This window comes from Pseudomonas fluorescens (assembly GCF_902497745.1).
GTDB lineage: Bacteria > Pseudomonadota > Gammaproteobacteria > Pseudomonadales > Pseudomonadaceae > Aquipseudomonas > Aquipseudomonas fluorescens_BM.
On the sequence record NZ_CABVHJ010000004.1, the window covers coordinates 88,528 to 202,321 of the forward strand.

At 59.2% G+C, this 113,794-nt stretch carries 102 protein-coding genes and 2 pseudogenes (1 of these 104 cut by a window edge); 51 read left to right on the forward strand and 53 right to left on the reverse strand.

The annotated features are described in order from the left end of the window. From F8N44_RS31650 to F8N44_RS07545, 3 genes are all read left to right on the forward strand, one after another. A partial coding sequence (locus F8N44_RS31650) for an ABC transporter permease subunit (protein WP_224794748.1) occupies window positions 1-348 on the forward strand: 348 nt, incomplete at its 5' end. A gap of 13 nt (window positions 349-361) precedes the next feature. Continuing rightward, on the forward strand, window positions 362-1,234 hold the full coding sequence (gene cysW / locus F8N44_RS07540; RefSeq protein ID WP_007917679.1) for a sulfate ABC transporter permease subunit CysW: 873 nt from the start codon (window positions 362-364) through the stop codon (window positions 1,232-1,234). 3 nt (window positions 1,235-1,237) lie between these two features. Next, window positions 1,238-2,227: a sulfate/molybdate ABC transporter ATP-binding protein gene (locus F8N44_RS07545; protein ID WP_016987602.1), complete on the forward strand. Its 990-nt coding sequence runs from the start codon at window positions 1,238-1,240 to the stop codon at window positions 2,225-2,227. A gap of 87 nt (window positions 2,228-2,314) precedes the next feature. On the opposite strand, the gene F8N44_RS07550 is transcribed toward F8N44_RS07545, so the two are convergent. Then, window positions 2,315-2,842: a DUF962 domain-containing protein gene (locus F8N44_RS07550; protein ID WP_150649884.1), complete on the reverse strand. Its 528-nt coding sequence runs from the start codon at window positions 2,840-2,842 to the stop codon at window positions 2,315-2,317. Window positions 2,843-2,926: 84 nt separating this feature from the next. On the opposite strand from F8N44_RS07550, the gene F8N44_RS07555 reads away from it, so the two are divergent. Then, the gene (locus tag F8N44_RS07555; protein WP_150649885.1) at window positions 2,927-3,604 is read left to right on the forward strand and encodes a Crp/Fnr family transcriptional regulator; all 678 of its coding nucleotides are present in this window, start codon (window positions 2,927-2,929) and stop codon (window positions 3,602-3,604) included. 126 nt (window positions 3,605-3,730) lie between these two features. Here F8N44_RS07555 and uraH read toward each other — a convergent pair whose 3' ends face one another. Both uraH and F8N44_RS07565 read right to left on the reverse strand, forming a co-directional pair. Next, entirely contained in the window at window positions 3,731-4,141 is a 411-nt protein-coding gene (gene uraH, locus F8N44_RS07560) for a hydroxyisourate hydrolase (protein WP_150649886.1), read from the reverse strand. An 11-nt stretch (window positions 4,142-4,152) separates the two neighbouring features. After that, complete coding sequence (locus F8N44_RS07565; protein WP_150649887.1) at window positions 4,153-4,638, reverse strand: GlcG/HbpS family heme-binding protein; 486 nt, start codon at window positions 4,636-4,638, stop codon at window positions 4,153-4,155. A 136-nt stretch (window positions 4,639-4,774) separates the two neighbouring features. Between F8N44_RS07565 and F8N44_RS07570 the strand changes: the two genes are divergently transcribed. Then, window positions 4,775-5,455 (forward strand): heavy metal response regulator transcription factor, encoded by a 681-nt coding sequence (locus tag F8N44_RS07570; protein ID WP_038367211.1) that lies wholly within the window; start codon window positions 4,775-4,777, stop codon window positions 5,453-5,455. Further along, window positions 5,445-6,830, forward strand: coding sequence for a heavy metal sensor histidine kinase (locus tag F8N44_RS07575; protein WP_150649888.1), 1,386 nt, complete (start codon window positions 5,445-5,447; stop codon window positions 6,828-6,830). The genes F8N44_RS07570 and F8N44_RS07575 overlap by 11 nt, the downstream gene beginning before the upstream one ends. A gap of 108 nt (window positions 6,831-6,938) precedes the next feature. Here F8N44_RS07575 and F8N44_RS07580 read toward each other — a convergent pair whose 3' ends face one another. Next, complete coding sequence (locus F8N44_RS07580; protein ID WP_150649889.1) at window positions 6,939-7,943, reverse strand: AraC family transcriptional regulator; 1,005 nt, start codon at window positions 7,941-7,943, stop codon at window positions 6,939-6,941. A 100-nt stretch (window positions 7,944-8,043) separates the two neighbouring features. Here F8N44_RS07580 and F8N44_RS07585 point away from each other — a divergent pair, with 100 nt between their 5' ends. After that, window positions 8,044-9,114 carry a fatty acid desaturase gene (locus F8N44_RS07585; protein ID WP_150649890.1) on the forward strand — a complete coding sequence of 357 codons (1,071 nt, stop codon included), beginning with the start codon at window positions 8,044-8,046 and terminating at the stop codon, window positions 9,112-9,114. A gap of 200 nt (window positions 9,115-9,314) precedes the next feature. On the opposite strand, the gene F8N44_RS07590 is transcribed toward F8N44_RS07585, so the two are convergent. Genes F8N44_RS07590 through F8N44_RS07600 form a run of 3 tightly spaced genes read right to left on the reverse strand, consistent with a single transcriptional unit; the run spans window position 9,315 to window position 13,350 of the window. After that, window positions 9,315-10,925, reverse strand: coding sequence for an arylsulfatase (locus F8N44_RS07590; protein ID WP_150649891.1), 1,611 nt, complete (start codon window positions 10,923-10,925; stop codon window positions 9,315-9,317). Window positions 10,926-10,939: 14 nt separating this feature from the next. Next, entirely contained in the window at window positions 10,940-11,755 is an 816-nt protein-coding gene (locus F8N44_RS07595) for an ABC transporter ATP-binding protein (protein ID WP_150649892.1), read from the reverse strand. Next, window positions 11,752-13,350, reverse strand: coding sequence for an ABC transporter permease (locus F8N44_RS07600; protein WP_150649893.1), 1,599 nt, complete (start codon window positions 13,348-13,350; stop codon window positions 11,752-11,754). The genes F8N44_RS07595 and F8N44_RS07600 overlap by 4 nt, the downstream gene beginning before the upstream one ends. Window positions 13,351-13,746: 396 nt before the next feature. Between F8N44_RS07600 and F8N44_RS07605 the strand changes: the two genes are divergently transcribed. Continuing rightward, window positions 13,747-14,760 carry an ABC transporter substrate-binding protein gene (locus F8N44_RS07605; RefSeq protein ID WP_150649894.1) on the forward strand — a complete coding sequence of 338 codons (1,014 nt, stop codon included), beginning with the start codon at window positions 13,747-13,749 and terminating at the stop codon, window positions 14,758-14,760. Between the two features lie 122 nt (window positions 14,761-14,882). On the opposite strand, the gene F8N44_RS07610 is transcribed toward F8N44_RS07605, so the two are convergent. After that, a complete protein-coding gene (locus F8N44_RS07610; RefSeq protein WP_150649895.1) occupies window positions 14,883-15,803 on the reverse strand; it encodes a LysR family transcriptional regulator in 921 nt (306 codons plus the stop codon). Window positions 15,804-15,984: 181 nt separating this feature from the next. On the opposite strand from F8N44_RS07610, the gene F8N44_RS07615 reads away from it, so the two are divergent. Continuing rightward, window positions 15,985-16,893 (forward strand): TauD/TfdA dioxygenase family protein, encoded by a 909-nt coding sequence (locus F8N44_RS07615; protein ID WP_150649896.1) that lies wholly within the window; start codon window positions 15,985-15,987, stop codon window positions 16,891-16,893. Window positions 16,894-17,070: 177 nt separating this feature from the next. Here F8N44_RS07615 and F8N44_RS07620 read toward each other — a convergent pair whose 3' ends face one another. Then, window positions 17,071-18,687 (reverse strand): alkaline phosphatase family protein, encoded by a 1,617-nt coding sequence (locus tag F8N44_RS07620; RefSeq protein WP_150649897.1) that lies wholly within the window; start codon window positions 18,685-18,687, stop codon window positions 17,071-17,073. A gap of 215 nt (window positions 18,688-18,902) precedes the next feature. Next, window positions 18,903-19,847, reverse strand: a complete 945-nt coding sequence (locus tag F8N44_RS07625) for a LysR family transcriptional regulator (RefSeq protein ID WP_150649898.1) — start codon at window positions 19,845-19,847, stop codon at window positions 18,903-18,905. A 165-nt stretch (window positions 19,848-20,012) separates the two neighbouring features. Here F8N44_RS07625 and F8N44_RS07630 point away from each other — a divergent pair, with 165 nt between their 5' ends. Then, entirely contained in the window at window positions 20,013-22,373 is a 2,361-nt protein-coding gene (locus F8N44_RS07630) for a TonB-dependent receptor (RefSeq protein WP_150649899.1), read from the forward strand. Window positions 22,374-22,389: 16 nt separating this feature from the next. Here F8N44_RS07630 and F8N44_RS07635 read toward each other — a convergent pair whose 3' ends face one another. Continuing rightward, a complete protein-coding gene (locus tag F8N44_RS07635) occupies window positions 22,390-22,752 on the reverse strand; it encodes a hypothetical protein (protein WP_150649900.1) in 363 nt (120 codons plus the stop codon). Between the two features lie 130 nt (window positions 22,753-22,882). On the opposite strand from F8N44_RS07635, the pseudogene F8N44_RS07640 reads away from it, so the two are divergent. From F8N44_RS07640 to F8N44_RS07700, 12 genes and pseudogenes are all read left to right on the forward strand, one after another. After that, a pseudogene (locus tag F8N44_RS07640) lies at window positions 22,883-23,509 on the forward strand (aryl-sulfate sulfotransferase); the annotation flags it as partial. Window positions 23,510-23,609: 100 nt separating this feature from the next. Next, entirely contained in the window at window positions 23,610-24,026 is a 417-nt protein-coding gene (locus tag F8N44_RS07645; RefSeq protein WP_224794749.1) for a hypothetical protein, read from the forward strand. Between the two features lie 380 nt (window positions 24,027-24,406). Continuing rightward, window positions 24,407-25,219, forward strand: coding sequence for an energy transducer TonB (locus F8N44_RS07650; RefSeq protein ID WP_150649901.1), 813 nt, complete (start codon window positions 24,407-24,409; stop codon window positions 25,217-25,219). Between the two features lie 45 nt (window positions 25,220-25,264). Then, window positions 25,265-25,990, forward strand: coding sequence for a MotA/TolQ/ExbB proton channel family protein (locus F8N44_RS07655; protein WP_150649902.1), 726 nt, complete (start codon window positions 25,265-25,267; stop codon window positions 25,988-25,990). Between the two features lies 1 nt (window position 25,991). Continuing rightward, entirely contained in the window at window positions 25,992-26,393 is a 402-nt protein-coding gene (locus tag F8N44_RS07660; protein WP_150649903.1) for an ExbD/TolR family protein, read from the forward strand. 381 nt (window positions 26,394-26,774) lie between these two features. Next, a complete protein-coding gene (locus tag F8N44_RS07670) occupies window positions 26,775-27,356 on the forward strand; it encodes an alpha/beta hydrolase (RefSeq protein ID WP_077570156.1) in 582 nt (193 codons plus the stop codon). A gap of 54 nt (window positions 27,357-27,410) precedes the next feature. Then, window positions 27,411-28,343, forward strand: coding sequence for a sigma 54-interacting transcriptional regulator (locus F8N44_RS07675; protein ID WP_150649905.1), 933 nt, complete (start codon window positions 27,411-27,413; stop codon window positions 28,341-28,343). Between the two features lie 166 nt (window positions 28,344-28,509). Further along, window positions 28,510-29,307 (forward strand): MetQ/NlpA family ABC transporter substrate-binding protein, encoded by a 798-nt coding sequence (locus tag F8N44_RS07680; RefSeq protein WP_150649906.1) that lies wholly within the window; start codon window positions 28,510-28,512, stop codon window positions 29,305-29,307. A gap of 645 nt (window positions 29,308-29,952) precedes the next feature. Then, complete coding sequence (locus tag F8N44_RS07685) at window positions 29,953-30,618, forward strand: amino acid ABC transporter permease (RefSeq protein WP_008083580.1); 666 nt, start codon at window positions 29,953-29,955, stop codon at window positions 30,616-30,618. Further along, window positions 30,599-31,257: pseudogene (locus F8N44_RS07690) on the forward strand (amino acid ABC transporter permease). Before F8N44_RS07685 ends, F8N44_RS07690 begins: the two are co-directional and overlap by 20 nt. Further along, window positions 31,254-32,036, forward strand: coding sequence for an amino acid ABC transporter ATP-binding protein (locus F8N44_RS07695; protein ID WP_150649907.1), 783 nt, complete (start codon window positions 31,254-31,256; stop codon window positions 32,034-32,036). Before F8N44_RS07690 ends, F8N44_RS07695 begins: the two are co-directional and overlap by 4 nt. Beyond that, a complete protein-coding gene (locus F8N44_RS07700; RefSeq protein WP_150649908.1) occupies window positions 32,033-32,905 on the forward strand; it encodes a transporter substrate-binding domain-containing protein in 873 nt (290 codons plus the stop codon). The genes F8N44_RS07695 and F8N44_RS07700 overlap by 4 nt, the downstream gene beginning before the upstream one ends. Window positions 32,906-33,382: 477 nt before the next feature. On the opposite strand, the gene F8N44_RS07705 is transcribed toward F8N44_RS07700, so the two are convergent. Beyond that, on the reverse strand, window positions 33,383-34,579 hold the full coding sequence (locus F8N44_RS07705; RefSeq protein WP_150649909.1) for an AAA family ATPase: 1,197 nt from the start codon (window positions 34,577-34,579) through the stop codon (window positions 33,383-33,385). A 213-nt stretch (window positions 34,580-34,792) separates the two neighbouring features. On the opposite strand from F8N44_RS07705, the gene F8N44_RS07710 reads away from it, so the two are divergent. The 3 genes from F8N44_RS07710 to F8N44_RS07720 are packed head-to-tail and all read left to right on the forward strand — an operon-like array spanning window position 34,793 to window position 40,007. Next, window positions 34,793-35,896: an efflux RND transporter periplasmic adaptor subunit gene (locus F8N44_RS07710; protein WP_150649910.1), complete on the forward strand. Its 1,104-nt coding sequence runs from the start codon at window positions 34,793-34,795 to the stop codon at window positions 35,894-35,896. Beyond that, window positions 35,893-36,957: an efflux RND transporter periplasmic adaptor subunit gene (locus F8N44_RS07715; RefSeq protein ID WP_095113919.1), complete on the forward strand. Its 1,065-nt coding sequence runs from the start codon at window positions 35,893-35,895 to the stop codon at window positions 36,955-36,957. Before F8N44_RS07710 ends, F8N44_RS07715 begins: the two co-directional genes overlap by 4 nt. Then, entirely contained in the window at window positions 36,954-40,007 is a 3,054-nt protein-coding gene (locus F8N44_RS07720) for an efflux RND transporter permease subunit (protein ID WP_150649911.1), read from the forward strand. The genes F8N44_RS07715 and F8N44_RS07720 overlap by 4 nt, the downstream gene beginning before the upstream one ends. Before the next feature lie 117 nt (window positions 40,008-40,124). On the opposite strand, the gene F8N44_RS07725 is transcribed toward F8N44_RS07720, so the two are convergent. The 12 genes from F8N44_RS07725 to F8N44_RS07780 all read right to left on the reverse strand — a co-directional run bounded on the left by F8N44_RS07725 (window position 40,125) and on the right by F8N44_RS07780 (window position 52,516). After that, window positions 40,125-40,754: a class I SAM-dependent methyltransferase gene (locus F8N44_RS07725; protein WP_150649912.1), complete on the reverse strand. Its 630-nt coding sequence runs from the start codon at window positions 40,752-40,754 to the stop codon at window positions 40,125-40,127. A 169-nt stretch (window positions 40,755-40,923) separates the two neighbouring features. Continuing rightward, window positions 40,924-41,568: a methionine ABC transporter permease gene (locus F8N44_RS07730; RefSeq protein WP_034151854.1), complete on the reverse strand. Its 645-nt coding sequence runs from the start codon at window positions 41,566-41,568 to the stop codon at window positions 40,924-40,926. Then, complete coding sequence (locus F8N44_RS07735; protein ID WP_150649913.1) at window positions 41,558-42,679, reverse strand: methionine ABC transporter ATP-binding protein; 1,122 nt, start codon at window positions 42,677-42,679, stop codon at window positions 41,558-41,560. Before F8N44_RS07735 ends, F8N44_RS07730 begins: the two co-directional genes overlap by 11 nt. A gap of 2 nt (window positions 42,680-42,681) precedes the next feature. Next, window positions 42,682-43,491: a MetQ/NlpA family ABC transporter substrate-binding protein gene (locus tag F8N44_RS07740; protein WP_150649914.1), complete on the reverse strand. Its 810-nt coding sequence runs from the start codon at window positions 43,489-43,491 to the stop codon at window positions 42,682-42,684. A gap of 119 nt (window positions 43,492-43,610) precedes the next feature. Further along, window positions 43,611-44,969 (reverse strand): LLM class flavin-dependent oxidoreductase, encoded by a 1,359-nt coding sequence (locus tag F8N44_RS07745; protein ID WP_150649915.1) that lies wholly within the window; start codon window positions 44,967-44,969, stop codon window positions 43,611-43,613. After that, a complete protein-coding gene (locus F8N44_RS07750) occupies window positions 44,969-46,162 on the reverse strand; it encodes an SfnB family sulfur acquisition oxidoreductase (RefSeq protein ID WP_150649916.1) in 1,194 nt (397 codons plus the stop codon). The genes F8N44_RS07745 and F8N44_RS07750 overlap by 1 nt, the downstream gene beginning before the upstream one ends. A gap of 25 nt (window positions 46,163-46,187) precedes the next feature. Continuing rightward, entirely contained in the window at window positions 46,188-47,429 is a 1,242-nt protein-coding gene (locus tag F8N44_RS07755; protein ID WP_150649917.1) for an SfnB family sulfur acquisition oxidoreductase, read from the reverse strand. A gap of 268 nt (window positions 47,430-47,697) precedes the next feature. After that, on the reverse strand, window positions 47,698-48,462 hold the full coding sequence (locus F8N44_RS07760) for a hypothetical protein (RefSeq protein WP_150649918.1): 765 nt from the start codon (window positions 48,460-48,462) through the stop codon (window positions 47,698-47,700). Between the two features lie 465 nt (window positions 48,463-48,927). Further along, a complete protein-coding gene (tcyN, locus tag F8N44_RS07765) occupies window positions 48,928-49,677 on the reverse strand; it encodes an L-cystine ABC transporter ATP-binding protein TcyN (RefSeq protein ID WP_150649919.1) in 750 nt (249 codons plus the stop codon). A 2-nt stretch (window positions 49,678-49,679) separates the two neighbouring features. Beyond that, on the reverse strand, window positions 49,680-50,402 hold the full coding sequence (tcyL, locus tag F8N44_RS07770) for a cystine ABC transporter permease (protein ID WP_412071504.1): 723 nt from the start codon (window positions 50,400-50,402) through the stop codon (window positions 49,680-49,682). Then, on the reverse strand, window positions 50,402-51,202 hold the full coding sequence (gene tcyJ, locus F8N44_RS07775; protein WP_150649920.1) for a cystine ABC transporter substrate-binding protein: 801 nt from the start codon (window positions 51,200-51,202) through the stop codon (window positions 50,402-50,404). Before tcyJ ends, tcyL begins: the two co-directional genes overlap by 1 nt. Window positions 51,203-51,511: 309 nt before the next feature. Further along, window positions 51,512-52,516 (reverse strand): D-cysteine desulfhydrase, encoded by a 1,005-nt coding sequence (locus F8N44_RS07780; protein WP_150649921.1) that lies wholly within the window; start codon window positions 52,514-52,516, stop codon window positions 51,512-51,514. A gap of 190 nt (window positions 52,517-52,706) precedes the next feature. On the opposite strand from F8N44_RS07780, the gene epsC reads away from it, so the two are divergent. Together epsC and betT are read left to right on the forward strand one after the other, a co-directional pair. Then, entirely contained in the window at window positions 52,707-53,633 is a 927-nt protein-coding gene (gene epsC, locus F8N44_RS07785) for a serine O-acetyltransferase EpsC (RefSeq protein ID WP_016983653.1), read from the forward strand. 400 nt (window positions 53,634-54,033) lie between these two features. Beyond that, the gene (gene betT / locus F8N44_RS07790) at window positions 54,034-55,995 is read left to right on the forward strand and encodes a choline transporter BetT (protein ID WP_191630877.1); all 1,962 of its coding nucleotides are present in this window, start codon (window positions 54,034-54,036) and stop codon (window positions 55,993-55,995) included. 25 nt (window positions 55,996-56,020) lie between these two features. On the opposite strand, the gene F8N44_RS07795 is transcribed toward betT, so the two are convergent. Further along, on the reverse strand, window positions 56,021-56,281 hold the full coding sequence (locus tag F8N44_RS07795) for a hypothetical protein (RefSeq protein ID WP_150649923.1): 261 nt from the start codon (window positions 56,279-56,281) through the stop codon (window positions 56,021-56,023). Window positions 56,282-56,669: 388 nt separating this feature from the next. On the opposite strand from F8N44_RS07795, the gene F8N44_RS07800 reads away from it, so the two are divergent. Both F8N44_RS07800 and F8N44_RS07805 read left to right on the forward strand, forming a co-directional pair. Next, a complete protein-coding gene (locus tag F8N44_RS07800) occupies window positions 56,670-56,852 on the forward strand; it encodes a type II toxin-antitoxin system HicA family toxin (RefSeq protein ID WP_026000492.1) in 183 nt (60 codons plus the stop codon). Beyond that, the gene (locus F8N44_RS07805; protein ID WP_401042953.1) at window positions 56,849-57,313 is read left to right on the forward strand and encodes a type II toxin-antitoxin system HicB family antitoxin; all 465 of its coding nucleotides are present in this window, start codon (window positions 56,849-56,851) and stop codon (window positions 57,311-57,313) included. Before F8N44_RS07800 ends, F8N44_RS07805 begins: the two co-directional genes overlap by 4 nt. Before the next feature lie 5 nt (window positions 57,314-57,318). Here F8N44_RS07805 and F8N44_RS07810 read toward each other — a convergent pair whose 3' ends face one another. Beyond that, the gene (locus tag F8N44_RS07810; RefSeq protein WP_150649924.1) at window positions 57,319-58,356 is read right to left on the reverse strand and encodes a LacI family DNA-binding transcriptional regulator; all 1,038 of its coding nucleotides are present in this window, start codon (window positions 58,354-58,356) and stop codon (window positions 57,319-57,321) included. Window positions 58,357-58,561: 205 nt separating this feature from the next. Here F8N44_RS07810 and F8N44_RS07815 point away from each other — a divergent pair, with 205 nt between their 5' ends. The 3 genes from F8N44_RS07815 to mgrA all read left to right on the forward strand — a co-directional run bounded on the left by F8N44_RS07815 (window position 58,562) and on the right by mgrA (window position 63,256). Next, window positions 58,562-60,787, forward strand: a complete 2,226-nt coding sequence (locus tag F8N44_RS07815) for a TonB-dependent receptor (RefSeq protein WP_150649925.1) — start codon at window positions 58,562-58,564, stop codon at window positions 60,785-60,787. A 1-nt stretch (window position 60,788) separates the two neighbouring features. Continuing rightward, entirely contained in the window at window positions 60,789-62,108 is a 1,320-nt protein-coding gene (locus F8N44_RS07820; protein WP_150649926.1) for an LLM class flavin-dependent oxidoreductase, read from the forward strand. A gap of 110 nt (window positions 62,109-62,218) precedes the next feature. After that, window positions 62,219-63,256, forward strand: a complete 1,038-nt coding sequence (gene mgrA, locus F8N44_RS07825; protein ID WP_150649927.1) for an L-glyceraldehyde 3-phosphate reductase — start codon at window positions 62,219-62,221, stop codon at window positions 63,254-63,256. A 211-nt stretch (window positions 63,257-63,467) separates the two neighbouring features. Here mgrA and tauD read toward each other — a convergent pair whose 3' ends face one another. The 7 genes from tauD to F8N44_RS07865 all read right to left on the reverse strand — a co-directional run bounded on the left by tauD (window position 63,468) and on the right by F8N44_RS07865 (window position 71,972). Continuing rightward, complete coding sequence (gene tauD / locus F8N44_RS07830; protein ID WP_150649928.1) at window positions 63,468-64,310, reverse strand: taurine dioxygenase; 843 nt, start codon at window positions 64,308-64,310, stop codon at window positions 63,468-63,470. Window positions 64,311-64,367: 57 nt separating this feature from the next. Then, a complete protein-coding gene (tauC, locus tag F8N44_RS07835) occupies window positions 64,368-65,207 on the reverse strand; it encodes a taurine ABC transporter permease TauC (protein WP_150649929.1) in 840 nt (279 codons plus the stop codon). Then, entirely contained in the window at window positions 65,204-65,998 is a 795-nt protein-coding gene (gene tauB / locus F8N44_RS07840; protein ID WP_038359812.1) for a taurine ABC transporter ATP-binding subunit, read from the reverse strand. The genes tauC and tauB overlap by 4 nt, the downstream gene beginning before the upstream one ends. Window positions 65,999-66,014: 16 nt before the next feature. Then, the gene (gene tauA / locus F8N44_RS07845; protein WP_150649930.1) at window positions 66,015-66,992 is read right to left on the reverse strand and encodes a taurine ABC transporter substrate-binding protein; all 978 of its coding nucleotides are present in this window, start codon (window positions 66,990-66,992) and stop codon (window positions 66,015-66,017) included. Between the two features lie 441 nt (window positions 66,993-67,433). Then, window positions 67,434-69,017: a glutamate--cysteine ligase gene (gene gshA, locus F8N44_RS07850; protein WP_150649931.1), complete on the reverse strand. Its 1,584-nt coding sequence runs from the start codon at window positions 69,015-69,017 to the stop codon at window positions 67,434-67,436. A 247-nt stretch (window positions 69,018-69,264) separates the two neighbouring features. Then, the gene (locus F8N44_RS07860; protein WP_053116527.1) at window positions 69,265-69,648 is read right to left on the reverse strand and encodes a PaaI family thioesterase; all 384 of its coding nucleotides are present in this window, start codon (window positions 69,646-69,648) and stop codon (window positions 69,265-69,267) included. Continuing rightward, window positions 69,648-71,972: a Tex family protein gene (locus F8N44_RS07865; RefSeq protein ID WP_150649932.1), complete on the reverse strand. Its 2,325-nt coding sequence runs from the start codon at window positions 71,970-71,972 to the stop codon at window positions 69,648-69,650. Before F8N44_RS07865 ends, F8N44_RS07860 begins: the two co-directional genes overlap by 1 nt. A gap of 358 nt (window positions 71,973-72,330) precedes the next feature. Between F8N44_RS07865 and ompR the strand changes: the two genes are divergently transcribed. Together ompR and F8N44_RS07875 are read left to right on the forward strand one after the other, a co-directional pair. Continuing rightward, complete coding sequence (gene ompR / locus F8N44_RS07870; RefSeq protein WP_064388985.1) at window positions 72,331-73,071, forward strand: two-component system response regulator OmpR; 741 nt, start codon at window positions 72,331-72,333, stop codon at window positions 73,069-73,071. Window positions 73,072-73,183: 112 nt separating this feature from the next. Next, window positions 73,184-74,497, forward strand: coding sequence for an ATP-binding protein (locus F8N44_RS07875; RefSeq protein ID WP_007917930.1), 1,314 nt, complete (start codon window positions 73,184-73,186; stop codon window positions 74,495-74,497). A gap of 330 nt (window positions 74,498-74,827) precedes the next feature. Here F8N44_RS07875 and rimK read toward each other — a convergent pair whose 3' ends face one another. From rimK to F8N44_RS07890, 3 genes are read right to left on the reverse strand one after another with little or no spacing between them, the layout of a single operon-like run. Next, window positions 74,828-75,733 carry a 30S ribosomal protein S6--L-glutamate ligase gene (rimK, locus tag F8N44_RS07880; protein ID WP_007949201.1) on the reverse strand — a complete coding sequence of 302 codons (906 nt, stop codon included), beginning with the start codon at window positions 75,731-75,733 and terminating at the stop codon, window positions 74,828-74,830. Further along, window positions 75,730-76,191, reverse strand: a complete 462-nt coding sequence (locus F8N44_RS07885; RefSeq protein ID WP_171057267.1) for an ATP-dependent zinc protease — start codon at window positions 76,189-76,191, stop codon at window positions 75,730-75,732. Before F8N44_RS07885 ends, rimK begins: the two co-directional genes overlap by 4 nt. A 34-nt stretch (window positions 76,192-76,225) precedes the next feature. Next, window positions 76,226-77,005 (reverse strand): EAL domain-containing protein, encoded by a 780-nt coding sequence (locus F8N44_RS07890; RefSeq protein WP_150650063.1) that lies wholly within the window; start codon window positions 77,003-77,005, stop codon window positions 76,226-76,228. A gap of 116 nt (window positions 77,006-77,121) precedes the next feature. Between F8N44_RS07890 and F8N44_RS07895 the strand changes: the two genes are divergently transcribed. Beyond that, complete coding sequence (locus F8N44_RS07895) at window positions 77,122-77,529, forward strand: RNA-binding S4 domain-containing protein (RefSeq protein ID WP_150649933.1); 408 nt, start codon at window positions 77,122-77,124, stop codon at window positions 77,527-77,529. A gap of 121 nt (window positions 77,530-77,650) precedes the next feature. Here the strand turns inward: F8N44_RS07895 and F8N44_RS07900 are convergent, their stop codons facing one another. After that, window positions 77,651-78,451: a phosphatase PAP2 family protein gene (locus F8N44_RS07900; RefSeq protein WP_150649934.1), complete on the reverse strand. Its 801-nt coding sequence runs from the start codon at window positions 78,449-78,451 to the stop codon at window positions 77,651-77,653. Between the two features lie 105 nt (window positions 78,452-78,556). Here F8N44_RS07900 and hslO point away from each other — a divergent pair, with 105 nt between their 5' ends. The 3 genes from hslO to F8N44_RS07915 all read left to right on the forward strand — a co-directional run bounded on the left by hslO (window position 78,557) and on the right by F8N44_RS07915 (window position 81,566). Then, the gene (hslO, locus tag F8N44_RS07905; RefSeq protein ID WP_122605797.1) at window positions 78,557-79,459 is read left to right on the forward strand and encodes an Hsp33 family molecular chaperone HslO; all 903 of its coding nucleotides are present in this window, start codon (window positions 78,557-78,559) and stop codon (window positions 79,457-79,459) included. 181 nt (window positions 79,460-79,640) lie between these two features. Further along, entirely contained in the window at window positions 79,641-81,182 is a 1,542-nt protein-coding gene (locus F8N44_RS07910) for a phosphoenolpyruvate carboxykinase (RefSeq protein WP_150649935.1), read from the forward strand. Window positions 81,183-81,374: 192 nt separating this feature from the next. Continuing rightward, a complete protein-coding gene (locus F8N44_RS07915) occupies window positions 81,375-81,566 on the forward strand; it encodes a hypothetical protein (protein WP_150649936.1) in 192 nt (63 codons plus the stop codon). Between the two features lie 116 nt (window positions 81,567-81,682). On the opposite strand, the gene F8N44_RS07920 is transcribed toward F8N44_RS07915, so the two are convergent. The 6 genes from F8N44_RS07920 to F8N44_RS07945 all read right to left on the reverse strand — a co-directional run bounded on the left by F8N44_RS07920 (window position 81,683) and on the right by F8N44_RS07945 (window position 86,123). Beyond that, window positions 81,683-82,945, reverse strand: a complete 1,263-nt coding sequence (locus F8N44_RS07920) for a type II toxin-antitoxin system HipA family toxin (RefSeq protein ID WP_150649937.1) — start codon at window positions 82,943-82,945, stop codon at window positions 81,683-81,685. Further along, window positions 82,942-83,436: a helix-turn-helix domain-containing protein gene (locus tag F8N44_RS07925; protein ID WP_150649938.1), complete on the reverse strand. Its 495-nt coding sequence runs from the start codon at window positions 83,434-83,436 to the stop codon at window positions 82,942-82,944. The genes F8N44_RS07920 and F8N44_RS07925 overlap by 4 nt, the downstream gene beginning before the upstream one ends. Before the next feature lie 167 nt (window positions 83,437-83,603). Then, window positions 83,604-83,768, reverse strand: coding sequence for a YhfG family protein (locus F8N44_RS07930; RefSeq protein WP_224794757.1), 165 nt, complete (start codon window positions 83,766-83,768; stop codon window positions 83,604-83,606). A gap of 177 nt (window positions 83,769-83,945) precedes the next feature. After that, entirely contained in the window at window positions 83,946-84,245 is a 300-nt protein-coding gene (locus F8N44_RS07935) for a hypothetical protein (RefSeq protein ID WP_108224270.1), read from the reverse strand. A 365-nt stretch (window positions 84,246-84,610) separates the two neighbouring features. Beyond that, entirely contained in the window at window positions 84,611-85,753 is a 1,143-nt protein-coding gene (locus F8N44_RS07940) for a hypothetical protein (RefSeq protein ID WP_150649939.1), read from the reverse strand. 94 nt (window positions 85,754-85,847) lie between these two features. After that, window positions 85,848-86,123, reverse strand: coding sequence for a hypothetical protein (locus tag F8N44_RS07945; protein WP_150649940.1), 276 nt, complete (start codon window positions 86,121-86,123; stop codon window positions 85,848-85,850). 303 nt (window positions 86,124-86,426) lie between these two features. Between F8N44_RS07945 and F8N44_RS07950 the strand changes: the two genes are divergently transcribed. From F8N44_RS07950 to F8N44_RS07965, 4 genes are all read left to right on the forward strand, one after another. Beyond that, the gene (locus F8N44_RS07950) at window positions 86,427-86,930 is read left to right on the forward strand and encodes a polysaccharide deacetylase (protein ID WP_150649941.1); all 504 of its coding nucleotides are present in this window, start codon (window positions 86,427-86,429) and stop codon (window positions 86,928-86,930) included. Between the two features lie 180 nt (window positions 86,931-87,110). Next, complete coding sequence (locus tag F8N44_RS07955; protein WP_150649942.1) at window positions 87,111-89,045, forward strand: ATP-dependent DNA helicase RecQ; 1,935 nt, start codon at window positions 87,111-87,113, stop codon at window positions 89,043-89,045. A gap of 132 nt (window positions 89,046-89,177) precedes the next feature. Continuing rightward, entirely contained in the window at window positions 89,178-90,404 is a 1,227-nt protein-coding gene (locus tag F8N44_RS07960) for a 3-hydroxyacyl-CoA dehydrogenase (RefSeq protein WP_150649943.1), read from the forward strand. A gap of 234 nt (window positions 90,405-90,638) precedes the next feature. After that, the gene (locus F8N44_RS07965; RefSeq protein ID WP_150649944.1) at window positions 90,639-91,064 is read left to right on the forward strand and encodes an acyl-CoA thioesterase; all 426 of its coding nucleotides are present in this window, start codon (window positions 90,639-90,641) and stop codon (window positions 91,062-91,064) included. Window positions 91,065-91,117: 53 nt separating this feature from the next. Here F8N44_RS07965 and F8N44_RS07970 read toward each other — a convergent pair whose 3' ends face one another. From F8N44_RS07970 to F8N44_RS07985, 4 genes are all read right to left on the reverse strand, one after another. Further along, window positions 91,118-91,600 (reverse strand): glycine zipper domain-containing protein, encoded by a 483-nt coding sequence (locus F8N44_RS07970; protein ID WP_007909074.1) that lies wholly within the window; start codon window positions 91,598-91,600, stop codon window positions 91,118-91,120. A gap of 328 nt (window positions 91,601-91,928) precedes the next feature. Beyond that, complete coding sequence (locus tag F8N44_RS07975; RefSeq protein ID WP_150649945.1) at window positions 91,929-94,277, reverse strand: FdhF/YdeP family oxidoreductase; 2,349 nt, start codon at window positions 94,275-94,277, stop codon at window positions 91,929-91,931. After that, entirely contained in the window at window positions 94,274-95,113 is an 840-nt protein-coding gene (gene fdhD, locus F8N44_RS07980) for a formate dehydrogenase accessory sulfurtransferase FdhD (protein WP_150649946.1), read from the reverse strand. The genes F8N44_RS07975 and fdhD overlap by 4 nt, the downstream gene beginning before the upstream one ends. Before the next feature lie 92 nt (window positions 95,114-95,205). After that, entirely contained in the window at window positions 95,206-96,093 is an 888-nt protein-coding gene (locus F8N44_RS07985) for a LysR family transcriptional regulator (RefSeq protein ID WP_150649947.1), read from the reverse strand. A 138-nt stretch (window positions 96,094-96,231) separates the two neighbouring features. On the opposite strand from F8N44_RS07985, the gene lysM reads away from it, so the two are divergent. After that, window positions 96,232-96,672 carry a peptidoglycan-binding protein LysM gene (gene lysM / locus F8N44_RS07990; RefSeq protein ID WP_150649948.1) on the forward strand — a complete coding sequence of 147 codons (441 nt, stop codon included), beginning with the start codon at window positions 96,232-96,234 and terminating at the stop codon, window positions 96,670-96,672. A gap of 100 nt (window positions 96,673-96,772) precedes the next feature. Here lysM and yrfG read toward each other — a convergent pair whose 3' ends face one another. Further along, window positions 96,773-97,435: a GMP/IMP nucleotidase gene (yrfG, locus tag F8N44_RS08000; RefSeq protein WP_150649949.1), complete on the reverse strand. Its 663-nt coding sequence runs from the start codon at window positions 97,433-97,435 to the stop codon at window positions 96,773-96,775. Window positions 97,436-97,524: 89 nt separating this feature from the next. On the opposite strand from yrfG, the gene nudE reads away from it, so the two are divergent. Continuing rightward, entirely contained in the window at window positions 97,525-98,091 is a 567-nt protein-coding gene (nudE, locus tag F8N44_RS08005) for an ADP compounds hydrolase NudE (protein ID WP_077570256.1), read from the forward strand. Window positions 98,092-98,096: 5 nt separating this feature from the next. Further along, window positions 98,097-98,930 carry a 3'(2'),5'-bisphosphate nucleotidase CysQ gene (cysQ, locus tag F8N44_RS08010; RefSeq protein WP_150650065.1) on the forward strand — a complete coding sequence of 278 codons (834 nt, stop codon included), beginning with the start codon at window positions 98,097-98,099 and terminating at the stop codon, window positions 98,928-98,930. Between the two features lie 205 nt (window positions 98,931-99,135). On the opposite strand, the gene F8N44_RS08015 is transcribed toward cysQ, so the two are convergent. Genes F8N44_RS08015 through rfbC form a run of 4 tightly spaced genes read right to left on the reverse strand, consistent with a single transcriptional unit; the run spans window position 99,136 to window position 103,366 of the window. Further along, window positions 99,136-99,591: a YiiD C-terminal domain-containing protein gene (locus tag F8N44_RS08015; RefSeq protein ID WP_150649950.1), complete on the reverse strand. Its 456-nt coding sequence runs from the start codon at window positions 99,589-99,591 to the stop codon at window positions 99,136-99,138. Continuing rightward, entirely contained in the window at window positions 99,588-100,973 is a 1,386-nt protein-coding gene (locus F8N44_RS08020) for a sigma-54-dependent transcriptional regulator (protein ID WP_150649951.1), read from the reverse strand. Before F8N44_RS08020 ends, F8N44_RS08015 begins: the two co-directional genes overlap by 4 nt. Continuing rightward, window positions 100,970-102,778, reverse strand: a complete 1,809-nt coding sequence (locus F8N44_RS08025) for a sensor histidine kinase (protein ID WP_150649952.1) — start codon at window positions 102,776-102,778, stop codon at window positions 100,970-100,972. The genes F8N44_RS08020 and F8N44_RS08025 overlap by 4 nt, the downstream gene beginning before the upstream one ends. Window positions 102,779-102,820: 42 nt before the next feature. Beyond that, a complete protein-coding gene (gene rfbC / locus F8N44_RS08030; RefSeq protein WP_034151902.1) occupies window positions 102,821-103,366 on the reverse strand; it encodes a dTDP-4-dehydrorhamnose 3,5-epimerase in 546 nt (181 codons plus the stop codon). Between the two features lie 166 nt (window positions 103,367-103,532). Between rfbC and F8N44_RS08035 the strand changes: the two genes are divergently transcribed. The 4 genes from F8N44_RS08035 (at window position 103,533) to F8N44_RS08050 (ending at window position 109,198) form a co-directional block, all read left to right on the forward strand. Next, the gene (locus F8N44_RS08035; RefSeq protein WP_150649953.1) at window positions 103,533-106,445 is read left to right on the forward strand and encodes an aminotransferase; all 2,913 of its coding nucleotides are present in this window, start codon (window positions 103,533-103,535) and stop codon (window positions 106,443-106,445) included. Between the two features lie 304 nt (window positions 106,446-106,749). After that, window positions 106,750-107,628: an N-carbamoylputrescine amidase gene (aguB, locus tag F8N44_RS08040; protein WP_150649954.1), complete on the forward strand. Its 879-nt coding sequence runs from the start codon at window positions 106,750-106,752 to the stop codon at window positions 107,626-107,628. A 5-nt stretch (window positions 107,629-107,633) separates the two neighbouring features. Continuing rightward, window positions 107,634-108,740, forward strand: coding sequence for an agmatine deiminase (gene aguA, locus F8N44_RS08045; protein WP_150649955.1), 1,107 nt, complete (start codon window positions 107,634-107,636; stop codon window positions 108,738-108,740). 245 nt (window positions 108,741-108,985) lie between these two features. Then, the gene (locus F8N44_RS08050) at window positions 108,986-109,198 is read left to right on the forward strand and encodes a hypothetical protein (protein WP_150649956.1); all 213 of its coding nucleotides are present in this window, start codon (window positions 108,986-108,988) and stop codon (window positions 109,196-109,198) included. Between the two features lie 187 nt (window positions 109,199-109,385). Here the strand turns inward: F8N44_RS08050 and F8N44_RS08055 are convergent, their stop codons facing one another. Beyond that, window positions 109,386-111,479: a TonB-dependent receptor gene (locus F8N44_RS08055; protein ID WP_150649957.1), complete on the reverse strand. Its 2,094-nt coding sequence runs from the start codon at window positions 111,477-111,479 to the stop codon at window positions 109,386-109,388. A 256-nt stretch (window positions 111,480-111,735) separates the two neighbouring features. On the opposite strand from F8N44_RS08055, the gene F8N44_RS08060 reads away from it, so the two are divergent. Both F8N44_RS08060 and F8N44_RS08065 read left to right on the forward strand, forming a co-directional pair. Beyond that, window positions 111,736-112,404, forward strand: coding sequence for a DsbA family protein (locus tag F8N44_RS08060; protein ID WP_150649958.1), 669 nt, complete (start codon window positions 111,736-111,738; stop codon window positions 112,402-112,404). A 297-nt stretch (window positions 112,405-112,701) separates the two neighbouring features. Next, window positions 112,702-113,794 carry the 5' portion of an OprD family porin gene (locus tag F8N44_RS08065; RefSeq protein ID WP_150649959.1) on the forward strand. The gene runs 212 nt beyond the window's last position, so only the first 1,093 of its 1,305 coding nucleotides appear in the window; its start codon is at window positions 112,702-112,704; its stop codon lies beyond the right edge, outside the window.

The following is a 113,794-nucleotide window of genomic DNA, read 5'->3' on the forward strand; positions in this document are numbered from 1 at the left end:
GTGCAACCGGTGCTGGCCGACATTCCCCGTGAAGTCGAAGAAGCGGCCGCGTGCCTCGGTGCGAAACCGTTGCAGGTGTTCCGCCACATCCTGGTCCCCGCATTGCTGCCCGCCTGGCTGACCGGTTTTGCCCTGGCGTTCGCCCGTGGCGTCGGCGAGTACGGTTCGGTGATTTTCATCGCCGGCAACATGCCAATGAAAACCGAGATCCTGCCGCTGCTGATCATGGTCAAACTCGACCAATACGATTACACCGGCGCCACCGCTATCGGCGTGCTGATGCTGGTGGTTTCCTTTGTCCTGTTGCTGCTGATCAACTTGCTGCAGCGGCGCATTGAAACCCCATAAGGAGGCGCGAACAATGTCCCAATCGTCTATTGCGGCCGCCTCTTCGGCCAATGCTGCGCGCCGTGGCAGCGCCACTTCGCGCAGAATCCTGATCGGTCTTGGCTGGCTGATCTTTTTCCTGTTTCTGTTGCTGCCGCTGTTCATCGTCGTATCGCAGGGTTTGAAGAATGGCCTCGGTGCATTCTTCACCGCGATCTTTGAGCCGGACGCGCTTTCGGCACTGAAACTCACCGTGTTCGCCGTGCTGATTTCGGTGCCGCTGAACCTGGTGTTCGGCGTCAGCGCCGCCTGGTGCGTGAGCAAGTACTCGTTCCGCGGCAAGAGCATGCTGGTGACCCTGATCGACCTGCCGTTCTCGGTGTCGCCGGTGATCGCCGGTCTGGTCTACGTGCTGATGTTTGGCGCGCAAGGCCTGTTCGGGCCGTGGTTGCAGGATCACGACATCCAGATCGTCTTCGCCCTGCCGGGCATTGTGCTGGCGACGATTTTCGTCACCGTGCCGTTCGTGGCCCGCGAGCTGATTCCGCTGATGCAGGAACAAGGCACACAGGAAGAGGAAGCCGCGCGCCTGCTCGGCGCCAATGGCTGGCAGATGTTCTGGCACGTGACCGTCCCCAACATCAAATGGGGCCTGATCTATGGCGTGGTGCTGTGTACCGCGCGGGCCATGGGGGAGTTCGGTGCGGTGTCGGTGGTTTCCGGGCACATTCGCGGGGTGACCAACACCTTGCCGCTGCACGTCGAGATCCTCTACAACGAATACAACCACGTGGCCGCGTTCGCTGTGGCGAGCCTGTTGCTGATCCTGGCGCTCTTCATCCTGCTGCTCAAGCAGTGGAGCGAAAACCGTATCAACCGCCTGCGCGCCAGCGCCGCGGAGGAATAATTCATGTCGATCGAAGTGCGTAACGTCAGCAAGAATTTCAATGCCTTCAAGGCGCTGGACAACATCAGTCTGGATATCCACAGCGGTGAGCTGGTGGCGTTGCTCGGCCCGTCGGGCTGCGGCAAGACTACCCTGCTGCGGATTATCGCCGGTCTGGAAACCCCGGATAACGGCAATATCGTTTTCCACGGTGAAGACGTTTCCGGCCACGACGTGCGTGATCGCAACGTCGGTTTCGTGTTCCAGCACTACGCCTTGTTCCGCCACATGACCGTGTTCGACAACGTCGCGTTCGGCCTGCGCATGAAACCGAAAAACCAGCGCCCGAGCGAAAGCCAGATCGCGGTCAAGGTTCACGAACTGCTGAACATGGTGCAGCTGGATTGGCTGTCGGATCGTTATCCGGAGCAGTTGTCCGGTGGTCAGCGTCAGCGTATTGCGCTGGCGCGTGCCTTGGCGGTGGAGCCGAAAGTGTTGCTGCTGGATGAGCCGTTCGGCGCCCTCGATGCCAAGGTGCGTAAAGAGCTGCGCCGCTGGCTGGCGCGGTTGCACGAAGACATCAACCTGACGTCGGTCTTCGTGACCCACGACCAGGAAGAGGCGATGGAAGTTGCTGACCGCATTGTGGTGATGAACAAGGGCGTGATCGAACAGATCGGCTCACCGGGCGACGTTTATGAAAACCCGGCCAGCGACTTTGTTTATCACTTCCTCGGCGATTCGAACCGTTTGCTGTTGAGCGATGACAATCACGTGCTGTTCCGCCCGCATGAGGTGTCGTTGTCCAAGCATGAGCTGGAGGATCACCATGCGGCTGAGGTGCGTGATATCCGGCCGTTGGGCGCGACCACGCGGGTGACGTTGAAGGTTGAGGGGCAGACGGATTTGATTGAGGCCGAAGTGGTGAAAGACCACGACAGCCTGATCGGGTTGGCCAAGGGTGAGACCTTGTTCTTCAAACCCAAGGTCTGGCAGAAAGTCGCCAGCCTCTAAAATCAAAAGATCGCAGCCTGCGGCAGCTCCTACAGGGAAACGCATTCCAAAGTAGGAGCTGCCGCAGGCTGCGATCTTTTAAGCGGCCTAAGCCGCCGCTTTGCGATTTGGATTGACCCGCACTACCCCCGCCCGCGCCTCGATCTGCTCTTTCAATTCATGCCGCATCCCCAGCATGAACGCCAACTCGGCCACCACAAACAACGGCCCGACGATCAGCCCCGATACATCATCGACAAACGCCGGTTTGCGCCCTTCATAGTGATGTCCGACAAACTGGATCACCCAGCCGATCACAAACATCGCCAGGCCGCTGCTCAGCCAGACCATGGTGCTCTGCTGCGCCAGCACATGTCCGGCCCAGACTGACATCCCCATCAGCACCGTCATCAATACCCCGAGCTTCACTTCCAGGCGCAAGTAAAACCACGCCGAAGCCAGCGCCACGATAACGGCTGGAGATATCCACAACCCGCCCAGCGACCATTCCGGACGCGACAACAACACCGCCACGGCCACCACAATCAGCGGAATGCCGATAAAGTGGCTGGCGATATTGCGCGGATCGCGGTGGTAGGCGGCGTATTGACTGAGGTGGTCGACGAGGCTTTTCATTGTTGTTCCTCCGGTAGGGTTGATCGCATCATCCCTCGGGATCAGGGTTCGCTCTGTCAGGCAGGCGACAATCCAGGAGTGTTTATGCAAATTCGTTCACGGCTGATGAGTGGCCAATGGTTCAGTCATCTTCCGGTGTCCTTTCAGGATAGTCTGCTCGCGGCGGCCCGGGAGCGACGGCTGACGGCAGGGCAGCGCTTGTTTCAGCGTGGTGATGCGCCGTGCGGCTTATACGCAGTACTCGACGGCGCGGTGCGCATCGGTGCGGTGAGTGAGCAGGGCAAAGAGGCGTTGTTGAGTCTGGTCGAGGCGCCGCACTGGTTCGGCGAAATCTGCCTGTTCGATGGTCAGCCGCGCACCCATGACGCCTACGCAGTCGGGCCGTGCACGCTGCTGAATATTCCGCAGGCGACGTTGCTGAAACTGCTCGACGAACACCCAGTGTACTGGCGACATCTGGCGCTGCTGATGAGCCACAAACTACGCCTGACCTTCATCAACCTCGAACAACTGAGCCTGCTGCCAGCGCCGGCGCGTCTGGCTCATCGCTTGCTGATGATTGCCGAAGGCTACGGCGAACTCGACGCGCCGCGTCGTGTACTGCAACTGCCGCAGGAGCAGTTGGCGTCGATGCTGTCGCTGTCGCGGCAGACCACCAACCAGATCCTCAAGGACTTGCAGGGGCAGGGGATTATCGGGCTTGGGTACGGCGAGATCGAAATCATTGATGCCATGCGATTGCGCGCCCTGGCGACGATCTAACGGGCACCTGAGATCCCCTGTGGAAGCGAGCCTGCTCGCGAAAGCGGTGGGTCATTCAGCCGAGATTTCGACTGAACCGACGCCTTCGCGAGCAGGCTCGCTCCCACATTTTTGATCTGTGTTGATTCAGGAACCGCGATAGGTCGAGAAGCCGTACGGGCTGAGCAGCAGTGGGATGTGGTAGTGCTGATCGGTCTGTTTTACCTCGAAGATCACCGGAATCTCCGGGAAGAACGTGTCGTGCTTGACCTTCTTGAAGTACTCGCCGGTCTTGAACACCACGCGGTATTCACCCGCTTCAAAAGGCTGTTTGGCCGGGAACAGTTCGGCAATCCGCCCTTGTTCATTGGTTGTGCCTTGAGCCAGGGGCTGCCAGTTTTCGCCGACGTGTTTTTCCAGGGTCACGTTAATGCCCGGCGACGGCAGGCCGTTTTCCAGGTTAAGCACGTGCACGCTCAACGGATTACCGGCAGCCAGTGCCAGGCTTGAAAAAGCGCTCAGGCCGAGCGCGGCGAGGGTCATGCGCATAGTCGTCATGGATGCATCTCCTATTGGGAACGGGTAGTGGCCAGACCGGTTTTCCCGGCAGCCTTGATCGCACAGTTTTCGTCTTGCTCGCCGCCACCGGAACCTGCCACGCCCATCGCTCCCACCAGTTCAGTGCCGAGGAACAGCGGGATCCCGCCGCCAAGCAACAGCAACTCATCAAGGGTGTTGAGGTTGGCGGTTTCCGGGTTGCTGCGAGCACGTTCGGCGAACAACCGGGTGGCGGTTTTGGTCGACAGCGCGGTATACGCCTTGCGTTGGCTGGCGACGGTGTTGTGCGGACCGACACCGTCGCCGCGCAGGGTCACCAACAGATTGCCGCCCCGATCGAGCACCGACACCGTGCCGGTGCAGTTGGCCATTGCCGTGTCGGCGAGCAGCCGTGCAGTTTTCAGGTCGAGATCAGCGTGACGTGGCAGCTCAGGACTGGCGACAGCAACGCCACTGAGGCCGATCATCAGGCTTGCAACGAAGTATTTAACGGTCATGGACAGCCTCCAAAAGCGAAGGTCGTCACCTTAATCGCCGGCCTTCGTCAGAACCTCGTCAGTCTGATTACAAGTTTGTAATGGGCAACGCCGCCGAAGGCGCCTAGCCTGTGTGTCTGAATAATCGAGGTGTGCCATGCGTTTGCTGGTCGTAGAAGATGAAGCCAAAACCGCGAATTTCCTCGCCAAAGGCCTGGGCGAGTCGGGTTTTGCCGTGGACGTGGCGCTCAATGGCCTCGATGGGCGCTACTTTATCGAGCAGCAGGAATATGACCTGATCATCCTCGACGTGATGCTCCCCGGCCTCAACGGTTGGCAATTGCTGCAGCTGATCCGTCAGCGCGGCGCCACGCCGGTGCTGTTCCTGACCGCCAAGGACGCCATTGAAGACCGTGTGCGCGGTCTCGAACTGGGCGCCGACGATTACTTGCTCAAACCCTTCGCCTTCGCCGAACTGCTCGCGCGGGTACGCACGTTGCTACGGCGCGGGCCGATGCGCGAAGCCGAGTCGTACACCATTGCCGATCTGGAAATCGATGTGCTGCGCCGCCGCGTCAGTCGCGGTGGCCAGCGCATTGCCCTAACCAACAAGGAGTTCGCCCTGCTGCAACTGCTCGCCAGTCGCCAGGGCGAAGTGCTGTCGCGCACACTGATCGCCTCGCAGGTGTGGAACCTGAATTTCGACAGCGACACCAACATGGTCGAGGTTGCAGTGCGTCGTTTGCGCTCCAAAGTCGATGATCCCTACATGCCGAAACTGATCCACACCGTGCGCGGCGTCGGTTATCAGCTGGAAGCGCCTGACGATGCGCTCTAGGTCGATCGCCTGGCGTCTGGCGCTAGCGTTCGCAATGGTTTGCGCTTTGGTGTTGAGCGCGATTGGCGTGTTTCTCTACCGTTCACTTGCGTCGGAAATCGCCTACCGCGACGACCTCGCGTTGCTTGGACGACTGGAGCAGGTGCGCGCCTTGCTCGCCGACAGCGACAGCCTCGATGCCTTGCAAGCACGGCCGCGGCTGTATCAGAACATGCTCGGTAATCTCGACAGTTTGCTGCTGGTGCGCCGCGCCGATGGATCCAGTGTGATCGCCATCAACCCGCGTCAGCGCGATCTACCGAGGCTGAACGCGATCCCCCGCGAGCAGGCGCCGCAGCGCCGCGATGTGCTGACCTGGCAGGCTGCGGATGGTGCCGAACTGGCCCTGTTATCCGGCGACGCACAAGGACCGGACGGCGAACCGCTGACGGTCATCGCCGGCAAGGTGCTGAGTGAACGCGAGCAGATGCTCGGTAGTTATCGCCTACGCCTCTACCTGTCCGTTGGACTGGGTGCGTTGCTCGCCTTTGCCCTGGGCTTGCTGTTGCTGCGCCGGGGCCTGCAACCGTTACGACAATTGAGCGAAGCAGTGCGCGGCATCGATCTGCGCAGCCTCGATCAGCGCCTACCCTCCGCCGGCACGCCCACCGAACTGCTCGAACCGGTGCAGGCACTCAACGGCATGCTGGCGCGGCTGGACGACAGCGTGCAGCGCCTCTCGCAGTTCTCCGCCGACCTCGCCCACGAGATCCGCACGCCGCTGCACACCTTGTTGGCGAGCAACGGTCAGGCGCTGAATCATCCACGCAGCACCGAGGAGTATCAGGAAGTCCTCGCCTCGAACATGGAAGAGTTTGAACGGCTCAAGCGCATGGCGGAAAACCTGATGTTCCTCGCCCGCGCCGAGCAGGCCGAGCGCGCGCTGAATCTGCAAACCCTGGACTTGCACGGCGTTGGCAGTGAACTGTGTGATTACTTTGAAGCCTTGGCCGATGACCGCAATCTGCGGCTGGACAACCAACTGCATGGCGAACTGCGTGCCGATCAGCAATTGCTGCAACGTGCCCTCGGCAATCTGCTGGCCAATGCTGTGCGTCATGCCGATCAAGGATCGGTGATCAGTCTGCGTCGCCGCGACGAGTCGGGTGAGTGCTGGTTGCAGGTGCACAACCAAGGCCCGGCAATTGCGCAGGAGCATCTGGGCAAACTGTTCGACCGTTTCTATCGCGTCGATCCTTCACGGGCAGAGCCTGGGGACTCCGGTGGGTTGGGATTGGCGATCGTGCAATCGATCATGCAGTTGCATGGAGGGCAGGTGCGGGTGAGCAGTGGTGCTGACGGCACCGTTTTTGAGCTGGGTTTTGCGTTGAATTAAAGGGCCCCTTCGCGAGCAGGCTCGCTCCCACATTTGGAATGCGTTTCCCCCGTGGGAGCGAGCCTGCTCGCGAAGGCGCCGGATCTGACGACCCAGTGTTGGGATCAATCAGCGCAACCCATCGCGAAACTGCCCCGGCGTCAGCCCCGTCCAGCGCTTGAACGCGCGGCTGAAGCTGCTGGTGTCGGCAAACCCGAGCAAATAACTCACCTCACTCAACGAGCACTGCGGATCGCGCAGATGCAGCAACGCCAGATTCTCGCGGCTCTCGTTAAGCAACGTATCAAAGCGACAACCCTCATCCGCCAGATGCCTTTGCAGGCTGCGCAAACTCAGGTGCAACGCCTGAGCTATCCGTTCGGCGCTTGGCTCGCCTTCCGGCAATTGTTCTTCAATGGCATCGCGCACCTTGCGCTCCCAGGTCAGCGGTTTGAGCTGGGCCATGGTGCGTTTGAGCACGGCTTCGTTGTGTTCGGCGAGTTCCGGGTTGGCGTCGTCGAGGTGACTGTCAAAGTCGGCAAGGGCGAACTCCAGGCGATCCTCGGCACAACCAAAATGCACCGGTGCGCGGAAGACTTTGTGCCATTGAAGCGCATCGCTCGGTTCCGGGCGGCGCAGATAAACCGCCAGCGGCGCGTAATCGCGACCAAGACGATTGCGGCAGGTGCGCACGTAGATCGCGGTGAAGGCATCGATGGCTTCGAAGGCTGGCGCCGGATTACCTGACGGAATTTTCAGACGAAATTGGTAGCGATCATCGCCTCGGCTCAGTTCCAGTTCCAGCGCATCGCTGACCACCGGGTGATAGCGCACGATGCGTTCGAACACCTCGCGCAAACTGCCGCTGGCGACCAGCGCATAACCCAAGGCATGGAACGTGGTCGGGCTGACAAAGCGTGACACACGCAAGCCAATCGCCGGGTCGCCGCTGACCTGCACGGCGATTTCCCACAGTCGCGTGGTGCCGGACAGCGGATAGCGCGCGTTGGGGTCGTCCATCAAATTCGGGTCGAGCCCGGCCTGCAAGCACAGGGCAATGCTGTCCAGCCCCAGCGCATCGAGTTGCTTGCGCAAGGCACGGGTCCAGCTGGCGAGGGAGGTCGGTTCCTTCATGCTGATTGGCGCTTCCGGTCAACAGGTTGGCGTTCTCGGCTACCGCAATTGAAGCCTTGGCGAGGCACGATGCGAACATCATAAACCCGAGGATGGAAGCATGGACGGTACTTCTGCAAGTCCCCAGCGACACAATGCGGCCCAGCGATCAGCGCATATTCGCGAAGTGGTGCTGGCCAAAGGCGTCGAATTGCGTGAGCGCTACCCGATTCTCAAATATCAGGATGCGCTTGGGGCGGGGATTCTGGCCTTTGCCCTGATCGGGATGATTGGCTCGGCGGCGCTGTACATCAGTGGCCATATGGCGTGGTGGGTGTGCCTGTTGCTCAACGCGTTTTTCGCTTCGCTGACCCATGAGCTGGAGCATGACCTGATCCACAGCATGTATTTCCGCAAACAGCGTGTGCCGCACAATCTGATGATGGGCTTGGTGTGGCTGGCGCGGCCGAGCACGATCAATCCATGGATTCGTCGGCATCTGCACCTCAATCATCACAAGGTTTCTGGCACAGAAACCGACATGGAAGAACGCGCGATCACCAACGGCGAGCCGTGGGGCTTTGCGCGGTTGTTGATGGTCGGCGACAACATGATGTCGGCCTTCATCCGCTTGCTGCGGGCGCCGACCTGGGCGCACAAGTGGAGCATTCTGAAACGGGTTTTCAAAGTCTATGCACCGCTGGCGCTGGTGCATTGGGGCGCGTGGTACGTGTTTCTCGGTTTTCACGCAGCCAACGGCATCGCATACCTGCTGGGCTCACCGATCGAGTGGTCAGCGACGACGTTGTCGGTGATGCAGGTGATCGATATCGCCGCCGTGGTGATCATCGGCCCGAACGTGTTGCGCACGTTCTGCCTGCACTTCATCAGTTCGAACATGCATTACTACGGCGATGTCGAGCCGGGCAATGTGCTGCAGCAGTGTCAGGTGTTGAACCCTTGGTGGCTGTGGCCGTTGCAGGCGTTCTGCTTCAATTTTGGCAGCAGTCACGGGATCCATCATTTCGTGGTGAAGGAGCCGTTTTATATCCGCCAGATGACCGTGCCGGTGGCGCATAAGGTGATGCGTGAGATGGGGGTGCGGTTTAACGATTTCGGAACGTTTGGGCGGGCGAACCGGTTTGTTCGTCGGAATGAAGTTGCGGTGTCTGGGGAGGCGGTAGAGGCCTGACAAGCTGCCCTCACCCTAGCCCTCTCCCGGAGGGAGAGGGGACCGATCGGGGGATATTGGGGAACTACACCGACGTGAAAAAGTTGTGTCGAATCCATAGTCGACCAAGCTTTTTCAGGTCGATGTATAGCGAAAGACACCTCGGTCAGCTCCCTCTCCCTCAGGGAGAGGGCTGGGGTGAGGGGCTTTTGATCTTCGCCTCAATCCGGCTGAAACGGCGACTCACTGAGAATCACCCCCGTCTCCTCGACATACTGCTGCCAATGCCCGATCAACGCGCTGAGCTTCTGCGGCCGACTCAACGCCAGATCATGAATCTCCCCCGGATCACTGCTCAAATCATACAGCTGCCAGGTCGCCGGCCCCACGGGCCCGGGAATCCACACCGCTTTCCACGACCCCTGTCGAATCGCCCGGCGCCCGAACAATTCCCAACCTGTCACCGTGTGTTCGTCATGCACCTGCGCAGTCTCACCCGACAAGAACCCCAGCCACGATTTACCACGCAACGGCGCCACCGGTTTGCCGTGCCAGAGCTTACCCGGATGACGCACACCGGCCAGATCGAGAATGGTCGGCGTGACGTCCATCACCGTGCCGAAACCATGGCTGATCTGTCCTTTGAGCGGCAACTGCGGATAGTGCAACAGCGCCGGCACGCGAATTCCGCCCTCGGTGGTGAACGCCTTGAACAGGCGCGACGGTGCGGTAGCCACCTGCGCCCAGTTCGGCCCGTACCAGACATAAGAATTAGCCCGACCAATGTTGTCGAGGCTGTTGTCGTAATGCTGGCTGAGATACGTCACCAGTTCCGGACCGAATTTGGGGAACGCTTCAAGCAGCGCGCCTTCGGCACCGTTGTCAGACATGAACAGGATGAACGTATTGTCGAGCTGCCCTTGCTGGCGTAGGTAATCGACAACCCGACCGATGTTCCAGTCCATGCGCTCGACCATTGCCGCGTAGACCTCCATCGCCCGCGCGGAAATCTGCTTTTGCTCGTCGCTCAACGCGTCCCACTGCTGGGTTAACTGAATCAGCGGATGCGGCTCGACGTCCGGTTCGATCAGGCCGAGGGACTTGAGTTTTTCCAGACGCTCCAGGCGCAACACTTCGGGGCCTGCGTCATAGCGGCCACGGTATTTTTCGACAATGTCGGCCGGCGCCTGCAACGGCCAGTGCGGCGCGGAGAACGGCAGGTAGGCGAAGAACGGCCGGCTCTGGTCACGCTCCTTGAGGTACTGCAGCAACTTGTCGCCGAAGGCGTCGGAGGAATAGAAATCTTTGGGCAATTCATCGACAAACGTATCGTCCTCGATGTACAGCGCCGGAGTGGATTTCAGCAGGCCGGGCGTTTGTTCATCGTAGGTCGGTTCGAAACCGTAATGGTTGGCCGCGCCGGGCAGCAGCGAAAACGAGCGCTCGAAACCGCGCGCATGAGGCGCCAGTTCAGCCTTCAACCCCAAGTGCCATTTGCCGCTCATCAATGTTTGATAACCGGCCTCGCGCAGCAACTCCGGCAACGCCACCACGCGGTCGTTGAGGTACCCCTCATAACCCGGTTTGCCGATGAGTTCCGGGGTCAGCGTTTCCGCCATGGTGCCGATGCCGGCGATGTGGTGGTCGGTGCCGGTGAGCAACATCGAGCGGGTCGGCGAGCAGGTTGGCGCGGTATGAAAATCGGTCAGGCGCAGGCCATTGTTGGCCAGGGCATCAAGGTGCGGCGTGGCGATTTCGCCGCCGAACGCACCGATGTCGGAAAAGCCTAAGTCGTCGGCCAGAATCACCAGAAAATTGGGACGTTGCGGCATCGCAAAACTCCTGTTCAGCAGGCAATGAACGTCAGCGGCAGATCGCGGATCTGCACCGGCACGCTCGGTTGGTAGTGGTCGTCACTGGTCAGCTCGTGCAGCAGCTCTTCACGCAACTGATGGAAGTCGAAACTGCTGCGCTGGCGCGGGTGCGGCAAGGCGATGTCGACCACTTGCTTGATCCGCCCCGGACGCGGCTCCATCACCACCACGCGGTCGGCGAGGAAGATCGCTTCTTCGACGTCATGGGTGACGAGGATCGTGGTTATTTTCGCGCGGTCACGGATCGCCAACAGCTCGTCCTGCATCTGCTGACGGGTGAGTGCATCGAGCGCGCCGAAGGGTTCGTCGAGCAGCAGAATGCGCGGGCTGGCGACGAGGCCGCGAGCAATCGCCACACGCTGGGCCATGCCGCCGGAGAGCTGGTGCGGATAGGCGCGAGTGAAGTCGCGCAGGCCTACCAGATCGATGAAGTCGTTGATCCGTTGTTGCTTCTGCGCAGCGCTCAGCGGCTCGTTGACCAGACCCAGACCGATGTTGTCGGCGACGGTCAGCCACGGGAATAAACGGTGTTCCTGAAAGACGATGCCGCGCTCGCCGCCAATGCCGCTGACGGCTTTGCCGTCCACGGTAATCTGTCCGCGAAACTGCGTGTCGAGGCCGACCAGCAAACGCAGCAACGTCGACTTACCGCAGCCGCTGGAACCGACAATGGCGACGAATTCTCCTTCGGCAATGTCCAGATTGAATTCGCGAATCGCCTCCAGTTCGAAACCGTCGACGTCGAAGGATTTGCCTACGTGTTTAAAGCTGACAATCGGTGCGTTCATGCGTGTCTCCAGCGGGTCGCGCGAATTTCCAGGCGTTGGCCAATGAGGTTGAGCAGGGCGCCAGTGAGACCGACGAAAAGCATGCCGGCCATGATCAGATCCATGCGCAGCAACTGTTGTGCGCCGATCATCTGGCTGCCGATACCGCCATTGGACGGCATGAAATATTCCGCACCAATGGTGCCGAGCCAGGCGTAGATCAGGCTCAATCTGAGCCCGGCGAAAATCCCCGGCGCAGCGCCCGGCAGTACCAGTCGACGCAGGCGTTGGCCGAGGCTCAGACGCAGCACTTGTGCGGCTTCATTGAGTTGTGGCGAGAGGTTGGCGACGCTGCGTTGCGTGGCGATAAACAGTGGAAAGAACGCGGCGAGGGCGACGAACACCCACTTCGCCAGTTCGCCGAGACCGAACCACGCGGTGAGCAGCGGCACCCAGGCGAAAATGGCGATCTGGCGGAGGGCGGCGAGGGTCGGACCGAGCAGGCGTTCGCTGATGTTCGACAGACCCAGCAGCAGGCCCAAGGCAAATCCAAGACCGCCGCCGAGCAACAGGCCACCGAGTGTGCGGCCAAGACTGAGGGCCATACCACTGATCAAAGTGCCGTCGAACAGACCGTCCCATGCCGTGCTCAAAACGGCCAGCGGGCTGACCAGAATGTTGGCATCGACCCACTGCAGTTCGTTCGCCAATTGCCATAGCGCCAACAAGCCCAGCGGCAGCAGCCACGGTTGCAGACGCTGCCAGCCTTCATAGTGCGGGCCGCGACGAATTTCGGCGGTGGCCGGATGCGGCCAGTGCACCAGTTTTTTGTCCAGCAGGCCGATGCCGCGATCCATTGCCACGCCAATCAACCCGATCACCACGATGCAGACGAAAACGATGTCGAGCATGAACAGCTGGCGCGCCCAGACCATCAGGTAACCGATGCCTTCACTGGAGGCCAGCAGTTCGACTGCCAGCAATGAGGTCCACCCGGCGGCCAGTGCCAGACGCACGCCAGCCATAAACGCGGGAAGGGCAGCGGGCAATACCAGGCGACGGATCAACAGACGTGGAGGCAGACGCAGAACAGCGGCGGCTTCGCGCAGTTTTGGCTGTGCATCGCGTACGCCGACCAGAGTGTGCAGGGTCACCGGCACCACGATGGCTTTGATCAGCACCACCAGTTTCAGCACTTCGCCGATGCCGAAAAACACCATGAACAAGGGAATCCACGCCAGCGTCGGTATTTGCGAAAGCCCGGCGAAGGTCGGGAAGATCAGGCGTTCAAGACGACGACTGAATCCCAGCGCTGCACCGAGAACCGCACCCGCCGAAATCCCGGCGAGCAAACCCCAGAACAAACGTTGCAGGCTGATCCACAAATGGCTCCACAACTCGCCTTGGGACAACTCGACAGTGCTGTTCCACACCAGCGACGGCGCAGGCAGGATCTGTTCGCTCATCCACTCATTACGCGCGGCCAGCCACCACAGCGCGAACAGACTGAGCGGCAGCAGCCATGGCAACAGGCGTTGGTTCAGGCTGGGCCAGGTACGGCGACTTTTCAGCGGCGGCGCGGGTAGGGGGAGACTGAGCAAGGATTGGCGGGCCATGGGTGACCTCCGTTGTCGGGTTGGCTCAAGATCAAGATCAAAAGATCGCAGCCTTCGGCAGCTCCTACGGGGGAATGCGTCCTTGAATTGACCCCTGTAGGAGCTGCCGAAGGCTGCGATCTCTAGTGGCATTAACTAAGAGCTAATGGTTATAAATAATCTTTAATAAGTTATTTTTAGAGATAAGCAGCGCCATTTAAGGCTTCCAACCCACACGCATCCAATGCATTCGAAGAATATTTTCGATGCTGATAATGCATACGCCGCTGCAAGCCCCGTTATTGCTTGCTTAGCGTTAAAAGCTATAAAAATGTGCATTTATAGTATTTAAGCGAAGGTGTGCATTCGGCCTACTTTCGGCTCCTCAACGCCCGTCGTGATCAAGGAGCTGCACCCATGAACCTTCCCTTCAAACGCGTTTTCAGTCTGTTTGCCGTGCCTGCTCTGGCGGGCCTGCTGGCGTTCACCGCGCATGCTGACGAACTCAAGGAAATCAGGATCGCCGTGCCTGACCTGAGCGCCGGCACTCAACACAGTGGTGGGGGCGTGGTTGATGTGTTGCGCGATCAGCAGATCTTCGAAAAGGCCTTTGCCGATCAGGGCATCAAGATTCAGTGGAGTTTCTTTAAAGGTGCGGGACCGGTGATCAATGAGGCGTTTGCCAACGGTCAGGTTGATCTGGCGTATCTCGGCGACCTTGCGGCAATCATCGGCAAGTCCAACGGTCTGGATACGCGTCTGCTCAGCGCCAGCGCACGCGGCGTGAAACAGTATCTGGGCGTGGTACCGGGATCGGGGATCAAGACGTTGCAGGATCTCAAAGGCAAGCGCGTGGCGATTTTTCGTGGCACCGCGACGCAGCTATCGTTTGATGCGGCACTGGCCAGTCAGGGCCTGAGCGAGAAGGATCTGAAAGTCATCAATCTGGATTTCAACGCAGCGGTTGCAGCGTTGGCGGCCAAGCAGATCGATGCGTCCTGGGGCAGTTCCGGGTTGACGGCATTGCAGGCCAAGGGGCTGGCAGAACTGCCGCTCAACACCAAGGATCTCGGCGGCGCGGGCAGCGTGCAATCGGTGTTGGTCGGCACGGGCAAGTTTGTCGAAGCGCACCCGGAAGCGGTGGCGAAATTGCTCAAGGCGCAGCAGCAGGCTGTTGAGTGGCTGACCGAGGACAGCAACAAGGCGGCTTACGTGCAACTGGTCTCAGGTTTGGCCAGTTATCCGCCAGTGATCCTGACGCAGGATCTGCAGGATCAGAAATTGAGCGAAGTGTTCCCGTCGACACTGGATCCGGTGTTCCTTGGCAGCCTGCAGGACAAAGTGGATCTGGCGGCGCAGCAAAAGCTGATTCGCAAACCGTTCAAGGTCAACGACTGGGTGGCGCCTGAGCTGGCAGCGGCCAAGCTCTGAATCTTTAGCGCCTGCTCTGGCCTCTTCGCGAGCAGGCTCGCTCCCACAGGGTTCTTAGGTGAACACAGATTCTGCATTCACCACCGAACCACTGTGGGAGCGAGCCTGCTCGCGAAAGGGCCCTAAACGGCGACGCTGACCTCCTGCCGATCCACCGCCACCAACGTCTCGATCATCGCCCGCGCCGCCGGCGACAAGCGAAACCCGGTACGACTGACAATCCCGCAGCGCGCATTCATGCTCTCCAGGTTCTGCGGCAAATTGCGCCAGTGCAGCAACGCCAGCGAACCCTTGGCAATGTCCTCGACAAACGCCTCTTCCGTACCTACACCAATTGCATTCGATTGCAGCACCACTTTCACCAGCGCCGGAAAATGCTCGGTCTCGATGGTCGGCGAAAAGTCGATCCTGCCGCTGAGGTTTGCCAGCAATTTGCGAATGCCCGGCGGGATGCGTGTGGTTGCCAACGGGTAGTCGAACATGTCGTTGGTTGACAGGCTTTCCTTGGCCAGCAACGGATGCCCCGGCCGGCAGAAAAATACTCCGCGCTTGGGTGTCAGCGCCTGGGTCTGGAAGTTCGGATCGGATTCGAAATGACGGATGTCGGCGATGAAGAATTCGATCTCTTCACGGCTCAGGGCGCGACTGAGTTTTTCCCAGTTATCCACCTGAAAACAGGTGCGCACTTTCGGGTGCGCGTTGATGAATTGCGCCACGGCGTCCGGTACCAGTTTCACTGCTGGCGCCGGGCCGCAACCGAAGTGCACCTCGCCGGCGTCGAGCTTGGTCATCTGCGTCACTTCGGCGCTGAGCAACGCCGCGCCTTGCACCAGGCTCAAGGCGTGTTGCAGCACCACCTGGCCCTCAGGCGTGGGACGCAGATCCTTGTTGCCGCGATCCACCAGCACGCAGCCGAATTCCTGTTCCAGCCCTTGAATACTGCGGCTGAACGCCGGTTGGGTGATGCCCATCGCATCCGCCGCGCGGACAAAACTGCGGTGTTCGTTGAGGGCGATGAAGTAACGCAACTGGCGAAGATCCATATGCTTTTCCGGCATCCTAAAAATAGCTCGAAGGCATTTGCGACGAGGGTTGCTAGAGGTTTTAAATGCAAGCTCTTATTCCGTCAACGAAGCATGTGAATATCTATTAGATGTAAATGGAATATAGATAGAGCGTTGTTTCGCTGCCGCCAAACCGTAAGCAGTCGATGAGGGTCTACCCATGAGCAATGCCGCACTCGCAGTCAAACCCGCTGTCCACGCGCTGGAAATCCACCCGGTAGCTGGTCGTATCGGCGCCGAGATCCGTGGCGTGCATTTGTCCGGTGAGCTGGACGCCGCCACGATCGAAGCCATTCAACAGGCACTGGTTCAGTACAAAGTCGTGTTCTTCCGCGAACAGACCCAACTCGACGATCAGCGTCAGGAAGCGTTCGCCCATTTGCTCGGCGAACCCGTGGCGCACCCGACCGTGCCGTCGCGTGAAGGCACGCGTTATCTGCTCGAACTGGACGGCTCTGAAGGTCAGCGCGCCAACTCCTGGCACACCGACGTGACCTTCGTCGACGCCTACCCGAAAGCCTCGATCCTGCGCTCGGTGGTGGCCCCGGTATTCGGTGGCGACACCCTGTGGGCCAACACCGCGACGGCGTACAACGGCTTGCCGACCGAGCTGCGTGAGCTGGCCGACAAACTGGTCGCCGTGCACAGCAACGAATACGACTACGCCAGCGCCAAGCCGGACGTCTCGGCAGAGAAGCTTGAGCGCTATCGCAAGGTCTTCACGTCGACCGTTTACGAGACTGAGCACCCGGTGGTGCGCGTGCACCCGATCAGTGGGGAGAAGAGCTTGCTGCTCGGGCATTTCGTTAAGCGCATCAAGGGGTATTCACAGGCGGATTCGGCGCATCTGTTCGGGTTACTGCAGAGCCATGTGATCCGTCAGGAAAACACCGTGCGCTGGCGCTGGAAGGCCGGTGATGTGGCGATCTGGGATAACCGTTCGACGCAGCATTATGCGATTGATGATTACGGCACGCAGGATCGGGTGGTGCGTCGGGTGACGCTCAAGGGTGAAGTGCCGGTGGGCGCGAATGGGCAGCGCAGTCAAACCATCAAAGGTCGTGACTGAAGATCAACAGCCCCTCATCGGAACGCCGCCCGCCCAGCCCTCTCCCAGAAGGGAGCCGATTGGGGGCTTTTCGAGCCTGAGTTCAACCTTGATATTTCAGGTCGGCGTATAGCTAAAAAACAACTCGGTCAGTCCCCTCTCCCTCTGGGAGAGGGTTAGGGTGAGGGGCTCTTAAAGCTACCAAACCCCAATCTGAACAACCTTCTCGGCTTCCGGCTCTCCATAACGAAACCGCTGCCCGCGCAAGTCGATCTCCTGATGACTGATGGTCGTCCGCCGTTTCAACCCGCGCACCCACTCAAACAAATACCCCGCATGCTCTTCGCGCACCGCCGCATACGCCGGGTCATCCCCCAGATCACGCAGCTCCTGCGGATCATTCAGCAGATCAAACAATTGCGGTCGAAAACCGTCGTACGCCAGGTATTTCCAGCGCTCGCTGCGCACCATGGTCATCCGGCAACGATCAATCGGCTGGCCCAGACGCTCACGCGCCGGCGCCTGAAAAGCGTAGTCGTATTCGCTGATTGCATAGCGCCGCCAATCTGGGTGTTCACCGTGCAGAAGCGGAATCAACGAACGCCCTTCAAGCCGATGCTCCGCCCCCGGCAATCCCAAGGCTTGAAGAAAGGTCGGCAACGCATCGATGGTTTCCGCCAGTCGATCATCGACTGTTCCGCGCGTGACATCTGCTGCCTTCCGAGGATCACGCACGATCAATGGCACGCCCACCGCCTGCTCCAGCAAAAACTCCTTCTCGCCGAGCCAGTGATCACCGAGAAAGTCGCCGTGATCGCTGGTGAACACGATCAACGTGTCGTCCCAACGGCCATTGCTCTGCAGAAAATCGAACAGTCGCCCGAGCTGATCATCCACCTGCTTGATCAGGCCCATATACGTAGGAATTACAGTCAATCGTACTGAATCGCGGGAGAAGTTGAGGCTTTCCTCGTGCTGGCGAAAGGCAGTGTATACGGGGTGTTTGCTGGCTTCAAAGGGCGTCGCACGGACCGCTTCGAGAATCGATTTCGTACTGTACAAGGCGTGGTACGGAGCCGGTACGATGTAGGGCCAGTGCGGTTTGATATAGGAAAGGTGTAAACACCACGATTTCTCCCCTTGCTCGGTGATGAAGTCGATGGCTCGATTTGTAGTGTAGACAGTCTCTGAGTGTTGCTCGGGAATTCGTGCTGGCAAATTCGCATGACGCATTTGCCAGCCGCTGAGGATTTCACCGTTCTCGCCTTCGGCGGCGTTGGCCCAGTCGTGCCAGGGATTTTTGCCGTCGAAGCCGTGTTCGCGCAGGTAATGGGTGTAGGGCGCGGATTCGCGCTTGTCGTCGAACAGCGGATCGTCGGGATAGATGCCGTCATGGCGCATATAGGGTTCGAAACCGACTTCGTTGAGGGTTTCGGCCTGTTCGCTCTCGGGGTTGATCGCCAGGCGTTGCAAGGCATCGACATTCGCCGTCGCGTGGGTCTTGCCGACCAAGGCAGTACGGATGCCGTGCGGGCGCAGGTAATCGCCGATGGTCAGTTCTTCCAGTGGCAACGGCACGGCGTTCCACGCCACTTGATGGCTGCTGACATAACGTCCGGTGTAGGCCGACATCCGCGACGGACCGCAGATCGTGCCTTGGGTGTAGGCGCGGCTGAAACGTACGCCGGCCGCAGCGAGTCGATCGATGTTTGGCGTGTGCAGATGCGGATGGCCGTAGCAGGACAGGTAATCGCGGCGCAATTGATCGCACATGATGTACAACACGTTGCGCACGGGGTTTGGCGGGGTGGGCATGGGGTTCACCGGTCAATGGGACAGGCGAGGTTTTTCGCTTTCGGTGGGGGTGTTCGGCAAGTGCATTTGGGGAATGGGTTTTATGCAGGCAGTGCATCGGAGACTGTACTGGCCCCTTCGCGAGCAAGCTCGCTCCCACAGGGTTAGTGTCGATCACACATTCTGCATTCACCACAATCCATTGTGGGAGCGAGCCTGCTCGCGAAAGCGTCATCTCAGACAGCAAAATTCTCCAGTGAACAGACTTCTTCATCCACCGCATCAATCGCCTTGATCTGCTCAATCATCGCCTCGGCCAACGGCGACAATCGATACCCCGCGCGGCTGACAATCCCATAGCGGGTGTACAACTCCTCAAGATCATCGGCCAACCCTTCAATGCGCAAACACACCAACTCACCCTTGGCCTGATGCAGTGCATCCGAGTACGCCCCGACAATCCCGATCGCATCCGAACGCAGCACAACGCTCAGTAGGCTAGAGCTGTTTTCACACTCGACATTCGGCGTGAAATCCGGCCGCCCACTGAGGTCGACAATGACCTTGCGCAGGTTCGGCGGACGAATACTCACCGCCAGCGGATAGCTCATTAATTGCTCGGCGCTGACCCGATCAAACCCGGCCAATGGATGCCCCGCGCGGCAACAGAAATGCCACTTGCGCGGTCGCAGCCGGTAGGTCAGGTAATCCGGATCTGCCTCGAAGTGCCGAGTGTCAGCGACAAAGAATTCAAACTCTTCGCTGAGTAATCGCTTGCTCAGGCTCTGCCAGTCATCGACCTGAAATTGCACCCGCGCTTTCGGATAGCGCCCGATAAAGCTGCCAATCGCCCGAGGAATCAAACCCGCCGCCGGCGCCGGCCCACAACCGAAGCGTAATTCTCCTGCTTCCAGACCATTGAACTGGCTGATCTCGTTGGCCATCTGCTGCGCGCCGCTGACCAGTCGCCGCGCGTGTTCGAGCAGCACCTGGCCCTGTTTGGTCGGCGGTAATTCCTTGCGCCCGCGATCAACCAACTGGCAGCCAACGCTGTGCTCGAGCGCCTGAATGCTGCGGCTGAACGCTGACTGCGACAGGTTCACGGCCTGTGCGCCGGCGACGAAGCTGCGTTGTTCAGCCAGGGCGATGAAGTGACGAAGTTGGCGCAAGTCGATATGCATTTTTCACATAAAAAATATCCGGGAAATGCATTGGATATGCATTAGGTCGACTCCTTATAAAGGCAATCTCTTATGCAGTAAATATTTGTAAATCCATAAATAAATAACTTAAAAGAATATGCAGCGCTGAAGATGTCTGTGTGTTTTTTGACCAGGAGCCGCGCCATGAGTCCGTTGAACCTTGCGTCACCCTTAACGCCACGACGGCTCAAACGTCTGCCTCTGGCCCTGTTGCTGGCAGGGAGCGCGAGCTGGACTCACGGCTACGCCGCCGATGCTGAAACCCCGGCGCCAGTGCCGGCCGGCAAGCCTGCCGCCAACAGTTCGCAACTGGAAACCGTGACCGTTACCACCCGCCGCCGAGAGGAAAGTTCGCAGGATGTACCGACGCCAATGAGCGTGGTCAGCGGGCAGAATCTGGAGACGCAGCGGGTCTACCGGATTCAGGATTTGCAGCAATTGGTACCCAGCGTCAACGTCGCCTACATGCACGCACGCCAGTCCAGCGTATCGATTCGCGGCTTGGGTAATAACCCGGCCAGCGATGGCCTGGAAGGCAGTGTTGGCTTGTACATCGATAACGTGTATCTCGGGCGTCCGGGGATGGCGGTGTTTGACTTGATGGACATCGAACAGCTCGAAGTCTTGCGTGGGCCGCAGGGCACGCTGTTCGGCAAAAACACCACCGCCGGGGTGATCAACATCAGCACCCGTGCCCCAACCTTCACCCCTGAGCGCAGTATCGAAACCTCGGTCGGCGAGGACGGTTATTTCCAGACCAAGGGCACCATTTCCGGCCCGCTCAACGATCAACTGGCCGGACGCTTTTCGGCTTATCGAACCCGTAGCGACGGTGACATCAAAAACGAATACGACGGCCATGATCTCAACGGCGGCTCGCGCGAGGGCTTCCGCGCGCAACTGCTGTTCAAGCCCAATGAAGATTTCAATCTGCGCTGGATCGGTGACTACAACGAGGAGGATTCCAGCGCCGGTACCCGCGTGCTCTACAACACCGGGCCGACAATCAATGGCGTCAATCTCTACCAGTCGCGCGCCAACGCGGCCGGCGCAACCTTGGTCAACGGCTCACACCGCAAGGTCAATCTGGACAATGACCAGCACGTCACCGTGCATCAGGGTGGCACCTCGGTGGAGGCCAACTGGACGCTGCCGAGCGACTTCACACTGACCTCGATCAGCTCCTATCGCTTCTGGAATTTCACTCCGCGCAACGACGATGGTCTCAACGTGCCGGCGAGTTACAACGCCGGGGTGTCGGTGGAGGACAAACAGTATTCGCAGGAATTTCGCCTGGCCTCGCCGAAGGGCGAGTTCTTCGATTACGTCGTAGGTGCGTACTACTTCGGCAACAACCTGGACAACAAATCCTTCGCCTATTACGGCCCGCAGGCTGATATCTGGAACGGCACGCCGGCCGGTGCGCTGGCCAACGTCACCAGTGTTGGCAACGGCCATATCAAGACCGACAGCTTTGCGCTGTTCGCCCAAGGCACCTGGCACCTCACCGAGCGGCTGGATTTCACCGCCGGGGTGCGTGGCACTTATGAAGAAAAATCCGCTTGGGTCACGCGTAATGCGCCGGTCGGTGGCGCCGTCGTGACTGGCGCTGCGGCCACGGCGCGACGCGGTCGGGCCGGCGCTTATGATTCCGGTGATTTGAACCAGTACAGCTCGAGTCCTTCCGGGCTGCTCAACCTCAGCTATCGCGTCACCGATGACGTGCTTGGTTACGCCACGCTGTCCCACGGCGAGAAATCCGGCGGGGTTAACCTGGCTGTCGGGTCAGCTCCGGTGGCCGGCGCGGATTCACTGCTGATCGGCACCGAACGCGCGAACAACGCCGAACTCGGCTTCAAGAGCACGCTGTGGGATCACCGTCTGCAGCTCAACGCCAACGTCTTCTGGACTCAGGTCAACGCTTACCAGACCAACGCCTACGATGCGGAAAATCGCGTCCAGTACCTGACCAACGCCGGTTCCGTGCGCTCGCGCGGTGTCGAGTTCGAAAGCACGGTGATCCCGTTGCGCGGCCTGACCCTGAACATCAACGGCTCCTACAACGACGTCAGCTATCTCTCGTACAAAGATGCCCCGTGCCCGCCGGAAGTCAGCCAGGCGCCGGGCGCTCCAGCCTCCTGCGATCTCAGCGGGCATCAAGTGGTCGGCGCCTCGAAATGGATCGGCAACGCCAACGGCGAATACAAATGGAATCTGGATAACGGCTTCGAACCCTACGTCACCGCCAGCTATGCATTCCGCTCCAAAGCCGTCGGCACAGTCGAGGATTCCGACTACGGACAGATCCCGAGTTACGCCGTGGTCAACTTCTCCACCGGCCTGCGCGGCGATTTCAATCAGGGCCAGTGGGACGTGTCGCTGTGGCTGAAAAACGCCTTCGACAAAACCTACTACACGACCCTGTGGACGGGCGGCAACGGCGGCTATGAAGGCCTGCTCGGCACGCCGCGTACCCTCGGCGTCACCGGTCGCTACGACTTCTGACATCGCGTGGAGGAAGTCACTGCACTATCAGGCAAAGGTCGGTCGCACATCGAGTGCTGCGCCCTTCGGAAATGACGTACTTGATGGTCGATTCCGTATTTGCAGTGGTTACGGAAATCACGCCTTTCGAATAGTCAGAATTCCAGACATCTCCCTTTTGCAGGACGATTTTTGTGCGCTGCTGGAAGACGTTGACCGGGCCATCGTGATTGTTTCGAACTGATACCGAGAGCTCCGGCGGTGTTCCGGAGTTGGCCGTTGGCGCTTGGGCTGGTGCGACGTCAACTTGGCCGTCGGGCGGTACGGTATCGGCCTGTGCGACCAGCAAACAGCCAGTCAGCATCAGAGGGAAAAAACAAATAAGGCGTTTGGCTTCCATGGCGAATTTCCTTGATCAGTCAGGTGACTTCGGATGTAGAGGGACGACGCCTTTATTTAGGAAGCAAAAACTCTAGCGTGTCACCTGTCAAACCTGACAGGTATGGAGTTTATGTGTGTTTCCCGTCGGTATGATTTATTCACGCAACGCCAACTTCATCGCGATCATCGATAAGAGCAGCGGCAAAGTGGTCTGGCGTCTCGGACCGAATTTGCCGCTGATCAACCCGAAGACTGCACAGAAACTGCCGCGTCCCGTGGATCAGTTTGTCGGTCAGCATGATGCGCACATCATTCCGGCCGGATTGCCTGGAGCCGGTAACTTGCTGGTATTCGATAACCAGGGTTCGGCGGGTTATCCGAACGTCACCCTCGGGCTGATTTCCGGTTCGCGAGTATTGGAAATCGATCCGCTGAAAAACGAGATTGTCTGGCAGTACAGCGCGGCGAATTCGAAGCAACCGGGCTGGGCGTTCTACAGTTCGTTCATCAGCAGTGCGCGGCGCTTGCCCAATGGCAACACGTTGATCGACGAAGGCATGAACGGGCGATTTTTCCAGGTGACAACCAGCGGTGAAAACGTCTGGGAATACGTCAGCCCGTATCTGGGCAAGGCGCCGGGCAGCGATGCGATCAGCAACTGGGTGTATCGGGCGCTACCTGTGAGTTATGACTGGGTACCAACGGGCACGCCACGCTCCGAGACAGTGGTTAATGCTCCAGTTGTCGGTGTGCAGCAAACCAATGCCAGTCGTTAGTTGAATTGGAATTAATGCGCGAACGAACGGCGATAAGTTATGAGCGGGGTGAATAGTGCTTATTGCAATTTCGTTAGCCAGTGGCGTGGACAATAGTTGAATGTCCAACCATCCTGACTGTCGTGAGTTTCCAGGAGGAAACTTGCTCTCATCGGAAGATACTTATCCCAACGATAAAGGAAATCGAATCATGTCGAGCATTAATGGCACTTATGTGAACGCTAACGCTGGCGCCAAACTGACGATTACCGATGGCAACGACTCCAACGGTACATTCAGCGGCACGTTCAGCCAGGGCGGCGTTAACTATGACGTCAGCTACGGGCATTACCATTTCCAGAACAGCACCGGACAACCTACCACCATCACATTTGTCGGTCTGAATGGTAATAGCGGATTTCAGGCGTGGTCGTTGTTTTCTCCTGATCACAATTACGCAAAAGTTCGCGCGGCCGGTTCTCGTACTAATTTTGACGGTGAAGTAGTGACCCTGGCAGGGGAATTCGTCAAACAATAATCCGCGCGCAATTGTTAAAGGCCGACGCACGAAAGTGCGTCGGCCTTTTTTATTGTTCCGGCAAAATAACAATCACTATTTACTTGGTATTAGTTGTCCCACAAAACCGGGTCAGGCGAATTTGATGCGTTGCATGAATACTTTCGATGCCTGAAAAGCATGCGCTTTTTCACGCATCGCTGCAGCCCGCGTGGCGCGTGGCTTTGGCAGAATTGATCAATTTTTATATTCCATAAAGACCTATGCATAACGTTAAAGATTACTTTCGGAGATAAGCGCCAAGCCCAATGATTCACCCGTCGATCCGCCGTGGGGGATTCAACAAATGGTTGATCGACAGTTTTTGTAGAGAACGCAAAAAGACCGCAGGGAGTGAATCAATGGGCAATGTCCAGACCGCCGCCAGCGCAGAGGAATTGCTGTGGCGTCAGACGCCAGGTGGCGAATTGGTCGATCTCGGCCGGGCGCATCGTGTGCCGCTGGGGCAGTTGCGTTTGCAGCGTGCGCCCAAGGGCATTCTGACTCGGCGCGAAACTATTCTGCTTGGCGTGCTCGCGTTGGTGGTGCATGGCGCGGTGATCTACTGGATCAGCCAGAAGCCGACGCCGGTGCTGCCGATTGTGCCGCCGGAAATTCCGCCGATGACCATCGAATTCTCGCGCCCGGCGCCGCCAGCGCCACCGGTTGTCGAGCCGCCACCACCTGCGCCTGTGGTTGAGCCACCGCCGCCGGTAGAAGACGAACTGGCGGTAAAGCCACCGCCGCCGCCAAAACCCGTTCCGAAACCCAAACCGGTGGTTAAACAGGCACCCAAACCAGCACCGAAAGCGGTCGAGCAACCACCGGCGCCGCCACAACCGGCAGCCCCGGTTGCAGCGCCCGCGCCACCTGCTCCCCCCGCGCCGGCACCCGTTACCCCGGCCTCAGCAAATGCCGCGTACCTGAAAAACCCGGCACCGGAATACCCGTCGCTGGCTCAGCGTCGCGGTTGGGAAGGCACGGTGTTGCTGCGTGTGCATGTGTTGGCCAGCGGCAAACCGGGTGAGATCCAGATAGCCAAAAGCAGTGGTCGGCAACAGCTCGACGACGCGGCGCTGAATGCCGTGAAACGTTGGAGTTTCGTCCCGGCCAAGCAGGGTGATGTCGCCCAGGACGGCTGGGTCAGCGTGCCCATTGATTTCAAGATTCATTAAACCGAAACCAAATTCGCGCGAAACGTTTACACGAGGGAATACATCATGACGTTACTGGCATCTCCACTGGAATCCATCGAAAGCGCGGTGATCTGGCTGCTGGTGGTTTTTTCCGTCGCCACCTGGGGTCTGGCACTGCTCAAGGCTTGGCAGTTCGGGCGTCTGAAGGCGCAGGATCGGCGTTTTCATAAGCGTTTCTGGGCGGCGTCGAGTCTCGATTCCGCCGCTGAATTGAGCGAAACCCAGCCCGGCGCCGCAGCGCGGGTTGCGCAAGCCGGTTACGCGGCGATTCAGGTGGGCGAGGCGCCGCAGGCGAATGATTTGAGCCAGGCGATCAACCATCAGGATCGACTGGAGCGCGCACTGCGCCAGCAAATTGTCCGCGAACGGCGTTCGCTGGAAACAGGCCTGGCAGTGGTCGCCAGTATTGGTAGCACCTCGCCGTTCATTGGTTTGTTCGGCACGGTGTGGGGAATCATGGAAGCGTTGAAGGGAATCAGCGCGGCCGGTTCGGCGAGCCTGGAAACGGTGGCCGGCCCGATCGGTGCGGCACTGGTTGCGACCGGTGTGGGGATCGCCGTCGCGGTGCCAGCGGTGCTGGTTTACAACTACTTTTTGCGTCGGTTGAAACTGACAGCGGCGGACCTGGATGACTTCGCCCACGACTTCTACAGCCTGGCGCAGAAGAGCTCCTTCCGCGTGTTGATTCACCCGACGGCGCACAAGGTTGCAGCCCCGGGCAACGCGGCAAAAGTGAAGGAGGCGTCCTGATATGGCCTTCTCCACGCAGGACAGTGACGAGGTACTCAGCGAGATCAACGTGACCCCGCTGGTGGATGTGATGCTGGTGCTGTTGGTGGTGTTTATCGTCACCGCGCCACTGCTGACCAACGCGATCCCGATCAACCTGCCGAAGACCGAAGCGGTGGCGCCGGTCGAGCAGAAGGATCCGCTGGTGGTGAGCATCGATGGCGCCGGCAAGCTGTTTATCAACAAGGACGAGATTCAGCCGGACTTGCTGGAACTCAACCTCAAGTCGGCCAAGGCCAAGGACCCGGAAGTACGCGTGCAGTTGCAGGCCGATGACGGGGTGAACTACGGCGAAGTGGCGCGGGCAATGGCTTCGATTGAACGGGCGGGGATTACCAAGTTGTCGGTTATTACTGCGCGGTGACAGATTCAACGTTTTTCCGGGGCCGTCTCCTTGGCAGGGTGCGGCCCTTTTTTTATTTCTGGCATATGGAAAAGCCCCTCACCCTAGCCCTCCCGAAACGTCGGACCGCCCAGAGGGAGAGGGGACTGACCGTGGTGATTGTTCAAGGTACGCCGACCTGAGATTTCGAGTCGAACTCAGGATTTGAACGGCATGAAGATCGGCTCCCTTTCCCTCTCGCCCCCTTGGGGGAGAGGGCTGGGGTGAGGGGGAAAAGACTTCAAGCCATGCACAAACCTTATATTCAATTCAGATCTTAATAAATAGCTTCTTATTCCTTAACGAATATAAATCCCCTCCCTATACTCGTTCAGGAACAGACACGACGCAGGAGAGCTCCCCATGCGCAACGAATCAATCCGCTACCTGATTGTGCCGGGCTGGCAAGGATCGCCAGAAGATCATTGGCAAAGCCACTGGCAGAACAGCCTGCCGAACAGCGCGCGGGTCGAGCAGGCCGACTGGCTGACGCCGCGTCGTGAAGACTGGGTCGCGGCGTTGGCCGAGGCAATTGCCGCCGACAGCACGCCGGTGATCCTCATTGCGCACAGCCTCGGCTGCGTCACGGTTGCCCACTGGGCAGCCACTGCGCCGCTGCAATACCTGCGTCAGGTACGCGGCGCCTTGCTGGTCGCGCCGGCCGATGTCGAGCGCCCGGCCTGCGCGCCGGCGCTGCGTAACTTCGCACCGATTCCGACTGATCTGCTGCCATTTCCAAGCCAGGTGGTCAGCTCCGATAACGATGCTGCCGTCAGTGCTCCGCGAGCGCTTGAGCTGGCGCGTAACTGGGGCGCCGAGGCGGGGATTCTCGCCGGTGCCGGGCACATCAACGTCAAGTCCGGGCATCAGCGTTGGGAGCAGGGTTTTGCTTATCTCTATCGCCTGCAAAACCGCATGGAACACCACGCTCGCCGCCGCGCCTGATTTTTATTTCTTTCAACGCCCCCGTCTGCCGGCGGTTTTGGGCGGGAGTCTGCCATGAGTTTCGAAACCTTCGGTCAGCCGTTGCTGACCTTTCCCGACGCTGAAAAAAGTCCCCTGAGCATTCGCGCCAAAGCGCTGGTGTTTGTCGACCCGCGCTCGCGTCAGTTGCGCGAAGAACTGGAGCAATTGGCGCCGCGCTCGACCTCGGTATTGATCCGTGGCGAGACCGGCACGGGTAAAGAATTGCTTGCCCGGCACATCCATCGCGCCAGCGACCGCAGCGGTCTGTTCGTTTCGGTCAATTGCGGGGCGATCAGCCCGACCTACGCTGATGCCGAACTGTTCGGCTATGCCGCCGGCAGTTACAGCGGCTCGGCCAGCAGCCGTGCAGGCTGGTTCGGTTCGGCCAACGGCGGCACCTTGTATCTGGATGAAATCGGCGACTTGCCGCTGCCGATTCAAATCAAATTGCTTGCCGCATTGGAGAATCACGAAGTTACCCGTGTCGGTGCGCATCAGCCGAGCCCGGTGGATGTGCGACTGGTCGCAGCGACGAGTATCGATCTGGCGCAAGCGGTGGACGCGGGGAAATTCCACGAGCGGCTCTATCACTACTTGAGCGAAGGGCAACTGGAGCTGCCCGCCTTGCGCGCGCGCATCGGCGACATTCTTTCGTTGGCCGAGTATTTCCTCGGCATTTATAGCCAGCGCCTCGACTTGCCCGTGCCGCTGATCAGCGAGGCGGCGCAGCATGTTCTCGAACAACACAGCTGGCCGGGCAACACCCGTGAGCTGGAAAACGTCATTCACTTTGCCTTGTTGGTGAGTACTGGTGACGAGATTCTGCCGGAACACCTGAACTTGCCCGAGGTGTCTGGCCCGCAGCTTCAGATCGAGCGACTGGTTGCACAAATCAACATCGGCGGCAGCGTCGATGAACGTAAGGCGTTGAAAAATTTGCTGATTCGTTTGAGTGAGGGTTTGTAACCGATTCGTTCAACATGAACAAAATGGAATATGAAGCTGAATAAACGTTATTGTCCGGGAATAAAAAATCCCGGTATTGTCCGACCCACGCCAGCGATATCACTTCACTGGCACACGTATTAATGCCGTCGTCGATGACGACCGTGATTTTCGATAAGGACACTGCATGAAAAAGGTTCTGTTGTTTACCGCATTGGCGGCTGCTTTGACTGCTTCCCTGGCCAATGCCGGTGAGAAACTGGTGGTTGCCGCGACCCCGGTGCCGCACGCTGAAATCCTCGAGCTGATCAAGCCAACCCTGGCCAAAGAAGGCGTGGATCTGGAAATCAAAGTCTTCACCGACTACGTTCAACCGAACGTACAGGTTGGCGAGAAGCGTCTGGACGCCAACTACTTCCAGACCCAGCCGTACCTGAACAGCTTCAACCAGGGCAAATACAAGGACGACAAGTCCAAGTACCTGGTGACCGTGCAGGGCGTGCACGTTGAACCGTTCGGTGGCTACTCGAGCAAATACAAGACCCTGGCTGAACTGCCGGACGGCGCGACCATCGCCATCCCGAACGAAGGCAGCAACAGCGGTCGCGCTCTGATCCTGCTGCAGAAGGCTGGCCTGATCGAGCTGAAAGATCCGAAAAATGCTGTGGCAACGCCGAAAGACATCGCCAAGAACCCGCACAACTTCAAGTTCAAGGAACTGGAATCGGCCCTGCTGCCACGTGTTCTGAAGGAAGTTGATCTGGACATGATCAACACCAACTACGCGCTGGAAGCCAAGCTGAACCCGCAGAAAGATGCGCTGGTGATCGAAGGTGCTGACTCGCCGTACGTGAACTTCCTGGTGGCCCGTGAGGACAACAAGAACAGCGACGCGATCCAGAAACTGGCCAAAGCCCTGACCAGCCCGGAAGTCAAAGCGTTCATCGAGAAGAAGTACAACGGCGCGGTACTGCCGGCGTTCTGATCTGACGCTTGAGTGAACCCCTTCAAGGTGTGAAAACGCCGATGGCCAGTGATGGTCATCGGCGTTTTTGTGTGTGCGTTGGAAAAGCCCCTCACCCTAACCCTCTCCCAGAGGGAGAGGGAACTGATTGGGGGATGCTGTAGAAGTACACCGACCTGACACGGCTTTACCGAATCCATAATCGATAAGGTCTTTCAGGTCGATGTAATACGCCAGACACATCAGTCGGCCCCCTCTCCCTCCGGGAGAGGGCTGGGGTGAGGGGCTTTTGATTTACGCTGTGGCCTTTAACGCCCGGCGCAACGCCACCAACAATTTCACAATCTCCTGCGGATCCAGTCGCTGCGGCACTTTTACGTCCATGTTCTCTTCCTTGTTATGGGTTTGGCCGGGGGAGTCTGGCCAAAAGCTGTTCATCCTTGGAGGGCTTTCGTGAAAAAAAGATCCGTCCTACAGCGCAAAGGAAAATAGCCTTCTTATTCCTTCCCGGCAAACCCACAAGATAGTTTTTTGGGTGATATCAATATGCTTTAACGGTATTTAAATTCTTGTTTTTATACCTATAAAGTCGGTGTCTGCCGGACAGCCATCCGCTGCCCATGGACTGCACCACCGTCGCTTACCGAGCGGCGTCCAGGACGTTTCATGACTTTCGATTACGCATTTATCCTCAGCACCCTGCCGGCGTTTCTCAAAGCCGTGGGCGTGACGCTGCAGGTCGGTTTTATCGCCATCGGTACTTCGTTGCTGGTGGCGCTGCTCAACGCGACGATTCTGGTGTTCCGCACGCCGTACCTGCAAAAACTGGTGGGCTTGTATGTGGAACTGGCGCGCAACACGCCGCTGTTGATCCAGTTGTTCTTCGTCTATTTCGCCTTGCCAGCTGTGGGGATTCAGGTGTCGGGTTTCACCGCCGCGATCATCACCATGACCTTCCTCGGCGGCGCCTACCTCACCGAAGTGCTGCGCGCCGGCGTTGATGCGGTGCCGCAGGCGCAACTGGAATCGGGGCGTTCCATCGGCCTGTCCCACGGCCAATTGCTGCGCTACGTGATCCTGCCGCAAGCGGGGATCCTCAGCCTGCCGTCGCTGTTCGCCAATTTCATTTTCCTGCTCAAGGAAACCACCGTGGTTTCGGCGGTGGCGGTGCCGGAAATTCTCTACACCACCAAAAGCTACATCGCGCTTTATTACAAAACCTACGAAATGCTCGCCGTGCTGACACTGATCTGCGTGCTGTTGTTCTTGCCGCTGTCGCTGCTTCTCAGCCGTCTGGAAAGGAGGCTCCAGCATGGCCAGTTCGGGTCTTGAGTTGCTTTGGGTCTCGTTGCCGCAATTGGCCAAGGGCGCCGGGCAAACCCTGTCGATCTCGTTTCTGAGCATCGCCATCAGCACCGTCGGCGGCGTGTTCTACGGTGTGTTGCGCACGCTCAACAGCACGTGGCTGAACGCGATCCTGCGGGTGTATCTGGAGCTGTTCCGGGCGATCCCGGTGCTGGTCTGGCTGTATCTGTTGTTCTTCGGTCTGCCGATTTTCTTTGGTCTGAGCATTCCGAGTTTCTGGTGCGCGGTGCTGGTGCTGTCGCTGTGGGGCGCCAGCGAGGTTGGCGAAGTGGCGCGCGGCGCGTTGCATTCGTTGCCGCGCGGGCAGCGTGAAGCGGGGCTGTCGATCGGTCTGAACGCGGCGCAACTCTACGGCTACGTGCTGCTGCCGCAAGCGCTGAAACGCATGACGCCACCGACCATCAACGTCTACACGCGGATCATCAAGACCAGCTCGTTGGCGGTGTTGATTGGAGTAGTAGATGTGATCAAGGTTGGTCAGCAGATCATCGAGCGCACCTACGAATCGGTGCTGATCTACGGCGCGTTGTTTCTGTTTTTCTTTTTCATCTGCTACCCGCTGTCAGCCGCTTCGCGCGTGCTGGAGGGCGCTGGACGCAAGCATGAGCGCATTGATCGAGTTTCACGGTTTCAACAAATTCTATGGCGAGCAGCAGGTGCTCAACGGCATCGACCTGCAGGTGCAGAGCGGCGAAGTGATCGTCATCCTCGGCCCCAGCGGTTGCGGCAAAAGCACTCTGCTGCGTTGCCTCAATGGCCTCGAAGTCGCCCACAGCGGCAGCCTGAAATTTCTCGACCGTGAGCTGCTGGACAAGGCCACTGACTGGCGCGAGATCCGTCAGCAGATCGGCATGGTGTTCCAGAGTTATCACCTGTTTCCGCACATGAGCGTGCTCGACAACCTGCTGCTTGGCCCGCTCAAGGTGCAGAAGCGTCAGCGCCGTGAAGCGCAACAACAAGCCGAAGCCTTGCTCGAACGCGTGGGACTTCTGGACAAGCGCGACGCCTTCCCGCGTCAGCTGTCCGGCGGTCAGCAGCAACGCATCGCCATCGTCCGTTCGCTGTGCATGAATCCACGGGTGATGCTCTTCGACGAAGTCACTGCCGCCCTCGACCCGGAGATGGTCAAGGAGGTTTTGCAGGTCATTCAGGGCCTGGCCCGCGAAGGCATGACCCTGCTGATCGTCACCCACGAAATGGCCTTCGCCCGCGCGGTGGCCGATCGCATCGTGTTCATGGATGCCGGGCGCATCCTTGAACAGACCCCGCCCGAGATTTTCTTTACGAACCCGCAAACCGCACGCGCGCAGCAGTTTCTGGAGAAGTTCTCCTTCGTGGCAACACTGCCAAAAACGAATCCGACAAAGGAACTGGAACTGTTATGAAAACTGCCGCTTTTTTACTGCCCTTGCTGAGCCTCGCCTTGCTTGCCGGTTGCAGCAAAACCGAAGAACCGCCGAAGCCAAAAGTCGCCAGCGAGAGTGCCGCGCCGGCCGGTTACCTGGACAAGATCAAGGCTCGCGACAAACTGATCGTTGGTGTTTTTACCGATAAGCCGCCATTCGGTTTTGTCGATGAAGCAGGGCGCTACGTTGGTTTCGATACCGACATCGGTCGGCGTTTCGCCAAGGATCTGCTCGGCGATGAAAACAAGGTCGAGTTCGTTGCCGTCGAGCCGGCGAGTCGCATCCCTTTCCTGCAAAGCGACAAGGTCGACCTGATCCTCGCCAACATGACCGTGACGCCTGAGCGCAAGGAAGCGGTGGAATTTACCAACCCGAACCTCAAGGTCGCGGTGCAGGCGCTGGTGCCGCAAAGCAGCTCGGTGAAAAAACTTGATGATCTGGCGACCCGCACCACTATCGTCACCACCGGTACGACGGCGGATATCTGGCTGACCAAGAATCATCCGGACTGGAAACTGCTGAAGTTCGAGAAAAACTCCGAATCGCTGCAAGCTTTGGCCAATGGTCGTGGCGATGCTTATGCACAGGACAATCTGGTGTTGTTCAGCTGGGCCAAGCAGAACCCGGGCTATCGTGTGCTCGATGAAAAGCTGGGGGCTGAAGCGCCGATTGCGCCGGCGGTGAAGAAGGGCAATATCGAGCTGCGCGACTGGGTGAATACCGAGCTGACCAAGCTGGGTGAGGAGAAGTATCTGCTCAAGCTGTACGACCAATATGTGCGTAAGGAACTTAGCGATGACACCAAGCCTGAGAGCGTGATTGTCGAGGGTGGCAAGTGGCAGGGGTGATTGTCTGTTGAGTCGGTGGTGAGGCTTGCCCCTCACCCCAGCCCTCTCCCGAGGGAGAGGGAGCCGACCGAGGTGTCTTGCATCAGACATCGACCTGACAAACCGAGTCGATTATGGATTCACAGAGGCATTTTCAGGTCGGTGTAATTCAACAGCATCCCCCATTCAATCCCTCTCCCTCTCCCGAGGAAGAGGAAGAGGGAGCCGATCGAGTTGTCTTGCATCGGACATCGACCTGCGGAACCGAGTCGATTATGGATTCACAGAGTCATTTTCACGTCGGCGTCACTCTTGAGCATCCCCCAATCAGTCCCTCACCCCAGCCCAATCCCGGTGGGAGAGGGAGCCGATCTCTGGGCTTTTCAAAACCTGAGTTCGACTCGAGACTTTCATGTCGGCGTAGTTCGAAAGAACAACTCGGTCAGTCCCCTCTCCCTCTGGGAGAGGGTTAGGGTGAGGGGCTTTTGGCTTGAACGCTCAATCCGGCCAGTTCCACGCCGGCTCATCCAGCACCCGCTGGCCGACAATTCCGGTCTGCCCCAGGGTTTTCTCCAGCACAATGCAGTTGCACTCCGGATCCTCCTGCAACGCCGAAATCAACCGCCGCGCATGTGACACCACCCACACCTGACACTGCTCCGAAGCACGGATAATCAATCGTGCCAGCGCCGGCAGCAGATCCGGGTGCAGGCTGGTTTCCGGTTCGTTCAGCACCATCAGCGACGGCGGTCTCGGCGTCAGCAGCGCTGCGACCAGCAGCAGATAGCGCAACGTCCCGTCCGACAGCTCCGCCGCCGATAACGGCCGCAACAAGCCTTCCTGATAAAACTCGACTGCAAACCGTCCGCCGGCCTGTGCTTCGATATGCACCCGAGCGCCAGGAAACGCATCGGTAATCGCTGCGCGCATCGCATCCCCATCACCAATCTCGATGATGGTCTGCAAAGCTGCCGCCAGATCGCGGCCATCGTGATGCAGCACCGGCGTGCGCGTGCCCAGTTGCGGCTGACGCACAGGCGCGTCGGCATCGCTGCGAAAGTGATCGTAAAAGCGCCAGCGACGAATGAACTCGCGCATCTGAAACACTTCCGGCGAGCTGCGCAGGCTACCGACCTGATCAAACAAACTGTCGAAATTCGGTGTGTGCTGCGCCAGCACATCCCATTGGCGCTCGTTGCGTGCGCGAATCATTGGGCCGTCACGATCCACCAGCAGGCTGGCGGGACGATAAAGCGCGCCGGCCCAGATGCATTCGCGCTTGATCTGCGGGTCGAGGCTGAACCGCGAGGGGATCGGCCGTGAATGTTCGGGCAACATGAAGTGTCCGTTGGAATCGGGCAGCCCGAGGCTGATCGAATAACTGAAATCCTCCCCGGCAAATCCCAGACGCAGGCGCTTTACACCTTGGCGCACCGTCGACTGGATCGGCACTTCGCCGTTGCGCATGCGCCGGCTGATGGTTTCCGGCCCGGCCCAGAAGGTCGACTCCAGTCCGCCTTCACGGGCCAGCGCATTGACTACACCGCCCTGAGCGGTTTCCGCCAGCAGGCGCAAGGCCCGATAGAGGTTGGACTTGCCGCTGCCATTGGGGCCGGTGATCAGGTTCAGCCGGCCGAGCGGGATCACCAGTTTGTTGATCGAACGGTAATTGGCCACTGCCAGAGTGTTGAGCATGGAATTCCTTCTCTTGAGACGCCCATTGTAGGAGGTGCCGAAGGCTCGAGCCGCGTTCGGACGATCTTTTGATCTTGATCTTTAAAAGCAAAGATCGCAGCCTGCGGCAGCTTCTACAGGGAAATGTTGTGATCGCGCAGGCGAAGGCGGAACCCTGTTCTAAGCTCACAGTCGTATCGTCACTTGCACGTTCGTACACAGGAAGGAGTCTGCATGGCGAGTCCCGGTTTGAAAACAGCGGTCATGCTGAGTCTGCTCACCTTGGTGACCGCTTGCGGCGAGAAAAAAGCCCCTGAGGAATACCTGCCACGGGTTTTTGTACAAGAGGTCAAACCCACGGATTACGCGGCTTCGGTGACATTGACCGGTGACGTGCAGGCGCGCGTGCAGACCGAATTGTCGTTCCGCGTCGGCGGCAAGATCATCCAGCGTATGGTCGACGTCGGCGACCGCGTAACCGCCAAACAAGTGCTGGCCAAACTCGATCCCAAGGATTTGCAGACTAACGTCGATTCCGCCCAGGCCCAGGTCGTTGCTGAACAAGCCCGGGTGAAACAAAGTGCGGCCGCCTTCGTGCGTCAGCAAAAACTCCTGCCCAAGGGGTACACCAGCCAGAGCGAATACGATTCCGCCCAAGCGGCGTTGCGCAGCAGCCAAAGCGCCTTGAGCGCGGCGCAAGCGCAATTGGCCAATGCCAAGGATCAACTCAGTTACACCTCACTGATCGCTGACGCGCCGGGTGTCATCACTGAGCGCCAAGCCGAAGTCGGCCAAGTGGTCCAGGCCACCGCGCCGATTTTCAGTCTGGCCCGCGATGGTGATCGTGATGCGGTGTTCAATGTCTACGAGTCGCTGCTGGCCGAGCGTCCTGCGGATCCCTCGATCGTCGTCAGCCTGCTCGATAACCCCGCCATCAAAACCACCGGCACGGTGCGTGAAATCACCCCGGCGGTGTCGGCGCAGTCCGGCACGGTGCAAGTCAAAGTCAGCCTCGACAGCCTGCCACAAGGGATGCAGCTGGGCTCGGTGGTCAGCGCCACCGCCAAGGGCAGCGGCAAGTCGGCAGTCGAATTGCCATGGTCGGCGCTGACCAAAAACATCAGTGATCCGGCGGTGTGGATGGTCGACGATAAAGGTGAAGCGCAGTTGCACAACGTGACCGTCGGCCGCTACCTGATCGGCAAGGTCATCATCAGCGAAGGCCTCAAGGGCGGGGAGAAAGTCATCGTCGCGGGTGGGCAGTTGTTGCATCCCGGCATGAAAGTCGAAATCGCTGAAAACACCTACAAGGATCTGCAACCGGGAGCACAGCCATGAAGCGTCTGGGGCTGTTATCGGTGGGTGTGTTGCTGGCGGCCTGCTCGAAAAGCGAGCCACCTCCGGAGCCGGTACGTCCGGTGTTATCGGTCAAGGTTCAAGCGTTGAGCGAGGAAAGCCTCGGGCGTTTCGCCGGCAGCATTCAGGCGCGTTATGAAAGCAACACCGGTTTCCGCGTCGGTGGCCGCATCGCCAGCCGCAACGTCGATGTCGGAACCGAAGTGCAAAAGGGCACGCTGCTCGCCACCCTCGATCCGTCTGATCAGCAGAACCAATTGCGTTCGGCCCAGGGCGACCTGGCCAAGGTTCAGGCGCAACTGATCAATGCCCAGGCCAATGCCCGCCGTCAGCAGGCGCTGTTCGATCGTGGCGTAGGGGCGCAGGCACAACTGGACATCGCCACCACGGACCTGAAAACCACCCAGGCCTCGCTGGACCAGGCACGGGCGGCGGTCAATCAAAGCAAGGACCAGCTCGGCTACACCGAACTGCGTTCCGACCATAAAGCCGTGGTCACCGCGTGGAACGCCGAAGCCGGGCAAGTGGTGACGGCGGGCCAGCAGGTCGTGACCCTGGCGCAACCGGACATCAAGGAAGCGGTGATCGATCTGCCGGACACCCTGGTCGATCAGATCCCCAGCGACGTAGTGTTTCTGGTGGCCGGGCAACTCGACCCGAGTATCAACACTACGGCGACCCTTCGCGAGATCGAACCGCAGGCGCAAAGCGCCACGCGTACGCGTCGCGCACGCCTGACGCTGGCCGAGACACCGGACGGTTTCCGCCTCGGCACGGCGATCAGCGTGACCCTCAGTTCGGCGATCAAACCACGCATCGAATTGCCGGCTACCGCTTTGCAGGAGGTCGACGGCAAACCACGGATCTGGGTCATCGACACCCAGAGCAAAACCGTCAGCCCCCGCGACGTCAGCGTGATCAGTCGTACCGACAGCAGTGTGGTGCTCGCGGGCGGTGTGAAGAATGGCGAGCGCGTGGTCAGCGCCGGCGTCAACAGCCTCAAACCCGGACAATCGGTAAAACTTGACGAGGACAGTCAATGAAAGGCTCTTTCAACCTCTCCGAATGGGCCCTCAAGCATCAGTCATTCGTCTGGTACCTGATGTTCGTCGCATTGCTGATGGGCGTGTTCTCGTACTTCAATCTGGGCCGCGAAGAAGACCCGTCGTTCACCATCAAAACCATGGTGATCCAGACCAAGTGGCCGGGCGCGACCCAGGAAGAAACCCTCGCGCAGGTCACCGACCGCATAGAGAAAAAACTCGAAGAGCTCGACTCCCTCGACTACGTGAAAAGTTACACGCGCCCCGGCGAGTCGACGGTGTACGTGTACCTGCGCGACACCACCAGCGCCAAGGATATTCCGGAAATCTGGTACCAGGTGCGCAAGAAAATCGACGACATTCGCGGGCAGTTCCCTCAAGGTATTCAAGGGCCCGGGTTCAACGACGAATTCGGTGATGTGTTCGGCTCGGTCTACGCCTTCACCGCCGACGGCCTGACCATGCGCCAGTTGCGCGATTACGTAGAACAGGCGCGGGCCGAGATCCGCAATGTACCGGGGCTGGGCAAGATCGAAATGATCGGCCAGCAGGACGAAGTGATTTATCTGAACTTCTCTACCCGCAAACTGGCGGCGTTGGGTATCGATCAGCGTCAGGTTGTGCAGAGCCTGCAATCGCAGAACGCCGTGACCCCGGCCGGTGTGATCGAGGCCGGCCCTGAGCGGATTTCCGTGCGCACTTCCGGGCAGTTCGCCTCGGAAAAAGATCTGGCCGAGGTCAATCTCAAACTCAATGACCGTTTCTATCGTTTGGCTGACATCGCCGACATCACTCGCGGTTACACCGATCCGGCTACCCCGGAATTCCGCTTCGACGGCAAGCCGGCCATCGGTCTGGCGATTGCCATGCAGAAGGGCGGCAACGTTCAGGAGTTCGGCAAGGCGTTGCACCAGCGCATCGATGAACTGACCGCAGACTTGCCGGTTGGCGTCGGTGTGCACACCGTGTCCGATCAGGCGGTGGTGGTGGAAGAAGCGGTCGGTGGCTTTACCAGTGCCCTGTTCGAGGCGGTGATCATCGTGCTGGTGGTCAGCTTCATCAGCCTCGGCGTGCGCGCCGGACTGGTGGTGGCGTGCTCGATTCCGCTAGTGCTGGCGATGGTCTTTGTATTCATGGAATACAGTGGCATCACCATGCAGCGGATTTCTCTCGGTGCCTTGATCATCGCCCTCGGCCTGTTGGTGGACGACGCGATGATCACCGTGGAGATGATGGTCACACGCCTGGAAATGGGCGAGAGCAAGGAGGAGGCCGCGACGTTCGCCTACACCTCGACGGCGTTCCCGATGCTCACCGGGACGCTGGTGACGGTCGCCGGTTTCGTGCCCATCGGCCTCAACGCCAGCTCCGCCGGTGAGTACACCTACACGCTGTTTGCGGTGATTGCCGTGGCAATGATTGTGTCGTGGATTGTCGCGGTGTTCTTCGCTCCGGTGATCGGCGTGCACATTCTCAGCGCCAACGTGAAACCCCATGAAGCCGAGCCGGGCCGCGTCGGGCGTGCGTTCAATGGCGGTCTGTTGTGGGCGATGCGCAATCGCTGGTGGGCGATCGGTATCACCGTGCTGCTGTTTGCCCTGTCGATTTTTTGCATGCGCTTTGTGCAGAACCAGTTCTTCCCGGCATCGGACCGCCCGGAAATTCTCGTCGACCTGAACCTGCCACAGAACGCCTCCATCGACGAAACACGCAAGGCCGTCGACAAGCTGGAAGAAACCCTCAAAGGCGACCCGGACATTGTGCGCTGGAGCACCTACATCGGTCAGGGCGCGATCCGTTTCTATCTGCCCCTCGACCAGCAATTGCAAAACCCGTACTACGCACAACTGGTGATCGTCAGCAAAGACTTCGAAGCCCGCGAGGCACTGAGTCAGCGTCTGCGCGAGCGCTTGCACAAGGATTTCGTCGGCATCGGCAGTTACGTCCAGGCGCTGGAAATGGGCCCGCCGGTCGGGCGGCCGATCCAGTACCGGATCAGCGGCAAGGACATCGATCAGGTGCGCAAGCACGCCATCGATCTGGCCACCGAACTGGACAAGAACCCGCACATCGGCGAGATCATTTACGACTGGAACGAGCCGGGCAAAGTCCTGCGCATCGACATCGCCCAGGACAAGGCGCGGCAGCTCGGGTTGTCCTCCGAAGACGTGGCGAACCTGATGAACAGCATCGTCAGCGGCGCGCCTCTGACCCAGGTCAACGACGACATCTACCTGATCAATGTGGTCGGCCGGGCGGTGAATTCGGAGCGCGGTACGCCGGAAACCCTGCAGAATCTGCAGATCGTTACGCCCAATGGCACATCGATTCCGTTACTGGCGTTCGCCACTGTGCGCTATGAGCTGGAACAGCCGCTGGTGTGGCGTCGCGACCGCTTGCCGACCATCACCATCAAGGCTTCGGTGCGCGACGAGATCCAGCCGACCGATCTGGTGAAACTGCTCAAGCCGTCGATTGATGCCTTCGCGGACAAACTGCCGGTGGGCTACAAGGTCGCCACCGGCGGTACGGTCGAGGAAAGCGGCAAGGCCCAGGGGCCGATCGCCAAGGTCTTGCCGTTGATGCTGTTTTTAATGGCGACCTTTCTGATGATCCAGTTGCACAGCGTGCAGAAGATGTTCCTGGTGGCGAGTGTCGCGCCGCTGGGGCTGATCGGCGTGGTGTTGGCGCTGGTGCCGACCGGCACGCCGATGGGTTTCGTGGCGATTCTGGGGATTCTGGCGCTGATCGGCATCATCATCCGCAACTCGGTGATTCTGGTGACGCAGATCGATGAGTTCGAGAAGAAGGGCTATGCGCCGTGGGATGCAGTGGTCGAGGCGACCGAGCATCGACGCCGGCCGATCCTGCTGACCGCAGCGGCGGCGAGCATGGGCATGATCCCCATCGCCCGCGAAGTGTTCTGGGGGCCGATGGCCTACGCGATGATTGGCGGGATCGTGGTGGCGACGTTGCTGACGTTGTTGTTCCTGCCGGCGCTGTATGTGGCCTGGTACAAGATTCGCGAGCCGCAAAAGGATGCCGCTTAAAAGCGAGTGCTGCGCACTCTATTCGCGAGCAGGCTCGCTCCCACAGTTGACCGAGTTGTCCAGGCGGACGCGGTCAACATGTGGGAGCGAGCCTGCTCGCGAAGGCGTCAGAACTGGCTATGCAGATTTACGCCAGACACTCGCCAACCAGGGCTGCTGCTCACGCGGCAGGCCCGCCGGGCGGTAGTAATGCTCAAGTTCGACAAACCCCGCGTCCGTCAGCAACCCTTGCCACGCCGCCAGATCGTGATACGAGCCATACCGCGGCCCGTTCCAGCCCTCACGATTATCCCCACGTGGATTGGAGCTGAACAACACTCCACCGGGTTTCAACGCGCCGTGCAATTGCTTCAATACCCGTGGCAATTCCTGCAACGGCACATGAAACAGCACCGCATTGGCGAAGATCCCGTCGAAACGTTCGGCCGGCAGATCCAGCTTCAGAAAGTCCTGCTGCAACACTTCACAGCCACTGTCCTCGCGGGCCATTCGCGCAAACTCCTGCGAACCATCCAGCCCGACGGCGATGTGACCCATGCGCGTAAAAGTCTGCAAATCCCGCCCCGGCCCGCAGCCGAAATCCAGAATCGTGAACGGCGCCGTGCCTTGAATATGCCGCAGCAACGCATCGATGTTCTGGCTGACATCGTGGTCGCGGGTGCCTTCACGGAAGTCTTCAGCCACCGAGTTGTAGTGGCCGAGGGTGGTGGCGGTGATCTGTTCGAGATCGTTGGGGGTCTGCTTCATGGTGGGGATACGCGGGCAATTGGGGTTTGCCGAATATACGCCATCGGGTCTGGGGCTGCTGCGCAGCCATTCGCGAGCAGGCTCGCTCCCACAGGGGAACGCATTCCAAATGTGGGAGCGAGCCTGCTCGCGATAGCGGTTTCAAAGGCGCCGAATAAACCTGCCGAAATCAGCGCTTGTTGAGGCCCCGCGCCAACCGATCCCCACCCAACTGAATCACCGCCACCAACGCCACCAGCAACACAATCACCGTCAACATGATCTGGCTGTCAAAGCGCTGATACCCGTAGCGATAGGCGATATCCCCCAACCCGCCCGCTCCAATCGCCCCGGCCATCGCCGAAGAGTTGATCATCGTCACCAGCGTAATCGTGAAACCGCCGACAATCCCCGGCAGCGCCTCCGGTAGCAACACATGCCAGACAATGTGCCAGCGCCGGCAACCCATCGCCTGCGCCGCCTCGATCAAACCGTGATCAACCTCGCGCAAACTCACTTCAGCAATCCGCGCAAAAAACGGCGTCGCCGCAATCGTCAGCGGCACAACCGCAGCCCAGACACCGTACGTGGTGCCGACAATCAAGCGGGTAAACGGAATCAGCGCGACCATCAGAATCAGAAACGGGATCGAGCGAAACAGGTTCACGAACGCGCCCAAGGCACGGTTCAGCACCGGCGCTTCGTAGATCCCGCCCTTGTCGCTGGTGACCAGAATCACCGCCATGGGAATCCCCACCAGCAACGCGATCAGTGACGACACGCCGACCATCAGGAACGTGTCGATAAAGCCCTGCAACAAGCGATCAAACCACATAACCCAATACCTCCACGCGTTGCGCCCACGGTGCAGCGCGCTCGCGCAATTGTTCGGCGCTGAACGCTGAGCCGCTGACGGCCAATAACAGTTGCCCCAGCGCATGCCCCTGAATCCGTTCGACGCCGCCCTGAAGCAACTTTACCCGACCACCGAGTGCAGCAAACAATGCCGCCAGATCCGGCTCATCACTGGCGCTGCCGGTGAACTGCAAGCGCAGCACCACAGCGGCGTTGGAGGAGGGCGGCTGCGTCTGCAAACGGCTCTGCAATTCTTCTGGCAGCGCGTGTTGCAGCGGCGCGAGCAAGGTCTGGCTGACTTCATGCTGCGGATTGCCGAACACTTCCCAGACTGGGCCTTGCTCGACCACCCGCCCGTGCTCAAGCACGACAACGCGATCGCAGATTTCGCGGATTACGGCCATCTCATGCGTGATCAGAACGATAGTCAGACCCAGGCGTTTATTGATTTCGCGCAGCAGGCCGAGGATCGACTGGGTGGTCTCCGGGTCGAGCGCCGAAGTGGCTTCGTCGCAGAGCAAGATATCCGGGTCATGCACCAGCGCGCGGGCGATGCCGACGCGCTGTTTCTGCCCACCGGAAAGTTGCGCCGGATAGGCTTTGTGCTTTTCTTGCAGGCCGACCAGTTCGAGCAGTTCGCGCACCTTTTTTTCGCGTTGTTCTTTCGGCACCCCCGCGACTTTCAGCGGCAGTTCAACGTTCTGCCAAACGGTCTTGGCCGACATCAGATTGAAATGCTGAAAGATCATGCCGATACGACGACGCAGGGCGACCAGCCGGTCTTCATCGAAACCGCCGATGTCGACCTGATCGATCAGCACGCGCCCGGAAGTCGGCTGTTCCAGACGATTGATCGTACGGATCAGCGATGACTTGCCAGCGCCGCTGCGGCCGATGATGCCGAACACTTCACCGCGCTGAATCGCCAGATCGATGCCCTGCAAAGCCGCGACCGGGCCTTGTCGACCGTTGTAGGTTTTACCCAGGCCGATGAAACGCACGTGGGCGCGATTCAACTCAGGGTGAAGTTCGGTTTTTTCAGCATTGTGTGGCTCTGGAGTTTCCAGTCGCCGTTGGATCGCGGCCGTCATGCTCAGCTTTCCCAACCGGCCTGATACAGCTTGCCGTGGGCCTTATCGAGTGCCGCGCGAACGGCGGGCGAGTGCTGGTAGATGTCGACGAATTTGATCAGCCGTGGGTCGGTTTTGCTCTTCGGCTGGATGACGAACTGGATCACGTATTCCTTGTGGTCGAGACCGTCGAACAGCAGCGCCGAACCGGCATCGAAGGTCTTCGCCAGACGGATGTAGGCCGGGTAGCCCTGGACCAGGTCAGCGTCGTCATAGGCGCGTACCAGTTGCACGGCTTCCACCTGGAGGATTTTGATCTTCTTCGGATTGGCGACGATGTCATCTTCGGTGGCTTTGTAGCCAACGCCCGGCTTCAGCGTGATCAACCCGGCCTTGGCCAGCAGTTGCAGACCGCGACCGCTGTTGATCGGATCGTTGGCGATAGCCACGCTGGCGCCCTCGGGCAGCTCATCGAAGCTTTTGTATTTTTTCGAGTAGAGACCGACGTTGTTGATGATCCCCGGCGCGAATGGCACCAGATCAAAACCCGACGCGGCTTTGGCGTTTTCGAGGAACGGAATGTGCTGGAAGTAGTTCACGTCGATGTCGCCAGCGGCAAGGCTGACGTTCGGTGCGATCCAGTCAGTGAACTCCACCAGTTCGACTTTCAGGCCTTGTTTGGAGGCTTCTTCGACAGCGGCTTCCAGCGGGATGGCGAAGGCGGCTGTTGTGCCGATTTTCAACGGTGCGTCAGCGGCGAAAACGGCCGAGCTGAACAGACCGAGGGCCAGGGCCAGTGCTTTGACTGGGTGGGACAGGGTTTTCTGGGTCATGATGAGTTTTCCAGTCAGTGCATAAGATTTGTGGTGTCTGGTCGGGCCTCTTCGCGAGCAAGCTCGCTCCCACAGGGAAATGCATTCCAAATGTGGGAGCGAGCTTGCTCGCGAAGCTTTTAATGCCGGTACGAAGAGCCGGTGTGTTGCACGGGCAAGTGCGCCTCACCGTGAAACAGCTTCTCGCGCAAGCTGCCGCTGTCGTACGCAGTTTTGTACGACCCCCGCCGCTGTAACTCAGGAATCACCAGCTCAATGAAATCGACGTAACTTTCCGGCGTAACAATCCGGGTCAGGTTGAAACCATCGAGGCCGGTCTCGGCGATCCACGATTCCAGCTCGTCCGCGACTTGCTCAGGCGAGCCGACCACGGTGATGTAGCGACCACCGAGGGCGTGCTGGTCGAGCAATTTGCGTCGGGTCCAGTCGTTGTTCTGCAGGTTCTTTGTGGCCGACTGAATCGCATTGCTCTTCACGTACTGGATCGGTTCGTCGATCTCGTACCGGGAAAAGTCGATGCCGGTGGACGCGGAAAAATGCGCCACGCCCGCTTCAGCGCTGGCGTAGCTCAGATACTCAGCGTGCTTGGCCCATGCAGCCTCTTCGGTCGCGCCGACAATCACGTTCAGGCCCATGAACACCTTGATGTCCTCAGGGTTACGCCCCGCTTCAACCGCGCTGGCGCGGACCTTGTCGACTTGAGCTTTGGTCGACGGCTTGTTCTGGCCGCTGATGAACACACATTCGGCATGACGCCCGGCGAAGAGCAAACCGCGATCGGAACTGCCGGCCTGAAACAGCACTGGCGTGCGTTGTGGCGAAGGCTCGCAGAGGTGATAACCCTCGACCTGATAGAACTCGCCTTTGTGCTCGACCTTGTGCACTTTCTCCGGCTGCGCATAGATGCGCTGTTCGCGATCATTGAGCACCGCGCCGTTTTCCCAACTGCCTTCCCAGAGCTTGTAGAGCACTTCCAGATACTCGTCGGCCTGATCGTAGCGACGGTCGTGTTCGACTTGTTCGCGCAGGCCCATGGCTTTGGCGGCGCTGTCGAGGTAGCCGGTGACGATGTTCCAGCCCACGCGACCGCGACTCAAATGATCGAGCGTCGACATGCGCCGGGCGAACAGATAGGGCGGCTCGTAAGTGAGGTTGGCGGTGAGGCCGAAGCCGAGGTTTTTGGTCACGGCGGCCATGGCTGAAACCAGCAGCAATGGATCGTTGACCGGCAACTGGATCGACTCTTTCAGCGGAACATCGACGGAATTCTGATAGACGTCGTACACACCAACGATGTCGGCGATGAACAAGCCGTCAAACAAACCGCGCTCCAGCAATTGCGCCAGTTCGGTCCAGTATTCAATGGTGTTGTAACGCGTCGAGGTGTCGCGCGGGTGCGTCCACAGACCATGGTTGATGTGGCCAATGCAGTTCATGTTGAACGCGTTGAGCAGGATCTTCTTTTTTGCGGCGCTCATCAGATCGTCCCTCGCAACGGAGGGTTTTCATCGTTGAGGTAGTAGTTGCCCACCGCGTGATATTTCCAGCGCACCGGATCGTGCAGGGTGTGCACGCGGGCGTTGCGCCAGTGGCGGTCGAGGCCGTGTTCGATCAGGGTCGCCTGGCTGCCGGCCAGCTCGAACAACGTGCTGCCGGCGGCCAAAGAGATTTCAGTGCTGATCGCCCGTGCTTCGGCAACGGCAATCGACGCGGCGGCAACGGTATCGGCGTTGGTCTCGGCTTGTGCGGCATCGAGGACTTCACCGGCACGTTCTAACAGGGCTTCGGTGGCGTGCAGGCGAATGCTCAGGTGACCAAAACTCTTCAACGTCAGCGGATCTTCGGTAGCTTTGTCGTTACCGGAATCGATCCACGGGCGCGTCTTGCTGCGCACAAAATGCAGCGCATCCTCGTAAGCAGCCCGGGCGATACCGGTGTCGATGGCGGCGTGAAGGATCTGCGCCAGCGGGCCAACGGTAGTCGGACGTTCAAATGCACTCTGGAAGGGGATGACGTCTTCGGCGGCGACATACACATCTTCGAACACCACCGAACCGCTGCCGGTGGTGCGCTGACCGAAGCCGCTCCAGTCGTCGATCACCGTCAGGCCTTTGCTGTCGCGCGGGACGAAGGCCAATTGCTGTACGCCGTTTTCATCCACCACAGAGGTTGGAATGCGCTGCGCGTAAATCGCGCCGGTCGCATAGAACTTGCGGCCGTTGATGCGATAGCCGTCACCGTCGCGTTTGAGGCTGGTAACGCGGTCGTGAGCGGTTTTGGTGCCCAGTTCTGCCAAAGCATTACCGAAGCGTTGGCCGGCCAGCACCTCGGCGTACAGCCGTTGTTTTTGCGCATGGCTGCCGTTTACGCGCAGCACTTCCAATGCATAAAAATGATTTTGCGGAATCTGTCCGAGCGAGCCGTCGGCCTGGGCGATCAAGGCGATGACTTTGGCCAACGTCACATTGGACACGCCAGCGCCGCCGTACTCCTTCGGTACGCTGATGCCCCACAAACCGGAGCGGGAAAACACCTCGAGTTCCGCCAGCGGCAGGCGACGTTCACGGTCGCGCAGAGCGCTGTCGCGTTTGAAATCTTCGGCCAGGTCGCTGGCGACGATCAGGGCTTGCTCATCGCTGGTAATGACCGCGACGTGATGGGAAAGCGTCATGTTTTTCTCCAGATGTCTGGTCGTCTCAGATCCAGGAATGACGAGCCGGTAAAGTGCCATTGAGGCGATAGGCGCCGACTGCGTGATATTTCCAGCGCACCGGGTCGTGCAACGTATGCACGCGGGCATTACGCCAATGGCGGTCGAGATTGAATTCGGCGAGGGTCGCGCGGCTGCCGGCCAGTTCGAACAGCTTTTCGCTGGCGAGCAGTGAAATTTCGGTGGTCAACACTTTCGCTTCGGCCACAGCAATCGAGGCGCGGGCGGCAGAGTCGGCAGTGAGCGGCGCGGCGTGCACTTGATCCAGGACTTTGCCAGCCTTGCGCAACAGCGCTTCGGCGGCGTGCAGTTCGATTTTCAATTTGCCAATGTCGGCGATCACGTAAAGGTCATCGCTGGCGCGCTCAACCTTGGCGTCGATCCACGGCCGTGCGCGGGTTTTGACAAACTCAATGGCGTCGTCGATGGCGCCACGGGCGATGCCGGCGTCGATCGCGGCTTGAATCAGCTGCGACACCGCGCCTTGGGTATTCGGGACTTCGTTGATCTTCCAGTTGTCGACCACCAGGTTCGACTCGACACGCACGTTGTTCAGCAGAATCGTGCCGCTGGCGGTGGTGCGCTGACCGAAGCCCGACCAGTCATCGACGATGCGCAAACCCGGTGTGCCACGACGGACGAAAGCCAATACTTGCTTGCCGTCATCGTTGAGCGCTTTCACCGCAACCCAATGCGCAAACAGCGCGCCAGTGGAGTAGAACTTCTGGCCGTTGATCACGTAATCATCGCCATCGGCGGTGATTCGCGCTTTCAGTTCCAGGGTGTTTTTGGTGCCGCGTTCCGGGCCGGCATTGCCGATGCGCCAGCCTTCCAGAACACTCTGGAACAACTGCTTTTTCTGCGCTTCGGTGGCGCTGCCAAGCACCAGATTGATGATGCCGAACTGGTTCTGCGGAATTTGTCCCAGTGCCGGATCGGCTGCAGAAACAATCGCAAAAACCTCGGCCAGTGTGACGAACGAAACTTGTGGCCCACCGTATTCGCGCGGGATGGCGATACTGCCTAATCCGCTGCGGGTGAACTGTTCGATTTCCGACCATGGCAACTTGCGCTGGCGGTCGCGTTTGGCGGCCTGCACGCGGGCGACTTGCGCCAGCTCATGGGCGGCCTTGATGGCTTGGGCGTCGTTGCGCAAGACCTGCGCGGGCAACAACAACGGGGCGATGTCCAGATCCGACTGGACGTTTGCGTCTGCCAGACTGGACATCAGTGCCGCTCCTTGGCTGCACGCAATGCCCTGGCGATCTGCACTGGGGTGATTGTGTTCCGGACCATACTGCCTACCTCACATCTCATGAAAAACGTCGCAAAAGTGCGGCGAACGAATGAATGTCCGGTGGTCCGGTTCATATACCCTAAGCGTGTATAAATATTAAATAAACTAACTTTTAGGAATATGCATAGAAGGGGTGATGGTCGGGTTGATCAAGAGTTTTCAGGTGAGGGGGCTGAACCCCCTCCACCGGCAAAGCACATCAGTCCTTGCGCGATTCGGCTGCCTTGAGTTCCTGTCTCAAAGGGACTGTCAGATAAGGATTTACGCAGCCGATCTTCAAGGTGCGTGGCGGCGCCCAGCGTGAGTTGTTGCCGACCCGATCGAGAATGCAATACGTCACGTCCAGGCGCAGATCCTCGCCGGCTTCGACAATCACCGACGGCGGTACCCAGACCTGAATCGGCAACCCGACATCCGCTGCGGTGATCGGCGCCAGATCCATGCGTACATCGCCCCAGCGCAAGGTGATGGCGTCGTCCTCGGCCATGTTCAGATATGGCTCGATGGTCAGCGGCACGCCGCGTTTGATCTGATTCGGGTTCACGCCCTGGCGGCGAATCGCGTCGGGGATTGTTACGGGAGCCAGTTGCTGGTTTTCATCCGCGCTCAGCGCTGAAGGCTGCCCACCGGGGCAGTCCAGTTTGACTTGCACTCGCGTCGCCGCCGAAAACGCCGGACCCTGACCGACCTGCATCACCCGGTAGTGAATGCGCGCGGTGCCGTTGACGATGAAACTCTCCGGAACCCGCAGGCTGATTGCCGTGCCGACGTCGTCGGCCGTCAGCACTCGGGAAGCGACATAGCATTTATTCCAGAACAGCTCGATGAGGTCTCCGCTATCCATTTCGGGATAGGGCGACACCTCGATCTGCAGATGGGCGGCGGCGGCCAGATTGATGCCGGTTTTTTGCGCTGGCGCGAGAATCGGCGCTGCCAGCTCGGGGGTGTGCGAAGTACGGGTCATCGATTTCTCTCCTTGAAGCCTTGCAGCGAAGTCCGTTTCTGAAAGAACAAAAGGCGTGAATAAACTGGCAATAAAACTTTAACTTTTATTCAAGTTGAATACGGGGTTGTTGAACTAAGTGGTGCCGGTCGTCGACTAGATAAGAGTGTGTTGGAGGGGGTGTCAATAGACGATATTAGTTAATCGTTGAATTACGAATTAATCAGAAGTTTCCTACGCCGCTGTGGCTGTATGCCTAGGCGCTAACGCGAAATAGACCACGGAACTTGCGACTTTTTGGGGGATTTTGCGCTGATTTATTCGAATGCTGTCATGCCGGGTGATGCGGGGTTCAGGCAGGTATTATCTGTTGCAGAACATATAGATGTAACGCATGGAGTAAGTTTTTCTGGAGGGGCAGGTGTGGAAGAGTTTTATAAAAGGTGACTTCCATCCTTGGAAGTTACCCATAACGCAATAAAGTTCTCAGGCGTGATTGAGGAACTTGCTGAGAAACTGTTGAGTGCGTTCTTCTTTCGGGTTGGCAAACAACGCTTTGGCTTCGCCTTGCTCGACGATCACGCCTTTGTCGAAAAACACCACACGGTTGGCCACGTCGCGAGCAAAGCCCATTTCGTGAGTAACGATGACCATGGTGCGTTTTTCTTCGGCGAGACCGCGAATGGTCGCCAGCACTTCGCCGACCAGTTCCGGGTCGAGGGCCGAAGTCGGCTCGTCGAACAGAATCACTTCCGGCTCCATCGCCAGCGCCCGGGCAATCGCCACGCGCTGTTGCTGACCACCAGAGAGACGACGCGGATAAGCGTCTTCCTTACCGGCGAGTCCGACCTTGGCCATCAGCTTTTTGCCCAACGCAATTGCCTCGTCGCGCGGCATCTTCTTGACCACGATCGGGCCTTCGATGACGTTCTCCAAAGCGGTGCGATGCGGGAACAGGTTGAAATTCTGGAACACGAAGCCGACGTGCTGGCGCAAATTGCGCACCAGCGCTTGCTGCTGGTTCAACGGGCGACTGGTATCGATTTCGATATCGCCGACCTTGATCCGGCCGCTGGTGGGTTGTTCAAGGAAATTCAGGCAGCGCAGGAACGTCGTTTTCCCCGAACCGCTGGGGCCGATGATCGCGACGACTTCGCCTTCCTTGACCTCGAGGTCGATGCCGTCAAGCACGACCTGACCCTTGAATTGCTTGGTCAGTTTTTCCACGACAATCATCGTCAGGACTCCTGGTCGTGCCGATTGACCCGCTCTTCCAGCTTGTTCTGGAAGTGCGAAAGCACCGTGGCCAGAATCCAGTAGATCAGCGCGGCGGCAAGATACATGGTGAAGACTTCAAAAGTCCGGGCGGTAATCAACTGTGCTTGACGGAACAGCTCCGGCACTTGAATGGTGGCGGCCAGCGCCGTGTCCTTTACCAGTGAAATGAAGCTGTTGCCCAGCGGCGGCAACGCTGTGCGCATCGCTTGCGGCAGGATGGCCCGGCGCAGGGTTTGCGCACGGGTCATGCCAATGCTCGCAGCTGCTTCCCACTGACCACGTTCGATCGAACCGATCGCGGCGCGGAGGATTTCACAGGCGTAGGCGGCCATGTTCAGCGAGAAGCCAATCAGCGCCGCTGGCAGCGGATCCAGTTCGATTCCCAGTTGCGGGAAGCCGTAATAGATCACGAACAGCTGCACCAGTAACGGCGTACCGCGAAAGAACGACACGTAGACGCGCGCCAGCCAGCTGACTGATTTGAAGCGCGACAGGCGCATCAACGCCAGGCCAAAGCCCAGCAGCAGGCCGAAGAACATCCCGCCGAGGCTGAGGACTACCGTGTAGTACGCGCCCTTGAGCAGAAAGGGCGCGGAGTTCACTAACAGCTCTGTGGTTTCGGCGATTTGCTGGCTCAACTGCGGGAAGTCCAGTCCGAAGCCGAATTGAAATCCAGCCTCCATTATTTAGTGACGTCAGCGTTGAAGTACTTCGTGGACAGCTTCGCAAGGGTGCCGTCGGCACGCAGTTCGTCGAGGGCTTTGTTCAGCGCGGCCAGCAGTTCAGGCTCGCCTTTGCGCAGGGCAATACCGGCTTCCTGACGCGAGAAAGCTTCGCCGGCGGCGACAGTTTTCGGGGCTTTCTTGGCGTATTCCAGTGCAGCCAGACGGTCGATCAGGATGGCGTCAGTACGGCCGTTGTTCAGGTCCGCGAACTTGGTCGGATCATCGTCATACGTACGTACGTCGGCACCCGGCACGTTGGCGCGGACCCATTGCTCGTAGTTGGTGCCCAGGCCGACACCGACCTTCTTGCCGGACAGGTCATTGGCGGTTTTGATGTTCAGCGCCGCTTCTTTGCTCTTCAGCACCAGCGCTTGAATGCCGGAAACAGTGTACGGTTCGGAGAAGTCATACTTCTTCTTGCGCTCTTCGGAGATGGTCACCTGGTTGACCACGACGTCCAGACGCTTGGATTCCAGCGCGGCGAGGATGCCATCCCACTTGGTTGGCTGAATCTTGGCTTTGACGCCAAGTTTTTGCGCCAGCGCTTCGGAGAGCTCGACTTCGAAACCCGACAGCTTGCCGTCGGCATCGACGAAGCTGAACGGTGGATAAGTGCCTTCCAGGCCGACGTTGATGACGCCTTTGTCCTTGATCTGTTGCAGCTGCTCACCGGCCACTGCCTGGCCGATCAGACCGGCGCTCAGCGCCAGGCCCAGCGAACCCACCAGCAGATTGCGACGTAGTGCGGAAAAATTCATGACGAGCCCCTGTGTTTTCTTATGGAAGACGCTTAAGGAAAGTTGGCGAATTTATGATTTCGACGACAGCGCTATCCTGCCTTAAACCAGCTTATGCGTCTCTCGCGAAATTCGCCTGCGGCGAGACTATAAGATGTCTTCGTTAGACTTGAAAATACTTAATAATTGAAATGTTATTCTTAATTGGAATATGAGGTTCGTTCCCATGCTCTGCGTGGGAACGCCTCTAGGGACGCTCCGCGTTCCAGCTCTCGAAGGGACGCAGAGCGTCCCGGGCTGCATTCCCACGCAGAGCGTGGGAACGATCAGTCAGAGGAAATCCTTGTAGGCAAATAGCGCCGGCGCGCCACCGGTGTGCAGGAAAATAATCGGGCCTTCGTTGAAGCGCTGACGGCCAATGCCGTCGAGCAAGCCCGCCATTGCCTTGCCGGTGTATACCGGATCGAGCAACACCGCTTCCTGACTCGCCAGCAATTTCATCGCCGCCAACGTCCCGGCATTCGGCTCGCCATAACGCGGGCCAAAGTATTCGTCCCACAACTCGACCTTGAAACTGGCCGGCAGTTCGACGCCAAGCAGATCTGCCGTGCGTTCCGCCAGGCCCTGTACCTTCGGCCGCTGATCTTCTTCACTGCGCGAAACCGTCACGCCAATCACCGGCAATTGCGGCAGCACTTCAGCCAGGGCCAAGGCCAGACCACTGTGAGTTCCGGCGCTGCCGGAGGCTAGAACCACAGCGGCGAAATCCAGACCGGTGTCCTTGATCTGCTCAGCCAGTTCCAGACCGGCGCGCACGTAGCCCAACGCACCGAGCGCATTCGAACCACCGATCGGCACCAGATACGGCTTCTTGCCGTTGCTGCGCAAACGGACGGCGAGGGCGCCCAGTTGTTCGTCGGCGTTGTCGAGGTTGTCGACCAATTCGACCTTGGTGTCGAACAGATCCAACAGCAAGCGATTGCCGTTGCCGGTGTAGTTGCTGTCGTCGGTCCCCAGCGGATTTTCCAGCAACGCCACACAACCGAGACCGAGCTTGGCGGCCAGTGCGGCGGTCTGACGAACGTGGTTCGATTGCAACGCACCGGCGGTGATCAGCGTGTCGGCGCCTTGCGCCAAGGCATCGGCAGCGAGGTATTCGAGCTTGCGCAGCTTGTTGCCGCCCATGGCCAGCGGCGTCAGGTCATCGCGCTTGATGTACACCTCGCGGCCGAGCCATGCGGAAAGGCGTTCGAGTTTTTCCAGTGGCGTCGGGTGGCCGAGCAGGTCGAGACGGTTAAAGCGTTCCAGCTGTTGTTTGATCGGTTGTTTAAACATGGGTCCGTACTGGCGGAGAAAGATGAAAGGACTATAGGCACGCCCTTTTGCAGGGGCAACCGCCAATCGCTTATAGCCAAATCGACTGAGCCCAGCACTATCGGTTCTTAATTCGCCCTCGCAGCCTTGCCGTAAAGTAGTCGCCGTTGACGCGGCCAGACAGTCCGGCCGCCCCTGAGGAGTCTTTACCGTGAGCGAGCGTTCCAGCCATTGGCAATTGCAGACCATCGTCAGTCAACTGCGCAGCGCGCGGGATCAGTGGCGGGCACAGAACGGCCGGGCATCCGGCGAGCAGGGTGGTCGCGAGTTGCCGTCGCGGGCGGCGATGGCGGAGATTCTTGAAGCGTTGTGTGGCGCGCTGTTCCCGATGCGTCTGGGACCGGTGGATTTGCGTGAAGAGAGTGAAGATTTTTACGTCGGCCACACTCTTGATGTGGCGCTGAATGCGTTGTTGGCGCAGACCCGACTGGAACTGCGTTACGTCGCCCGCCATAGCGCGCAGGCCGACACCGAAGTCGAAGCCCGGGCGATTCAGATCGTGCAGGATTTCGCCCTCGCATTGCCGGGCTTGCGCACGCTGCTCGACACCGATGTACTGGCGGCCTATCACGGTGACCCGGCGGCGCGCAGTGTCGATGAAGTGCTGCTGTGCTATCCGGGGATTCTCGCGGTGATTCACCACCGTCTGGCGCATCATTTGTATCGCGCGGGCTTGCCGTTGCTGGCGCGGATCAGCGCGGAAATTGCCCATTCGGCGACCGGGATTGATATCCACCCGGGGGCGCAGATCGGCCGCAGTTTCTTCATCGATCACGGCACGGGTGTGGTGATCGGTGAGACGGCGATCATTGGTGAGCGCGTGCGGATTTATCAGGCGGTGACCTTGGGCGCCAAGCGTTTCCCGGCAGATGAAGACGGCCAGTTGCAGAAGGGCCATCCGCGTCATCCGATCGTTGAGGACGATGTGGTGATTTATGCCGGGGCGACGATTCTCGGGCGGATCACCATTGGCAAGGGTTCGACCATTGGCGGCAATGTGTGGCTGACGCGCAGTGTGCCGGCGGGGTGCAATTTGACTCAGGCGAATTTGCAGCATGATGACGGGACGCAGAAGTAGGCCTCTGAATTTGCTTCGCGGCTGCTGACCTCTTCGCGAGCAAGCTCGCTCCCACAATGGAATGCATTTCAAATGTGGGAGCGAGCTTGCTCGCGAATGGTTTTCAGGCAAATCGAGATAATGGCCTTCAGCCAATTCTCCAGTGAACGAATACCCTCAAACCCGCGTCATACCCCTCCTTGAGCTAGCGTAGGAAAACTACCGCCTGGCCGTACGATTAGTCCTTGCGACCCCATCCATGTTTAACTTGAACGTTCATTCAAGTTAAACCGGTGGTTCGCTGCCCGCTCACAACAGGAGGCTTGCCTTTGCTGAGTCCGATCATTTCAGCCACGTTTCAACCCCTCGAGGTGCACGTTTCATGAGTGCATCGTCAACTCCCGCCAGCGGTCTGGTACGCATGAATCCGCCGGTGTTCTACTTCGCCGCGACGGTCATTCTGCTGTTTGGTCTCGTTGTTATCGCCATGCCTGAGCAGGCCGGCGCCTGGCTGCTGGAAGCGCAAAACTGGGCGGCCAATACGGTCGGCTGGTATTACATGCTCGCGATGACCCTGTATCTGGTCTTCGTGGTGGTCACCGCCTTATCCGGCTACGGCAAGATAAAACTCGGTGCCGACCACGACGAGCCCGAATTCAGTTACCTGTCTTGGGCCGGCATGCTGTTCGCCGCCGGGATCAGCATCACGCTGTTCTTCTTCTGTGTGTCCGAACCGCTGACCCACATGCTGCAGCCACCGCAAGGCGAGGCGGGTACGGCGGATGCGGCGCGTCAGGCCATGCAGATTCTGTTTCTGCACTGGGGCCTGCATGGCTGGGGCGTATTTGCCTTCGTCGGCATGGCGCTGGCCTATTTCGCTTACCGCCACAACCTGCCACTGGCCCTGCGCTCGGCGCTGTACCCGCTGATCGGCAAGCGCATCAACGGCCCGATCGGTTACGCGGTGGATGGCTTCGGCATCATCGCCACGGTGTTCGGTCTCGGTGCCGATATGGGCTTCGGGGTGCTGCACCTCAACTCCGGTCTCGACTACCTGTTCGGCATCGCGCACACCCAGTGGATTCAGGTCGGCCTGATCACGCTGATGATGGGCGCGGCGATCATCGTGGCCGTCTCCGGCGTCGATAAAGGCGTGCGGGTGATGTCCGACATCAACATGCTGCTGGCCTGTGCGCTGCTGCTGTTTGTGTTGTTCGCCGGGCCAACCCAGCACCTGCTCAACACCTTGATCCAGAACCTTGGCGACTATCTCGGCGCCCTGCCGATGAAGAGTTTTGACCTCTACGCCTACGACAAACCGAGCGACTGGCTTGGTGGCTGGACAGTGTTCTACTGGGCCTGGTGGATTGCATGGTCGCCGTTCGTGGGCCTGTTCATCGCACGGATTTCCCGTGGCCGCACCATCCGTGAATTCGTCTTCGGCGTGCTGTTGATTCCGCTCGGCTTCACCCTCGCGTGGATGTCGATCTTCGGCAACAGTGCCATCGATCAGGTCCTCAACCACGGCATGAGTGCGCTGGGCATGTCGGCCCTCGACAACCCGTCGATGAGCATTTATCTGCTGCTGGAAACTTATCCGTGGAGCAAAACCGTCATCGCCGTGACGGTGTTTATCAGCTTCGTGTTCTTCGTCACCTCTGCCGACTCGGGCACCGTGGTGCTCTCGACGCTGTCGGCCAAGGGCGGCACCCCGGACGAAGACGGGCCGAAATGGCTACGGGTGTTTTGGGGCGCGATGACGGCGCTGATCACCAGTGCGTTGCTGTTCTCCGGCAGCATCGATGCATTGAAGTCAGCGGTAGTGCTGACCTCGTTGCCGTTCTCATTGATTTTGCTGCTGATGATGTGGGGCCTGCACAAGGCATTCTATCTGGAGTCGCAGAAGCAGATCGCGCAATTGCATTCGCTGGCACCGGTCTCCGGTTCACGGCGCGGTACGGGCGGCTGGCGACAGCGCTTGAGCCAGGCTGTGCACTTCCCGTCGCGGGACGAGGTGTACCGCTTCATGGACACCACGGTGCGCCCGGCGATTGAAGAAGTGACGGCGGTGTTTGTCGAGAAAGGCCTGAACGTGGTCACCCAGCCGGATCCGGCGAATGACAGCGTCAGCCTGGAAATCGGCCATGGTGATGCGCATCCGTTCATTTATCAGGTGCAGATGCGCGGCTACTTCACGCCGTCGTTCGCGCGTGGCGGCATGGGTTCCAAGCAACTCAACAACCGTCGCTACTACCGCGCCGAAGTGCACTTGAGCGAGGGCAGTCAGGACTACGATCTGGTCGGCTACACCAAAGAGCAGATCATCAACGACATCCTCGACCAGTACGAACGCCACATGCAGTTCCTGCATCTGGTGCGTTGATCGGGAGCTGAGCGTCGGGACGGTTTCATGACTCGGCGCTCAGTACCATGAACAACACCATCGCCGCTAACGGCACGCCGAATACCGCACTGCCAATGGCTATTTCCGATCCCACCGACTGGCCGGCATGCACCACGCCCACCGCACCATTGATCACCGTCAACGCCAACCACAGCGCGGCGAAGCCGTAGGCCATGGTCTGGCGGCTGAAGCCGATGCGCTCGCCGATGTAGAGCATCAGAGCGAGCAGGACCAGGCCGAAGAAAATGATGATGGCGGTGTGCATGGCGGGTTCTGCCTGGTGGATGGGTATCGCCTGAAAGACCGCTATCGCGAGCAGGCTCACTCCTACAATGGATCCCGGCTGGACATAAATTTCATGTACACATGAAATCCCTGTGGGAGCGAGCCTGCTCGCGAAGGGGCCACCTCGGTGTTCTTTAGAGCATAGCCAATCCAGTCCCGCCACATCTCCACTGGACATATTTTGCGACCCTTACAGAGAGTTTGCCCGGCGACGTGTTTTTCTTGCTGGCCCAAGCCTGCCGTTGATCTGCCCCATAACCGAGCGATTGTTCAGTGAGCTAATATTTATCTGAGTGTGTATCGTGTGTATCAAAGGCTCCTGCGCCCTCTAGAGTAAATGGCTCTAGCTGTCGAACAGGGCAAAGGAAATGCGCAGTCGGGAAATGATCAGGATGATCGAAGACGATGGTTGGTATCTCGTGGCGGTGAAAGGCAGCCACCACCAATACAAGCATCCGCACAAGCCAGGAAGGGTGACGATCAAGCACCCTGATTCGGATCTGCCCAAGGGCACGATCAACAGCATTTTGAAACAGGCGGGCTTGAAATGAGGCCCGTTATTGGAAACGAAGGCCGTTTTATGGGCCTGTCAGAGGAAGGACTCACTCATATGAAATTCCCGGTCGTTCTGCACAAGGATGCCGACTCAGACTACGGAGTGATCATCCCGGATGTCCCGGGTTGTTTCTCCGCAGGCACTACGGTCGCTGAGGCGTTTGAAAATACTCAGGAGGCATTGGCGCTTCACTATGAGGGGTTGGTCGCCGACAGCGCGCCGTTACCGCAAGTGCGGGACATTGATGCACATCTCGATAACCCGGATTACGCGGGAGGGATCTGGGGTGTGGTCGATTTTGATATCACCCCGTATTTCGGTAAATCAGTGCGGTTCAACGCCACGCTGCCTGAGCAGTTGCTTGAGCGTATTGACCAGACAGTCCGCCGTGACCAGCGCTATCGATCCCGTTCCGGATTTCTTGCGGCGGCCGCCTTGCGCGAACTGTCGGTATAGCGAAGTCAGGTGCTTTCCCGTTCGATGACTTGGCACTGCAGCAGGTTCAGACGTTGCACTTCGTCGCTCGGCAATACCCCAAGGTTTTCCAGTACGCGGGTCGCGGCGAGCACGCCGATCTCGAGTGCCGGTGGTTTGATGGTGCTCAGGCTCGGCAGGAGCATCTCGGCGAACGGGTAATCGCCGAAGCCGAGAACGGCGCAGTCTTCGGGGATTTTCAAACCGGCGCGTTGCCCGGCGAGCAGCCCGCCAGCGGCGAGGTTGTCATTGGCGAAGATGATCGCGTCGGGGCGCGGTGAGGCGCTCATCAGGGCGTCCATCGCCTGTTTGCCGGCCTCGAATGGTGCGCGATCAGCGTCGGGAGCGAAGATCCAGGGTTTCAGGCCGGATTCTTTTAAAGTCGCCGCGTAACCGTCGCGGCGCTCCAGTGCGCTGAAGTCCCCCGGCGCGCTGTTCTGCACGAAGGCGATACGTTGGTAGCCTTTTCCGAGGAGATATCGGGCGGCCGTCACGCCCACTTCAAAATGCGAAAAACCGATCTGCATCGGCTCCCGTTCCGGCTGGTAATCCCACGTCTCGATCACCGGCACATCGGCCTCGGCGATCATCTTTTCCGTGCCGGCACTGTGAAAGTGACTGGTGAGCACCAGCGCCGCCGGCGACCAGCCGAGAAACGCGCGCACCGCATTTTCTTCCTGCTCGGTGCTGAAGTAACTCGACGCCAGCAACAGTTGATAACCGTGACGGCTGAGCGTGTCGCTGAAGCCTTGAATGGTATTGGCGAAGATCGGCCCGGAGATGTTCGGGATCACCATGCCGACGATTTTCCCCCGCGCCGAGGCCAGCCCGCCGGCCACCAGATTCGGTACATAGCCCAACTCAGCTACCACCGCCGCAATCCGCTCGCGGCGCTCGGGCGAAACCTGCTCGGGCTGATTGAAATAGCGCGACACGGTAATCGCCGAGACCCCGGCCCGACGTGCCACGGCATTCAGGGTCACGCGTCCGGCGCCACGGCGTTTGCGGGGCTTTTCTTCGCTCAATGCTCGATCCTTCTTAAAAACAAAATCGCATATAAAAGTAATTTTTCAGTATTGGACGCTCTATGTGCGGCTTGCCAATACTGTCGATGGTAGCGCTAACAAAGCGCGCTGTCTGCTACTCGCTCGAGCGAATGCCCAAGACACCGATTCAGGCGCTGTCGTCGCAGAACGGCAGCGGTTAAGGGCCAATTTCGAGCGGGCAAACATGCACAACATTCCTGGGGCGACACACAAACTGGCGCAATCGATTCGCGCCGCCGGCTGGTTATTCACGGGGTTGGCGGCGCTGCCATTACCCAACGCATTCGCTGCCGAGAGCAGTGATCAGGAGCCGACATTAAAATCCGTGACCGTCACTGCCACGCGCCGCGAAGAGTCGCTGCAAAAAGTGCCGGTCGCAGTGTCGGTGATCGACGGCGAACAACTCGAGCGCGACAACCGCAACGGCGTGGCGAGCATCGTCCAGCAAGTGCCGTCGCTGAATTTCCGCACCGGCGCATCGAATAAGGACACTTCGTTGTTCGTGCGCGGTGTCGGCACGATTTCCACCTCGCCGGGCGTCGAACCGACCGTGGCGACGGTGATCGACGGCGTGGTCTATGCGCGTCCCGGCCAATCCACTCTCGACTTGCTGGATCTGGAGCGCGTCGAAGTGCTGCGTGGCCCGCAAGGCACACTGTTCGGCAAGAACGCCTCGGCCGGTGTACTCAACATCACCAGCAAGGCTCCGACCGCCGAGACCCACGGCTACATTGATCAGTCGTACTACAGCGGCAACGAAAGCCGCACCCGTTTCGGCATTGGCGGCAGCCTGATTCCGGATACTTTGAAAGGCTCGATCAGCACGCTGTTTGGTACCTACGACGGCAATGTCGATAACAAACACAATGGCCAAGAGGTCAACGGTTATAACCATCGCGGCGTGCGCGGCAAACTCGAATTCACCCCGAATGACGACGTCACCTTCACCCTGATCGCCGACTACATGCAGTCCCATGACGACGGCCCCAATGGAGTGGTCAGCAAGTCGCTGACCCCGGCCTTCGCCAATGCGCTGAGCCCGGTCAATGCGACTAGCCACAATCGCGATATCAACACCGACACCCGCAGCCATGTCGAGGACATCAACAAAGGCCTGTCCGGCCAGCTCGATTGGCAACTGGGCGATTACACCCTGACGTCGATCACCGCGTGGCGCGGTTGGGACAACACCCAGTATCAGGACGGCGACCGCCTCGGTACCGTGACCGCAGCGTTCCCCGGCACCGCGGACAAGGGCGATCTGGCCTTCGATCAATACTCGCAGGAGCTGCGCCTGGCTTCGCCGAAGGGCGAATTCCTCGAGTACGTCGGCGGCCTGTTCTACATGCACGGCAAGGACGACGAGACCTATCAGCGCACGCTGACCACCACCACTCGCACCGACCGAGGTGTCGCCGATTACAGCACCACCAGCGACAGTTACGCGGTGTTCGGTGAGAGCACGCTGAACTTCACCTCCGACTTTCGCGGCATCGCCGGCCTGCGCTACACCCACGATGATCTCGAATACGATCACCGCCGCGTCTCGACTTCAGCGACCACGGTCAGCGGCATTCAACCGGCGACCAGCAGTTCCGGCTCTGTCGACGAAGATGGTTGGTCCGGCCGCCTCGGCGTGCAGTACGACCTGAGCGATACGGTCACCACTTACCTGACCTACTCGCGTGGCTACAAAGGCCCGGCCTATAACGTGTTCTTCAACATGCAGCCGCGCGATACCGAGGCGCTCAAACCGGAAACTTCCAACACTTGGGAAGCGGGGATCAAAGCCACTTCCTGGAACAATCGCCTGACCACCAACCTCGCGGTGTTCCACAGCGAGTACGACAACTATCAGGCGAATTTCTTCGACACCGTCGCCGGGCAAGTGGTGACGCGTTTGATCAACGCTGGCAGCGTCAGCACCGAAGGTGTCGAACTCGACTACGCCTTGCAGGCGACACAGCAATTGAAACTGTCCGGCGCACTGGCCTACACCCGCGCGCGCATCGACGAGTTCGCCTGCCCGGCGGGCGCGGCGGCGTCGTGCAACGTCAACGGCAAACCGCTGCCGTTCAGCCCGGACTGGAAAAGCTACGTGCGCGCCGACTACACCATCCCGCTGGCCAACGGTCTGGATATCGAACTCGGCACCGACTACAGCTGGCAGAGCGAAGTGCAGTACGACATCAGCCAGAACGCCGACACCAAGCAAGGCGCCTACGGCCTGTGGAACGCCAGCGTCGCCCTGGCCGACTACAGCAATGGCTGGCGCGTCGCGCTGCTGGGCAAGAACCTCACCGACAAGTCCTATTCACCATTGCTCGCCAGCGGCGGCAACTACATCTACCGCGCTGTGCCACGGGATGACGAGCGCTACTTCGGCGTGCAACTGCGCAAGGATTTCTGAGATGAGCAGACAGTTGAAACTCGGCGCATTCCTCATGGCCACCGGGCACCACGTGGCGGCGTGGCGTCATCCGGATGTGCCGGCGAATGCGGGTCTGGATTTCGCCCATTACAAACGGCTGGCGCAGATTGCCGAGGCGGCGAAGTTCGATGCGTTGTTTGTTGCCGACAGCGTCGCTGCGCCGACCCAGGACATCGCCAGTCGCATGGCACGCTCCGATCACTTTGAGCCGCTGACATTACTCTCGGCGCTGAGTGCGGTGACCGAGCACATCGGCCTGATCGCCACGGCGACCACCAGTTACAACGAGCCGTATCACGTGGCGCGTAAATTCGCTTCGCTCGATCACCTGTCGGGTGGCCGTGCGGGGTGGAATCTGGTGACCTCGGACAACGCCGCCGAAGCGCTGAATTTTGGCCGCGATGAGCATATCGGCCACGCCGAACGCTATAGCCGCGCCCGCGAGTTTCATCAGGTGGTCACCGGGCTTTGGGACAGTTGGGAGGACGATGCGTTTGCGCGCGACAAGGCCAGCGGGGCGTATTACGACCCTGCGAAACTGCACGTGCTGGACCACGTCGGCGAACACTTTCGGGTCAAAGGCCCACTGAACGTTGCGCGCTCGCCCCAGGGACAACCGGTGATCGTTCAGGCTGGTTCTTCGGAAACCGGGCGTGAGTTGGCGGCGCAGACGGCTGAAGTGGTGTTCACCGCGCAGACTTCGTTGGCCGGTGCCCAAGCGTTCTACGCCGACCTCAAGGGACGTCTGCCCAAGTACGGTCGTAGCGCTGAGTCGCTGAAAATCATGCCCGGTGTTTTTGTCGTCGTCGGCGGCACCGAAGCCGAAGCGCAGGAAAAGTATGAAACGTTTCAGCAATTAGTCGAACCCGAGGTTGGCGTCGCCTTGCTTGGGCGTATGCTGGGCAACTTCGATTTGTCGAAGTACCCGCTGGACGGGCCGTTGCCCGAGTTGCCGCTGACGGACAGCGGCCAGCAGAGCCGGCAGAAACTGCTGACTGAATTGGCGGGTCGGGAGAACCTGAGCCTTGCCGCACTGGGTCGCAAGATTGCCGGCGGGCGAGGGCATTACAGCCTGGTCGGTACGCCCGAGCAGATCGCTGATCGCTTGCAGGAATGGTTCGAGCAAGGCGCGGCGGACGGTTTCAATGTGCTGGTGCCGCACTTGCCGGGCGGGCTCGAAGATTTCGCCAATGGCGTGGTGCCGGAACTGCAACGGCGTGGGTTGTTCAGAACGGAGTATGAGGGTCGAACCTTGCGCCAGAACCTTGGCCTCGCCCGACCGAACAATAGATTTTCGTAAAACCCTTCGCGAGCAAGCTCGCTCCCACAGGGAAATGCATTTCAAAGGTGGGAGCGAGCTTGCTCGCGAAGCAGTCGACACCTATTTCAAGACAGACAAGAGAGGATTCGATGACTTACACCGCTGCCGAAAACCGCTACGACTCCATCCCTTACCGCCGCGTCGGGCGCAGCGGTCTGGTGCTGCCGGCGCTGTCGCTGGGCCTGTGGCACAACTTCGGTGACAGCACGCCGATCGACACCCAGCGCGCCTTGCTGCGCACTGCGTTCGACCTAGGCATCAACCACTTCGACCTGGCCAACAACTACGGCCCGCCGTACGGCAGCGCCGAGATCAATTTCGGCCGTCTGCTGCGCGAAGACTTCAAGCAGTACCGCGATGAACTGATCATCTCCAGCAAGGCCGGTTGGGACATGTGGCCCGGCCCTTACGGTCAGGGCGGCGGTTCACGTAAATACGTGCTGGCCAGCCTCGACCAGAGCCTGCAACGCCTGGGTCTGGACTATGTGGATATCTTCTATTCGCACCGCTTCGACCCGGACACCCCACTGGAAGAAACCGCCAGCGCCCTCGCCACTGCCGTGCAACAGGGCAAGGCGTTGTACATCGGTATCTCGTCGTACTCAGGGGTGAAAACCCGCGAGATGGCCGCGCTGTTGAAAGAGTGGAAAGTGCCGCTGCTGATTCATCAACCGGCGTACAACCTGCTCAATCGCTGGGTGGAAAAGGATCTGCTCGATACCACCGATGAACTCGGCACGGGCGTGATTGCTTTCACTCCGTTGGCGCAAGGTCTGCTCACCGACAAATACCTCAACGGCGTACCGGCGGATGCGCGGGTCAATCGTCCGGGCGGTGGTTCGTTGCAGGCTTCGCACTTGTCCGAGGCCAACATTGCTCACGTGCGCGCGCTGAATGAAATTGCCAAGCGTCGTGGTCAGAGCCTGGCGCAACTGGCGCTGGCGTGGACGCTGCGGGATCCGCGGGTGACTTCTGCGCTGATTGGTGCGAGTCGGCCGGAGCAGATCATCGAGAACGTCGGGGCGTTGAAGAATCTGAGTTTCAGTGCTGAAGAGCTGGCGGAGATTGACCGGTTTGCCCAAGAGGGCGGGATCAATCTTTGGGAGAGGCCTTCGACGGCGGAGTGATGAAGATTGGGTTGGGTCAGCAAGATCCAACCCCCTCACCCCAGCCCTCTCCCCCAGGGGGGCGAGGGGGAAAGGGAGCAGATCTTCATGCCTTTCAAAACTTGAATTCAACCCGACATTTCAGGTCGATGTAGCTCGTACAAACACCTCGGTCAGTCCCCTCTCCCTCGGGGAGAGGGTTAGGGTGAGGGGCTTTTGGCTTTAAAACGTCTCAACGAAAAAACGGCACATCCCCCAACACCGTCGCCCGCTGCATCACCCGCCGCGCCGGGCGGTAGTCATCCACCGCGTAATGCTGGGTCACGCGGTTATCCCAGAACGCAATGTCGTCCTTTTGCCAGCGCCAGCGAATGGTGAATTCCGGTCGGGTCGCATGGGCGAACAAAAACTTCAGAATCGCCTCGCTCTCGGTTTCCGACAGCTCTTTGATCTTCGACGTAAAACCTTCATTGACGAACAACGAACGCCGGCCACTGACCGGGTGCGTACGAATCACCGGGTGCGACAGCGGCGGATTCTTGCGTCGGGCCTCTTCCCACTGCGCCAGCGCTTCAGGCGTATTGCCATAGCGCTCCAGAGGAAACGAGCGAGTGAAATCGTGAGTCGCGGTCAGCCCTTCGAGCAAGCTTTTCAGCGGCGCCGACAGCGCTTCATATGCGGCAATGCCGCTGGCCCACAGCGTGTCGCCACCAAACTCTGGCAGCAACTTGGCGCTGAGCACCGCGCCCATCGCCGGCGTTGGCAGGAAGGTCACGTCGGTGTGCCAGATCGCGTTGTCGCGCACGTCGGTGACGGCGGTATCGAGGATCAGCACTTCCGGTTGTTCCGGTACGTTCGGGTAGATCGGGTGAATGTGCAGGTCGCCGAAGTAAGCGGCGAAGCGCGCCTGTTGTGGCGGTTCGATTGGCTGGTTGCGAAAGAACAGTACTTGATACTTGAGCAGCGCCTGCTCGATGGCGTCGCGATGTTCCAGGCTCAGCGGCTGGCTGATGTCGACGCCGCTGATCTGTGCGCCGAGGGCGGAGCTTAAGGGGGTGATGTTGAGGCTGCTCATGGTCTTTCTCTTCAATTGCGGTCATCACCCTACACGGGGATTCAAAAACGGGATGTGTCAGTGGGCCTGGCCGTGCCACGGCACCAGTTTGCGTTGCAGGGCGCGCAGGCCCATTTCCATGGCGAAGGCGATCAGGGCGATGACCAGAATCCCCAGTACCACGACATCAGTGACCAGGAACTGCGCGGCCGACTGCACCATGAAGCCCAAGCCACTGGTGGCGGCGATCAATTCCGCCGCGACCAATGTCGACCAACCCACCCCCAGACCAATGCGCACGCCAGTCAAAATGTCCGGCAACGCGCTCGGCAAAATCACATGACGAATCAGCTGCACGCGAGTCGCGCCCAACGACTGCGCCGCACGCAATTTCGCTGGATCAACCGTACGCACGCCGGTAGCCGTGGCGATGGCAATCGGCGCGAAAATCGCCAGGTAGATCAGCAGCACTTTCGACAACTCGCCGATGCCGCACCAGATCACGATCAGCGGCAGATAAGCCAGCGGCGGAATAGGGCGGTAGAACTCGATCAGCGGATCGAGCACGCCACGGGCGATGCGGTTGGCGCCGATAGCAATGCCCACCGGCACAGCGGTCAAAATCGCAAAACCGAGGCCCAGACCGATGCGGCTCAGGCTCGCGCCCAAGTGCTGCCACAACGTCGAATCCATGTAGCCAGTGGTCGCCAACAACCAGCCCTTTTGCAGTACGGCAGAAGGTGGCGGGAGGAACAGCGGTTCGATCAATCCGGTGGCTGTTACGGCCCACCAGGTCGCCAACAAAGCGAACAGCGTCAGCAGACTGATCCAGCGCGTGCTGAGGCTGCGGCGTACGGGAATCACCACCGATGGGGTCGCGGGTTTTACCGCAGCCGAGGAAACGTCGTAACTGCTCATGCGCGCTCCTGCCGTTGTCCGGCGCTGCGTTGCGAGAACACTTTGCTCAGCACGTGTTCGCGGGTTTCGATGAAGCGCGGATCGGATTTGATAGCGCGGGCAGACTCGCCAGCGGCGTAACGCTGACCGAAATCCAGGTGCAGGCGCTCAACGATCTGCCCCGGATTCGGTGCGAGCAGAATCAGGTCAGTGGCGAGGAACACCGCTTCTTCAATGTCATGGGTAATCAGAAAAACCGGCTTGGCCGTGCGCTGCCAGACTTGCAGCAACAGCTCCTGCATCTGCTCGCGGGTGAATGCGTCGAGGGCACCGAAAGGCTCGTCCATCAGCAACACGCGCGGGTCAGCGGCGAGGGCGCGGGCGAGGCCGACACGCTGTTTCTGCCCACCGGAGAGTTGCCAGATACGGCGGCTTTCGAAACCGGAAAGATCGACTAGCGCGAGCATTTCACGGGCGATTTTTTCGCGTTTGTCCTTGGCGACACCGGCCAGTTCCAGACCGAACGCAACGTTGGCCAGCACATCCTGCCAAGGCAGCAAAGCGTCATCCTGGAACACCACGCCACGTTCGGCACTCGGGCCTTTGACTGGCACGCCGTCAAGGGTGATGCGCCCGGCGCTCGGTTCGACGAAACCGGCAATCAGGTTCAACAGCGAAGTCTTGCCACTGCCGGACGGGCCGAGGGCGACCAGCAATTGCTGAGGCCCCAGGGTCAGAGAAATATCCGCCAGCACCGGTTCAGGGCTGCCCGGGTACTGTGCGCTGATGCGCTCCAGCTGTAGCAAGGCCATCGCAGTTAACTCCCGATCAGTTGGTGATGTATTTGGCGCTGACGTACGGCGCGTAGTCCGGCAGAACGGCTTCGACCTTGCCTTGCTCCTTGAGGAACGCGGCGGTGTCGGTGATGGCTTTGGTGGTCGGCGCGCCTAGGGTGACGACTTGATCAGCCGCCAGCGGGTAGACGTTGCCTTGCAGCAGTAACGGAATGTCGCTGGCCTTGGCGCCGGAGAGTTTCACCAGTTTGTCGACGTTGGCTTGATCGGCGAGCCAGGCTTTCGGGTCTTTGCGGTAGTCGGCGTAGGCGTCGAGGGTGACCTTGGCGAACGCGGTGACGATTTCCGGGTGCTTCTCGGCGAAGTCCTTGCGCACGATCCACGCATCGAAGGTCGGCGCGCCGAACTTGGCCAGTTCGCCGGAAGTGATCAGCACTTTGCCGTTTTCCTTGGCCACCCCGAGTGCCGGATCCCACACGTAAGTGGCGTCGATATCACCGCGTTTCCACGCGGCGATGATCGCTGGCGGCGCGAGGTTGAGCACGGTGACTTTCGATGGATCGATGTTCCAGTGCTTCAGCGCCGCGAGCAGGCTGTAGTGACCGGTGGACACGAACGGCACGGCGATTTTCTTGCCGATCAGGTCTTGCGGGGTCTTGATGCCGGAGCCGTCGCGGGCGACCAATGCTTCGGCGGCGCCGATCTGCGTGGCGATGAGGAAAGTTTCGACCGGGACTTTGCGGGTAATCGCGGCGGTCAGCGGGCTCGAACCGAGGTAGCCAATCTGCACATCACCGGAAGCGATGGCAGCGATGATGTCGGCGCCGTTATCGAACTTGCGCCAAGCGATATCGGCTTTGGTGGCTTTTTCGTAAGCGCCGTCAGCCTGGGCGACTTTCGCCGGGTCAACGGTGGTTTGATAGGCGACGGTAAGGTCGGCGGCCTGAGCCAGAAAACTCGCGGCAGCCAAGGAGGCTACGGCGAGCAGGCGAAGCGGGAAATTCAGTTTCATTGAAGAGCTCCATATCAGGCGACCGAGCGTCGGCGTGAAAGGAGACTAAATGATCTAAGAATCAGTAAATAAATAACTTTTTAGAATGAGCTTATGAGCGGAAAAATCTAAGAGCGGGGGAGTTTGTGGGCGTTTCGGATTTATTCGTTCGACGTTAGATCTTTGCCCCCTCACCCCAGCCCTCTCCCCCAAGGGGGCGAGGGGAAAGGGAGCCGATCTCTGTGCTTTTCAAGGCCTGAGTTCGGCTCGGTATTTCACGTCAGCGTACTTCGCACCAACAACCCGGTCAGTCCCCTCTCCCCCAGGGGGGCGAGGGGAAAGGGAGCCGATCTCTGTGCTTTTCGAGCCTGAGTTCGACTCGGTATTTCAGGTCGGCGTAACTTTCATGAGCACCTAAATCAGTCCCCTCTCCCTCTGGGAGAGGGTTAGGGTGAGGGGCTTTTAATTACTGATTGCCAGAATGCTCGCCTGATACGACCCGACAAACACATCAAAATCCCCCACCTCGTTCTGCTCCAGCTCAGCCTGCGCGGCCAGCGAAGTACGCGCCAGCTCCTCAAACTTCGCCTGCTCATCCGCCGCCAAAGGCTCGCTACGGAAAAACTCCGCATGCGCCTGGCTCTGACGCAGGGAGAACTGCGCAAAGCTTTCCTTGTGCTCAGCCATCGCCGCCAGCACCTGCGCGGAAGGCGTCAGGGACGGATCGCTGACCTTGGCCAGTTGCGCATCCAGCGCCTTGCTGTGCGCATCGCCTCCATGGCTCTGATCCAGCAACGCCGCCAATGGCGCGATTTGTTCCAGCAGTTCGGCTGCCCAGGTCTTCATCTCGACCGATTCACCGTCACGCTGCAATTGCAGGCCCGGACGGCGACCTTCTTTCACGACGCTGAGGAAGTTCGAGGTGGCGTTGCCGCACGAGGTATTGGTCAGCAACGGACTGTCGTTCAGCGCGCAATACAGCAGGAACGCGTCGAGGAAGCGCGACTCGGTCAGGTCGATGCCCATTGGCAGAAACGGGTTGATGTCCAGGCAACGCACTTCAACGTACTGAATGCCACGCGCCACCAGCGCCTGAATCGGCCGTTCGCCGGTATAGGTCACGCGTTTCGGGCGGATGTTGGAGTAGTACTCGTTTTCGATCTGCAGGATGTTGGTGTTGAGCTGCACCCACTCGCCATCCTTGTGCGTGCCGACTTCAACGTACGGTGCGTACGGCGTGGCCACGGCTTTGCGCAGGCTGTCGGTGTAGCTCGCCAGATCGTTGTAGCACGGCGTCAGACCGGCCTGAGCGTTGCTCTGGTAACCGAGGTCGCTCATGCGCAGGCTGGTGGCGTACGGCAGATACAGGGTGTCCGGATCGAGCTGTTCCAGCTGATGCGAACGACCACGGAGGAAACCGGCGTCGAGCGTGGGTGACGCCCCGAACAGGTACATCAACAGCCAGCTGTAACGACGGAAATTACGGATCAACGCGATGTAGGAAAACGACTGGAAATCCCGGTCGGTGCCGACAAAGCCTTCGGTCTCGCGGAGCAGCGGCCAGAGCTTTTCCGGCAGGGAGAAGTTGTAGTGAATCCCGGCGATGCACTGCATGGTCTTGCCATAACGCAGGGCCAGACCCTTGCGATAGACGTATTTGAGCTGACCGATGTTGGAGGTGCCGTAATAGGCAATCGGGATATCTTCCTCGGCCGGCAACGGGCACGGCATCGATGGGCTCCACAGGTACTCGTTGCCGAGCTTGCTGTAGGCAAAGCGGTGAATCTTGTCCAGGCTCGCCAGCGTGTCGGCCGGGTCGGGCAGGGCGGGCGTGATGAATTCCAGCAGCGACTCGGAGTAGTCGGTGGTGATCTGTTCGTTGGTCAGCGCGGAACCCAAGGCTTCGGGGTGCGGCGTTTGCGCCAGGCGACCTTCGCTGGTCACGCGCAGGCATTCACGTTCGATACCGTGCAGGCACTGCTCGAGCAGAGAGAGGTTAGCGCGCTCGCCGAGCAGAGCCAGGCGGCGGTTGAGAAGTTCGCTCAATTTGGATTCCTTCACGCGTCAGTCGCCCCAATATGGGGGTGGGCAGGACGGTCTACAAGGGTGAAGTTGAAACTGGCGTTTTCGCCTGGTTTTTCTAACCGGTCAGCCGCACACATACCCTGTAGGAGCTGCCGAAGGCTGCGATCTTTTGATCTTGCTCTTGGAAAACAAAATCAAAAGATCGCAGCCTGCGGCAGCTCCTACAGGATTCGTTGCGCCGAAATTAACTCAAATTGATGACCACAAGCTACAGGACAGCGAACGTGCCTTGTGCTTTTGCGACCAGTTTGTCGCCCTGCATCACGTCGGCTTCGACCACTAAAGTGCGCCGGCCCGGGTGGATAACCCGCGCCGTGCACATGACCTCGCCGTCGGAAACGGCGCGGATATAGTTGATCTTGCACTCGATGGTCGCGCTCTGCTGATCGAAGCCGTGGGTGCTGGAACAGGCCAGCCCCATGGCGATGTCGACCAGACTGAACAGCGCGCCGCCGTGCAATTTGCCGCCGCGATTGCGCAGTTCCGGTTCCAGCACCAGGGCGACTTGCGCCACCCCGGTTTCCAGGCTGTGCAGGCGGCAGCCCAACAGCTTGAAAAACGCGCTCTCGACGAGCCCGGCTGGAATCTCCATCAGCGTTTCTTCAATTGCTTGGCATTGGCGAACAGCGAGGCCATCGCGTTGTTCACTGGTGCGGCGGTCGCGGTTTCCTTGCGTGGCGTGTTGTTCGAAGGCTGGCGCTGAGCCGAGCCCGGACGCGAGCCACGGGCGCCGTCGATTTTCTCGCCCGGGGTGTCGCCCATGCGCATCGACAGGCCAACGCGTTTGCGCGGGATGTCGACTTCCATGACCTTCACTTTCACCACGTCGCCGGCCTTCACCGCTTCACGCGGATCCTTGATGAACTTCTCCGACAGCGCCGAGATGTGCACCAGACCGTCCTGATGCACGCCGATGTCGACGAATGCGCCGAACGCGGTCACGTTGGTGACGACGCCTTCAAGGATCATCCCCAGTTGCAGGTCTTTCAGATCTTCAACGCCTTCCTGGAACTCTGCAGTCTTGAACTCCGGACGTGGATCGCGGCCCGGTTTTTCCAGTTCCTGGATGATGTCGGTCACGGTTGGCAGACCGAAGGTCTCATCGGTGTATTTCTTCGGATCCAGACGCTTGAGGAAACTGGCGTCGCCGATCAGCGAGCGGATGTCGCGGTCGGTTTCAGCGGCAATGCGCTGTACCAGCGGATAGGCTTCCGGGTGAACGGCCGACGAATCCAGCGGGTTGTCGCCATTCATCACGCGCAAGAAACCGGCAGCCTGTTCGAAGGTTTTTTCGCCCAGACGTGCGACTTTCTTCAGTGCTGCACGGGTTTTGAACGCGCCGTGCTCGTCGCGGTGCGCGACGATGTTTTGCGCCAGCGTTGCGTTGAGGCCGGAGATCCGCGCCAACAGCGCCACCGAAGCAGTGTTCACGTCAACGCCAACGGCGTTTACGCAATCCTCGACCACAGCATCCAGACCGCGCGCCAGTTTCAGCTGCGAAACGTCATGCTGGTACTGGCCGACACCGATGGATTTCGGATCGATTTTCACCAGTTCGGCCAGCGGATCCTGCAAGCGGCGGGCAATCGATACCGCGCCACGGATCGACACGTCGAGATCCGGGAACTCCTTCGCCGCCAGTTCCGACGCCGAGTACACCGATGCGCCGGCCTCGGAGACCATGACTTTGGTCATTTTCATCGCTGGGTATTTTTTGATCAGTTCGATCGCCAGTTTGTCGGTTTCGCGGCTGGCGGTGCCGTTGCCGATCGCGATCAGGTCAACCGAGTGCTTGGCGCACAGGGCGGCCAGGATGGCGATGGTCTGATCCCACTTGTTGTGTGGCACGTGAGGGTAAACCGTGGCGTGATCGAGCAGTTTGCCGGTCGAGTCGACCACGGCAACCTTGCAGCCGGTACGCAGGCCCGGGTCGAGGCCCAACGTTGCGCGCGGGCCGGCCGGTGCGGCCAGCAGCAAGTCGTGCAGGTTGTGGGCGAACACGTTGATCGCCTCGGTTTCGGCGCCGTCACGCAGCTCGCCGAGCAGGTCGGTTTCCAGGTGCGTGTAGAGCTTGACCTTCCACGTCCAGCGCACCACTTCGCCGAGCCATTTGTCGGCCGGACGATTCTGATTCTGGATGTTGAATTGCTGGCCGATCATGCCTTCGCATGGGTGCATGGTGCCGGGCAGCTCGTCGCCGACTTTCAGCGCGGAGCTGAGGATGCCTTCGTTGCGGCCACGGAAAATCGCCAGTGCGCGGTGCGACGGCATGCTTTTCAGCGGTTCGTCGTGTTCGAAGTAATCGCGGAACTTGGCGCCTTCCTCTTCCTTGCCAGCGATGACGCGGGCACTGAGGGTGGCTTCCTGTTTCAGGTAGTTACGCAGTTTTTCCAGCAGGCTGGCGTCTTCGGCGAAGCGCTCCATGAGGATGTACTTGGCGCCTTCCAGCGCGGCTTTCACATCGGCCACGCCTTTTTCGGCATTGACGAAGCGCGCGGCTTCGGTTTCCGGGGCCAGATTCGGGTCGTTGAACAGGCCGTCGGCGAGGTCGCCGAGGCCGGCTTCCAGGGCGATCTGGCCCTTGGTGCGGCGCTTCTGCTTGTACGGCAGGTACAAGTCTTCGAGGCGGGTTTTGGTGTCGGCGAGTTTGATGTCGCGCTCGAGGGCAGGGGTGAGTTTGCCTTGCTCTTCGATGCTGGCGAGGATGCTGATGCGCCGTTCGTCGAGTTCTCGCAGGTAGCGCAGACGTTCTTCCAGATGACGCAACTGGGTGTCATCAAGGCTGCCGGTGACTTCTTTCCGGTAACGGGCGATGAAGGGAACGGTAGAGCCTTCATCGAGTAGCGCGACGGCCGCTTCGACCTGTTGTGGGCGTACACCGAGTTCCTCGGCAATGCGGCTGTTGATGCTGTCCATAAAACCACCTGACATATTGTGAAAGCAGGCTCTCAGGCGCGCAAATAAAGGCCCGGAGTCTGGTTGAGCGGCTAGAAAATTGCCGCTGCCTGGGTCAAAAGGCAGCCCATTGACCCGTGAAATCGAACAATTACTGCGCGCGACAGGAAAAAAAGCCTGCCACCTGCGGTAACGATTCAGACGTTGCCTGGCACAAAACGCCGCGCATTATAACCAGCGTTCTGTCATTCGGGGGCGTTGCAGTCTGTAGGCATAAACCCCGGTTTTCTGGCAGTGAAGGAAAAATCTGCTAACAATGCACACGGTGCGTATAACGGCAGCTACGCCATAATGCGCGCCGAGCTAAAAGGAGCATCCAATGAGCAGCACTGCACAAACTGCTGAAGGCGAAAAAATTCTCATCGTTGACGACGATCCGGGCCTTAGCAGCCTGCTGGAACGTTTTTTCGTCAGCAAGGGCTACCGCGCCCGTACCGTACCGAACACCGAACAGATGGATCGTCTGCTGTCGCGTGAAGTTTTCAATCTGGTCGTCCTCGACCTGATGCTGCCCGGCGAAGACGGTCTGACCGCTTGCCGCCGTCTGCGTGGCGCGAACAATCAGATCCCGATCATCATGCTCACCGCCAAAGGCGACGAGCTGAGCCGCATCAAGGGCCTGGAACTGGGCGCCGACGACTATCTGGCCAAGCCGTTCAACCCGGACGAGCTGATGGCCCGGGTCAAGGCTGTCCTGCGTCGTCAGGCTGCACCCGTACCAGGCGCGCCGGGCAGCGAAGACGAAAACGTCACCTTCGGTGATTACGTGTTGTCGCTGGCCACCCGCGAACTGAAACGCGGCGACGAAGTGCACATGCTCACCACTGGTGAGTTTGCGGTACTCAAGGCCCTGGTGATGAACGCGCGTCAGCCGCTGACCCGCGACAAACTGATGAACCTGGCCCGTGGCCGCGAGTGGGATGCCCTCGAGCGTTCCATCGACGTGCAGATTTCCCGTCTGCGCCGCATGATCGAGCCGGATCCATCGAAGCCGCGCTACATCCAGACCGTCTGGGGCGTGGGCTATGTGTTTGTACCCGATGGTGCCGCCACCAAGTGATCGGTGATTTGTAGGAGCGGGTCTGCAGGTTTTGGTTGAACGGCCAGCCCGCAGACTCGCAATCCGCAATATGCGAGCATTGCTCGCTCCTGCAAGTGTGTAGCGGTTATAGATGAAAACCCCTGTCTGGTTCCCCCAAAGTTTTTTCTCCCGCACCCTCTGGCTGGTGCTTATCGTCGTGCTGTTTTCCAAGGCACTGACCCTGGTTTATCTGTTGATGAACGAGGACGTGCTGGTCGATCGTCAGTACAGTCACGGCGTCGCCCTGACGCTGCGCGCCTATTGGGCCGCCGATGAAGAAAACCGCGCGAAGATCGCTGATGCCGCGACCCTGATTCGGGTGGTCGGCGCCGGTGTGCCGGAAGGCGAGCAGCATTGGCCGTACAGCGAAATCTATCAGCGGCAGATGCAGGCGGAGCTGGGCGCCGACACCGAAGTGCGCTTGCGCATGCACTCGCCGCCGGCGCTGTGGGTGCGCGCACCGAGCCTCGGTGATGGCTGGCTTAAGGTGCCGTTGTATCCGCACCCTTTGCGTGGCCAGAAAATCTGGAACGTGCTCGGCTGGTTCCTTGCGATTGGTTTGTTGTCGACAGCGTCTGCATGGATTTTCGTCAGCCAGCTGAATCAACCCTTGAAACGTCTGGTGTATGCCGCCCGCCAACTGGGTCAGGGCCGCAGCGTGCGTCTGCCGATCAGCGACACGCCGAGCGAGATGACCGAGGTGTATCGCGCCTTCAACCAGATGGCCGAAGACGTCGAGCAGGCCGGCCGCGAGCGAGAGTTGATGCTCGCCGGTGTGTCCCATGATTTGCGCACTCCGCTGACCCGGTTGCGCCTGTCGCTGGAGTTGATGGGCGATCGCAATGACTTGACCGATGACATGGTCCGCGACATTGAAGACATGGACGCGATTCTCGACCAGTTCCTCGCGTTTATTCGCGACGGTCGTGACGAGTCGGTGGAAGAGGTGGATCTGACTGATCTGGTGCGTGAGGTTGCAGCACCGTACAACCAGAATGAAGAGAAAGTGCGTTTGCGTCTGGAGCCGATTCAGCCGTTTCCGCTGCGTCGGGTATCGATGAAACGCTTGCTGAACAACCTGATCGGCAACGCCTTGAACCATGCCGGCGGTCACGTTGAAGTCGCGGCTTATGTGTCCGGTGACGTCAGTGCGCCGTATGTGGTGCTGAGCGTGATGGACCGAGGGGCGGGGATCGATCCTTCGGAGCTGGAGGCGATCTTCAATCCGTTTACCCGCGGCGATCGTGCCCGGGGCGGGAAGGGGACTGGCTTGGGTTTGGCGATTGTGAAGCGGATTGCTTCGATGCATGGCGGCAATGTTGAGCTGCGCAATCGGTCCGGTGGAGGACTGGAGGCGCGGGTGAGGTTGCCGTTGGGATTGATGTTGCCGCGGGATGCTGTGTAGATCAAAAGCCCCTCACCCCAGCCCTCTCCCGTAGGGAGAGGGGGCCGACCGAGGTGTTTTGCGTCATACATCGACCTGAAAGACTGAGTCGATTATGGATCCGGTACAGCAAGATCAAGTCGGCGTATCTCTTAATCATCCCCCAATCGGCCCCTCTCCCGTAGGGAGAGGGGCAGACCGAGGTGTCTGGCGTAATACATCGACCTGAATGACCGAGTCGATTATGGATTCGGCACAGCAGGATCAGGTCGGCGTATCTCTTCTGCATCCCCCAATCAGTCCCCTCTCCCTATGGGAGAGGGTTAGGGTGAGGGGCTCTTGCTCTTCGCTCTAGCCCTTGCCTTTGGTGCGAGTCATATTCGGCCCGCCATTTTTCTCAAGATGCTCAATGATGATCCCCGCCACATTCTTCCCAGTGGTGGTCTCGATCCCTTCCAGCCCCGGCGACGAGTTCACTTCCATCACCAGCGGCCCGTGGTTCGAGCGCAAAATATCCACACCCGCCACCGCCAGGCCCATGACCTTGGCGGCGCGCAATGCGGTCATGCGTTCCTCCGGGGTGATCTTGATCAGGCTGGCGCTGCCGCCGCGATGCAGGTTGGAACGGAACTCGCCCGGTTTTGCCTGACGCTTCATTGCCGCGATGACTTTGTCACCGACCACGAAACAACGAATATCCGCGCCGCCCGCTTCCTTGATGTATTCCTGAACCATGATGTTCTGCTTCAGGCCCATGAACGCCTCGATCACCGATTCCGCCGCCGTGGCGGTTTCGCACAACACCACACCGATGCCCTGGGTGCCTTCCAGCACTTTGATCACCAGCGGCGCGCCGTTGACCATGTCGATCAGGTCGGGAATGTCATCCGGCGAGTGGGCAAATCCGGTGACCGGCAGGCCGATACCGCGACGCGACAGCAATTGCAGTGAACGCAGTTTGTCCCGCGAGCGGGCGATGGCTACCGATTCGTTGAGCGGGAATACCCCCATCATTTCGAACTGGCGCAACACCGCGCAACCATAAAACGTCACCGACGCGCCAATCCGCGGAATCACCGCATCGAAGCCTTCCAGCGGTTTGCCGCGATAGTGAATCTGCGGCTTGTGGCTGGCAATGTTCATGTAGGCGCGCAAGGTGTCGATCACTACCATTTCATGCCCGCGCTCGGTTCCGGCTTCGACCAGACGGCGGGTGGAATACAGACGCGGGTTCCGCGACAGCACAGCGATCTTCATGCAACACCTGTGGAGGAGGTAGATACCGGGAACACCGGCTTGTCTTGTACATATTTAATGCCCGGATTGACCACCAACTGGCCGTCGATCAGGGCTTTGGAACCGAGCAACAGGCGATAGCGCATCGACTTGCGGCAGGCGAGGGTGAACTCGACCGGCCAGACCCGATCACCCAGGGCCAGAGTGGTGCTGATCACGTAGCGCACCTGCGCATGGCCGTTGGAGCTTTTGATGGTTTTGCGGGTTACCAGTGGTGCTTCGCAGCGGCGGTGGCGCAACTGCACCACCGTGCCCAGGTGCGCGGTGAAGCGCACCCACTTCTCGCCGTCGCGTTCGAACGGCTCGATGTCGGTAGCATGCAGGCTGGAGGTGCTGGCACCGGTGTCGATCTTCGCCCGCAGGCCCGCGACCCCCAAATCCGGGAGCGCCACCCACTCGCGCAGACCGACAACGGTCAAATGGTCAAATGTCTTCAATAGAAAAAACCAACGATTAACGCGTAAAGGCCTCAGGTGAAACCTGAGCCAACGCTTTGAATGCAGGTTTGGCGAACCAGTAGCCCTGCATCAGAAATATTCCACAGTCCGCCAGGAAATCCCGTTCACCGACGCTCTCAATGCCTTCGGCAATGACTGTAACGTCCAACTCCGCACAGATTGTGACAATCCCCCGGACGATCGCCTGACGAACACGGTCTTGATCGACATCGCGGATCAGCGCCATGTCGAGTTTGATCAGGTCCGGTTGGAAATCAGCCAGCAGATTGAGCCCCGAATAACCGGCACCGAAATCATCGATGGCGGTCTTGAAGCCGAATTCGCGGTATTCACGCAGAATATTGGTCAAATGGCGATAGTTATCTACGTGCTCGCTTTCCAGGGTTTCGAAAATCAGCCGGTCGATAGGAAAACGGTGTTTTTTTGCTGCCTCGAGCGTACTGCGAATGCACAGCTCTGGACGATAGACCGCGTTGGGCATGAAGTTGATCGACAAGTGTGTCTGCATATTTAGATTGGCCGCGCCTTCGATGGCGCGCATCCGGCAGAGCTGGTCGAAACGGTAGCGGTTGTCTTCTGTAACCTGATCCAACACCGTGAAGGCACCTTCACCGGCCACACCTCGAACCAGCGCTTCGTGGGCAAAAACCGACTGGTCGCGCAGATCGACGATGGGTTGATAGGCGAAGGAAAAATCGAAGCCCAGCGGTTCGCTTTGCTGACACCCTTGGCAACCGGCCTTGGGCGATGTTAATGAAGATGGAAATTTAGTCACTCGATCACTCCATGCCGATGCACCGGCCAAGATCACAGTCTATCTGGAGGGCCGAGTTCTTGCGCCCGACAGAAACGGTAGTACAGTTCCGACTACTGGCTGAACGAGGAATTCAAATGGCACAAAAAAGCGAAGAGGACGACAAGGTCCGTCTCGACAAGTGGCTGTGGGCGGCGCGTTTTTACAAAACCCGTGCCTTGGCCAAAGCAGCGATTGAAAGTGGCAAGGTGCATTGTCGCGGCGAGCGCTGCAAGCCTGGCAAAGAGCCACGGATTGGCGATGAGTTCGAGATTCGTACCGGGTTTGAAGTGCGCACGGTGAAGGTCGAGGCGTTGTCGATTGTGCGGCGTGGGGCGCCTGAAGCACAGACGTTGTATTCGGAGACTGAGGCGAGCATTGCCAAGCGTGAAGCAGCAGCGGCGATGCGCAAGGCGGGGTCGCTGGGGGTGAGCACCGACGGCAAGCCGAGCAAGAAGCAGCGGCGGGATCTGTTCAAGTTTCGCGGTAGCAGTAACGACGAATAATCGCGTTGTTGGTGCTGGCCGCTTCGCGAGCAGGCTCGCTCCCACAAGAGATTGCATTCCAATGTGGGAGCGAGCCTGCTCGCGAATCGAGGGCGCAGCCCTCGCCGAAGACAGCTGAGAATCAGGCGCTACGCATCACACTCATCCGCGACACCAGCGGCAGCTTGCCCAGCAAAGCAAAGATCGGCGCCGTCACCTTCAACCAGAAGTTCGAGGCGTGATACGCAAACGGCGTGTAGTAACCCCAGCCCAACGCCCACACCGCCAGCAGCATTCCGCCGATGTAGTCGTCCTGACCCCAATGCGCACCAGCGACCAGTCGCGGCAGCATGAACAACAGCGCCAGGCCCCAGATCGTCACAAACTGGCCGACCGTGCGGCTGAATACGCCCATGAACAGCGCCCAGATCAGCAGTACCGAAGCGTGATCACCCGGGAAACTCTGGCCGGAGCGATCCTTCAGCTCCCAGGTTTTTTCCAGATGCGGGAAGTAATCGCTGATGTGTACCGCGCCTTCCAGCACCATCGACGGGCTGCTGTGTTGCCAGTCCATATGGTCGGCGAACTTGGAAAACAGCGCGCGGATCACCACCATCAACAGCAGGATCGAGAAAAAACCGAAAAACGCGCGACGCACGTCAATGGCCTTGAACACCCAATCGCCCTTGATCAGCAGCGTCAGCAGAATCAGGCCGACGACGATGTCGAACGGGCGCAGACTTGCAATTGCCCAGATGTGGAGCCATATCGGGTTGCTGGCCAGCGGTGCATTGAGCGAGCGGAACAGCCACTCGTCGAAAATCACACACAGCGAGTTGCCCGTAGGCCATAACCAGAAAGCCAGTAGCGCCAACGGCACTACGTTGCACAGAACCAGCCGGCCGAGGTTCCACCTAGATTGGAACAAACCCGGATTGTTCATAAAATGCCTCCCATGGCAGAGCAGTTGGCACCAAAAAGGGTGCCAAGAAGCGCAAATTTTCACGTCTTGTAACCATTTTGTCACCACATTCAGATACCCAAAATTATGACCGACCTAGCGGATACCGATTTCACCCAACGTTTCATCTTCGATGACAGTGACACCCGCGGCGAATTGGTGGCGCTTGAGCGCAGCTACGCCGAAGTCCTTGCCAAGCACCCGTACCCGGAGCCGGTGGCGCAATTGCTCGGCGAATTGATGGCGGCGGCCTCGTTGCTGGTGGGCACCCTGAAGTTCGATGGTTTGCTGATTCTGCAGGCGCGTTCCGAAGGGCCGATCCCGATGCTGATGATCGAGTGCTCCAGCGAGCGTGAAATCCGTGGCCTGGCGCGTTACGACGCCGAGCAGATCGCGGCGGACGCGACCCTCGCCGACCTGATGCCGAATGGCGTTCTGGCCCTGACGGTCGACCCGACTGTCGGCCAGCGTTATCAGGGCATCGTCGACCTCGACGGCGAAACCCTCTCCGACTGCTTCACCAACTATTTCGTCATGTCGCAACAGGTTGGCACCCGCTTCAAGCTGTTCGCCGACGGCCGTCGTGCCCGTGGCTTGTTGCTGCAACAACTGCCGGCGGATCGTCTGAAAGACGAAGAAGATCGCGCCGCCAGCTGGCAGCACATCACCGCGCTGGCCAGCACCCTGACCGCTGATGAACTGTTGAGCCTGGACAACGAAACCGTGTTGCATCGCCTCTACCATGAAGAGCAGGTTCGTCTGTTCGATGTGCAGAATCTGCGCTTCCGTTGCAGCTGTTCGCGGGAACGCTCGGGTAATGCGCTGGTCAGTCTGGGCCTGGAAGATGCACAGGCCTTGGTCGCCGAACAGGGTGGCACCGTCGAGATCGATTGCCAGTTCTGCAACGAGCGTTACCTGTTCGATGCGGCCGATATCGCTCAATTGTTCGCTGGCGCAGGCGTCGACACGCCGTCAGATACCCGGCACTAAAACGGTTCAGCGCAGGTAAATTCACTGCGTAACGACGGAATATCGCCGTTACGACGGGAGGACCCTACTCTTTTTGGGCTTTTCTGGCATAATCCGGCCCACTTTTTTCGCGGTAGTAGTGCACGACTTTCTACTACAAAACGTTTGGAGCACACTCGGCCACTGGCCGACGGGGAACCTCATGACGCAAGCCAATAACGCCGTGTACACCGATCTGAGTGTTGATGATCTGGTAAAAGAAGCCCTGAACCGCGGTGAGGGCGAGCTTGCCGATACCGGCGCTCTGGTTGTTCGCACTGGTCACCGCACCGGTCGTTCGCCTGTTGACCGTTTCATCGTTGAAGAGCCTTCCACCCAGGCCGCTATTGCCTGGGGCCCGATCAACCGCAAGTTCCCGGCCGACAAGTTCGACGCGCTGTGGGCTCGCGTAGAAGCATTCAACAACGCGCAAGAGCACTTTGTGTCCCACGTGCATGTAGGCGCGGCGGAAGATCACTACCTGGCCGTGAAAATGACCACCCAGACTGCCTGGCAGAACCTGTTCGGTCGTTGCCTGTTCATCAACCCGGCCCAGTACAACCCGGCCGGTCATGAAGAGTGGCAAGTGCTCAACGTGGCCAACTTCGAGTGCGTGCCTGAGCGTGACGGCACCAACTCCGACGGTTGCGTGATCCTCAACTTCGCACAGAAAAAAGTGCTGATCGCTGGCATGCGTTACGCCGGTGAGATGAAGAAAGCCATGTTCTCCGTGCAGAACTTCCTGCTGCCGGCCGCTGACGTGCTGCCAATGCACTGCGCTGCCAACATCGGTGAAGAAGGCGACGTGACCCTGTTCTTCGGTCTGTCGGGCACCGGTAAAACCACCCTGTCGGCCGACGAAAGCCGTTACCTGATCGGTGACGACGAACACGGCTGGGGCGAAGGCGTGGTGTTCAACATCGAAGGCGGTTGCTATGCCAAGTGCATCGACCTCTCCGAGAAGAACGAGCCGGTTATCTGGAAAGCCATCAAGCACGGCGCCGTGCTGGAAAACGTCGTCATCGACGACGCCAAGCACGCCGACTACGCCGATGTCAGCCTGACCCAGAACAGCCGCGCCGCGTACCCGCTGGAGCACGTTGCCAAGCGTTCCGAGCACAACCTCGGTGGCGAGCCAAACGCGGTGATCTTCCTGACCTGCGACCTGACCGGCGTGCTGCCGCCAGTGTCGATCCTCAACGAAGAGCAAGCGGCCTACCACTTCCTGTCCGGCTACACCGCGCTGGTGGGCTCGACTGAAATGGGTTCGGGCAGCGGCATCAAGTCGACCTTCTCCACCTGCTTCGGCGCACCGTTCTTCCCGCGCCCGGCTGGCGAATACGCTGAGCTGCTGATCAAGCGCATCCGCGGCTTCGGCTCGAAGGTTTACCTGGTCAACACCGGCTGGACCGGCGGCGGCTACGGCGTCGGCAAACGCTTCAACATCCCGACCACCCGTGCGGTGATCGCAGCGATCCAGAGCGGCGCGCTGATCGGTGCAGCCACCGAACACCTCGACACCATCAACCTCGACGTGCCACTGGCCGTACCGGGCGTTGAAACCAACCTGCTCAACCCACGCAACACCTGGGCTGACAAGGCTGCGTACGACGAGGCCGCGAAAGCACTGGCCGGTCTGTTCATCGAGAACTTTAAGAAGTTCGAAGTGAGCGACGCGATCAAGGCTGCAGGGCCTAAGTTGTAAGATTGGTTTGTTGTGAATGAAAAAGCCGCCCTTTAGGGGCGGCTTTTTTTTTGGTGATGATCGGGATTTATCTCAGATATTAAACTATAGCAAATTAATCTAAAAAACTGGTAGTTATTACAGGTTCATAATTTGGTCAATAGCTGGAACATGAGGGTGTAATACACCACGACATGTATTCGGAGAAGGATTATGAGCGATAAAGCGATTGGAGGTAGTTATTCATGGACTAGCCCAGAGGGTCAGCAGCTAGTACAGCAAGTTGAAAGTCTGAGTGAGGAGGAATTAGTTATTCTGCTGCAAAAAATTTCATTGATCGATGCTGTTAAGTTTGCGGGGGGTGAAGAAATAGTCAGTGTCGAGTCTCAAACAAATAAGAACTAGTACCAGTCTATAAGTAGGTGTTTCCATGGTTTCATATGTGAAGTTTGCAACATAGAAAACTTTACAATGAATCCCGGGGCCATTCGCCCTCGGGATTCATTGCTGGATTAAATTTCCTAATGGTGAAATGCGCTGACCATTTTATCTTGCTCGCGTCTCGACAACCCTAGGGCGTCTGCCAGCGCCGGCCATTCATTGATTGTTTCTTGGAAGTTTTTAATGATTTCCTTTGCATCGCTGCGACTGACGCGAAAGTACTCCGCTACTTCCTTTGCCAGCTCCAAATCCAAAGCGTTGTCAGCATCGGTTATGTTCAGCTTCAACCCATCCGCATGCGCTACCGGATTCATGTCATACGCTGCCGACAAGCGCCATCCTCGGCCAGGATCCAGAATAAAACCGTGGTTCCGCAAGTGATCATCGGTGTTGGAGACCAGGATGTTGAAGACGATTCGTGACCAGAGTTCACGGAGGTCGGTGTTGGGTTCCGAGCCGTGTTCCATGATTACTTCCGCCAATTCCAGATAGCTGGCGCCGGTTGATGCGTCGTCGCCGTCGACGCGGTTGGTCATGGTCATGGCTGATGCGAAGTGATGTCGGCCGCCGCGTGCGGTTCGGTCGAAACGCTTCACCAGGAAGCAGTGGTGATCGCTTGCGTAGCGTCGGGCCATGCCGGTCGCAACACGCAGACCACAGTTGACTGCCAAAGCGTTTACTACAAATTCCCAACCACCAACATCGTAGTCATCCCTCGTACTAGGGAATTTGGCGATCCACAGTTGGCCGAACTCGTCGACGACGCTGGCTTTCGGTCTGGCGCCGCCCAGCGAGCCGCCAGGTGCGATGAGCATTCTTAGCCATTCGCGGCCCTCGGTGGCTGTGTTGTCCCTATCGTTTTCCAGGGCGAGACTTGCGTGCTCTAACGCGCGTAGCTCGACAAAGGGTGGGGCGGCAACGCCGTCGCGGTTGTCGAGGAAGTTGCCTTCGTCATTGAGTTTGTAGCGAAGGGCGCCGACACGGAACAGGTCGTGGACGCCAAGCAGGTAATCGGATTCAAACAACTTGCTGTTGCTGGGAAGCAAGCCGTCGCGAATGTCCCTTTCCAAGCGGCGTTTCATCAGCAGTTGGCCCCAACGATCGGGGCTTGAGTCTGCAAAGACGCCAAAGCGGCTCTGATGTTCGCCGGGGAATTGGCGGCCTTCGAAGGGGCCGATGCGCGGGTCTAGAGTTATGGAACTCAACTCGGGATCGGCCAACGCCTTAGGGTTGTACTCAAATTCGAACACGTTGGTGTTGCGTGTTTTCCTTGCATGCAGAAATCCGAGGCGTCTGGCGCCTTTCAAGGATTCCCAGTCTGCATAAACAGCAATCAGCGTCATTCTTCACCTGTTGGGGGGCCGGCCTTTTTCTTTTTGTTCAAAAGGCTGGAGAGTGAGTGTGTGTTGAATGGGAAGTCAGCCGGAATTTTCGTGGTAGTGGCGGCATCGATAACGTTTGAAGTCTCGACGTGTTCGGATGCGCCCTTTTTTGCCGCACTGACTGCTCGTACTCGCTGGGGCTTTTTCGCTGCGGATCGTGTTGCAGGCATTAACTGCGCATCCTGCAATTGGCGACCCATTTCATCGGCTGCAGCCAGTTTGCTCAGGTCCTTTTCCAGCCCCAGCACTTGCATGACCGACAAGTAGGCCCCGATGGTTACGCCTGAGCCTCCGGACTCCAGATGGCGCAAGGTTGTCAGCGACATGCCTGATCTTTCGGCGACCTGCTTGGCCGTCAATTTGCGGCGTAGGCGAGCTAGCTTCAGTCGCTCACCAAGGTCGACTAAAAGTCGAGCAGTGGAGGGCAAGAGCGGCGCTGTTTTCTTGGCCATGTGGCAGTATTCCTTCATTTTTAAACCTTAACTGCCAGAATAATAGCACTTAAGTTGAAGGGCGCTGTTTACCGCCAGACCCGCGAAAAACAAAGTTAAGTGGCATTATTCCATCTGTTTTTGGTTCTTATAGCTAGAATACTGCCACTTAAACGTTAGCGCTTGCTCTAGTCAGCCGGTTTTTGCCGGTACTTTTCGACAACCTCCATGCGTGAGGAAAGTGGCTTTTCAGCATCGGCAGGGGTGGTTTCAAAACCTTCAATGCGTAGGCTGGCCAAATAGTTTGATCGGCGAACCTTGTCGTAATGGGCCTGCTTTTGCTGAAACGTCAAAACGCTCGTATCAGCATTCGAGTCTGAATCGCGATGCTTTTTGCGTAAGATCTCGTCCATTTCGATAACGCTTTCCATCAGCTCATCAAAGAATTTGCTCATGGTTGCTCCCATGTTTGATTACCGTTTTTTTGATCGCTCTCACAGAGTGCATAAGAGCGATACGATCACTCGATTTCAGGCTGGAGCCTTCCAGTTGAGCATCTGCTGCTGTGCGACTTGCAGCAGGTCACAGCCATCCTGCGTCAGCAGATAGAGGGCGTGGGTGATGTGGGGGATGTCTTCGACGTCGGCTTGTTTGAAGCTGAGGCAGTAGAGGGTTTTTAGCAGGTCGCTTGAAGCGCGCAGGCGCTGGACGGCGCATTCGAGGATGTCTTGTGGATTGGCCGTTGTGTCGATGATCAGGGGCTTGGTGTCGGTGAGGTTGGATTCGAGTGGGCGGTAGCGATCAGGGGTAAGCGGATTCCATGCTTTCATTGTTCTTCTCTCTATAGGCGTTCCAATAGCCGCCGCCATCATGACCAAACGATGGGAGGCGACTGTGTTCGGGTTGGTCAACCAGAGAGAGAGAACTCCGTGTACGCCGAAGCGTCCCAAACACAGCCGCCATAAAGCATGCCGCACAATAGATGGCGGCAAGCATACAAGGGCATGCGCAGTTTCTCTCTCTCAATTTCAGGTGACCAAACCCGAGTCGCTGATTTGGCAGCGACAGTCACGACTATAGATTTGACTTACCAAGCCGCGATAGGCGGCAAGGGAGTCTGAGCTTGTAGGAACGGGACGAATACCGGATAGGCCATTGCTGTAGGTTTTTTCGTCCGTTCACGCGCCCACGGCCTTCAACCAATAACCCGATACGCCGCCACATCCAGCACACTCGTCGTCAGCCCCGTCGCAGGCGCGTAGATCGTGCCTTTCACTGCCGAAAACGGCACGCCTTTGCTGCCCAGAGACACGGAGCGTTCGCCTTTATCCAGTTCGGTGAAGTAGGTGTAAGAGATGTTGTGCATACGTTTGTACCGGGCTTCATCGCGGACGATGCCGTTGGTGAGGTTTTGCAGGTCGGCCTGGGTCAGGTTGAGGGTTTTGTTCAGTTGTACGCCCCAGCGCTTGAGGCACGTTTCGGCGTAGTGACGGACCACGCGGCCAGGTTCCACCAGGGTTTTCAGGTCACTTGCGCTGGCAGGCACGCCACCGTCAGCTGTGGCGTTGCCGGCCATGGTCGCGTGGCGGCCGGCCATGGGGTAGACGCTGGTTTTGGTGCCGGTGGCGGTCTGTGGAATGACGCAGCTGAAACCTTTGGAGCGTTCATCGCGGGCATAGAAAGCGACATATTCTTTGACGTTGGCGCCGAGTTTGACCCGGTTTTCCTGGAAGTTTCCGATGCCCGGAACAGGGTCCAATGCAAAGATGTTCACCGGAATGTTTTTAAGTTGGCTGTCCTTTAACATCGCATTGGCCAGCATGTGGCAACTTATACCGCCTCGGCTCCAACCCACCAGATTGACTTGAGTGGGAATGACAGCGTCTTTGCGAAACGTCTTGATAATCTGCTCCTGTAACTTCTGTTGGGTCACGCTGCGATCACCGTAGTTATATTTGCGCCAGAACCACGAACCTTCGACCTTTACATCCTCAATAGGAATCCCGGCGGCTTTAAGGCGGTTGTATTCGGCCTCGGTCAGTTGCTCGCGCTGCCAGTCGCATTTGCCCTTGATGACATTGACGGCATGCTGCACGTTTTCTTCCCAGCCTTTGCCGAACAGCGTGCCGGTGAGGCCGTACTCCTTGGTCTTGGTGAACAGGTCATCGGCTTGCAGGTTGCCGCTGCCGGGACCGTCGACGACGATCCATTCGGCGAACTCACGGCCGGTATGGTTGGAAGCCAGCGTGGAAACCAGTTCGCCGTCCCAGAAGTTTTCATGAGTTGTATCGAACTTGTTGGAACCCGTACCGCAAAAAAATATAGTTAAAACTGTCATGGTGTTGCTCTCGTTTAGTTGTAAGAGCGAACAAGTTAGTGTGAGTTGCATCTATAAATAAAGAGTTCTGGTGTTTCCGGATTTGTAGCAGGTTTTAGTTGTATGTTGTTTGTGGTGGTTTTTGTTTTGCAACTTCAAGCAGGTCGCAGCCATCCTGTATCAGTAAATAAAGTGCATTGACGATGTTGGGGATGTCTTTCACATCAGCCTGTTTGAAACATAAGCAATAAAGTGTTTCCAGTAAGTCACTGGCTGCGCGCAAGCGCTGATCGGCGGCATTGATCAGGTCAGTCTGGCTGGAGTGGCTGTCGATAAGCAGTACCGTATTTTCGCTGTAGCAAGTCTTGAGTGGGCGATAGCGGTTGATCATGGTGAGGCGTGTCCTGTTCGAAGGCGCTGGGGTGGGCCGGCCGCGGGTTTGCAGCCGCGCCGGCCACTATAGAAGGGCATTTCTCTGTGGGACAAGACCGCCGCAATGGACAGTGTTCGTAGGGGTTTTTCCGTATTTTGAGGAAATGTCCTACGTGTTTTCGCAGCTTTTTCAGGCCAAAACCCTTAGGCGTAATAATTCCTACGTGATTGTCAGGCGATTCGCGGTAAACCGCTGTATCGTGCGCGCCAGAATCTGTAGGGCGTTTCCAAACGTCTGACACGCGCTTAAAGGGAATTAGGTATGCACTGGCTACGAATGGCCGCGATTTTATTGCTCGGGCTTAGCACTTGCCGTTTAACGATGGCCTCTGACGTCGGCAATGCATGGGGGCTGGATCGTCTCGAACGCACTGATTGGCCGGAAGCACTCATCAGCCAGGCGAGCATGGACACGGCGTCGCGCGGTGAAGTGTTGATATTCGCCAAAGCTCTGTTGGCCAGCGAAGCACTGGATGAAGAGGGGCTTGAGCAGCGACTCGGTGTGCCCCACGTGCAACTGAAGTCGATTCGCCACGTGCGCGACGGCCTCTGGGAGGGGTTGCTGAGCACCTATCGCAACGCCATTCAGAACTGTGATGAACAGCTGTTCTGCCCGCGCGTGCGCAGTGTCGCTGACCTGCGTCAGTTGGCGGCAGCGTTCACTGGTGACATCAGCCCGGCCCATGCGCTGTGGGCGAGCAAGAGTCAGGGAGTGCATGAGCAGATGCTGAATGAGCAGTTGCGGGTGGCGGTGTTGCGTCCCTGAACTTCAGGATTTTGCGTTGTTCTGAGCGGCCTCTTCGCGAGCAAGCTCGCTCCCACAGGGACCGTGGTGTTCAAGTAATCGCTGTATCATTCCGAATCGATTTGGCCCCGACCTTTTCTCGACTCGCTGCGATCGCCCGCTAGGCTGTTGGCATGGCAGCAGTCAATGGAGTGACAGCGAATGCACAACACCCTGGAACAGGTTTTTGGTTTTCCACAGTTTCGAGCCGGACAAGAGGCTGCGATCAGCGCGGTGCTGGCCGGGCGCTCGGCGGCGGCGATTTTTCCCACCGGTTCCGGCAAGTCGATTTGTTATCAATTGCCGGCGCTGATGCTGCCGCACCTGACGCTGGTAGTCTCGCCGTTGCTGGCGCTGATGCAGGATCAACTGGCCTTCTTGCAGCGTCACGGGATCTCGGCTGGCAGCATCGATTCGGCGCAGAGTCGCGATGACGCCAATGACGTGATGGCCCGCGCCCGTTCGGGTGAATTGAAGATTTTGATGATCTCGGTGGAGCGCTTGAAGAACGAGCGCTTCCGCAACTTTTTGCAGCAGGTGCCGATCTCGCTGCTGGTGGTGGACGAGGCGCATTGCATCTCGGAATGGGGCCACAATTTCCGCCCTGACTACCTCAAGCTGCCGGATTACCAACGCCAGTTCAACATCCCGCAGACCTTGCTGCTGACGGCCACCGCAACGCCGAAAGTCATCGCCGACATGCAGGCCAAATTCGCTATCGCCGCTGACGATGTGGTGACCACCGGCTTCTACCGGCCCAACCTCAATCTGCTGGTCGAACCGGTGCGCGGTCAGGACAAACGGCGGCGTCTGGTGGAATGGATGAGTGATCGTGCGGGGCAGCCGAGCATCGTCTATGTAACCTTGCAGAAAACCGCCGAACATATCGCCGAACACCTTGAGCGCAACGGCATTCAGGCCGAGGCGTATCACGCCGGTTTAGCCCACGACAAACGCGAAGCGATCCAGAAACGTTTCATGGCCGGGCAGTCCAATTGCATCGTCGCGACCATTGCTTTCGGCATGGGCATCGACAAGAGTGATATCCGCAATGTCGTGCACTTTGACCTGCCCAAATCCATCGAAAACTACAGTCAGGAAATCGGCCGCGCCGGGCGTGACGGGCAGCTGTCGGATTGTCTGGTATTGGCCAATCGCGACAGCCTCAACGTGCTGGAAAACTTCGTTTACGGTGATACGCCGGAGCGCGATGGCATTCGCTATGTACTCGATGAACTGAAGGCCTCGGCGCCGGAAGGGCAGTGGGAGTTTCTGCTCGGGCCGTTGGCGGATCAGAGCAACATTCGCGCACTGCCGCTGAAGACTTTGCTGGTGCAGCTGGAACTGCGCGGTTTGATCGCGCCGCGCTATGCCTACTACGCCGAATACCGTTTCAAATACCTGCTGGAACCCGAAGCGCTGCTTGAGCGTTTCGACGGTGAGCGCAGGGATTTCGTCGCAGCGATCATTCAGACCTCGGCGCGCGCGCGCACTTGGGCCACGGTGAATTTCGAGGCGATGTACTCGCAGTATTCCGCTGAGCGCAATCGAGTGGTGAAGGCGCTGGATTACTTTCAGGAAAAGGGCTGGGTCGAACTGGAAAGCAAGCAGATGACCGAGGTCTACAGCCTGCTGAACAGCGACTTTGACAGCGATGCCCTGAGCGCTGAACTGCATGACTATTTCACCCGACATGAGCAGGCCGAAGTGGCGCGTATCCACGCGATGCTTGAAGTCTTCGCCAGCGAGCGCTGCCTGGGCTATCGCCTGGCCGAGTATTTCGGTGATCACAATGCGCCTCAGCAGTGTGGCCATTGCTCGGTGTGTCATGGCCAGGTGGCGCGATTGCCGGCGCCGCCGGAGTTGCCAGCGCTTGTGGATAAAAACTTTGCGGCGCTGTGTGGCGACTTTATCCACAGGCATGAGCAGCACACCGGGGTCATCCCGACAGCAGAGCGGCTGACGCGGTTTCTGTGCGGGATCAGCGTGCCGTTGTTCACCAAGCTCAAGGCGCGGGCGATTCCCGGGTTTGCCGCATTGGAAGAGTATCCCTATGCCGAAGTCCGGAACTGGGCTGACGATCATTTGCTCGGTTGAACATAAATCCTGTGGGAGTCAGGGCGCCTGTATCCATCCGCTGAATGTCGATCATCACGGTAATAAACTTCAAAAACCGTCGTTGGCTGACTATGGTGAGACCAGTCTTTGGATCGCCAACAAGAGAACAACATGAGCCAGACATCCTTCGATATTCAGCAGGCCGCCGTGATCGGTGCGGGCACCATGGGCCGTGGCATTGTCATGTGCCTGGCCAATGCCGGGGTGAGCGTGCAGTGGGTGGATAACAATCCACAGATGCTTGAACAGGCACTCACCACCGTGGCCGAGACTTATGCACATAACGTGCGGCAGGGGCGGATTGATCAGGCCGAGGCGGATGCGCGTTTGGCGCGGGTCAGTGCGGCGGCGGATTACGCGGCGATTCGCAATGTCGATCTGGTGATCGAGGCGGTGTACGAAAATCTTGAGCTGAAGCAGAAGATCTTTCGTGAACTCGATGGCTTGCTCAAGCCCGAGGCGCTGCTGGCGAGTAATACCTCGGCGCTGGATATCGATGCGATTGCCGCGGCGACCCGGCGCCCGGAGCAAGTGTTGGGCCTGCATTTCTTCAGCCCGGCGCACATCATGAAACTGCTGGAGATCGTGCGCGGCGCGCAGACTTCGCCGGCCACTCTGGAAGCAGCGCTGGCGCTGGGCAAGCGTATGGGCAAGGTCAGTGTGGTGTCGGGCAATTGCCACGGGTTTATCGGCAATCGCATGTTGCATCCGTATGTGCTGGAGGCGCGCAAGATGTTGCTTGAAGGCGCTTATCCACAGCAGGTCGACGCGGCGCTGCAAGGTTTCGGTTTTGCCATGGGGCCGTTTCGCATGTACGACGTGGTCGGCATCGATCTGGAGTGGCGTGCGCGCGAACTGGCCGGCAAGGGCCAGGATGCGCCAGAGGTTCAGGTGGATAACCGTTTGTGCGAGATGGGCCGGTTCGGGCAGAAGTCCGGCAATGGTTATTACCATTACGAGCCGGGCAGTCGTCAGGCTGAGCACGATCCTGAGGTCGATGCGCTGGTGTTGCAGGTCAGCGAAGGGTTGGGTTTCCAGCGCCGAGAGATCGGTCCAGAGGAGATTCTGGAGCGTTGCCTGCTGGCATTGGTCAACGAGGGGGCGAAGATTTTGCAGGAGGGCATTGCCGAGTCGGCACACGACATCGATCTGGTGTATCTGAATGGCTACGGCTTCCCGGCGGACAAGGGCGGGCCAATGGCTTGGGCGGATCAGCAAGGGCTGGCGGACATTCATCAGCGCTTGCTGGCGCTGGAGACGCGGCAGGGTGATCAGTGGAAACCGGCGCGGTTGATTGGTGAGTTGGCGGCGCAGGGTAGGCGGTTTGCTCAGGATTAGTGTTGAAGTCAAAATCTTACCCCCTCACCCCAGCCCTCCCGAAACGTCGGACCGCCCCCAAGGGGGCGAGGGGGAAGGGAGCCGATCTGCGTGGGTTTCAACATTTGAGTTCGACTCGAAGGATCAGGTCGGTGTATTTCGAAAGAACACCTCGGTCAGTCCCCTCTACCTCTGGGAGAGGGTTAGGGTGAGGGCAAGCGCCCTCACTGAAAAAACAAGAGAATCAGCCCAACCATGTCCACCCCTCAGCGCACCGACTACCCACACTTCCAGCCCATCACCACACGCTGGCACGACAACGACGCCTACGGTCACGTCAACAACGTCACCTATTACAGCTTCTTCGATACGGCGGTGAACACTTACCTGATACAGGTTGGTGGTCTGGATATTCATGACGGTGAGGTAGTGGGGTTCGTGGTGAGTTCGGCGTGTGATTACTTCGCCTCGATCGCGTTTCCGGATCTGATCGAGATCGGTCTGCGAGTCGGTAAGCTGGGTAACAGTTCCGTGCAATACGAACTGGCAGTGTTCAAGGTCGGTGAAAGCGAGGCGTGTGCGGCCGGGCGCTTCGTTCACGTATTCGTCGATCGGGCGAGTAATCAGCCGGTGCCGATTCCTGCCGAACTGCGGCAGGCACTGGAATCTCTGGTGGTGTAAGAAGGCAAAAAAAATCGCAGCCCTTGGGCTGCGATTTTGTTCAAGCATTCGCCTTAACGGTGGCGATAGTACTTGTGATGCTTGCGGTGGCCATAGGCATGGCCGCGACCTGGGTGGCCGTCGCGGTAGTAGCGACGATCATCATGGCGACGGTCGTAGCGACGATCGTCGTCATCGCTCTTGTTGCCCATGTAGTTGCCCAGCGCGCCACCGGCGCCGCCACCTGCTGCGGAGCCGATCAGGCTGCCGGTGGTGCCGCCCATGCTGCGGCCGACCACGTTGCCGCCGGCTGCGCCCAGCGCACCACCGATGGCGGCTTCGCCACGGCTGCGTTTGTCGGCGCCGACCGCACTACCACCCGCGCCGCCCAAGGCTGCGCCGATGGTGGAACCTGTATTGCCGCCTAAGGACTGACCGACGACCGAGCCAAGAACCCCGCCCAATGCGCCGCCCACACCTGCTTCGGTGGTGCCGCCTGCGGAAGCAAAACCACTGACCAGGCCAAGGGACAACAAGAGAATCGAGGAGAACTTCATAGATGAGCCTCAAAGGGATGACGGCGCCGATCCTGAGGCTCTGAACTGGGCGTGACAATCGAAATCCGACGAATAACACGACTTGTATACAATATTGCAAGTTGCTGTTTTTTCACCGGAACTTAACCGGTTTTCGCCGGTCTTTAGCTACTTCGGACAGGCCGTTTTTGTGAAAAAGCGGCCTTTTTTGTGGGCGGTTGAAAAGTGCTTGAGCTCAGACATGTATTGCTTGAACCGACGCCTTCGCGAGCAAGCTCGCTCCCACATTTGAAACGCATTCCAATGTAGGAGCGAGCTTGCTCGCGAATAGGCCGGTACTGACACCGCTTTAAGCGGATTTAGCCATGATCAACCCAGTCTCACTCGCCGCTTCCAGTCGAATCGCAATGAACTTCGATGTCGGCGTATGACTGCCATCCCCAGTGCTTTCCAGCGGCACCAGCGGATTCACTTCCGGGTAATAAGCCGCTGCCTGCCCCGCCGGAATATCAAATGCGAGCAGCGTGAAGCCTTTCACCCGACGCTCACGACCATCGTCCCATATCGAAACAATGTCAGCCTTCTGCCCAGGCCGGAAGCCCAGACGAATGATGTCCGCCTCGTTGGCAAACAACACATCGCGCTGGCCTTTGACCCCGCGATAACGGTCGTCGAGACCATAAATCGTCGTGTTGTACTGATCGTGGGAGCGCATTGATTGCAGGATCAGATCCGGCAGTTGCCCAGTGGCGCGGGTGCGTTCGTGCACCAGATCCTTGGGCAGCATGTTCGCGCGGAAATTGGCTCGGCCCGACGGCGTGTTCCATTTGCGTGCGCCGGCGCTGTTGCCGAGGTAGAAGCCGCCCGGGTTTTTGATCTTCTCGTTGAACTCTTTGAAATTGGGAATGGTGTCGGCAATCAGTTCGCGGATGCGCCCGTAGTCGGCCACCAACCAGTTCCAGTCCACCGGTTTGCTGCCCAGCGTGGCAGCGGCGATGCCGGCAATGATCGACGGCTCGGAGCGCATCTGGTTCGACAGCGGCTGCAACTGGCCGTTGGAGGCGTGAACCATGCTGAACGAGTCTTCCACGGTCACCGCTTGCGGGCCTTCGGTCTGGATGTCGATGTCGGTCCGACCGAGGCACGGCAGGATCAGCGCGTCTTTACCGTGAGCGAGGTGGCTGCGGTTGAGTTTGGTGCTGATCTGCACGGTCAGGTCGCAATTGCTCAGGGCTTCGAACGTACGCGGGCTGTCCGGCGTGGCTTGGGCGAAGTTGCCGCCCAGGCCGATAAAGACTTTGGCGCGACCCTCAGCCATTGCGTGGATCGCTTCAACCACGTTGTGGCCGTTGTGGCGTGGCACCTTGAACTGGAAGCGTCGCTCCAGCGAATCGAGGAACGCCACTGGCGGACGCTCGTTGATGCCCATCGTGCGGTCGCCCTGCACGTTACTGTGACCGCGCACCGGGCACAGGCCGGCGCCCGGTTTGCCGATGTTGCCGCGCAGCAGCATCAGGTTGGCGATTTCCTGGATGGTCGGCACCGAATGGCGATGCTGGGTGATGCCCATCGCCCAGCACATGATTACGTTCTTGCCCTTGGCGTACATGCGCGCGGCTTGCTCGATTTCGACGAGGGTCAGGCCGGATTGCTCGACGATCTGTTCCCACGGGGTATCGTCGACGACACCGAGGTACTCCAGCACATTGGTGCTGTGGGCGTTGAGGAAGTCGTGATCGAACACAGCAGGCTCGCCAGCCTTCTGCGCATCGCGCTCCCATTGCAGGAGGAACTTGGCCATGCCGCGCAGCAGCGCCATGTCACCGCCAAGTGCTGGACGGAAGTAGGCGGTGTTGGTCGGTTTATCGCCGTTGGTGAGCATTTCGATCGGATGTTGCGGATGCTGGAAGCGCTCCAGACCACGTTCTTTCAACGGATTGATACACACCACTTGTGCACCGCGCTTCACCGCTTCACGCAACGGTTCGAGCATGCGTGGGTGGTTGGTCCCGGGGTTCTGGCCCCAGACGAAAATCGCATCGGCGTGTTCGAAATCGTCAAAGGTCACGGTGCCTTTGCCGACGCCAACGCTTTGCGCCAAGGCGACACCGCTGGCCTCGTGGCACATGTTCGAGCAGTCAGGGAAGTTGTTGGTGCCGTAGGCGCGTACGAACAGCTGATAAAGATACGCCGCCTCGTTGCTGGCGCGACCCGAGGTGTAGAACTCGGCCAGGTCCGGGCTCGGCAGGCTTTGCAGGTGCTTGGCAATCAGCGTGTAAGCGTCGTCCCAGCTGATCGGCTTGTAGCGATCGGTTTCGGCATCGTAGACCATCGGCTCGGTCAGGCGACCCTGATACTCAAGCCAGTAATCGCTCTGCTCCAGCAGCGAAGTGACGCTGTGCTTGGCGAAGAACTTGGCATCGACGCGGCGCTTGGTGGCTTCCCAGTTCACCGCTTTAGCGCCGTTCTCACAGAACTTGACCATGCCGCTTTCCGGCGAATCGCCCCACGCGCAACCCGGGCAGTCGAAGCCGCCGTTCTGGTTGGTCTTGAGCATCATGCGCAGGTTTTTCAGGGCGTTGTCGCTGGTCAACCAGGCCTGAGCCACACTGATCAGGGCACCCCAGCCGCCGGCGGCACCTTTGTAAGGCTTGTAGCGCGGGACAGGTTTCTGGTCGGCTTGATGATGTTGGCTCACGCTTGATTCTCCATCGCGGGGCTATACACCCGCGGCGCACTTTTCTGCGGCAGGTGGATGAGATTGAGGTTGTGTCGACGGGCCCATTGCACGGCAAGGCCCGTGGGTGCGGACAGGCTGACCAAGGTCTGGATGCCGGCGCGCAAGACTTTCTGGATCAATTCGAGACTGCAGCGGCTGGTGACAATCGCCAGGCCGCCTGCTGTGGATATCTTCTGGCGGATCAGTCCACCGATCAGCTTGTCGAGGGCGTTGTGCCGGCCGATGTCTTCACGACCGAGCAACAATTCGCCGCTGGCGTTCATGAACACCGCCGCGTGCACCGCACCGCAGTACTGGCCCAAGGGTTGAAAAGCACTGATGCGCTGACGCAAACCGTCGAGCCACTCAATCGGCGGCAACGGCGCACCGGGCAGGACTTTCAGATCAGGCAGCGCCTGTTCCACCGCTTCAACGCCGCACAATCCGCAACCGCTGGTGCCGGCCATTTGCCGACGCTGTTGCTTGAGGTTCCAGAAGGCGCGGTTGGCGATGGTCACTTGCGCGTATTGCGCGGAGCCGGCACCGGTCAGTTGCAGGTCATAGATGTCGGTCGCGTCCTCGATGATGCCGCTGCCGAGGCTGAAGCCGACGATGAAGTCTTCCAGGTCGGTCGGCGTCACCAGCATCACCGCCTGACTGATGCCGTTGTAGGCGATCGCCAACGCAACTTCCTCGGCCAGCGCAGTGCTGGCCGATTCCTCGCGGGGTAAATCGCTGTAACTGTAGGTCTGGCTGGCGGCAGGCGCGGGCGTTTCAATTGCAGGCGCCGCGCAGGCTGGGCGCTTGGCGTTCATGGCATCACCGACGGTTTGATCAACGTTAAGACTAGGCGCGGCAACTTGTCGCGTCTAATCGCTACTGTCGATCTATCGATAGATGCCGTCGATCAAGCGTCGTCTGGCGATTGTTGATAAAGCGCGAAACAGGCCTCGGCCAGCGCCGAGCGTGGCGCTCCGCGGCGCATGATCAGGCCCAGCGGGGCGAGCGTTTGAGCGTTTTCGATGGGTTGCAGGCGCAGGTGATCGGTGAGTTTTTCCAGACCACCGTCGAGCGGCATGATCGCGCAGCAAAAGCCGCCGTGTACTGCTTGTAACAATTGATGCACGGCGTCGGTTTGCAGCAAGGGTTGCGGGGTCAGCCCACGACTGTGGAAGTTGTGGTCGATGGACTGGCGAAAGTGCATGCCGCTGGTGAGCATGCCCAGCGGCAGTTCGATCAGCGATTCCCAACTCAACGGTGTGTCGCCAAAGGTGAAAGAGCGTTGGTCGTAGAGCAGGCTCATGCGCGTTTCGCTAAAGGCCAGGGACTCGAAGCGTTCGTTGTCCAGACGATCGAGATACGACACGCCGAGATCGATGCGGTTGTTCGCCAGATGTTCGAGGATCTGCTCGGAACTCAGCGCCGACATTTCAAAGCGCAAATTCGGGTGGGCGCTGTGCAGGCGTTGCATCAACGGCAGCGGATCGAAACTCGACAGCGGCACCACGCCCAGCCGCAGCGTGCCGATCAGGTTGCCGCGACACGCCGCCGCTTCGGCGTGCAAGCCGTCATAAGCCGCCATCACCGAGCGCGCCCACGCCAGTACGCGCTCGCCCGGCGCGGTGAAGCCTTCGAAGCGCTGGCCACGGTTGACCAGCGGCAGGTCGAGTTCTTCTTCGAGGCTGCGCAGGCGCATCGACAGGGTTGGCTGGGTAATGTGGCAACGCGCGGCGGCCTGGCCGAAGTGGCGGGTTTCGTCGAGGGCGATGAGGAATTTCAGCTGCTTGATGTCCATCTTCGCTCCGGGTGTTGGCAAGGGTGGCAGATTCTACCGCTTGCGTGATCGCAGGGTCATTGGTCGGCTTGGAACCGGGTTTGTCTGCGGTGGTCTAGGCTTGGACGACTGACCCTTTATTCCATGGAGAGAACCACGATGAGTCTTTTAAGTTTTGTAAAAGAAGCCGGTGAAAAGCTGCTCGATCTGCTGACCCCGGGTAACGCCAATGCCAGTGAGCAGTTGAAGGAACACATCAGCAAGGTCGGCCTGGGCAATCCGAATGTGCAGGCGACGGTGGATGGCGACAAAGTGACAGTCACCGGTGAAGTCGCGAGTCAGGAAGAGAAGGAAAAAATTCTCCTCGCCGTGGGCAATATTGAAGGCGTGGGCAGCGTTGATGATCAGATCACCGTGACCGGGCCAGTTGTCACTGCCGCGCAATTTGTCGTGGTCAAGTCTGGTGACACCCTCAGCGCGATTTCTCTGCGCGTGTACGGGGATGCCAACAAGTATCAGAAAATTTTCGACGCCAACAAACCGATGCTCAAGGATGTGAACAAAATCTATCCGGGGCAGACTCTGCGTATTCCTGAGTAACACAACACTCCTGTAGGAGCTGCCGCAGGCTGCGATCTTTTGACTTTGATTTTTCCAAACAAGATCAAAAGATCGCAGCCTTCGGCAGCTCCTACAAAGATCAAAGTCCTGCAATCAAACTGCGGTAATCCTCGACGGCCGCAAACTCAGCCGTGTCCTTCGGCCCCTTGCGGCTGTCCGGCTCTTTCACCGCCAACAAATTCGCCACACCAAAATCCCGCGCACTGCGCAGAATCGGCAAGGTATCGTCGATAAACAGGCTACGCGCCGGATCAAAACCGATGTCCGCCTGCAATGCATCCCAAAACTGCGGGTTCTCCTTGGGATAACCATAATCATGCGAGCTGATCAGCCGCTCGAAATACGGCGCCAGCTCAATCCGTTCCAGCTTCAGCGACAGTGAGTCGCGGTGCGCGTTGGTGATCATGATCACCCGTTTGCCGGCGCGTTTGATCGCCGCCAGAAAGGTATCGGCATCCGGCCGCAAGGCAATCAAGTGCGCAGTTTCCAGCTTCAATTCACGCACCGACAACTTCAGCTCGGCACTCCAGAAATCCAGGCAATACCACTGCAACTGACCGGCATGGCGTTCGAACAGCGGCTGCAATTCCATCTCGGCCATGGCCCGGCTGACCCCGTGCAATTCCGCGTAGCGCTGGGGCAGGTGTTCCAGCCAGAAATGATTGTCGAAGTGCAGATCCAGCAGCGTGCCGTCCATGTCGAGCAGAACGGTATCGATGTCGGACCACGGTAATGAAGGCATGGCAACGTCTCGAAACGGTAGAAAGATATCCGACATAAACAATCGGGAAAGCCGCGTTATAGTAGCGCGTTCACGCCAAGGAGCTTTGCATGCGCCAGAAACCCACCGTACTTGCCCGCGAGATCGTCGCCACCAGTCGCCTGTTTTGCGTTGAAGAACTCAAACTGCGTTTTTCCAACGGCGTGGAACGCACGTATGAGCGTCTGGTTGGCAAAGGTGCGGGTTACGGCGCGGTCATGATTGTGGCGATGCTGGATGCCGAGCACGCGGTGTTGGTCGAAGAGTATTGCGGCGGTACTGATGAATATGAGTTGTCCCTGCCCAAAGGCCTGATCGAGCCCGGCGAGGATGTATTGGCAGCGGCCGAGCGGGAGCTCAAGGAAGAGGCCGGTTTTGGCGCGCGACAACTGGAACATCTAACCGAGCTGTCGCTGTCACCCGGTTACATGAGCCAGAAGATTCAGGTGGTCCTGGCCACTGATTTGTACGAAGAACGTCTGGAAGGCGACGAGCCTGAGCCGATGCGCGTCGACAAAGTGAACCTGCGCGAACTGTCGTCGCTGGCGCTCAATCCGCAATTTTCCGAAGGTCGCGCGTTGGCTGCGTTGTATCTGACCCGCGATCTGCTGACCCAGCGTGGGTTCTTTCCAGCATGAGTGAGATGTCGATGAATTTTCCTCACCCGTTGATGGCGCCAGTAGTTGAGCTGGCATTGCAGGCTGGCGCGGCGATTCTGCCGTTCTGGCGTGTTGGCGTTGAAGTCACGGCCAAGTACGATGACTCGCCGGTGACGGCGGCGGATCTGGCCGCGCATCACCTGATCGTCGCCGGGCTGACGGCTCTGGATCCGAGCATTCCAGTGCTGTCGGAAGAAGACGCCAACATTTCCCAGAGCGTGCGCGCCGGCTGGCAGCGCTGGTGGTTGGTGGATCCGCTGGATGGCACCAAAGAGTTCATCAGCGGCAGCGAAGAGTTCACCGTCAACATCGCGTTGATCGAAAACGGTCGAGTGGTGTTTGGCGTGGTATCGATGCCGACCAATGGTCGCTTTTATGTGGGCGGTGCGGGGTTTGGCGCATGGCGCTGCGACAAGGGTGGTACGCCGGTTTCGATTCAGGTGCGTGATGTACCGGGGCCGGGGGAGGCGTTTACCGTGGTAGCCAGCCGTCGGCATTCGAGTCCCGAGCAGGAGCGCTTGCTGGCGGGGTTGAGTGCGAGCCTGGGTGAGTTGCAATTGGCCAATATTGGCAGCTCGCTGAAATTCTGCCTGCTGGCTGAAGGCGCGGCGGATTGCTATCCGCGCCTGGCGCCGACCTCGCAGTGGGACACGGCGGCGGCGCAGGGTGTGCTCGAAGGGGCGGGCGGTGAAGTGCTGGATCTGCGCGGGGAAGCGTTCTGCTATCCGGCGCGGGAATCACTGTTGAACGAGTTCTTTTTGGCGCTGCCGGCGAAGGCGGCCTGGCGTTCCAGATTGTTGGAGTTGGCTCGGGGTTAAGAGGGCTGATCCGCAATCCCCCTCACCCCAGCCCTCTCCCCCAGGAGAGGGAGCCGACCGCAGGATATTTGAGAGCTGCGCCGACCTGGTCGAGCTTTGCTGAATCCACAATCGCTGCGGTCTTTCAGGTCGATGTATAACGCAAGACACCTCGGTCAGTTCCCTCTCCCTTTGGGAGAGGGTTAGGGTGAGGGGCTTTTGATTGTCAGCGATGCAAAACGTACTGCCCCGTAAATGTCACGGCGTCTTCTTCGCTACCCTGATTGACGATCCGCGTATTCAACGTCAACCGCGCCCGCCCATAACGCCGATACATCGCCAGAAACTTCTTCCACACCGCCGCATCCGACGCCGGACACATCGCCACGGCATCTCCGGTGACCGGAAGCGGATAACTGATCTGCCCCTCCTGAATCACAATGTGCCCGTCGATGATTCCTTCTTCTTTCAGACGCAAATGCAACCAGCCCCAACCGGCCAGCACCGCGCCGCAGTAAAGGCTGCCACCGAACATCGTGCTCTTGTGATTGACGTTCGGCTCGAGTGGCAAATGCAGACTCAACTGCTGTTCATGCCAGTCGAGTACTTTGAGGCCCATGTCCCGTGTCAGCGGGATGTCGTGATGCAGGACCGACTCCAGATAGCGAGTGTCTGTGCTCATTCGTTCTCGTCCCCATGGCTGCTGTCGCCAAAGTTGAGGCCATGCTTGCGCAACTTGTCATGCAGAGTCTTGCGCGGAATGCCCAAGGCTTCGGCGAGGCTGCGTACGGAACTGTGACTGCGTGCCAGTTCGGCAGCGATCAATGATTTTTCGAAGTTTTCCACTTGCTCGCTGAGGCCGCCGTTGATGACTTCGACCGTGGTGCTGCCACCGCTTTCGGCGCCAGCGTTATCCAGCGCCAGTTCCAGACCGAGGGCGAAACGTTCGGCGGCATTCTGCAGTTCGCGCACATTGCCCGGCCAGGTGTGCCGCAGCAACAAGGCGCGTTGTGCCGGTTGCAATTCGTGTGGCGGCAGGCCGTGGCGGGCGCTGGCTTCATCGGCGTAATGCTGGAACAGCACCAGCGCATCTTCGCCGCGTTCGCGCAGTGGCGGAATGCGCAGTGGCGCAACGTTGAGGCGGTAATACAAGTCGGCGCGGAAGCGCCCCTGATCAGCAGCCTGACGCAGGTCTTCCTTGGTCGCGGCGATCACGCGGATGTCCAGCGGGATCAGTTGATTGCCGCCAAGACGTTCGACCACGCGCTCCTGCAACATGCGCAGCAACTTCACCTGCACGTCCATGCTCATGCTTTCGATTTCATCGAGAAACAGCGTGCCGCCATTGGCGAATTCGAACTTGCCGATCCGGCGCTTCTGCGCGCCGGTAAACGCGCCGGGTTCGTGGCCGAACAGTTCGCTTTCCACCACCGACTCGGCCAGTGCGCCGGCGTTGATCGCCACGAACGGGCCGTTACGGCGGCTGGATAAATCGTGCAGTGCGCGGGCGACCACTTCTTTGCCGGCGCCGGTTTCGCCGAGGATCAGCACATCAGCCTTGGTCGCGGCCAGCGCGCCGATCTGCTCACGCAGGCGCAGCATCGGCGTTGAATGACCGACCAACCGCGCGCTCAACTCATTACGATCGCTCAAGGCCAGACGCAGGCTGCGGTTGTCCAGTACAAGTCGGCGCAGGGCGAGGGCGCGACGCACGCTGTCGAGCAGCGCATCGCTGGCGAAAGGTTTTTCGAGAAAGTCATAAGCGCCGGCGCGCATGGCCTGCACCGCCAGCGGTACGTCGCCGTGGCCGGTGATCAGCAGCACGGGCAGCTCAGGGTCTTGCGCGTGCAATTCGCTGAGCAATTCCAGTCCGTCCATGCCCGGCATGCGAATGTCGCTGACCACCACGCCGGGCCAGTCACGCTCAAGCTGCGCCGCCAGACCCTTGGCTTCGGACAGCGGCAGAATTTTCAGGCCGGCCAGATCCAGTGTCTGGCCGAGGGCCTGACGCAGGTGCGGATCGTCGTCGATCAACACCACCTGAATGCGATTGTCGATGGTCATGCACTTCGATCCTCGGACGGTTGCAGGCTGACCCCGGGTGCGCCAGCGCGCAGCCGCAGGGTAATCACGGCGCCGCCTTGCTTGTGGTTGGCGAACGACAGTTCACCGCCGAAGGCGCGCATCAGCGTTTCACAGATGGCCAGGCCCAAACCGAGGCCCTGCGTGCGCGTCTTGGTGGTGTAGAAAGGCTCGCTGGCGCGGCCGAGGGCTTCCATGCAGAACCCCGGGCCGTTGTCGCGAATGTACAGATTGACGCCCTCGGCGGTGGATTCGGCACTCAGCCACAGTTTGCGCGGCGGACCTTTCTCGGTGAGCGCATCGAGGGCGTTGGCCAACAGATTGCCGAGCACCTGGCGCAGGCGTGTTTCGCCAGCTTCGACCCACAGGGTGGCGGCGGGCAGGTCGCGGATCAGCTCAACCTCCATGCTGCGGCGCCGTTTTGCGAGCAAGGCCAGCGCATCGTCGAGCGCCGGTTGCAGGGCAACGCTTTCCGGCGCGTGGCGATCACGGCGGGCAAAGGCGCGCAGGTGGGCGATGATCGAGGCCATGCGCCCGGTCAGTTCGCTGATCAGTTTGAGGTTGCCACGGGCGTCGTCGATGCGCTGATGATCGAGCAGCACTTCGGCGTTTTCCGCGTAGCTGCGGATCGCTGCCAGCGGCTGATTGAGTTCGTGGCTGATGCTTGCTGACATGGTCCCCAGCGCCGACAGTTTGCCGGCCTGGACCAGATCATCCTGGGCGCGCACCAGTTCTTGCTGGGCTTGCTCACGCTCCAGAACTTCTTCCTTCAAACGCCGGTTGAGGCCTTCGAGGTCGCTGGTGCGTTCCGCCACGCGACCTTCCAGTTCACGGCGTGCCTTGGCCTCGAACGCAATACGTTCCAGATAATGCCGACGGCGCTGCATCAGCAGACCGAGCAGCAACATCACCACCAACAACGTGGCGCCGCCGATGGCGACCACGGTGCGCACCGGGCGGTCGATCAGCGTGCGCGGGGCGAGGATGCTCACGCTCCAGCCGGTTTCGGCGATGTCGTGGGTCTGGATCAGCCACGCAGTCGGGCTAAGATTCAGCGGGCGCGGCTCGCGGGTCGGGTACGGCTGGATAGCGGTGATCGCCGAGCGTTCGCTGTCGCTCAAGTTACGGGTCGAACGAAAGCGCCATTCCGGTCGCGAGGTGAGAATGACCACGCCGTTGTGGTCGGTGACCAGCAGTTGTTCCGGAGTTTTACCCCAAAGGCTTTCGGTGTGGTCGAGGTCGACCTTGATCACCAGCACACCGATGATTTTTTCGCCGTTGCGCACGGCGGCGGCGAAGAAATAACCGCGTTTGGCCGACGTCGTGCCGAGGCCGAAGAAGCGCCCGAGGCGTCCGGCCATGGCTTCGCTGAAGTACGGGCGAAAGGAGAAATTGCGGCCGACAAAACTGTCGTGCTTGTCCCAGTTCGACGCCGCCAATGTCTGGCCGCTGGTGTCCATCAGGTACATGACTTCGGCGCCAGTCTGCGCAGCGATGTTCTTCAGCAGGCGATTGGCATTGCCTTGGGTGACGCCGTCGTCCGGCGCGCCGAGTACCGAGCGCAGGGCCGGCAGGTCGCCGAGGATTTGCGGCAAGACTTCATAGCGGTGCAGGGTGCCCAGCAGGTTGGCGACGTACAGATCGAGGGTCTGGCGATTCTGCCCGGCCAGTTCGCTGCGGTAATAGCGTTCGGCGAGATGTTCCAGTGGCCACAGGAGCGGCGCCAGACACAGGGCCAGCAGGGCGAGGCTGCGCCAGCGAGGTCTGCGGGGAAGGGTTGGTTTCATGAGCCGGATGCGCCTGAGGTGACAGGCGCATTATGCCCGGCCTCAGGCGAAGACGTCAGCGTCCTTGAGCAGCGCTGCGGCTTGATCCTTGGCGGACAGCTTCGGCGCTTCGTCCAGCTGCCAGTCGATGCCCAGAGCCGGGTCATCCCAGCGAATGCTGCGCTCGGACGATGGGTCGTAGTAGTTGGTGGTTTTGTAGAGGAATTCGGCGAACTCGCTCAGCACCACGAACCCATGGGCGAAACCTTCCGGCACCCACAGTTGACGATGGTTTTCCGCTGACAGACGCACCGCCACCGATTTGCCGAAGTGCGGCGAGCTGCGGCGAATGTCCACAGCCACATCCAGTACTTCACCAACGGTCACGCGGACCAGTTTGCCCTGAGTGTTTTGCAGTTGGTAATGCAGGCCACGCAACACGCCTTTTTGCGAGCGCGAGTGGTTGTCCTGCACGAATTGCGTGTCCAGACCGGTAGCGTCCTGAAACGCCTTGGCATTGAAGCTCTCGTAGAAAAAACCGCGCTCGTCACCAAACACCTTCGGTTCGATGATCAGGACACCGGGCAGGTCGGTGGTGATTACATTCATGGGGATTTCCATAGGCAGGTGTGAATGGCCGACATTCTTGCGCAAAGTGTCGGAGGGTGCGAGTGCTGCAAGACAAATAGCCCGTATACCTTTGCGCGGTAGGGGGTTGCGGATCCCGTCCAGCAATGGCGATATAGGCGCCTAATAACATTTCAGGGGTCGTTTCATGCCGCTCGCCACGTTGATACATCGCGCCAGTTTGCCCAGCCCGCAGGTGTCTGCCGAGCAGGCCCGGCAATGGCTGGCGGAACACTACGGACTCAGCGGCACGTTGCAGGCCCTTGGCAGTCAGCAAGATCTGAATTTTCGCGTCGACAGCCCGCGCGGGCGCTTCGTGCTGAAAATCTGCCGTGGCGATTACGCCTTGGTGGAGCTGCAAGCCCAGCATGCGGGCCTCAAGTATCTGGCCGAGCACTCCGCGGTGACGGTGCCGCGAGTGATCGTCGCCAATAACGGCGAAGACCTGCTGTCACTGGAAGTCGGCGGCGAAGCCGTTCATGTGCGGCTGCTGGATTACATCGAAGGCCAGCCGCTCACGCACCTCGATCACTTGGGGCGCGACGTGGTAGCGGGTTTCGGCCGGCTCTGCGGTGAGATGGATCTGGCGTTGGCCGCCTTCGACCATCCGGGCCTTGAGCGTACGTTGCAGTGGGACGCGCGCCACGCCAGTGCGCTGATCAGCCATCTGCTGCCGGTGATCAAGGATGAACAGCAACGCACATTGATTGCCGATGCGGCCGAACAAGCCGAGCGTCGTTTGCAGCCGTTGCTGGACAAACTGCCGGTGCAGGCGATCCACATGGACATCACCGATGACAACGCCGTCTGGGCGCGCGATGCCCAGCGTCACTGGCAATTGCAGGGCGTGATCGACTTTGGCGATCTGGTGCGTACCTGGCGTATCACCGATCTGTCGGTGACCTGCGCGGCGTTGCTGCATCACGCCGGTGGCGATCCGTTTGTCATCCTGCCGGCGGTTCAGGCTTACCACGCGGTCAACCCGCTGCAACATGAAGAGCTGCAAGCGCTGTGGCCATTGATCGTCGCGCGCGCGGCGGTATTGGTGCTTAGTGGCGAGCAACAGGTCAGCATCGACCCGGCGAATAATTACAGCCGCGACAACCTCAGCCATGAGTGGGAAATCTTTCGGGTGGCGACATCGGTGCCTTTGGCGTTGATGGAAGCAGCGATCCTCACGGCTGTTGGCCACGCCTTGCCGGCGCTCGACAGCGAAGGTTTTGCGCCATTGTTGCCGGGTCTGGTCGGGCGTAAATTCGCGCTGATCGATCTGGGTGTTCTGAGTCCGCATTTCGAGGCCGGTAACTGGGAGCAGGAGGGCATCGATCAGCGCCTGTTGAACGAGGCGGCAGCCGCCCATGGTTTAGCCGCAAGTCGTTATGGTCAGTACCGTTTGTCGCGCACGCGTCCCGACAGTGCCGTTGAACCGGACACCTTCCCGCTGCACGTGGAATTGCGTGTGCCGAATGGTACTGCTGTGGAGTCGCCGTTCGCGGGCGTGCTGCATCAAGTGGCTGAGGGCGCGCTGCAACTCGATGGCTCGCAACTCAGCGTGCGGCTGTGGGGCGTGACACCTTCGCTGCACAGCGGCGCGGCGCTGGTCAAAGGTCAAGTGCTGGGCGCAGTCAGCAGCCCGCTGCGGGTGCAGTTGTGCCGTGGTGCGCAACTCAATGCGCCGTTGTTTTGCACACCGACGCATGCTCCGGCGTGGCAGGCGCTGTGCCCATCGCCCGCTGCGTTGTTGGGGCTTGCCTGTGATGCCGAGCCGGAACTGGATGGCAAGGCCCTGCTGGAACGGCGCGATGCCAGTTTCGCCCGCACGCAAAAACACTATTACGTCGACCCGCCGCGTATCGAACGCGGCTGGCGCAATCACCTGATCGACATGCAAGGCCGCTCTTATCTGGACATGCTCAACAACGTTGCGGTACTCGGTCACGGTCATCCGCGCATGGCAGCGGTCGCGGCGCGCCAGTGGTCGTTACTGAACACCAACTCGCGTTTCAACTATGCGGCGGTAGCGGAGTTTTCCGAGCGCTTGCTGAAACTGGCGCCGGAGGGCATGGATCGGGTGTTTCTGGTCAACAGCGGCAGCGAGGCCAATGACCTGGCGATTCGTCTGGCGTGGGCCTACAGCGGCGGGCGCGACATGCTCAGCGTACTTGAGGCGTATCACGGCTGGACGGTCGGCGCTGATGCGGTTTCGACCTCGATAGCCGACAACCCGCGAGCCCTGGAAAGTCGTCCGGACTGGGTGCATCCCGTGACGGCGCCAAACACCTATCGCGGTGAATTCCGTGGCCTCGATTCGGCGCCGGAGTATGTGCGCAGTGTTGAGCATCATTTGGAAAAGCTCGCCGAACAGAAGCGCCAACTGGCCGGATTCATCTGCGAACCGGTGTACGGCAATGCCGGCGGTATTTCACTGCCGCCGGGTTATCTGAAGCAGGTTTACGCCTTGGTGCGTGCGCAGGGCGGGGTGTGCATCGCCGATGAAGTGCAGGTCGGTTACGGGCGCATGGGCCGTTTCTTCTGGGGTTTTGAAGATCAGGGCGTGGTGCCGGACATCATCTGCATGGCCAAGGGCATGGGCAACGGTCAGCCACTGGGGGCGGTCATCACTCGGCGGGAAATTGCCGAAGCGCTGGAGGCTGAGGGTTATTTCTTCTCGTCAGCGGGTGGCAGTCCGGTCAGTTGCCAGATCGGCATGGCGGTGCTCGATGTCATGGAAGAAGAAAAGCTCTGGGAGAACGCGCAGGTGGTCGGCGGCCACTTCAAGGCGCGGCTCGAAGCGTTGATCGATAAACATCCGCTGGTGGGCGCGGTGCACGGTTCCGGGTTCTATCTCGGGCTTGAGCTGATCCGCAATCGCGAGACGCTGGAGCCGGCGACCGAGGAGACCGCATTGCTCTGCGATCGCTTGCGTGAGCTGGGGATTTTCATGCAGCCGACCGGCGATGATCTGAACATTCTCAAGATCAAACCGCCGATGGTGACGTCGCGCCAGAGTGTGGATTTCTTTGTCGATATGCTCGATCAGGTCCTCAGCGAAGGTCTGTAGAACGAAGCCAATCCCCTGTGGGAGCGAGCTTGCTCGCGAAAGCGGTGTGTCAGTCACCTTATTCAGTCCTGACACACCGTATTCGCGAGCAAGCTCGCTCCCACATTTTCTTGGGTTGTTAATTCGATTTGTATCGGCTTTTGTCGGGGTTATTTAGACGAAAGGTATTTACAAAGCTTCTAAAGCCGATATTTATCGGCTATAAAGTCGCCATTGCTCCGGCATGGCGATTTCATGTCCGGTGCGCGCGTTTTTCTTTTCGGTCGAATTCTCGGCCGTCAAAGCACCTGCCCGGAGATGATTCATGAGCCGTATCGTTACCGTCGCCGCCACTCAGATGGCCTGTTCGTGGGATCTGGAAGCCAACCTAGAAATCGCTGAAAGGCTGGTGCGCGAAGCCGCCGCCAAAGGCGCGCAGATCATTCTGATTCAGGAGCTGTTCGAGGCGCCGTACTTCTGCCAGAAGCCGAACCCGGACTACCTGCAACTGGCGACGACGGTGGATGACAACGTCGCGATCAAGCACTTCCAGAAAATCGCCAAAGAACTGCAAGTGGTGCTGCCGATCAGCTTCTACGAACTGGCCGGCCGCGCGCGTTTCAACAGCATCGCGATCATCGACGCCGACGGCAGCAATCTCGGGATTTATCGTAAAAGTCACATCCCGGACGGCCCGGGCTACCACGAGAAGTATTACTTCAACCCGGGCGACACCGGGTTCAAAGTGTGGAATACGCGTTACGCGAAGATCGGCGTGGGCATCTGCTGGGATCAGTGGTTCCCGGAAGCCGCACGCAGCATGGCGCTGCAAGGCGCAGAAATACTCTTCTACCCAACTGCAATCGGTAGCGAGCCGCACGACAAGACCATCTCGTCGCGCGATCACTGGCAGCGTGTGCAGCAGGGGCACGCCGGCGCCAACCTGATGCCGCTGATTGCCAGCAACCGCATCGGCAACGAAGAACAGGACGGCTACGACATCACGTTCTACGGCTCTTCGTTCATCGCCAACCAGTTCGGCGAAAAAGTGCAGGAGCTGAATAAAACCGAAGAAGGTATTCTTGTGCACACTTTCAACCTCGACGAGCTCGAACACATTCGCAGCGCGTGGGGTTCATTCCGTGACCGCCGTCCGAACCTGTACGGCGCGTTGAAAACCCTCGACGGTTCCCTGGAGTCCTGATCCCGATGACCACCTTGAAAAGTACCCCGCGCGCCGACGGCTTTCACATGCCGGCCGAGTGGGCGCCGCAAACGCAGACCTGGATGATCTGGCCCGAGCGCCCGGACAACTGGCGTCTGGGCGGCAAACCGGCGCAAGCCGCACACGCTGCGGTGGCCAAGGCCATTGCGCGCTTTGAACCGGTGACCGTTGCCGTTTCCGCCGGCCAATACGAAAACGCCCGCGCGCGTCTCGACGTGCCGAATATCCGCGTGGTCGAGATGTCCAGCGATGACGCCTGGGTACGCGACAGCGGCCCGACCTTCGTCATCAACAACAGCGGCGAAGTGCGCGGTGTGAACTGGGACTTCAACGCCTGGGGCGGCTTCGACGGCGGCCTGTATTCGCCGTGGAACCGCGACTCGCAGGTCGGCGGCAAGATCCTCGAGATCGAGCGCAGCCCGCGTTATCGCACTGAAGGTTTCGTGCTTGAAGGCGGTTCGATTCATGTCGACGGCGAAGGCACGCTGATCACCACCGAAGAATGCCTGCTCAACCGCAATCGCAACCCGCATCTGGGCCGCGAAGAAATCGAAGCGGTGCTCAGCGCCAATCTGTCTGTGGATAAAATCATCTGGCTGCCGGACGGTTTGTTCAACGACGAAACCGACGGCCATGTGGATAACTTCTGCTGCTACGTGCGTCCGGGCGAAGTATTGCTGGCGTGGACTGATGATCCGCAGGACCCGAACTACCCGCGCTGCCAGGCGGCAATGAAAGTCCTGCAAAGCAGCACTGATGCCAAGGGTCGCCCGTTCACGGTGCACAAAATGCCGATTCCGGGGCCGCTTTATGCGACCGAAGAAGAGTGCGCCGGTGTCGATCCGGTGGACGGCACCCAAGAGCGCAATCCGTCTGTGCGCCTGGCCGGTTCCTACGTGAACTTCCTGATCGTCAACGGCGGCATCATCGCGCCGAGCTTTGACGACCCGATGGACGCGCCTGCGCTGGAAATTCTGCAGAAGCTGTTCCCGCAGCACGAAGTGGTGATGGTGCCGGGCCGCGAACTGTTACTGGGTGGCGGCAATATCCACTGCCTTACCCAACAGCAACCCGCGCCGCACAAAGAGTGAGTTGAGTCGTAACAGCTTGAGTTGATTACTAAATCAGCCGAGCAATGAATAGCTCGCTATGCATGCGAAGAAGCCCGCAGCCCGGTTGGACTGCGGGCTTCTTTGTATCCGCTTGTCGACAAATGGGAAACCTTGGCATAGCTCTTGTATTCATCACCGTGCACTAGGGAGGGGGGAGAACTTCAACAGTTCTGTCATAAACCTTGGATAACGTAGCCGCTCACGAACGGGGAGAGAGCGCTGAAATGAACGCCGAAGTGAACGTAGTCAGCGAGCGGACGTTGCATCCCATGGCCGTTAACGGCGAATCGCTCCAGATTGTCGCGCACTGGTTGAAATCCAATGGAACGCGTCAGATCAGGCAACCTGATCCGCGCCGGATGATGATCGAGCGTTACCCCGCTGGCCTGCTCAGCGAGGCCGAACTGGATGCATTGTGGGCTGTAATGGAAGGATAAGAAGAACAACAGGGATTGGTAAAAGCGCTGCCGGGATGGCGGCGCTTTTTTATGCACGATTATTTTGTACGCACCCATTCAATGTGGGAGCGAGCCTGCTCGCGAATGCGGTGGATCAGGTTACGACGATGTCGACTGACCTGACGCTTTCGCGAGCAGGCTCGCTCCCACAGGGATGTGTGTGAAGTCAGAAACTGTAGGTGCCGGTCATTACGACGCTACGTGGCGCACCCGGTTGAATCTGATACTGGCTGGTCGCCGACGCGTAATACTCGCGATCGGTGATGTTGTTCAGCGCCGCGCGCAAATCCCAATCCTTCAAGCGGTAACCGACCAGCGCATCCCAGCGGCCATAACCTGGCAACACAGTGGTGTTGGCGTTGTCGGCATAACGTTGGCCAACCAGGGTCAGACCGGTTTCGCCATACCAGCCCATCTCCGGTTTCCAGGTCAGGAACAGGCTGCCGTTGCGTTTGGCGACGTTGTTGATGCGCTTGCCTTCCAGGCCGTTGTTGTCCTTCTCGATCTTCGCGTCCTGCATGCCAACGCCACCGCGCACGTACCAGTTGCCGACGATGTTGCCGGTGGCCGTCAACTCGATCCCGCGCGAGCGCTGCAGGCCGGACATTACGGTCAGGGTCGGGTCGTTTGGATCGGTGGTACGGCGGTTATAGAGTTCCAGGTCATAGATCGCCAGCGTGGTGCTCAAACGGTCATCGAACCAGTCACTCTTCACGCCGATCTCTTTTTGCTTGGTCAGCTCGGGGCTGAGGTCGTTGGTGTTGCCGGCCGCGCCCGGCGTGATACCGATCAAACCGCCGCCGACTGGCGAAAACGTCTTCGACCACGAGGCGTAGAACGAGTGATTCTGCAACGGCGTCCAGACCAGACCCACGCGTGGGCTGGTGCTGTGGCTGTCGCGATCTTCAGAAATGTTGCGCAGCTTGTTGGTCGACTCGATATCGAAGGTGTCGTAGCGCAGGCCGCCGAGCACTTGCCATTGCTCGTTCAGGCGCAGTTGATCCTGCACGTAAACCGCACGGCTCTCTACTTCGGTGTGGCTGCTGCTCGAGACCTGCATGCTGCCGGTGTGGCGCAGATCGCGATTCGGCTTGAAGAGGTCGAGCGACGGTACCGGTTGCGCGCCCGGCGTTCTGCCGGTGGCGGCGTTGTACAGCGTCGGATCGCGGCGTTGGCTGCCGATCTCGACGCCCGTGAGCAGGTGATGTTCAAGGCCGAAGGTATCGAATCCGCCCTCGAGTTCAACGTTGTTGTAGACGTTGCGGGTGGTCAGATCCTGCTGCCAGTGCTGGCGCGTGACCTTGTTGGTCGCCGGGGTGTAACCGGTCAGGTAGGTGTTGTCGAAATCACTGTCGAGCTTGAACACGCCGAGGGTCTGGCGCAGTTGCCAGTTGTCGTTGATTTCGTAAGTGAGTTTCGAGCGCAGCGATTGAGACTTGTCATCGATGAAGTCGTGATCGTTGCCATAGGTGGTGTCGCGCCCGACATCCGCCGGGCGCCCGTTGACGGCGGGGATGCCACGATCCGGGGTGCGGTTGTAGCGGCTGTATTCGTACTGCACCAGCCAGTTCAGATCCGGCGTCAGTTGCCAGCTCATCGACGGCGCGAACAGTTGGCGGTTGCCGCTGACGCCGTCGCGGAAGCTGTTTTCATCCATGTTGCCCATGTTCAGGCGCAGGCTGATGTTTTCGCTCGGATCAGTGCTGAGGTCGGCGTAGAGGCTGCGCAAATCTTCGCTGCCAGCCTGGGCCTCGATGGTCGAGCGACGGCCGAATTCCGGCATCTTGCTCACGCGGTTGACGATCCCGCCCTGACTGCCACGGCCATACAGCACGGCGGCCGGGCCTTTGAGCACTTCGACGCGTTCGATGTTGTGCAGGTCGCGCTTGTATTGGCTGTCGTCGCGGATACCGTCCAGATAGAAGTCGTTGCTGGCATCGAAGCCGCGGATGCGCAGGCTGTCGAAGCGTGTATCGGCGCTGCTGCTGACGTTGGGCATGCCGCTCAAGGCGTCGGCGATGTCATTGGTGCCGTAGTTGGCGACGTTGGCGGTCTTGATCGAATCAATCGCCTGCGGCACATAGCGCACGGGCGTCGAGGTGCGGGTTGCGGTGTTGCTGAGCCTCACGCGTGGGTCATCGGCTTGCGCTTCGGCGCTGATCGCGGTGGCGGGTAACTCGGTCGCGGAATAGACAAAACCGCTGGACAGAAAAGCAGAAAACCCAAGAGTGACGGGCGTAAGACGGAACGGGGCAGGCATCTGAAAAGCGCATCCGAAAGGGTGGAAGAATTCGAGCGCGCGAATGGTAATGCTTTGCATTTACTTCCGTTAATTATTCCCTATAAGTTCCCCTGCGTTATTGTTTCAATTTGTGTCCATGTCGGCACAATCTGACCGGTCCGCCAATTCGTCCGATTCATGAAACAGACTGAAAGCCATTCCAGCGTTTTTCCGCATGAGTGCGGGGACTAATCTGCCGCCATCGATTTCCCTTACTTTTGCCGGAGTTTTCCCCATGATTCTTCATTACATCTACGACCCGTTGTGTGGCTGGTGTTATGGCGCCAAGCCGCTGGTTGAAGCGGCGCAGGCTGTGTTGCCAGTGGTCGCCCATGCCGGGGGCATGATGAGTGGTGCCAATCGCCAACGGGTTTCTCCACAACTGCGCAATTACGTCATGCCCCACGACAGGCGCATTGCCGAATACACCGGCCAGCCTTTTGGCGAGGCGTATTTCGACTGTTTACTGCGCGATCACTCAGCGGTGTTCGATTCGACGCCACCGATTGCTGCGGTCATGGCGGCTGAAGCCATCGACGTCGGCGGTTTGCGCCTGCTGGGGCGGTTGCAGACGGCGCACTATGTGGAAGGGCGACGCATTGCCGATTCAGCCGTGCTGTTGGAGTTGGCGATGCAGATGGGCTATGCGCAGGAAGATTTCCACATTGCGCTGGAGTCCGTTGACAGCGAGAGCCATATAAAAGCCAGTCGCCGGTTTCTGGCGCAATTGGGCGGTCAGGGTTTTCCGACCATGGCTCTAGAGCAGGACGGCACATTCCAGTTGGTCGACATCAGTCCCTGGCTGGGCAAGCCGCAGGCTTTTGCCGATTGGTTGAGACAAGCCATCGTCCTCGATGAGCCAGGTAAAGCCTCTGCACTTTGTGCTATCGACGGCTGTGCGTGATACGCACTGGATTCACTGGCTGCAAGCATTTCCCAGCAAGGAGTCAGCGCAAAATTTACGTTTCTTAGACGATTTTTACCTATTTAAAGACGATTCTTGAAATTGACACATTGTTCAGGGCGCGGCTACGATTCGGCCCAACGCCTGTGGCCAACCGCCATGAATCAAAATAAGGAGCAGGCCCGCCATCACATTATCGTGGGCGGGCCTTTTTGTTTCGGGGTGAATAAAAGAGTGCAAAAGCGCCGTTTCCGCCGTTCGACACAGCGCGTTTCAACCCGTAATAAGGAAAACAAAATGTTGAACAAGCGAATCAGTCTGATCGCACTGGGGATGTTGAGCGCCACTCAGGCCATGGCTAACGACCAGGCCGAGTCCAAGGGTTTTGTAGAAGACAGCAGCCTCAAAGTGCTGCTGCGCAATGCCTACATCAATCGGGATTACAAAGACGGCAACAAAGACAAGGCCGAGTGGGGCCAAGCGGCCATCGGTACGTTTTCGTCCGGCTTCACCCAAGGCACCGTGGGTGTCGGTGTCGACGCTTTCGGTCTGTACGCACTGCGTCTGGACGGCGGCAAGGGCCGCAGCGGCGCCGGTGGTATCGATTTCTTCAAGCAAGAAAATGACGGTCGCGCGAACCATGACATAGCGAAGGGCGGTGCAGCGGTGAAGTTCCGCTTCTCCAACACCGTGTTGACCTACGGCGACCAGATGCCGGCCCTGCCGGTGCTGAGCTACGACAATGTGCGTCTGCTGCCGGAAAGCTACACCGGTACCCTGATCACTTCCAAAGAGATCAAAGGTCTGGAACTGAACGCCGGTCGTTTCACCGCCGAATCGCGCAAGAGCGACGAAGGCCGTGACAGCGGTGGTCTGAAGTCGATCAACGTGTTGGGCGGTAGCTACCAGTTCACCGAGAACTTCAAAGGCGCGTTGTACGCTTCCGACGTCGAAGACGTATTGAAGAAACAATACGTGAACGCCAACTACGTGTTGCCGTTCAACAAGGATCAGTCGCTGACCCTGGACTTCAACGGTTACCGCACCAAGCTCGACAGCTCGTACGTTCGCGAAAACACCATTCCCGGTGAAAGCATCGTGACCGGCCGCGACAACAAGATCTGGAGCTTGGCCGCGACATTCGCCACTGGCCCGCACTCGTTCACCGTGGCGCACCAGCGTTCCACCGGCGACAGCAACCTGGGCTACGCCTATGGCGGTTACCAGAAAGATCAACACCGTGTCGGCGATGGCGGTAACTCCATCTACCTGGCCAACTCCTACTGGTCCGACTTCAACGCTGAAGACGAACGTAGCTGGCAATTGGGCTACGGCCTCGACTTCGGCGCATTCGGCGTGCCGGGTCTGAGCTACAACTTTGCCTACGTGC

What these genes read in the sequence shown, in the direction of transcription:
- aguA (WP_150649955.1), top strand. Translation starts at nt 107,634, where the DNA reads ATGACCACCTTGAAAAGTACCCCGCGCGCCGACGGCTTTCACATGCCG.
- F8N44_RS07630 (WP_150649899.1), top strand. Translation starts at nt 20,013, where the DNA reads ATGAGTCCGTTGAACCTTGCGTCACCCTTAACGCCACGACGGCTCAAA.
- F8N44_RS07565 (WP_150649887.1), bottom strand. Translation starts at nt 4,638, where the DNA reads ATGACCGTTAAATACTTCGTTGCAAGCCTGATGATCGGCCTCAGTGGC.
- F8N44_RS07595 (WP_150649892.1), bottom strand. Translation starts at nt 11,755, where the DNA reads ATGAACGCACCGATTGTCAGCTTTAAACACGTAGGCAAATCCTTCGAC.
- yrfG (WP_150649949.1), bottom strand. Translation starts at nt 97,435, where the DNA reads ATGCCTTCATTACCGTGGTCCGACATCGATACCGTTCTGCTCGACATG.
- F8N44_RS08025 (WP_150649952.1), bottom strand. Translation starts at nt 102,778, where the DNA reads ATGAAACCAACCCTTCCCCGCAGACCTCGCTGGCGCAGCCTCGCCCTG.
- F8N44_RS07685 (WP_008083580.1), top strand. Translation starts at nt 29,953, where the DNA reads ATGACTTTCGATTACGCATTTATCCTCAGCACCCTGCCGGCGTTTCTC.
- F8N44_RS07805 (WP_401042953.1), top strand. Translation starts at nt 56,849, where the DNA reads ATGAGGCCCGTTATTGGAAACGAAGGCCGTTTTATGGGCCTGTCAGAG.
- F8N44_RS07960 (WP_150649943.1), top strand. Translation starts at nt 89,178, where the DNA reads ATGAGCCAGACATCCTTCGATATTCAGCAGGCCGCCGTGATCGGTGCG.
- F8N44_RS07945 (WP_150649940.1), bottom strand. Translation starts at nt 86,123, where the DNA reads ATGATCAACCGCTATCGCCCACTCAAGACTTGCTACAGCGAAAATACG.
- F8N44_RS07875 (WP_007917930.1), top strand. Translation starts at nt 73,184, where the DNA reads ATGAAAACCCCTGTCTGGTTCCCCCAAAGTTTTTTCTCCCGCACCCTC.
- F8N44_RS07705 (WP_150649909.1), bottom strand. Translation starts at nt 34,579, where the DNA reads ATGCTCAACACTCTGGCAGTGGCCAATTACCGTTCGATCAACAAACTG.
- F8N44_RS07755 (WP_150649917.1), bottom strand. Translation starts at nt 47,429, where the DNA reads ATGTCCAGTCTGGCAGACGCAAACGTCCAGTCGGATCTGGACATCGCC.
- F8N44_RS07720 (WP_150649911.1), top strand. Translation starts at nt 36,954, where the DNA reads ATGAAAGGCTCTTTCAACCTCTCCGAATGGGCCCTCAAGCATCAGTCA.
- F8N44_RS07815 (WP_150649925.1), top strand. Translation starts at nt 58,562, where the DNA reads ATGCACAACATTCCTGGGGCGACACACAAACTGGCGCAATCGATTCGC.
- tcyN (WP_150649919.1), bottom strand. Translation starts at nt 49,677, where the DNA reads ATGATTGTCGTGGAAAAACTGACCAAGCAATTCAAGGGTCAGGTCGTG.
- F8N44_RS07925 (WP_150649938.1), bottom strand. Translation starts at nt 83,436, where the DNA reads ATGGCCAAGAAAACAGCGCCGCTCTTGCCCTCCACTGCTCGACTTTTA.
- F8N44_RS07940 (WP_150649939.1), bottom strand. Translation starts at nt 85,753, where the DNA reads ATGACAGTTTTAACTATATTTTTTTGCGGTACGGGTTCCAACAAGTTC.
- cysW (WP_007917679.1), top strand. Translation starts at nt 362, where the DNA reads ATGTCCCAATCGTCTATTGCGGCCGCCTCTTCGGCCAATGCTGCGCGC.
- F8N44_RS07955 (WP_150649942.1), top strand. Translation starts at nt 87,111, where the DNA reads ATGCACAACACCCTGGAACAGGTTTTTGGTTTTCCACAGTTTCGAGCC.
- F8N44_RS07580 (WP_150649889.1), bottom strand. Translation starts at nt 7,943, where the DNA reads ATGAAGGAACCGACCTCCCTCGCCAGCTGGACCCGTGCCTTGCGCAAG.
- F8N44_RS07715 (WP_095113919.1), top strand. Translation starts at nt 35,893, where the DNA reads ATGAAGCGTCTGGGGCTGTTATCGGTGGGTGTGTTGCTGGCGGCCTGC.
- ompR (WP_064388985.1), top strand. Translation starts at nt 72,331, where the DNA reads ATGAGCAGCACTGCACAAACTGCTGAAGGCGAAAAAATTCTCATCGTT.
- F8N44_RS07860 (WP_053116527.1), bottom strand. Translation starts at nt 69,648, where the DNA reads ATGGAGATTCCAGCCGGGCTCGTCGAGAGCGCGTTTTTCAAGCTGTTG.
- F8N44_RS07915 (WP_150649936.1), top strand. Translation starts at nt 81,375, where the DNA reads ATGAGCGATAAAGCGATTGGAGGTAGTTATTCATGGACTAGCCCAGAG.
- F8N44_RS07645 (WP_224794749.1), top strand. Translation starts at nt 23,610, where the DNA reads ATGTCCAACCATCCTGACTGTCGTGAGTTTCCAGGAGGAAACTTGCTC.
- F8N44_RS07985 (WP_150649947.1), bottom strand. Translation starts at nt 96,093, where the DNA reads ATGGACATCAAGCAGCTGAAATTCCTCATCGCCCTCGACGAAACCCGC.
- F8N44_RS08060 (WP_150649958.1), top strand. Translation starts at nt 111,736, where the DNA reads ATGATTCTTCATTACATCTACGACCCGTTGTGTGGCTGGTGTTATGGC.
- rfbC (WP_034151902.1), bottom strand. Translation starts at nt 103,366, where the DNA reads ATGAATGTAATCACCACCGACCTGCCCGGTGTCCTGATCATCGAACCG.
- lysM (WP_150649948.1), top strand. Translation starts at nt 96,232, where the DNA reads ATGAGTCTTTTAAGTTTTGTAAAAGAAGCCGGTGAAAAGCTGCTCGAT.
- F8N44_RS07800 (WP_026000492.1), top strand. Translation starts at nt 56,670, where the DNA reads ATGCGCAGTCGGGAAATGATCAGGATGATCGAAGACGATGGTTGGTAT.
- F8N44_RS07900 (WP_150649934.1), bottom strand. Translation starts at nt 78,451, where the DNA reads ATGAACAATCCGGGTTTGTTCCAATCTAGGTGGAACCTCGGCCGGCTG.
- F8N44_RS07950 (WP_150649941.1), top strand. Translation starts at nt 86,427, where the DNA reads ATGCACTGGCTACGAATGGCCGCGATTTTATTGCTCGGGCTTAGCACT.
- F8N44_RS07575 (WP_150649888.1), top strand. Translation starts at nt 5,445, where the DNA reads ATGCGCTCTAGGTCGATCGCCTGGCGTCTGGCGCTAGCGTTCGCAATG.
- uraH (WP_150649886.1), bottom strand. Translation starts at nt 4,141, where the DNA reads ATGACGACTATGCGCATGACCCTCGCCGCGCTCGGCCTGAGCGCTTTT.
- F8N44_RS07820 (WP_150649926.1), top strand. Translation starts at nt 60,789, where the DNA reads ATGAGCAGACAGTTGAAACTCGGCGCATTCCTCATGGCCACCGGGCAC.
- F8N44_RS07695 (WP_150649907.1), top strand. Translation starts at nt 31,254, where the DNA reads ATGAGCGCATTGATCGAGTTTCACGGTTTCAACAAATTCTATGGCGAG.
- F8N44_RS07600 (WP_150649893.1), bottom strand. Translation starts at nt 13,350, where the DNA reads ATGGCCCGCCAATCCTTGCTCAGTCTCCCCCTACCCGCGCCGCCGCTG.
- F8N44_RS07660 (WP_150649903.1), top strand. Translation starts at nt 25,992, where the DNA reads ATGGCCTTCTCCACGCAGGACAGTGACGAGGTACTCAGCGAGATCAAC.
- tauB (WP_038359812.1), bottom strand. Translation starts at nt 65,998, where the DNA reads ATGGCCTTGCTACAGCTGGAGCGCATCAGCGCACAGTACCCGGGCAGC.
- F8N44_RS07750 (WP_150649916.1), bottom strand. Translation starts at nt 46,162, where the DNA reads ATGACGCTTTCCCATCACGTCGCGGTCATTACCAGCGATGAGCAAGCC.
- F8N44_RS07620 (WP_150649897.1), bottom strand. Translation starts at nt 18,687, where the DNA reads ATGCCCACCCCGCCAAACCCCGTGCGCAACGTGTTGTACATCATGTGC.
- F8N44_RS08050 (WP_150649956.1), top strand. Translation starts at nt 108,986, where the DNA reads ATGAACGCCGAAGTGAACGTAGTCAGCGAGCGGACGTTGCATCCCATG.
- F8N44_RS07740 (WP_150649914.1), bottom strand. Translation starts at nt 43,491, where the DNA reads ATGACCCAGAAAACCCTGTCCCACCCAGTCAAAGCACTGGCCCTGGCC.
- tcyJ (WP_150649920.1), bottom strand. Translation starts at nt 51,202, where the DNA reads ATGAATTTTTCCGCACTACGTCGCAATCTGCTGGTGGGTTCGCTGGGC.
- F8N44_RS07585 (WP_150649890.1), top strand. Translation starts at nt 8,044, where the DNA reads ATGGACGGTACTTCTGCAAGTCCCCAGCGACACAATGCGGCCCAGCGA.
- F8N44_RS08015 (WP_150649950.1), bottom strand. Translation starts at nt 99,591, where the DNA reads ATGAGCACAGACACTCGCTATCTGGAGTCGGTCCTGCATCACGACATC.
- F8N44_RS07635 (WP_150649900.1), bottom strand. Translation starts at nt 22,752, where the DNA reads ATGGAAGCCAAACGCCTTATTTGTTTTTTCCCTCTGATGCTGACTGGC.
- F8N44_RS07605 (WP_150649894.1), top strand. Translation starts at nt 13,747, where the DNA reads ATGAACCTTCCCTTCAAACGCGTTTTCAGTCTGTTTGCCGTGCCTGCT.
- F8N44_RS07780 (WP_150649921.1), bottom strand. Translation starts at nt 52,516, where the DNA reads ATGTTTAAACAACCGATCAAACAACAGCTGGAACGCTTTAACCGTCTC.
- F8N44_RS07920 (WP_150649937.1), bottom strand. Translation starts at nt 82,945, where the DNA reads ATGACGCTGATTGCTGTTTATGCAGACTGGGAATCCTTGAAAGGCGCC.
- F8N44_RS07745 (WP_150649915.1), bottom strand. Translation starts at nt 44,969, where the DNA reads ATGAGCGCCGCAAAAAAGAAGATCCTGCTCAACGCGTTCAACATGAAC.
- F8N44_RS07570 (WP_038367211.1), top strand. Translation starts at nt 4,775, where the DNA reads ATGCGTTTGCTGGTCGTAGAAGATGAAGCCAAAACCGCGAATTTCCTC.
- fdhD (WP_150649946.1), bottom strand. Translation starts at nt 95,113, where the DNA reads ATGAACGCCAAGCGCCCAGCCTGCGCGGCGCCTGCAATTGAAACGCCC.
- F8N44_RS07725 (WP_150649912.1), bottom strand. Translation starts at nt 40,754, where the DNA reads ATGAAGCAGACCCCCAACGATCTCGAACAGATCACCGCCACCACCCTC.
- F8N44_RS07760 (WP_150649918.1), bottom strand. Translation starts at nt 48,462, where the DNA reads ATGACCCGTACTTCGCACACCCCCGAGCTGGCAGCGCCGATTCTCGCG.
- F8N44_RS08020 (WP_150649951.1), bottom strand. Translation starts at nt 100,973, where the DNA reads ATGACCATCGACAATCGCATTCAGGTGGTGTTGATCGACGACGATCCG.
- cysQ (WP_150650065.1), top strand. Translation starts at nt 98,097, where the DNA reads ATGTCGATGAATTTTCCTCACCCGTTGATGGCGCCAGTAGTTGAGCTG.
- F8N44_RS07650 (WP_150649901.1), top strand. Translation starts at nt 24,407, where the DNA reads ATGGGCAATGTCCAGACCGCCGCCAGCGCAGAGGAATTGCTGTGGCGT.
- F8N44_RS07550 (WP_150649884.1), bottom strand. Translation starts at nt 2,842, where the DNA reads ATGAAAAGCCTCGTCGACCACCTCAGTCAATACGCCGCCTACCACCGC.
- F8N44_RS07545 (WP_016987602.1), top strand. Translation starts at nt 1,238, where the DNA reads ATGTCGATCGAAGTGCGTAACGTCAGCAAGAATTTCAATGCCTTCAAG.
- F8N44_RS07670 (WP_077570156.1), top strand. Translation starts at nt 26,775, where the DNA reads ATGCGCAACGAATCAATCCGCTACCTGATTGTGCCGGGCTGGCAAGGA.
- F8N44_RS08055 (WP_150649957.1), bottom strand. Translation starts at nt 111,479, where the DNA reads ATGCCTGCCCCGTTCCGTCTTACGCCCGTCACTCTTGGGTTTTCTGCT.
- F8N44_RS07615 (WP_150649896.1), top strand. Translation starts at nt 15,985, where the DNA reads ATGAGCAATGCCGCACTCGCAGTCAAACCCGCTGTCCACGCGCTGGAA.
- F8N44_RS07590 (WP_150649891.1), bottom strand. Translation starts at nt 10,925, where the DNA reads ATGCCGCAACGTCCCAATTTTCTGGTGATTCTGGCCGACGACTTAGGC.
- F8N44_RS07910 (WP_150649935.1), top strand. Translation starts at nt 79,641, where the DNA reads ATGACGCAAGCCAATAACGCCGTGTACACCGATCTGAGTGTTGATGAT.
- F8N44_RS07935 (WP_108224270.1), bottom strand. Translation starts at nt 84,245, where the DNA reads ATGAAAGCATGGAATCCGCTTACCCCTGATCGCTACCGCCCACTCGAA.
- nudE (WP_077570256.1), top strand. Translation starts at nt 97,525, where the DNA reads ATGCGCCAGAAACCCACCGTACTTGCCCGCGAGATCGTCGCCACCAGT.
- F8N44_RS07730 (WP_034151854.1), bottom strand. Translation starts at nt 41,568, where the DNA reads ATGTGGTTTGATCGCTTGTTGCAGGGCTTTATCGACACGTTCCTGATG.
- F8N44_RS07710 (WP_150649910.1), top strand. Translation starts at nt 34,793, where the DNA reads ATGGCGAGTCCCGGTTTGAAAACAGCGGTCATGCTGAGTCTGCTCACC.
- rimK (WP_007949201.1), bottom strand. Translation starts at nt 75,733, where the DNA reads ATGAAGATCGCTGTGCTGTCGCGGAACCCGCGTCTGTATTCCACCCGC.
- aguB (WP_150649954.1), top strand. Translation starts at nt 106,750, where the DNA reads ATGAGCCGTATCGTTACCGTCGCCGCCACTCAGATGGCCTGTTCGTGG.
- F8N44_RS07965 (WP_150649944.1), top strand. Translation starts at nt 90,639, where the DNA reads ATGTCCACCCCTCAGCGCACCGACTACCCACACTTCCAGCCCATCACC.
- F8N44_RS07625 (WP_150649898.1), bottom strand. Translation starts at nt 19,847, where the DNA reads ATGCATATCGACTTGCGCCAACTTCGTCACTTCATCGCCCTGGCTGAA.
- F8N44_RS07700 (WP_150649908.1), top strand. Translation starts at nt 32,033, where the DNA reads ATGAAAACTGCCGCTTTTTTACTGCCCTTGCTGAGCCTCGCCTTGCTT.
- F8N44_RS07675 (WP_150649905.1), top strand. Translation starts at nt 27,411, where the DNA reads ATGAGTTTCGAAACCTTCGGTCAGCCGTTGCTGACCTTTCCCGACGCT.
- tauD (WP_150649928.1), bottom strand. Translation starts at nt 64,310, where the DNA reads ATGAGCAGCCTCAACATCACCCCCTTAAGCTCCGCCCTCGGCGCACAG.
- hslO (WP_122605797.1), top strand. Translation starts at nt 78,557, where the DNA reads ATGACCGACCTAGCGGATACCGATTTCACCCAACGTTTCATCTTCGAT.
- tauC (WP_150649929.1), bottom strand. Translation starts at nt 65,207, where the DNA reads ATGAGCAGTTACGACGTTTCCTCGGCTGCGGTAAAACCCGCGACCCCA.
- F8N44_RS08035 (WP_150649953.1), top strand. Translation starts at nt 103,533, where the DNA reads ATGCCGCTCGCCACGTTGATACATCGCGCCAGTTTGCCCAGCCCGCAG.
- F8N44_RS07680 (WP_150649906.1), top strand. Translation starts at nt 28,510, where the DNA reads ATGAAAAAGGTTCTGTTGTTTACCGCATTGGCGGCTGCTTTGACTGCT.
- mgrA (WP_150649927.1), top strand. Translation starts at nt 62,219, where the DNA reads ATGACTTACACCGCTGCCGAAAACCGCTACGACTCCATCCCTTACCGC.
- F8N44_RS07970 (WP_007909074.1), bottom strand. Translation starts at nt 91,600, where the DNA reads ATGAAGTTCTCCTCGATTCTCTTGTTGTCCCTTGGCCTGGTCAGTGGT.
- F8N44_RS07735 (WP_150649913.1), bottom strand. Translation starts at nt 42,679, where the DNA reads ATGACGGCCGCGATCCAACGGCGACTGGAAACTCCAGAGCCACACAAT.
- betT (WP_191630877.1), top strand. Translation starts at nt 54,034, where the DNA reads ATGAATCCGCCGGTGTTCTACTTCGCCGCGACGGTCATTCTGCTGTTT.
- F8N44_RS07865 (WP_150649932.1), bottom strand. Translation starts at nt 71,972, where the DNA reads ATGGACAGCATCAACAGCCGCATTGCCGAGGAACTCGGTGTACGCCCA.
- F8N44_RS07795 (WP_150649923.1), bottom strand. Translation starts at nt 56,281, where the DNA reads ATGCACACCGCCATCATCATTTTCTTCGGCCTGGTCCTGCTCGCTCTG.
- F8N44_RS07610 (WP_150649895.1), bottom strand. Translation starts at nt 15,803, where the DNA reads ATGGATCTTCGCCAGTTGCGTTACTTCATCGCCCTCAACGAACACCGC.
- tcyL (WP_412071504.1), bottom strand. Translation starts at nt 50,402, where the DNA reads ATGGAGGCTGGATTTCAATTCGGCTTCGGACTGGACTTCCCGCAGTTG.
- F8N44_RS07555 (WP_150649885.1), top strand. Translation starts at nt 2,927, where the DNA reads ATGCAAATTCGTTCACGGCTGATGAGTGGCCAATGGTTCAGTCATCTT.
- F8N44_RS07895 (WP_150649933.1), top strand. Translation starts at nt 77,122, where the DNA reads ATGGCACAAAAAAGCGAAGAGGACGACAAGGTCCGTCTCGACAAGTGG.
- F8N44_RS07655 (WP_150649902.1), top strand. Translation starts at nt 25,265, where the DNA reads ATGACGTTACTGGCATCTCCACTGGAATCCATCGAAAGCGCGGTGATC.
- tauA (WP_150649930.1), bottom strand. Translation starts at nt 66,992, where the DNA reads ATGAAACTGAATTTCCCGCTTCGCCTGCTCGCCGTAGCCTCCTTGGCT.